110 protein-coding genes, 2 pseudogenes and 1 riboswitch (1 of these 113 cut by a window edge) are annotated in these 112,870 nt (G+C 70.6%); of the genes and pseudogenes, 52 read left to right on the top strand and 60 right to left on the bottom strand.

Annotated elements, in window-relative coordinates; translation table 11 throughout:
- The 7 genes from NJE57_RS15770 to NJE57_RS15740 form a co-directional block, all read right to left on the bottom strand.
- Positions 1–87, bottom strand: partial view of a diiron oxygenase gene (locus tag NJE57_RS15770; protein ID WP_319029468.1) — the beginning only. The gene continues 915 nt to the left of window position 1, outside the view; the window shows 87 of its 1,002 coding nt (coding positions 1–87); the start codon lies at positions 85–87; its stop codon lies beyond the left edge, outside the window.
- 131 nt (positions 88–218) lie between these two features.
- Positions 219–884 carry a TetR/AcrR family transcriptional regulator gene (locus NJE57_RS15765; protein ID WP_319029467.1) on the bottom strand — a complete coding sequence of 222 codons (666 nt, stop codon included), beginning with the start codon at positions 882–884 and terminating at the stop codon, positions 219–221.
- Between the two features lie 91 nt (positions 885–975).
- Positions 976–1,878, bottom strand: coding sequence for an NAD(P)H-binding protein (locus NJE57_RS15760; RefSeq protein ID WP_319029466.1), 903 nt, complete (start codon positions 1,876–1,878; stop codon positions 976–978).
- A complete protein-coding gene (locus NJE57_RS15755; RefSeq protein ID WP_319029465.1) occupies positions 1,875–2,132 on the bottom strand; it encodes an HPr family phosphocarrier protein in 258 nt (85 codons plus the stop codon). Before NJE57_RS15755 ends, NJE57_RS15760 begins: the two co-directional genes overlap by 4 nt.
- A 45-nt stretch (positions 2,133–2,177) precedes the next feature.
- Positions 2,178–4,289, bottom strand: a complete 2,112-nt coding sequence (locus NJE57_RS15750) for a fructose-specific PTS transporter subunit EIIC (protein ID WP_319029464.1) — start codon at positions 4,287–4,289, stop codon at positions 2,178–2,180.
- An 83-nt stretch (positions 4,290–4,372) separates the two neighbouring features.
- Positions 4,373–5,332, bottom strand: a complete 960-nt coding sequence (locus NJE57_RS15745) for a 1-phosphofructokinase family hexose kinase (RefSeq protein ID WP_319029463.1) — start codon at positions 5,330–5,332, stop codon at positions 4,373–4,375.
- A complete protein-coding gene (locus tag NJE57_RS15740; protein WP_319029462.1) occupies positions 5,329–6,129 on the bottom strand; it encodes a DeoR/GlpR family DNA-binding transcription regulator in 801 nt (266 codons plus the stop codon). The genes NJE57_RS15745 and NJE57_RS15740 overlap by 4 nt, the downstream gene beginning before the upstream one ends.
- A gap of 119 nt (positions 6,130–6,248) precedes the next feature.
- On the opposite strand from NJE57_RS15740, the gene NJE57_RS15735 reads away from it, so the two are divergent.
- Complete coding sequence (locus tag NJE57_RS15735) at positions 6,249–7,982, top strand: putative PEP-binding protein (RefSeq protein ID WP_319029461.1); 1,734 nt, start codon at positions 6,249–6,251, stop codon at positions 7,980–7,982.
- Between the two features lie 310 nt (positions 7,983–8,292).
- On the opposite strand, the gene NJE57_RS15730 is transcribed toward NJE57_RS15735, so the two are convergent.
- On the bottom strand, positions 8,293–10,464 hold the full coding sequence (locus NJE57_RS15730) for a bifunctional lysylphosphatidylglycerol flippase/synthetase MprF (RefSeq protein WP_319029460.1): 2,172 nt from the start codon (positions 10,462–10,464) through the stop codon (positions 8,293–8,295).
- Between the two features lie 539 nt (positions 10,465–11,003).
- Here NJE57_RS15730 and NJE57_RS15725 point away from each other — a divergent pair.
- Together NJE57_RS15725 and NJE57_RS15720 are read left to right on the top strand one after the other, a co-directional pair.
- Positions 11,004–13,493 carry a helix-turn-helix transcriptional regulator gene (locus tag NJE57_RS15725; RefSeq protein ID WP_319029459.1) on the top strand — a complete coding sequence of 830 codons (2,490 nt, stop codon included), beginning with the start codon at positions 11,004–11,006 and terminating at the stop codon, positions 13,491–13,493.
- Positions 13,494–13,848: 355 nt separating this feature from the next.
- Positions 13,849–13,992, top strand: a complete 144-nt coding sequence (locus NJE57_RS15720; RefSeq protein ID WP_319029458.1) for a hypothetical protein — start codon at positions 13,849–13,851, stop codon at positions 13,990–13,992.
- Positions 13,993–13,998: 6 nt separating this feature from the next.
- Here the strand turns inward: NJE57_RS15720 and NJE57_RS15715 are convergent, their stop codons facing one another.
- From NJE57_RS15715 to NJE57_RS15690, 6 genes are read right to left on the bottom strand one after another with little or no spacing between them, the layout of a single operon-like run.
- Positions 13,999–14,289: a hypothetical protein gene (locus NJE57_RS15715; RefSeq protein WP_319029457.1), complete on the bottom strand. Its 291-nt coding sequence runs from the start codon at positions 14,287–14,289 to the stop codon at positions 13,999–14,001.
- The gene (locus tag NJE57_RS15710) at positions 14,286–14,501 is read right to left on the bottom strand and encodes a PLDc N-terminal domain-containing protein (protein ID WP_319029456.1); all 216 of its coding nucleotides are present in this window, start codon (positions 14,499–14,501) and stop codon (positions 14,286–14,288) included. The genes NJE57_RS15715 and NJE57_RS15710 overlap by 4 nt, the downstream gene beginning before the upstream one ends.
- Positions 14,502–14,527: 26 nt before the next feature.
- Positions 14,528–15,022, bottom strand: a complete 495-nt coding sequence (locus tag NJE57_RS15705; RefSeq protein ID WP_319029455.1) for a hypothetical protein — start codon at positions 15,020–15,022, stop codon at positions 14,528–14,530.
- The gene (locus NJE57_RS15700) at positions 15,019–15,873 is read right to left on the bottom strand and encodes a cytochrome c oxidase assembly protein (RefSeq protein ID WP_319029454.1); all 855 of its coding nucleotides are present in this window, start codon (positions 15,871–15,873) and stop codon (positions 15,019–15,021) included. The genes NJE57_RS15705 and NJE57_RS15700 overlap by 4 nt, the downstream gene beginning before the upstream one ends.
- 6 nt (positions 15,874–15,879) lie before the next feature.
- The gene (locus tag NJE57_RS15695; protein WP_319029453.1) at positions 15,880–16,347 is read right to left on the bottom strand and encodes a DUF2243 domain-containing protein; all 468 of its coding nucleotides are present in this window, start codon (positions 16,345–16,347) and stop codon (positions 15,880–15,882) included.
- A 26-nt stretch (positions 16,348–16,373) separates the two neighbouring features.
- Positions 16,374–17,843, bottom strand: coding sequence for a sodium/glutamate symporter (locus tag NJE57_RS15690; protein WP_319029452.1), 1,470 nt, complete (start codon positions 17,841–17,843; stop codon positions 16,374–16,376).
- A gap of 193 nt (positions 17,844–18,036) precedes the next feature.
- On the opposite strand from NJE57_RS15690, the gene NJE57_RS15685 reads away from it, so the two are divergent.
- The 3 genes from NJE57_RS15685 to NJE57_RS15675 are packed head-to-tail and all read left to right on the top strand — an operon-like array spanning position 18,037 to position 21,196.
- On the top strand, positions 18,037–18,855 hold the full coding sequence (locus NJE57_RS15685; protein WP_319029451.1) for a mycofactocin-coupled SDR family oxidoreductase: 819 nt from the start codon (positions 18,037–18,039) through the stop codon (positions 18,853–18,855).
- A 30-nt stretch (positions 18,856–18,885) separates the two neighbouring features.
- On the top strand, positions 18,886–19,638 hold the full coding sequence (locus tag NJE57_RS15680) for a potassium channel family protein (protein ID WP_319029450.1): 753 nt from the start codon (positions 18,886–18,888) through the stop codon (positions 19,636–19,638).
- Positions 19,639–19,660: 22 nt separating this feature from the next.
- Positions 19,661–21,196: a protein adenylyltransferase SelO gene (locus tag NJE57_RS15675; RefSeq protein ID WP_319029449.1), complete on the top strand. Its 1,536-nt coding sequence runs from the start codon at positions 19,661–19,663 to the stop codon at positions 21,194–21,196.
- On the opposite strand, the gene NJE57_RS15670 is transcribed toward NJE57_RS15675, so the two are convergent.
- Positions 21,181–22,149, bottom strand: a complete 969-nt coding sequence (locus NJE57_RS15670) for a DMT family transporter (RefSeq protein ID WP_319029448.1) — start codon at positions 22,147–22,149, stop codon at positions 21,181–21,183. The genes NJE57_RS15675 and NJE57_RS15670 overlap by 16 nt on opposite strands.
- 70 nt (positions 22,150–22,219) lie before the next feature.
- Between NJE57_RS15670 and NJE57_RS15665 the strand changes: the two genes are divergently transcribed.
- Positions 22,220–22,783, top strand: a complete 564-nt coding sequence (locus NJE57_RS15665) for a helix-turn-helix domain-containing protein (protein WP_319029447.1) — start codon at positions 22,220–22,222, stop codon at positions 22,781–22,783.
- Positions 22,784–22,932: 149 nt separating this feature from the next.
- Positions 22,933–23,745: a hypothetical protein gene (locus NJE57_RS15660; protein ID WP_319029446.1), complete on the top strand. Its 813-nt coding sequence runs from the start codon at positions 22,933–22,935 to the stop codon at positions 23,743–23,745.
- Here NJE57_RS15660 and NJE57_RS15655 read toward each other — a convergent pair.
- A complete protein-coding gene (locus NJE57_RS15655) occupies positions 23,681–24,559 on the bottom strand; it encodes a TspO/MBR family protein (protein WP_319029445.1) in 879 nt (292 codons plus the stop codon). The two genes, NJE57_RS15660 and NJE57_RS15655, sit on opposite strands and share 65 nt — an antisense overlap.
- 95 nt (positions 24,560–24,654) lie before the next feature.
- On the opposite strand from NJE57_RS15655, the gene NJE57_RS15650 reads away from it, so the two are divergent.
- Positions 24,655–25,119 carry an SRPBCC domain-containing protein gene (locus NJE57_RS15650; protein ID WP_319029444.1) on the top strand — a complete coding sequence of 155 codons (465 nt, stop codon included), beginning with the start codon at positions 24,655–24,657 and terminating at the stop codon, positions 25,117–25,119.
- Positions 25,120–25,163: 44 nt separating this feature from the next.
- Here the strand turns inward: NJE57_RS15650 and NJE57_RS15645 are convergent, their stop codons facing one another.
- Positions 25,164–26,051, bottom strand: coding sequence for an alpha/beta hydrolase (locus tag NJE57_RS15645; RefSeq protein ID WP_319029443.1), 888 nt, complete (start codon positions 26,049–26,051; stop codon positions 25,164–25,166).
- A gap of 82 nt (positions 26,052–26,133) precedes the next feature.
- Between NJE57_RS15645 and NJE57_RS15640 the strand changes: the two genes are divergently transcribed.
- From NJE57_RS15640 to NJE57_RS15625, 4 genes are all read left to right on the top strand, one after another.
- Positions 26,134–26,916: a hypothetical protein gene (locus NJE57_RS15640; RefSeq protein ID WP_319029442.1), complete on the top strand. Its 783-nt coding sequence runs from the start codon at positions 26,134–26,136 to the stop codon at positions 26,914–26,916.
- A 69-nt stretch (positions 26,917–26,985) separates the two neighbouring features.
- Complete coding sequence (locus tag NJE57_RS15635; protein WP_319029441.1) at positions 26,986–27,540, top strand: hypothetical protein; 555 nt, start codon at positions 26,986–26,988, stop codon at positions 27,538–27,540.
- A gap of 134 nt (positions 27,541–27,674) precedes the next feature.
- On the top strand, positions 27,675–28,130 hold the full coding sequence (locus tag NJE57_RS15630) for a glutathione peroxidase (RefSeq protein ID WP_319029551.1): 456 nt from the start codon (positions 27,675–27,677) through the stop codon (positions 28,128–28,130).
- A gap of 76 nt (positions 28,131–28,206) precedes the next feature.
- The gene (locus NJE57_RS15625; RefSeq protein ID WP_319029440.1) at positions 28,207–29,367 is read left to right on the top strand and encodes an alpha/beta hydrolase family protein; all 1,161 of its coding nucleotides are present in this window, start codon (positions 28,207–28,209) and stop codon (positions 29,365–29,367) included.
- Between the two features lie 78 nt (positions 29,368–29,445).
- Here the strand turns inward: NJE57_RS15625 and NJE57_RS15620 are convergent, their stop codons facing one another.
- Entirely contained in the window at positions 29,446–30,717 is a 1,272-nt protein-coding gene (locus NJE57_RS15620; protein WP_319029439.1) for a pyridoxal phosphate-dependent aminotransferase, read from the bottom strand.
- Between the two features lie 96 nt (positions 30,718–30,813).
- Between NJE57_RS15620 and NJE57_RS15615 the strand changes: the two genes are divergently transcribed.
- Complete coding sequence (locus tag NJE57_RS15615) at positions 30,814–32,163, top strand: PLP-dependent aminotransferase family protein (RefSeq protein ID WP_319029438.1); 1,350 nt, start codon at positions 30,814–30,816, stop codon at positions 32,161–32,163.
- Between the two features lie 262 nt (positions 32,164–32,425).
- A complete protein-coding gene (locus NJE57_RS15610; protein WP_319029437.1) occupies positions 32,426–33,886 on the top strand; it encodes an FAD-dependent oxidoreductase in 1,461 nt (486 codons plus the stop codon).
- Positions 33,887–34,013: 127 nt separating this feature from the next.
- On the opposite strand, the gene NJE57_RS15605 is transcribed toward NJE57_RS15610, so the two are convergent.
- Positions 34,014–34,613: a fasciclin domain-containing protein gene (locus NJE57_RS15605; protein ID WP_319029436.1), complete on the bottom strand. Its 600-nt coding sequence runs from the start codon at positions 34,611–34,613 to the stop codon at positions 34,014–34,016.
- A gap of 115 nt (positions 34,614–34,728) precedes the next feature.
- Between NJE57_RS15605 and NJE57_RS15600 the strand changes: the two genes are divergently transcribed.
- Positions 34,729–35,985, top strand: coding sequence for a glutaminase (locus NJE57_RS15600; protein WP_319029435.1), 1,257 nt, complete (start codon positions 34,729–34,731; stop codon positions 35,983–35,985).
- Positions 35,986–36,003: 18 nt separating this feature from the next.
- Here the strand turns inward: NJE57_RS15600 and NJE57_RS15595 are convergent, their stop codons facing one another.
- The 4 genes from NJE57_RS15595 to NJE57_RS15580 all read right to left on the bottom strand — a co-directional run bounded on the left by NJE57_RS15595 (position 36,004) and on the right by NJE57_RS15580 (position 39,064).
- Positions 36,004–36,933, bottom strand: a complete 930-nt coding sequence (locus NJE57_RS15595; RefSeq protein WP_319029434.1) for a patatin-like phospholipase family protein — start codon at positions 36,931–36,933, stop codon at positions 36,004–36,006.
- Positions 36,934–36,988: 55 nt separating this feature from the next.
- Entirely contained in the window at positions 36,989–37,426 is a 438-nt protein-coding gene (locus tag NJE57_RS15590) for a nitroreductase family deazaflavin-dependent oxidoreductase (RefSeq protein WP_319029433.1), read from the bottom strand.
- A 63-nt stretch (positions 37,427–37,489) separates the two neighbouring features.
- Entirely contained in the window at positions 37,490–38,626 is a 1,137-nt protein-coding gene (locus tag NJE57_RS15585) for an alpha/beta hydrolase (RefSeq protein WP_319029432.1), read from the bottom strand.
- Positions 38,627–38,629: 3 nt separating this feature from the next.
- Complete coding sequence (locus NJE57_RS15580; RefSeq protein ID WP_319029431.1) at positions 38,630–39,064, bottom strand: pyrimidine dimer DNA glycosylase/endonuclease V; 435 nt, start codon at positions 39,062–39,064, stop codon at positions 38,630–38,632.
- Positions 39,065–39,167: 103 nt separating this feature from the next.
- On the opposite strand from NJE57_RS15580, the gene NJE57_RS15575 reads away from it, so the two are divergent.
- A complete protein-coding gene (locus tag NJE57_RS15575; protein ID WP_319029430.1) occupies positions 39,168–39,845 on the top strand; it encodes a DNA alkylation repair protein in 678 nt (225 codons plus the stop codon).
- 94 nt (positions 39,846–39,939) lie between these two features.
- Here the strand turns inward: NJE57_RS15575 and NJE57_RS15570 are convergent, their stop codons facing one another.
- A complete protein-coding gene (locus NJE57_RS15570) occupies positions 39,940–41,109 on the bottom strand; it encodes a glycosyltransferase (protein ID WP_319029429.1) in 1,170 nt (389 codons plus the stop codon).
- A 93-nt stretch (positions 41,110–41,202) separates the two neighbouring features.
- On the opposite strand from NJE57_RS15570, the gene NJE57_RS15565 reads away from it, so the two are divergent.
- From NJE57_RS15565 to NJE57_RS15540, 6 genes are all read left to right on the top strand, one after another.
- A complete protein-coding gene (locus NJE57_RS15565; RefSeq protein WP_319029428.1) occupies positions 41,203–42,069 on the top strand; it encodes a WcbI family polysaccharide biosynthesis putative acetyltransferase in 867 nt (288 codons plus the stop codon).
- The gene (locus NJE57_RS15560) at positions 42,066–43,082 is read left to right on the top strand and encodes a hypothetical protein (protein WP_319029427.1); all 1,017 of its coding nucleotides are present in this window, start codon (positions 42,066–42,068) and stop codon (positions 43,080–43,082) included. Before NJE57_RS15565 ends, NJE57_RS15560 begins: the two co-directional genes overlap by 4 nt.
- Before the next feature lie 11 nt (positions 43,083–43,093).
- Positions 43,094–44,428: a glycosyltransferase gene (locus NJE57_RS15555; protein WP_319029426.1), complete on the top strand. Its 1,335-nt coding sequence runs from the start codon at positions 43,094–43,096 to the stop codon at positions 44,426–44,428.
- A gap of 158 nt (positions 44,429–44,586) precedes the next feature.
- Positions 44,587–45,687 (top strand): glycosyltransferase, encoded by a 1,101-nt coding sequence (locus NJE57_RS15550; protein ID WP_319029425.1) that lies wholly within the window; start codon positions 44,587–44,589, stop codon positions 45,685–45,687.
- Positions 45,684–46,811, top strand: coding sequence for a hypothetical protein (locus NJE57_RS15545; RefSeq protein ID WP_319029424.1), 1,128 nt, complete (start codon positions 45,684–45,686; stop codon positions 46,809–46,811). Before NJE57_RS15550 ends, NJE57_RS15545 begins: the two co-directional genes overlap by 4 nt.
- On the top strand, positions 46,808–47,665 hold the full coding sequence (locus NJE57_RS15540) for a glycosyltransferase family 2 protein (protein ID WP_319029423.1): 858 nt from the start codon (positions 46,808–46,810) through the stop codon (positions 47,663–47,665). Before NJE57_RS15545 ends, NJE57_RS15540 begins: the two co-directional genes overlap by 4 nt.
- A 14-nt stretch (positions 47,666–47,679) precedes the next feature.
- On the opposite strand, the gene NJE57_RS15535 is transcribed toward NJE57_RS15540, so the two are convergent.
- The 4 genes from NJE57_RS15535 to NJE57_RS15520 form a co-directional block, all read right to left on the bottom strand.
- On the bottom strand, positions 47,680–48,471 hold the full coding sequence (locus tag NJE57_RS15535) for an ABC transporter ATP-binding protein (protein WP_319029550.1): 792 nt from the start codon (positions 48,469–48,471) through the stop codon (positions 47,680–47,682).
- 2 nt (positions 48,472–48,473) lie between these two features.
- Entirely contained in the window at positions 48,474–49,448 is a 975-nt protein-coding gene (locus NJE57_RS15530; RefSeq protein ID WP_319029422.1) for an ABC transporter permease, read from the bottom strand.
- A complete protein-coding gene (locus tag NJE57_RS15525) occupies positions 49,445–50,425 on the bottom strand; it encodes an ABC transporter substrate-binding protein (RefSeq protein ID WP_319029421.1) in 981 nt (326 codons plus the stop codon). The genes NJE57_RS15530 and NJE57_RS15525 overlap by 4 nt, the downstream gene beginning before the upstream one ends.
- Before the next feature lie 104 nt (positions 50,426–50,529).
- Positions 50,530–51,333 carry a siderophore-interacting protein gene (locus tag NJE57_RS15520; RefSeq protein WP_319029420.1) on the bottom strand — a complete coding sequence of 268 codons (804 nt, stop codon included), beginning with the start codon at positions 51,331–51,333 and terminating at the stop codon, positions 50,530–50,532.
- Positions 51,334–51,500: 167 nt separating this feature from the next.
- Between NJE57_RS15520 and NJE57_RS15515 the strand changes: the two genes are divergently transcribed.
- Positions 51,501–52,370, top strand: coding sequence for an oxygenase MpaB family protein (locus NJE57_RS15515; RefSeq protein WP_319029419.1), 870 nt, complete (start codon positions 51,501–51,503; stop codon positions 52,368–52,370).
- Positions 52,371–52,407: 37 nt separating this feature from the next.
- Here the strand turns inward: NJE57_RS15515 and NJE57_RS15510 are convergent, their stop codons facing one another.
- From NJE57_RS15510 to NJE57_RS15480, 7 genes are all read right to left on the bottom strand, one after another.
- Positions 52,408–53,394, bottom strand: a complete 987-nt coding sequence (locus NJE57_RS15510; RefSeq protein ID WP_319029418.1) for a linear amide C-N hydrolase — start codon at positions 53,392–53,394, stop codon at positions 52,408–52,410.
- Between the two features lie 225 nt (positions 53,395–53,619).
- Positions 53,620–55,254 carry a GMC family oxidoreductase N-terminal domain-containing protein gene (locus NJE57_RS15505; protein WP_319029417.1) on the bottom strand — a complete coding sequence of 545 codons (1,635 nt, stop codon included), beginning with the start codon at positions 55,252–55,254 and terminating at the stop codon, positions 53,620–53,622.
- Positions 55,247–56,134, bottom strand: a complete 888-nt coding sequence (locus NJE57_RS15500; RefSeq protein ID WP_319029416.1) for a hypothetical protein — start codon at positions 56,132–56,134, stop codon at positions 55,247–55,249. Before NJE57_RS15500 ends, NJE57_RS15505 begins: the two co-directional genes overlap by 8 nt.
- Before the next feature lie 78 nt (positions 56,135–56,212).
- Positions 56,213–56,758 (bottom strand): DUF421 domain-containing protein, encoded by a 546-nt coding sequence (locus tag NJE57_RS15495; protein ID WP_319029415.1) that lies wholly within the window; start codon positions 56,756–56,758, stop codon positions 56,213–56,215.
- Between the two features lie 48 nt (positions 56,759–56,806).
- On the bottom strand, positions 56,807–57,688 hold the full coding sequence (locus NJE57_RS15490; RefSeq protein WP_319029414.1) for a sulfite exporter TauE/SafE family protein: 882 nt from the start codon (positions 57,686–57,688) through the stop codon (positions 56,807–56,809).
- Between the two features lie 42 nt (positions 57,689–57,730).
- Entirely contained in the window at positions 57,731–58,327 is a 597-nt protein-coding gene (locus tag NJE57_RS15485) for a rhodanese-like domain-containing protein (protein ID WP_319029413.1), read from the bottom strand.
- A 111-nt stretch (positions 58,328–58,438) separates the two neighbouring features.
- Positions 58,439–59,833, bottom strand: a complete 1,395-nt coding sequence (locus tag NJE57_RS15480; RefSeq protein WP_319029412.1) for an MBL fold metallo-hydrolase — start codon at positions 59,831–59,833, stop codon at positions 58,439–58,441.
- Between the two features lie 230 nt (positions 59,834–60,063).
- Here NJE57_RS15480 and NJE57_RS15475 point away from each other — a divergent pair, with 230 nt between their 5' ends.
- Positions 60,064–62,520: an MMPL family transporter gene (locus tag NJE57_RS15475; RefSeq protein ID WP_319029411.1), complete on the top strand. Its 2,457-nt coding sequence runs from the start codon at positions 60,064–60,066 to the stop codon at positions 62,518–62,520.
- Positions 62,513–63,160, top strand: coding sequence for a TetR/AcrR family transcriptional regulator (locus tag NJE57_RS15470; RefSeq protein WP_319029410.1), 648 nt, complete (start codon positions 62,513–62,515; stop codon positions 63,158–63,160). Before NJE57_RS15475 ends, NJE57_RS15470 begins: the two co-directional genes overlap by 8 nt.
- Before the next feature lie 4 nt (positions 63,161–63,164).
- On the opposite strand, the pseudogene NJE57_RS15465 reads toward NJE57_RS15470, so the two are convergent.
- The 4 genes and pseudogenes from NJE57_RS15465 to NJE57_RS15450 all read right to left on the bottom strand — a co-directional run.
- Positions 63,165–63,965: pseudogene (locus NJE57_RS15465) on the bottom strand (MBL fold metallo-hydrolase); the annotation flags it as partial.
- Positions 63,965–64,810 (bottom strand): ABC transporter ATP-binding protein, encoded by an 846-nt coding sequence (locus NJE57_RS15460; protein ID WP_319029408.1) that lies wholly within the window; start codon positions 64,808–64,810, stop codon positions 63,965–63,967. The gene NJE57_RS15460 and the pseudogene NJE57_RS15465, both read right to left, overlap by 1 nt.
- Entirely contained in the window at positions 64,807–65,835 is a 1,029-nt protein-coding gene (locus NJE57_RS15455; protein WP_319029407.1) for an iron ABC transporter permease, read from the bottom strand. The genes NJE57_RS15460 and NJE57_RS15455 overlap by 4 nt, the downstream gene beginning before the upstream one ends.
- Complete coding sequence (locus NJE57_RS15450) at positions 65,832–66,800, bottom strand: ABC transporter substrate-binding protein (protein ID WP_319029406.1); 969 nt, start codon at positions 66,798–66,800, stop codon at positions 65,832–65,834. The genes NJE57_RS15455 and NJE57_RS15450 overlap by 4 nt, the downstream gene beginning before the upstream one ends.
- A gap of 88 nt (positions 66,801–66,888) precedes the next feature.
- Positions 66,889–67,034, bottom strand: a riboswitch (cobalamin riboswitch).
- A 156-nt stretch (positions 67,035–67,190) separates the two neighbouring features.
- Between NJE57_RS15450 and NJE57_RS15445 the strand changes: the two genes are divergently transcribed.
- Both NJE57_RS15445 and NJE57_RS15440 read left to right on the top strand, forming a co-directional pair.
- Entirely contained in the window at positions 67,191–67,607 is a 417-nt protein-coding gene (locus tag NJE57_RS15445; protein WP_319029405.1) for a carboxymuconolactone decarboxylase family protein, read from the top strand.
- A 96-nt stretch (positions 67,608–67,703) separates the two neighbouring features.
- Positions 67,704–69,338, top strand: coding sequence for a long-chain fatty acid--CoA ligase (locus NJE57_RS15440; RefSeq protein WP_413464426.1), 1,635 nt, complete (start codon positions 67,704–67,706; stop codon positions 69,336–69,338).
- Positions 69,339–69,719: 381 nt separating this feature from the next.
- Here NJE57_RS15440 and NJE57_RS15435 read toward each other — a convergent pair whose 3' ends face one another.
- Together NJE57_RS15435 and NJE57_RS15430 are read right to left on the bottom strand one after the other, a co-directional pair.
- Entirely contained in the window at positions 69,720–71,354 is a 1,635-nt protein-coding gene (locus tag NJE57_RS15435; protein WP_319029403.1) for an acyl-CoA dehydrogenase family protein, read from the bottom strand.
- A gap of 12 nt (positions 71,355–71,366) precedes the next feature.
- Entirely contained in the window at positions 71,367–72,191 is an 825-nt protein-coding gene (locus NJE57_RS15430; RefSeq protein ID WP_319029402.1) for a thioesterase family protein, read from the bottom strand.
- Between NJE57_RS15430 and NJE57_RS15425 the strand changes: the two genes are divergently transcribed.
- Positions 72,190–72,450, top strand: a complete 261-nt coding sequence (locus NJE57_RS15425; RefSeq protein ID WP_319029401.1) for a hypothetical protein — start codon at positions 72,190–72,192, stop codon at positions 72,448–72,450. The genes NJE57_RS15430 and NJE57_RS15425 overlap by 2 nt on opposite strands.
- A 451-nt stretch (positions 72,451–72,901) precedes the next feature.
- Here NJE57_RS15425 and NJE57_RS15420 read toward each other — a convergent pair.
- Positions 72,902–73,036, bottom strand: a pseudogene (locus NJE57_RS15420) (TrkA C-terminal domain-containing protein); the annotation flags it as partial.
- 103 nt (positions 73,037–73,139) lie between these two features.
- Between NJE57_RS15420 and NJE57_RS15415 the strand changes: the two are divergent.
- Positions 73,140–74,402, top strand: coding sequence for an IS256 family transposase (locus NJE57_RS15415; RefSeq protein ID WP_319029400.1), 1,263 nt, complete (start codon positions 73,140–73,142; stop codon positions 74,400–74,402).
- Positions 74,403–74,702: 300 nt separating this feature from the next.
- Positions 74,703–75,680 carry an aldo/keto reductase gene (locus NJE57_RS15410; protein WP_319029399.1) on the top strand — a complete coding sequence of 326 codons (978 nt, stop codon included), beginning with the start codon at positions 74,703–74,705 and terminating at the stop codon, positions 75,678–75,680.
- A 403-nt stretch (positions 75,681–76,083) separates the two neighbouring features.
- Here NJE57_RS15410 and NJE57_RS15405 read toward each other — a convergent pair whose 3' ends face one another.
- The 5 genes from NJE57_RS15405 to NJE57_RS15385 all read right to left on the bottom strand — a co-directional run bounded on the left by NJE57_RS15405 (position 76,084) and on the right by NJE57_RS15385 (position 80,798).
- Positions 76,084–77,487 (bottom strand): MFS transporter, encoded by a 1,404-nt coding sequence (locus NJE57_RS15405; protein WP_319029398.1) that lies wholly within the window; start codon positions 77,485–77,487, stop codon positions 76,084–76,086.
- Entirely contained in the window at positions 77,484–77,927 is a 444-nt protein-coding gene (locus tag NJE57_RS15400; protein WP_319029397.1) for a MarR family winged helix-turn-helix transcriptional regulator, read from the bottom strand. The genes NJE57_RS15405 and NJE57_RS15400 overlap by 4 nt, the downstream gene beginning before the upstream one ends.
- Positions 77,928–78,003: 76 nt before the next feature.
- A complete protein-coding gene (locus NJE57_RS15395) occupies positions 78,004–79,329 on the bottom strand; it encodes a lipase family protein (RefSeq protein ID WP_319029396.1) in 1,326 nt (441 codons plus the stop codon).
- Positions 79,330–79,768: 439 nt separating this feature from the next.
- A complete protein-coding gene (locus tag NJE57_RS15390; protein WP_319029395.1) occupies positions 79,769–80,248 on the bottom strand; it encodes a hypothetical protein in 480 nt (159 codons plus the stop codon).
- 121 nt (positions 80,249–80,369) lie between these two features.
- Positions 80,370–80,798, bottom strand: coding sequence for a ChaB family protein (locus NJE57_RS15385; protein WP_007633048.1), 429 nt, complete (start codon positions 80,796–80,798; stop codon positions 80,370–80,372).
- A gap of 416 nt (positions 80,799–81,214) precedes the next feature.
- On the opposite strand from NJE57_RS15385, the gene NJE57_RS15380 reads away from it, so the two are divergent.
- The 6 genes from NJE57_RS15380 to NJE57_RS15355 all read left to right on the top strand — a co-directional run bounded on the left by NJE57_RS15380 (position 81,215) and on the right by NJE57_RS15355 (position 87,029).
- Positions 81,215–81,502 carry a metal-sensitive transcriptional regulator gene (locus NJE57_RS15380; RefSeq protein WP_319029394.1) on the top strand — a complete coding sequence of 96 codons (288 nt, stop codon included), beginning with the start codon at positions 81,215–81,217 and terminating at the stop codon, positions 81,500–81,502.
- 67 nt (positions 81,503–81,569) lie between these two features.
- Positions 81,570–81,785 (top strand): heavy-metal-associated domain-containing protein, encoded by a 216-nt coding sequence (locus NJE57_RS15375; RefSeq protein ID WP_319029393.1) that lies wholly within the window; start codon positions 81,570–81,572, stop codon positions 81,783–81,785.
- 7 nt (positions 81,786–81,792) lie between these two features.
- Entirely contained in the window at positions 81,793–84,114 is a 2,322-nt protein-coding gene (locus NJE57_RS15370; RefSeq protein ID WP_319029392.1) for a heavy metal translocating P-type ATPase, read from the top strand.
- A gap of 184 nt (positions 84,115–84,298) precedes the next feature.
- Entirely contained in the window at positions 84,299–85,009 is a 711-nt protein-coding gene (locus NJE57_RS15365) for a superoxide dismutase family protein (RefSeq protein ID WP_319029391.1), read from the top strand.
- Between the two features lie 150 nt (positions 85,010–85,159).
- Positions 85,160–86,236, top strand: coding sequence for a diacylglycerol kinase (locus NJE57_RS15360; RefSeq protein WP_319029390.1), 1,077 nt, complete (start codon positions 85,160–85,162; stop codon positions 86,234–86,236).
- Positions 86,237–86,288: 52 nt separating this feature from the next.
- Positions 86,289–87,029 carry a glucose 1-dehydrogenase gene (locus tag NJE57_RS15355; RefSeq protein ID WP_319029389.1) on the top strand — a complete coding sequence of 247 codons (741 nt, stop codon included), beginning with the start codon at positions 86,289–86,291 and terminating at the stop codon, positions 87,027–87,029.
- Between the two features lie 19 nt (positions 87,030–87,048).
- Here NJE57_RS15355 and NJE57_RS15350 read toward each other — a convergent pair whose 3' ends face one another.
- Positions 87,049–87,624: a peroxidase-related enzyme gene (locus NJE57_RS15350; RefSeq protein WP_319029388.1), complete on the bottom strand. Its 576-nt coding sequence runs from the start codon at positions 87,622–87,624 to the stop codon at positions 87,049–87,051.
- A 107-nt stretch (positions 87,625–87,731) separates the two neighbouring features.
- A complete protein-coding gene (locus NJE57_RS15345) occupies positions 87,732–88,139 on the bottom strand; it encodes a PPOX class F420-dependent oxidoreductase (protein WP_319029549.1) in 408 nt (135 codons plus the stop codon).
- A gap of 163 nt (positions 88,140–88,302) precedes the next feature.
- Here NJE57_RS15345 and NJE57_RS15340 point away from each other — a divergent pair, with 163 nt between their 5' ends.
- Entirely contained in the window at positions 88,303–89,730 is a 1,428-nt protein-coding gene (locus tag NJE57_RS15340) for an MBL fold metallo-hydrolase (protein WP_319029387.1), read from the top strand.
- On the opposite strand, the gene NJE57_RS15335 is transcribed toward NJE57_RS15340, so the two are convergent.
- Positions 89,691–91,550 (bottom strand): N-acyl-D-amino-acid deacylase family protein, encoded by a 1,860-nt coding sequence (locus NJE57_RS15335; RefSeq protein ID WP_319029386.1) that lies wholly within the window; start codon positions 91,548–91,550, stop codon positions 89,691–89,693. The two genes, NJE57_RS15340 and NJE57_RS15335, sit on opposite strands and share 40 nt — an antisense overlap.
- Positions 91,551–91,669: 119 nt before the next feature.
- On the opposite strand from NJE57_RS15335, the gene NJE57_RS15330 reads away from it, so the two are divergent.
- Positions 91,670–93,031 (top strand): MFS transporter, encoded by a 1,362-nt coding sequence (locus tag NJE57_RS15330; RefSeq protein WP_319029385.1) that lies wholly within the window; start codon positions 91,670–91,672, stop codon positions 93,029–93,031.
- On the opposite strand, the gene NJE57_RS15325 is transcribed toward NJE57_RS15330, so the two are convergent.
- From NJE57_RS15325 to NJE57_RS15315, 3 genes are all read right to left on the bottom strand, one after another.
- Positions 93,028–93,618 carry a DUF1707 domain-containing protein gene (locus tag NJE57_RS15325; RefSeq protein ID WP_319029384.1) on the bottom strand — a complete coding sequence of 197 codons (591 nt, stop codon included), beginning with the start codon at positions 93,616–93,618 and terminating at the stop codon, positions 93,028–93,030. The genes NJE57_RS15330 and NJE57_RS15325 overlap by 4 nt on opposite strands.
- Before the next feature lie 81 nt (positions 93,619–93,699).
- A complete protein-coding gene (locus NJE57_RS15320; protein ID WP_319029383.1) occupies positions 93,700–93,840 on the bottom strand; it encodes a hypothetical protein in 141 nt (46 codons plus the stop codon).
- Between the two features lie 34 nt (positions 93,841–93,874).
- Entirely contained in the window at positions 93,875–94,015 is a 141-nt protein-coding gene (locus NJE57_RS15315; protein WP_319029382.1) for a hypothetical protein, read from the bottom strand.
- A 163-nt stretch (positions 94,016–94,178) separates the two neighbouring features.
- On the opposite strand from NJE57_RS15315, the gene NJE57_RS15310 reads away from it, so the two are divergent.
- Entirely contained in the window at positions 94,179–94,727 is a 549-nt protein-coding gene (locus tag NJE57_RS15310; RefSeq protein ID WP_319029381.1) for a carboxymuconolactone decarboxylase family protein, read from the top strand.
- Positions 94,724–95,641, top strand: a complete 918-nt coding sequence (locus NJE57_RS15305; RefSeq protein ID WP_319029380.1) for a sigma-70 family RNA polymerase sigma factor — start codon at positions 94,724–94,726, stop codon at positions 95,639–95,641. The genes NJE57_RS15310 and NJE57_RS15305 overlap by 4 nt, the downstream gene beginning before the upstream one ends.
- Before the next feature lie 84 nt (positions 95,642–95,725).
- Here the strand turns inward: NJE57_RS15305 and NJE57_RS15300 are convergent, their stop codons facing one another.
- The 3 genes from NJE57_RS15300 to thiM all read right to left on the bottom strand — a co-directional run bounded on the left by NJE57_RS15300 (position 95,726) and on the right by thiM (position 97,825).
- Entirely contained in the window at positions 95,726–96,106 is a 381-nt protein-coding gene (locus tag NJE57_RS15300) for a VOC family protein (protein WP_319029379.1), read from the bottom strand.
- Positions 96,107–96,245: 139 nt separating this feature from the next.
- Positions 96,246–96,968, bottom strand: a complete 723-nt coding sequence (gene thiE, locus NJE57_RS15295) for a thiamine phosphate synthase (protein ID WP_319029378.1) — start codon at positions 96,966–96,968, stop codon at positions 96,246–96,248.
- A complete protein-coding gene (gene thiM / locus NJE57_RS15290) occupies positions 96,965–97,825 on the bottom strand; it encodes a hydroxyethylthiazole kinase (protein ID WP_319029377.1) in 861 nt (286 codons plus the stop codon). The genes thiE and thiM overlap by 4 nt, the downstream gene beginning before the upstream one ends.
- A gap of 69 nt (positions 97,826–97,894) precedes the next feature.
- Here thiM and NJE57_RS15285 point away from each other — a divergent pair, with 69 nt between their 5' ends.
- The 3 genes from NJE57_RS15285 (at position 97,895) to NJE57_RS15275 (ending at position 101,044) form a co-directional block, all read left to right on the top strand.
- Positions 97,895–98,896 carry an LLM class flavin-dependent oxidoreductase gene (locus NJE57_RS15285; RefSeq protein ID WP_319029376.1) on the top strand — a complete coding sequence of 334 codons (1,002 nt, stop codon included), beginning with the start codon at positions 97,895–97,897 and terminating at the stop codon, positions 98,894–98,896.
- A gap of 92 nt (positions 98,897–98,988) precedes the next feature.
- Positions 98,989–100,197 carry an acyl-CoA desaturase gene (locus tag NJE57_RS15280; RefSeq protein ID WP_319029375.1) on the top strand — a complete coding sequence of 403 codons (1,209 nt, stop codon included), beginning with the start codon at positions 98,989–98,991 and terminating at the stop codon, positions 100,195–100,197.
- A gap of 22 nt (positions 100,198–100,219) precedes the next feature.
- Positions 100,220–101,044: a thioesterase family protein gene (locus NJE57_RS15275; protein ID WP_319029374.1), complete on the top strand. Its 825-nt coding sequence runs from the start codon at positions 100,220–100,222 to the stop codon at positions 101,042–101,044.
- A gap of 75 nt (positions 101,045–101,119) precedes the next feature.
- Here the strand turns inward: NJE57_RS15275 and NJE57_RS15270 are convergent, their stop codons facing one another.
- Complete coding sequence (locus NJE57_RS15270) at positions 101,120–102,733, bottom strand: DEAD/DEAH box helicase (protein ID WP_319029373.1); 1,614 nt, start codon at positions 102,731–102,733, stop codon at positions 101,120–101,122.
- Between the two features lie 230 nt (positions 102,734–102,963).
- On the opposite strand from NJE57_RS15270, the gene NJE57_RS15265 reads away from it, so the two are divergent.
- Positions 102,964–104,538 (top strand): adenylate/guanylate cyclase domain-containing protein, encoded by a 1,575-nt coding sequence (locus NJE57_RS15265; protein ID WP_319029372.1) that lies wholly within the window; start codon positions 102,964–102,966, stop codon positions 104,536–104,538.
- A gap of 51 nt (positions 104,539–104,589) precedes the next feature.
- On the opposite strand, the gene NJE57_RS15260 is transcribed toward NJE57_RS15265, so the two are convergent.
- Entirely contained in the window at positions 104,590–105,315 is a 726-nt protein-coding gene (locus NJE57_RS15260; protein ID WP_319029371.1) for an LmeA family phospholipid-binding protein, read from the bottom strand.
- Between the two features lie 84 nt (positions 105,316–105,399).
- Between NJE57_RS15260 and NJE57_RS15255 the strand changes: the two genes are divergently transcribed.
- The 3 genes from NJE57_RS15255 to NJE57_RS15245 all read left to right on the top strand — a co-directional run bounded on the left by NJE57_RS15255 (position 105,400) and on the right by NJE57_RS15245 (position 107,483).
- Positions 105,400–105,960 (top strand): type 1 glutamine amidotransferase domain-containing protein, encoded by a 561-nt coding sequence (locus NJE57_RS15255; protein ID WP_319029370.1) that lies wholly within the window; start codon positions 105,400–105,402, stop codon positions 105,958–105,960.
- Between the two features lie 40 nt (positions 105,961–106,000).
- Positions 106,001–106,990 carry a hypothetical protein gene (locus NJE57_RS15250; protein WP_319029369.1) on the top strand — a complete coding sequence of 330 codons (990 nt, stop codon included), beginning with the start codon at positions 106,001–106,003 and terminating at the stop codon, positions 106,988–106,990.
- 214 nt (positions 106,991–107,204) lie between these two features.
- Positions 107,205–107,483, top strand: a complete 279-nt coding sequence (locus NJE57_RS15245; RefSeq protein ID WP_319029368.1) for a WhiB family transcriptional regulator — start codon at positions 107,205–107,207, stop codon at positions 107,481–107,483.
- Between the two features lie 13 nt (positions 107,484–107,496).
- On the opposite strand, the gene NJE57_RS15240 is transcribed toward NJE57_RS15245, so the two are convergent.
- Positions 107,497–107,940, bottom strand: a complete 444-nt coding sequence (locus tag NJE57_RS15240; RefSeq protein ID WP_319029367.1) for a hypothetical protein — start codon at positions 107,938–107,940, stop codon at positions 107,497–107,499.
- A 109-nt stretch (positions 107,941–108,049) separates the two neighbouring features.
- Complete coding sequence (locus NJE57_RS15235) at positions 108,050–109,285, bottom strand: fatty acid desaturase (RefSeq protein WP_319029366.1); 1,236 nt, start codon at positions 109,283–109,285, stop codon at positions 108,050–108,052.
- A gap of 95 nt (positions 109,286–109,380) precedes the next feature.
- On the opposite strand from NJE57_RS15235, the gene NJE57_RS15230 reads away from it, so the two are divergent.
- From NJE57_RS15230 to NJE57_RS15215, 4 genes are all read left to right on the top strand, one after another.
- Positions 109,381–110,115 (top strand): amino acid ABC transporter ATP-binding protein, encoded by a 735-nt coding sequence (locus NJE57_RS15230; protein ID WP_319029365.1) that lies wholly within the window; start codon positions 109,381–109,383, stop codon positions 110,113–110,115.
- A gap of 47 nt (positions 110,116–110,162) precedes the next feature.
- A complete protein-coding gene (locus tag NJE57_RS15225; protein ID WP_319029364.1) occupies positions 110,163–110,981 on the top strand; it encodes a glutamate ABC transporter substrate-binding protein in 819 nt (272 codons plus the stop codon).
- Positions 110,982–111,123: 142 nt separating this feature from the next.
- Positions 111,124–111,786 (top strand): amino acid ABC transporter permease, encoded by a 663-nt coding sequence (locus NJE57_RS15220; protein WP_319029363.1) that lies wholly within the window; start codon positions 111,124–111,126, stop codon positions 111,784–111,786.
- Complete coding sequence (locus tag NJE57_RS15215; RefSeq protein WP_319029362.1) at positions 111,783–112,607, top strand: amino acid ABC transporter permease; 825 nt, start codon at positions 111,783–111,785, stop codon at positions 112,605–112,607. Before NJE57_RS15220 ends, NJE57_RS15215 begins: the two co-directional genes overlap by 4 nt.
- Positions 112,608–112,870: the final 263 nt, after the last annotated feature.

The following is a 112,870-nucleotide window of genomic DNA, read 5'->3' as shown; positions in this document are numbered from 1 at the left end:
GACCGATGCCTCGGACAGGCGGAGCAGCGTGGCGTCGTACTCCTGGCGGGACGTTGAGGGAGAGGGGGCGTGGGCGGGTGCGGTCATGGCGTTCCCTTTCGATACCGACATTGCGGGTCGGGCGGGAGACCAGCGATGTACAGAGTGACACCCGAGGTCTCTTTGTAACTGAGGCTAGACAGCGGGGACCTCTGTGTCAACGATCGGTCGTCAACCGCCTACTCCGCGTCGGGATGCCCCCGCCCGGCCCGGAGCTGCGGGCCGAGATGCCGGCGCGCGAATTCGCGCGCCACCTCGGGGTCGTCCAGGTCGATGGTCGTCGAGGGGGTGAGGACGAACGAGATGACCAGTCGGACGGCCACTTCGGCGGCCATCAGGAGTTCCTCGTGGGTCCGGGAGTCGTCGAGACTCGTGGCCATCTCGGAGGCGAGGAACTCGGCACTGCTGCGGACCAGTGGCTCGCCGCGGACGGTGAGATAGGGGAGGGCGACCTCGGGCTCGCTCTCGAGCAGCCGGTTGAGCAGGCCGTGGCCGCGCAGGGTCTCGACGGTGTACAGGAAGCCCTCGGTGAGCTTGGACTCCACGTCGTCGTACCGGTCGATCTCCTGTTTCAACCCGGCCAGGATGCGTCCGGATTCCCGGAGCAGGACGGCGTTGATCAGTTCCTGTTTGTTGGAGAACCGGCGGTAGAGGGTCATCCGTGACAGGCCCGATCGTTGCGTGATGTCCCCCATCGTCGACCGGGTCACGCCGAAGAGTTCGAACTGCCGCACCGCCGCGTTGAGGAGTTTCTCCCCGATCTCGTCAATGGTGCCGCTCGGCCCGTGGCGGTCCAGGGCGGCGCGGATGAAGGTCGCGGCGGTGAACGGCAGATTCGGGGCCATCAGTCGATTGTCCCCCACCGTGCGCGCTCGCGCCGCGGTGTGGCATGACCCGGTCTGGCGTCATCCGGTGCGGCGGGCCCGATTCATGCCGTCAGCCCACGAGCGCCCGCCGGATGGCGTCGTCGACCCCCGTCATCTCCCACGTCCCGGGGAACAGATCCGACGCCCGCCCGGCGGCCACCATGTCGTGTTGCAGACTCTCGATGAGCGGACCGACGGTGTCGGCGCCCTCGTCGACGAGGGGAGTCAGACCGGCCGCGACCAGATCCCACGGCACGCCGAGGACCGGCACCCGGACCGTGGGCACTCCGGCGATGCGGGAGAACCTGCGCAGCAGTGCGGGGTAGGTGAGCGCCTCACCGCAGCCGAGGTCACGGTGGCCGGAGCGGGGCGTGACCTCGAGCGCGCGACACAGGGCTTCGACGACGTCGCGTTCGGCCACGGGTTCCACGCGGCGGTGGCGCATCCACCGGGGCACCGGCTGGACGGGCAGCCGCTCGCACAGGGTGCGCAGCATCTCGAAGCTCATCGATCCCGCGCCGAGGATGATCCCGGCCCGCAGGGTGAGCACCGGCGTGGGCCCGGCCGAGAGCAGTTCCTCGACCTCGAGTCGGGACGCCATGTGCCGCGACAGGGGCCGACGCTCGTCACCGGACGGGGCGAGTCCGGAGACGTACACGCACCGGCGGACTCCCGCCGCGGCCATCGCCTCACGCATCGCCTCCGCGCCCGCCGCGTCCTCGGACCGGAAATCCGGTCCCGCCCCCATCCGGTGCACCAGGTAGACGACCGAGTCCACTCCGTCCAGCGCACCGGGCAGCGTCGCGGGATCGAGGACGTCGCAGCGCACCGGGTCCACCCTCCGGCCCCACCCGAAGGCGGAGGACCGCCGCGGATCGGTGAAGCCGGCGCGGACCCGGTGCCCGCGGGTCAGCAGGGCGGGCACGAGGCGCGACCCCAGGTACCCGCCCGACCCCACCACGAGGACGGTCATCCCTCGTCGAGGTCCTTCTCGACGAGGGCGGCGATCTCGGCCACGGCGTCCGCGTCGTCCCCGCTCACGGTGACCTCGGCGCCCTTCTCGGCACCGAGTGCCATGATCAGCATCGCGGACGCGGCGTCGGCCTCCTCGCCGTCGAAGGTGATCTCGATGTCCGTGTCGTACTTCTCGGCGGCCTCGGCGATGATCCCCGCCGGGCGGGCGTGCAGCCCCTCGGCGGATCCGACGATGACGGCTTTACTGGGCATGGTGTCTCCTTGGACGTGGTTGCTGGTGGGCTGTTCGGCCCGGGGTCAGGCGGCGGCCGCGGCGGGTTCCCGGGCCGGGGCGGGTGCTGGTGCGGGATCGCGGCGGGCGCTCTTGGCCAGCACCACGGCGGTGGTCGAGACCAGCATGCCCGCGAGGATGGCCACGAGGTAGCCCCACACCGGGTTGATGGCGAAGACCACGAACAGTCCGCCGTGCGGTGCGTAGGACTCGACCGAGAACGCCATGATGAGCGCTCCGGTCACGGCGCCACCGGCCATCATCGAGGGGATGACGCGGAGCGGGTCCGCGGCGGCGAACGGGATGGCGCCCTCGGTGATGAAGCTCGCCCCCAGCAGGAACGCGGCCCGCCCGTTCTCCTGCTCGACAGGGCTGAACAGCCGCTTGCGGACGACCGTCGCCAGGCCCATGGCCAACGGAGGCACCATTCCGGCGGCCATCACGGCGGCCATGATCCGCAGCGAGGCCGGGTTGTCGACGACGAGCCCGGCGGTGGCGAACGTGTACGCGGCCTTGTTGACCGGTCCGCCGAGGTCGAAGCACATCATCAACCCCAGGATGATGCCCAGCAGGATCACGGAGGAGCCGCTCATCCCGCCGAGCCACGACTCCATGGCGGAGGTCAGCGAGGCCAGCGGGCGCCCGAGCAGCAGGAACATGATCAGGCCGATCGCCAGCGAGCCGAGCAGCGGGATCAGGACCACCGGCATGAGGCCGGACAGCCAGCGCGGGGTCTTCCAGGTGGTCATCCACCGCACCAGGTAGCCGGCGAGGATGCCGGTGACGAGTGCGCCGATGAATCCGGCGCCGAGGGTGGCCGAGAGGGCGCCGCCGACGAAACCCGGTGCGATGCCCGGGCGGTCGGCCAGACCGTAGGCGATGTAGCCCGACAGGACGGCGATCATGAAGCCCATCGCCGCCTGGCCGATGGCGAACAGGACCGCGCCGAGGTAGAGCCTCAGGCCCGCGTGGGTGAGCATCTCGGCTCCGGCGGTCCCGGCGCTGACGATCTCACCGTCGAGGTACCAGACCTGCCCGGGCAGGTCGGTCAACGTGAACCCGGTGGCCACCTCCTCCCACACGAAGGCCACGTCGTACCCGGCGAGCAGGAACCCCAGCGCCAGCAGCAGACCGCCGGCCGCGACGAACGGGATCATGTAGGACACACCGGTCATCACCGCCCGCTGCAGCCCGCGGGCCCAGTGCTCGTCCGAGCCGGACCCGCCGGTGGAGGAGTCGCCGCCCGAGCCGGAGGCGGCGGCCACTCTACGGGCGTCGGGGTTGTCCGCCGCGGCCAGCGCCTCGTCGAGCACCTGCCCGGGCGAGTCGATCGCCTTCTTGACGCCGTACTCGACCACGGGCTTGCCGGCGAACCTCCCGCGGTCACGGACGCCGACGTCGGTGGCGAAGATGACGGCGTCGGCGGCCTCGATCGTGGCCGGCTCCAGCGGGGTCGCGCCGGCGGACCCCTGGGTCTCCACCTGCAGCTGCACGCCGCGCTTCTCGGCTTCCTGCGCCAGCGAGTCCGCGGCCATATAGGTGTGCGCGATGCCGGTCGGGCACGCGGTCACCGCGACCAGGCGCAGCGGCTGACCGCCTCCGACGTCCGTGCCGGTCGCCGCGCCGGTGGTGCCCGGGGTGGACGACGAGGGTGGTGAGTGCGACGACGACGAGGACTCCGCCGCCGGGGTGAGCACTCCCTGGATCACCGCGACGGCGTCCTCGGGGGTGGCGGCGGCCCGGAGCGCGTCCACGAACTCCGAGCGCACCAGGTTGCGGGCGAGGGTGGCCAGGATCTTGAGGTGTTCCTTACCGCCGCCGGCCGGGGCGCCGATCATCAGCACCAGATCCGCCGGGCCGTCCTTGGCGCCGAAGTCCACCGGCGGGTCGAGCCGGGCGAAGCCCAGGCTGGGTTCGGAGACCGCCTCGGATTTGCAGTGCGGGATCGCGATCCCGCCCTTCATGCCGGTCGCGGCCTTGCCCTCTCGGGCCATCAGGTCGGTCACCAGCGAGTCGAGGTCGTCGGCGCGACCCGCCTCGACGAGCGCTCCGGCCAGCGACCGGATCACCTCGTCCTTGGTACCGCCGAGATCGGCGTCGAGCCGCACCGTGGCGGTCTCGATGATCGGTTGGCTCATGGCCTTCCTCCGTGTTTTCTAGGTGTTCGAACGAGCGGACTCGGATGTGGGGGTTCGGACGGGGGTCTGACGTGGGGGTCGGATCAGTCGAGTCGGCGGACGGTGGCGCGGAACGTGCTGGGGTCGAGCCCCAGCGGTAGTCCGGTGCCGGCGAGCGAGGCCGCGATGCTCCCGTGGGAGACCGCCCACGCGAGTCGCTCCTGCGGTGGGGCTCCCCGCGCCTCGGCCAACAGGTAGCCGGCGAGCGCGGAGTCACCCGCGCCGACCGTCGACCGCACCCGGATGGCAGGTGTGGTCGCGAACCACGCGTTGTCGTCGTCGACCAGGACCGCTCCCGCTCCACCCAGGGTGACCAGCACGGTTCCCACGCCCGTGGCGCGCAGCGTGCGGGCGGTCTCCACGACGGGCGCCAGGTCGCCGTCCGCCGCGCGGCGTTCCAGCTCCACGCCGTCGACACCGGCGAGCTGGCCGAGCTCCTCGCCGTTGGGTTTGACCAGGTCCGGGGCGGCGGCGGGGAAGCGTGCGGCGAGGGCCGCCAGCGGTGCGTCGGAGGTGTCGACGGCGAGGCGGGCGCCTGCGGAGCGCAGGTCGACGACCAGGTCCGCGTAGAAGTCGTCCGGTACGCCCCTGGGCAGTGAACCGCTCAGCACCACCCAGGTGGCCTCGCGTGCGAGGCCGGTCACGTCCGAGCGCACGCGGTCGAGCGTCCCGGTGGTGGCGACGGGGCCCGGGGAGTTGATCTTGGTGGTGGTGCCGTCGGGGTCGGTCAGCGTGAGGTTGACCCGGACCGGGCCCTCGGCGGGGACGACGGTGGCGGGAACGCCGGTCTCGGCGCACATGGCGACGAACGGGTCGTGCGGCGGGGCGGGGAACACCGCCCTCGCCTCGATCCCGCCCGCGGCCAGGACCCGGGCGACGTTGACGCCCTTGCCGCCGGGGGAGTCGTGGGCCTCGGCGATGCGGTTGACCCCGCCGAGGGCGAGTGGTCCGGACAGCACCGCCGAACGGTCGACGGACGGGTTCATGGTGAGGGTGACGATCATGGCAGGACGACCTCGACTTCCCGGTCACGGAGGGCCGCGGCGAGCAGGCCCGTGGGTGGTGTGTCGGTGACGAGGACGTCGATCTGGTCCAGCCCCGCGAACGACACCAGGAACTCGTGGCCGAACTTGCTGGAGTCGGCCAGGACGGCCACTCGTCGGGCGGCGCGGCTCATGGCGCTCTTGACGGCGGCCTCGTCCGGGTCCAGCGTGGTCAGGCCGCGCTCGGCATGAAGCCCGTTGGTGCCGAGGAAGGCGATGTCCACCCGGATCGTGTCCAGGGCCCGCAGTACCGGCGCGCCCACGCATGCCCCGGTCAGACCGCGGACGGCGCCGCCGAGCACGTGGAGCCGGGAGGCACCGGAGCGGTGGAGGGAGTCCGCGACCGGGACCGAGTTGGTGACCAGGGACAACCCGTGCCCCTCGGTGGCCGGCTCCGTCAGTGACTCCGCCAGCGAGGCGGTCGTGGAGCCCGCGTCCAGGAGCACACTGCCCCCCGGTGCCGGGAGCAGGCCCAGCGCGGCCCGGGCGATAGCGGACTTGGCCGTGACGTTCTCCGCCCGGCGGGCGGCCAGCGTCCGCTCGACACGCCCACCCGGGATCGCGGGCACCGCCCCGCCGTGGGTGCGTTCGAGGAGACCCTCGGACTCGAGCACCGACAGATCGCGTCGGATGGTCTCGGCGCTCACGTCCAGTCCGGAGGCGAGATCAGCCACAGTGACGCGGCCGGACGCGGACAGCACCTCCGTGATGTGTCGCCGCCGTTCGCTGCCGTACATCGGGGCCCAACCCTTCTCCATGTGACCGATTGTGTTGGATTCTGCCCGATACGGTTGGAAAGTCAAGCGAAATTAGTTAGTCTCGTCACAATTTAAGGTGCATGCCCGGGCCGCCGAGCCCGATCCGCTAAGGAGCCCCTATGACACAGCAATCTCAGGTCGAGCCGATCATCCGGGGAACCGGTGTCGTGGCCGGCCTCGCCTACGGGGCCGTCCGGTGGGTCGGACGCGTCGAGGACGCCGCCGCCGGACCGGGCAAGGGGGGACAGGCAGAGGGCACCCCACCGGGCCCGCCGCCCGGCGAGGAGCAGCTCGAGCGGGACCGGGAGCGCTTCGTTGCCGCCGCCACGACCGTGGCCGGGCGGCTGGATCAGCGGGCCTCGCTCGCCACCGGGGTGAGCGCCGAGGTGCTGTCCGCCAACGCGGTGCTCGCCCGCGACCGGGGATGGGCCAAGGCCGTGGTCAAGGAGCTCAAGAAGGGGCTGGGAGTCGAGGCGGCCACGATGGCGGCCACGGAGACCTTCGTCGCGATGTTCACCAGGGTCGGCGGACGACAGGCCGAGCGCATCACCGATCTGCGCGACATCTGCGCCCGTGTCGTGGCCGAGCTACGCGGACTGCCCGAGCCGGGGATCCCCGAATTCGACGAACCGGGCGTGCTGCTGGCCGACGACCTCGCCCCCGCCGACACCGCCGGCCTCGACGCCGCCAAGGTCCTGGGGATCGTCATCGAGCACGGCGGCCCCACCTCGCACACCGCGATCATCGCCCGGCAGTTGGGGATCCCCTGCGTGGTGGCGGCGGCGGGACTGGCCGCGGTCCCCGACGGCGCTCGGGTGCTCGTGGATGCGGGCGCGGGGACGGTGACGGTCGATCCCGACGAGGACTCCGCTGTCGGGGCCGCCGCCGCGGACAAGCGGCTGCGTGACGTTGCGGCCGGGTGGACCGGGCCCGCCGTCCTCGCCGACGGTCACGAGGTGAGCCTGTTGGCCAACGTGCAGGACGCCGGCGGAGCCGAGGCCGCGGCGGCGGGACCGGCCGGCGGGATCGGGTTGTTCCGTACCGAGCTCGCGTTCCTCGACCGCCCCACCGAACCCTCCGCCGACGAGCAGGCGGAGCTGTACGCCCGGGTGCTCGGCGCCTTCCCCGCCGCCAAGGTGGTCACCCGCACCCTGGACGCGGGATCGGACAAGCCGCTGGCGTTCGCCGGGATGACAGAGGAGGACAACCCCGCCCTCGGGGTACGGGGCATCCGGGTGGACCTGATCGACCGCGGGCTCCTCGACCGGCAGCTCGACGCACTGGCCGAGGCCGGCCGGAGAGTCGGTGGCGAGCACTCCTCCCCGTGGGTGATGGCGCCCATGATCTCCACGGTGGACGAGGCCCGCGACTTCGCCGCCCGCTGCCGCGAGCGCGGACTGACCCCGGGGATCATGGTGGAGGTGCCCGCCGTGGCCGTGGCGGTGGACCGCTTCCTGCCCCACGTGGACTTCCTGTCGATCGGCACCAACGACCTCACCCAGTACGTGATGGCCGCCGACCGGATGTCCTCCGACCTGGCGGCGCTCACCGACCCGTGGCAGCCCGCGGTGCTCCGGCTCATCCGGTCGGTCGCGGAGGCGGCGGCCCGGGCGCCGGGCGGGCGGACCGTCCCTGTCGGCGTCTGCGGGGAGGCGGCGGCGGACCCGCAACTGGCCTGCGTGCTGCTGGGGCTGGGCGTCAGCTCACTGTCGGTGGCCACCGCGGCACTGCCGTTCGTCGGCGCAGCCCTGGGTGAGGTGACGCTCGAGCGGTGCCGCGAGCTGGCCGCACTGGCGTTGGACTGCGATACCGCACGCGAGGCCCGGGCCGCGGTCATGGCGGGCGGCGCCTGACCGACCCGCCGCCCCGCCCACCGCCGCCTCCGCTCACAGTCGTCCCCGCCCGCCGCCTCCGCCCGCCTCCGCCTCCGCTCACAGCCGCCCCCGGCGATGCACTCGCGCGTGCGCCGCGGTTCACGCGTGCGTACATCGCCAGGGGCGGCTGTGCTCCGGCCGAGCAGGCGCGGGAGCGGATGCCGGAGGTGGGCGGGCAGGTTCAGGGGCGGGAGTTCAGGCGCGGGAGCGGATGCCCGGTGGATGCTCGGTGGATCTGGTGGATGCCCGGGGGATGCCAAGCGGATGCCGGGGGATGCCGGGTGGGGTCCTATGCGTCGACGGTCTCCGACGTGCCCGACCTGGCCAGCGCCGCCAGCTGGCGGGTCGTCGCACCCGGCAGGTACGCCCGGCCGATCGCCACCCCGATCCGCGGCAGGTCTGCCTCGTCGCGGAAGCACAGGTACACGGGCTCGATCCGCGGGTTGAACTTGCTCTTGAAGTGGTGGAGCGACCGGAACCCGTAGTACGGCTCGAGCGCCTGACCGAGCAGATCCAGTCCGCGGTCGAGGACGGCCACCTCGTCGTCGTCGCCACTCCTGGCCAACGGGGCCCCGGACAACGAGACGAAATCGGCCCCCTCGTCCTTGAACTCGAGCGCGGAACGGGCGATGAGGAACTCGACCATGTTGTTGGCACCGGGCCCGTTGCGCTTGCGCATCACGTCCAGGGTCCAACCGCGCACGCCGCCGTCGGGCCCGCCGCGGTAGACGGGCAGCCAGGAGAGCGCGGCCTGCACGACCCCGTCGGAATCGACTGCCAGGGCGATGCGCACGTCGTCGTCGAGCGCCTCCTCGACCGTGCCCAGGGTGAAGCCCATCTCGGGCAGCTCCTTGTCCCCGACCCACTGCTCGGAGATCTCGCGCACCTGGCCCAGCACCGCGGCCGGTTGTTCGCGCAGCAACCCCGAGACGAAGCTGGTGCCGCCCTTGTCGGCCTTGTTCATGGCACTGCGGATCTTCTGCCACTTCTTGCCGGCGAAGGCCAGGTCGGGCAGGTCCATGATCGTGTCCTCGGCGATCTGCAGCGCGCGCCAACCGTGGCCGCGCATGGTCTCCGCTGTCTCGCCGGACACCGAGAACAGGCACGGCACGGCGGCCTGCGCCTCCGCGAACTCCACGAACTCGGCCAGCAGCCGGGCGCGATCGCCCGGAGCGGCGACCGGGTCGGCAAGCGCGACGACGGTCCCGACGTGCAAGCGGTAGCCCACCACGCCGGAGGCGGAACCGTCCGTGTCGTCTCCGCCGGGCCCGAAGAAGTAGTTCATCGGCTGCCACGTGATCATCCACGACATGGTGCTGCCGCCGTGCCGCCGGATCAGCGCGCGGACGCGGTCGATCACGTCGTCGGAGTGGACCGAGGAACCGGTGACTCGCCGGCGGATCCGGACCCCGAAGGCGCCCCGGCCGGCCACCAACAGAACCGCCTCGCCCACCCACAGCAGGCCGGTGCCAGCGGTCACGGCGCCGAGGCTCTCGAAGTCGGCCGCGACCACCAGGACCGTGACGACGAGGGTGACGACCGCGGTCAGCAGGGCGTAGACGAGCGCGACCAGCCACGCCGCCCGGTAACCGCGGCGGAGCAGTTCGGCCGTCACCGCGGCGATGAGGACGGACAGGAGCATGCCCGCCAGGCTCACGTCGTCGGCTTCTGTCGGTCCGAGGGGGCCGTCGGCCGGGACGAAGTAGACCACCACGTGCACGGCGGCGAGGAACCACATCCCCGCCGAGACGACCAACCGGGTCTCGCGCCGGGTCCGGGGCCGCAATCCCCGCTCGGTGCGGGAGAAGAACCGTTCCCCGATGAGCAGGAACACCGCGAAGGCGATGAGGTGCGTGAGGTCGGCCAGCCGCCCGAGGAACAGGAACGACACGATCACATAGCCGTAGAGGACCGCCCGCGCGCGCAGCCGCCACGGAGAGACGAGTGTGGCGGTGGTGGCGGCGAGGACGGCGATCACCGCGGTCGAGCACCCCACGTCGAGCACCACTGACAGTTCGGTGGCCCACTCCCAGCCGACGGCGTCCCCGGGGACGAGTACGCCGAACGCCCCGAGCACGCCGATGAGTTGGCCGCCGATCGCGACCAGGGCAGTCCGTGCGGAGCCCAGACGCCACTCGCCCACCCCGATGCCCACTGCGACCAGCACGAGGAGTGACACGTGTTGGAGAGGGGTCATCCCGAACCACGGGCCTGCGAACACGGTCCACCAACGGCCCCCCTCGAGCGCGGGGACGCCGTAGGCCACTCCCTCGAACCACGGGGCGGAGTGCGCGGCACGCCACAGGGTCTCGAACACGACCCCGGTCACGAGCAGGGCGGCGAGCACGATCGCGGTGACAGGGAGGCGGCGTGCGGCGCGCGCGACCGTCCCGGCGGCGGTGGCGAGGGGGGAGGGCTCCCCGGGCTCGTCGGTCTTCTCGGCGATCTGTTCGGTGCTCATGGTGCTCCCGTGGGCGGCGCGCGTGATGGGGCCACCGACGCCGGAGAGGCGAGGCCGGTGGCCGAGGCCGGTGGCGGACGGGTCAAGTATGCGCCCGGTGTGGCCGGACAGGGGGACATTCTCCGCCGTCGACGAGCGATCGCTTCCCGTTGCGCCTGGTCCACGTGTCTTGTGTCAAGTGCTTGCGCTGCCTGGCCGCAGGTGTATGGGCGAGACGGTGAGGCCGGTCGATCGCGGGCACCCACGATCCGCGTACCCACCCGGTCAGGGGTCGCCCCGAACCCCTGGGTCTCGTCGGAACGGATCCGTAACGTAGGCGGAGACCTCGAGCGATTCACGGAGGTGCCGGTTCCGAGACCGGGCGTGAGGAGGCTGTTGCGACCATGGTCCCGAGTGGCCCCGGCCTTGATGGTGCCGACCCTCGTCAACGCCGACTCCCCGACGATGGGTCTCCCGCTCCGGTGACGATGCCGCCGTCCGACCGGGCGTCGCGAACCCACCCGGCGACCGGGGTCCCCCCGCGCCCCCGACTGCTGGCCATGCTCTCGGGTCCTGAGCGAATTGTGGTGGTGCACGGTCCGCGGCTGTCAGGCAAGACCACACTGCTCGGTCAGTGGCGTGCAGCCGACGCCTCACGCGCCGTGGACACCGCCGGAGTGCTGGACCCGGTCCCCGACCTGACCGGGGACCGCTACTGGCAGCGGGTCGCACACTCGTTGAGTTCGAAGCGCCGGGAGTACGACGATCGCTCGATCCCACCGATCGATCCCGCCCCCGTCGACCTGCCACGCGGTCACTTCGACGAGGTGAAGAGACTGGTCCGGTCATGGCGCGGCCCCCTCGTCCTGGTCCTCGACGACCTCCACCTGGCCGGAGACCCGGAGCCGCGCGCCCGAGAGCTGCTCCAGCACGCGCCGCCCGGTGGGCTCCGCGTCATCGCCGCCACGCGAACGGCGATGAGTCGGCACGGGTCGTCCGGAGCGCCCGCGGACACGGTGTCCGTCACCCCGAAGGACCTGCTGCTCACGGATGTCGAGCTCACGGCCGCGATCGACCATGCGGGGGTCACCGCGACCGATCGGATCCAACTCGGTGCGATCGCTGTCGAGACCGGCCGGATGGCCGGCCTCGTGGATGTGGGAGTGGACGCGCTGCGGTCAACGGGCTCGTCCCGAGCGAGCCCGGTCGGCCCAGTCCGCCGGGGGATCGACCGCGTCGTCGTCCGGGTCCTGGCCGGTGATCCGGAGCTGGTCGGGTACCGCGAGGACATCGTCCGGACCGCGGTGGCCACACCACTGACCGAGTCGGCGGCCGCGGTGGCGATCGGCGGGGACGGCGAGGGCGAGGGCCAGACCACGGTCATCGACCGGCTCGCGGCGTTCGAGCGGCACGGACTCGTCGTCCGGGAGACCGATGCTCCCGAGCCCACCTGGTGTTATCCGGATCCGATCAGGGCGTCGATCCTCCGCGTGGCGAAGGCCGAGACCCCGGGCCTCCTCCGCGACACCCGGCTCGCCCTGTCGGACCACTGGCTCGAGCTCGGGCGACCTCACACCGCGTTCGTCCACGCGATCGACGCCGAGAACTGGGACCGCGTTCTGGAGATTCTGCGGAACCACTGGAGAACCCTCTACACCACGACCTTCCTGCAGATGGACGGCGATCTCAGGCGCATTCCCGTCGACATCCTGGACAGCGAACCACTGTTCGGCAGCCTGCGGAGGATGCACAGTCAGTTCTCGGCGCCGAAGGACAGCCCGGCCCGGCCTCCGAGCATCGAGACGTCATCTGACGTTCCGGACGATGCCGAACGGCTGATGCGGATGATCTCCCTACGCATCGACGGCCGCTTCTCGGATGCCGCCGCCGAGTGCGGTCCGCTGAGCCGGATCCCGGAGCCCGAAGCCTCGACCCGGTCGGCACGGGACGGCCCCGCGTTCGCCTTCCTCCACGTGGGCCTGAGCCTGATGCTGGTGGGTCGATTCGATGACGCCAACCAGATGCTCCGCCGAGGCCACCGACTCGGGTCCGGCACCTTCATCGAGCGGGACGCGGCCGGCAAGCTGACACTGGCGAACGCCGTCCTGGGGCACCTCGTGGACGCCGAGTCCTGGTGGGACGAGGAGCGACGGCACCCGCAGTTGCCGCCCGACTCGGAGCTCGTGGTCCGGCCCGCCGGGATGATCGGCGCGGCGCTGGCCCGACTCGATCGTCTCGACACCGATTCGGCCATCGGCCTGATCACCGACCTGGGCGCCCCGGCGGATCGGGAGGAACTGTGGGGCTTTGCTCTCTACGTGTACGGCCAGATCGCCCTGACCACCGGGACCGCCGCGGACGGGCTCCGGTACGTCGAGCACCAGATGAGGAGGTTTCCGGGGTGGTGCGGCAACGGCGCGGTGGCCGGGCCACTACTCGACGCGGTCCGCGCCGACCTCCACCTGGCGCTGGGCAGGTCCGACGCGTCCACCGAACTGGTGGGTGACTCCTCCCACCCACTGACCGCGCCGGTCCGGGCCCGAACCAGGTTGTACGACGGCGATCACGATGGGGCGCTGGAGCTCGTCCGGCGCCATGACGGGGATCTCCGATGCACACAGCGCGATTCCCTGGAGTTGAACCTGGTCGGTGCCGCGGCATCGGTCGGGATCTCCGCACGGCGGGACGCGGTGCGGTATCTGGAGCGTGCCGTCACCACGTCCACGCTCACCGGGGTGGTCCGACCCTTCACGACGCTTCCCCACACGACGATGGCGACACTGGCGGAACTGGGCCCCGAGCTTCCGGTGGCCGCTCACGGGACCGGCACCGGTTCTCCCTCGTCACCACACGAGGTCACCGCGCTCACCGGACGTGAGCACGCCATCCTCCGGAGCCTCGAGACCGGGGACTCCATCAGTACGATCGCCGACTCGCACTTCGTGAGCGTCAACACGGTCAAGACGCAGCTGCGCTCGGTGTACCGGAAGCTGGGTACGCGCTCCCGGGGCGCTGCGGTGGAGAAGGCCCGCAGGCTCGGACTCCTCTGAGCGCTGCCCCTCGCGCGCAGCTGCGGGCGCGCCACCGGCTCGTCGCCGCCACCCGAGGGTCTGGTCGCTTGTTCAGTTCCACGGCATCCGGGCGGGGGGAGGGGGACCACTGGCCACGCAGCACGTCACGGCGGTCTCACCCGCGATCTCACCCGGGTGAAAACGCGCTTGCGGTGGTGTCACACCGCCGATTGTGAATTAGCGTCCACGGAGATCGCATCGACCTGCCGACCGGAGGAGAGACCGTGTCCTGTTGTGTGCCACCCGTCATCGCCGTCCGGACCGGCACCACGGAGTCCGTTGCGGAGGACCTCCCGGGCCGCTCGTCCGTCCTTCCGCCCGTCCTTCCGCTCTCGTGACCGAGAGCGCGTGGTCGGACTACGTCGAATGGTCGGGCCTGGACGAGGCTCGACTGGCCGAGATCCTGCGGGACCGTGACGACGCCGGCGGAGCCGCGTCCTCCCGACCCGGAGACGGGTGCCGGGTCCATTCCGGTTGACCCGGTTCAGAGTCGGCGGGATCCGGCCAGGGCGGGCCCGGAGAACAGTGCGATTCCCAGGATGAATCCGAAGTCGTACCAGTTGCCGTTGTTGCCCACCTCGTAGATGGTCACGGTGTCGGTGAACAGGGAGATGACGAACGTGACGGGGAGGATGAGCCCGTGCCAGAGTCCCCACCAGAACCCCAGACCGTCAGGGGTGACGTCAACGTTCGGCCCGGCGGCGCAGGCGCCCAGGACCAGGACGACGACGAGGAGGACTCCTCCGGCCACGCCGGCCCGTCTCCGGGTGCTCACGTCCGCCGGCCTCTGAAGAAGTAGAGCGCCGGCCCGACGAAGTTGATCGCGATGATCGCGGCCCATTTCGCCTTGCTGCCCCGCACCTGTTCGGCGGGCCGGAAGGCCAGGTCGGTCCAGGCGGAGACGGCCGTCGACACCTGCACGGACGCCAGCGCCAGAACGGCGGCCCGTTGGGCGTCGGTCAGGTCTTTCCACGTAGTCGTGATCATGAGTCCTCCTCTTGTCTCGGGTGGGGTCAGTGACTGGTGCGGCCGCGTCGCGACCGGAGGGTGGGAGGGAGCGCGCGTTCGGCGACCACGCCGGTGATCGCGGAGTAGACGGCCTTGTGTAGCACGTCCACCACCTGTTCACCTGCGGGCCAGGTCGTCGGGGGTGCCCCGACGCCGGTCGCGTTCTCCACGGTCTGGTCGACGCCCAACCGGATGATCGTGTGCCAGACGGTCGCGTGTGCGCCGCGGATACCGGTGGCGGCCCATATCCCGCGGACGGCCCCGACAGTGGCACCGGTGCCGAAGTGCATGAGGTGGTTCCACCCGTCGGAGCGGACGTCGTCCCCGGGGCGTCGGCCCAGCATCGTGAGCAGGGCGCGCGCCGGGACGTAGGAGTTGGGCCTGCCGGTGATCGCCTGCTCCGCCTTCTCGCCCACAAGCATCAGGCCCGCGCCGACGAGGCCGGCGACGGCTCCGGTTCCTGCCGCGCGGGCGATGCGGGCTGCTCGCTTCTCGGTCATGATGTCTTCTCCTCGCGGGGTTTGCGGACGTGGGTCGGTGCTGAGCTCCGTGCACGCGACGGGTTGCGGGGCAGCAGACGGCTACGGCGATCCGGAGTGGGATACCAGCCGCTGAACAGCAGGACGAGCAGCGCGAGGTCCAGAACCTCGCCGCCGTAGAACATGAGTTGCGCGCCCGCCCGTGCCGCCGCGGCGTCCACCCCGGCAGGGGGGTGCCCGTACAGCCACCTGCCCAGGACGGAATGTGCGGCGATGAACAGGACGAGCACAGCCGCCCGGGTGCGGAATCCCGCGCGGTGGGGGTTGGGATCGGGACCAACGATCGCGACCGTGAACACCACCCCCGCGAGGAACACGTGCATGTGCACCGCCACGTGCACGGGTAGAGAGTGGTGCATGATCTCGTAGAGCTCGGTGGTGTACAGCAGCCACAAGCCGCCGGCGTTGAGGACACCCGCGACGACGGGGTGGGTGAGCACCCGCGCCACCGTCGACCGCAGTGCCGTGGACACCAGGCGGGCGTGGGCGGGGCGCAGTGTCCGCAGAGTGAGGGTGACCGGGGCGGCCAGCACGAGCAGCAGCGGCCCCAACATCCCCAGCAGCAGGTGACCGGCCATGTGCGCGGTGAAGTCGTGGCGAGCTGCCGCTGCGAGGGGGCCGATCAGTGACACCGTGAGACACACGAGTCCGCCGATCCACATCGCGGTGCGGTGGAGCGGCCACGGTCCCCGGGTGCGATGTCGGTGGACCCCCACGAGGTAGAGGGCCAGGGAGAGGCCGAGTAGCGCGGCCACGACGGACTCCGGGATCCACCACGCGGTGGTCCCGTGCTGTGCGTGGTCCGGGCGCACCGGGGATCAGTCCCGCGTCCGCCACAGGATGAGCAGACCCGTGAGCAGCAGGATGACCGCCGAGCCGATCCACACCAGGTCGTACACGACCAGATCCACGCCGTAGCGGATCTGGTGGATCCGGAGCAGCTTGTGGAACACGATCCCGTCGAACAGTTGGAAGAAGCCGACGCCCGTGAGTACGGCGCCGGACCAGCGCCCCCACGGGACTACCACGCGGTGCCTGATGTCCCCCAGCATGAACAGCCCCCAGACGGTGATGAGCCAGGTCGCGCCGTGGAACAACCCGTCCGCCAGGAGGGCGACGTTCGTGGTGGAGAGGTCGTAGAAGTGGTGCCACTGCAAGAGAAGGTGGAAGACGAAGAGGTCGATCACGGACCCGGCGACGCCGCAGCCGAAGAGGAACCCGGACAGGACGAGGCGCCGATCGACCCCGAGGTCGGCGTCAGGATTAGCGGTCGGTGTCGGTGCCATAGGGGCCTCCTCTCACGCGGGGGGTTTCACGCCGGTGCGGGTTGGTCCCCGCCGGCTTTCTCCTTCTCCCATTCGGCCCGATCCCGCATCTCCCGGGGCCGGAAGTAGAACAGCCCGGAGAGCACGGCGACGAGGAAGACCGCGAGCATCACGAAGAACAGGGGCCACACACCGGTGAGGAAGATGATGGGCACCGCCATCGCGGTGATGAGCCCGCCGCCGAAGAACGGTTCAAAGACGAGCTGCTTGTAGCCGAAGGCCTCGAACGCGGGGCTCTCGGCCTCGGGGTCGACCACCCGCATGAGGATGAGGCCGGTGGCGGTGACGCCCATCGACTGGCCGAAGTCACCGATGCCGCGCTCGAACCAGTAGCGGCCGATGATCCGGGGCGCCAGCCACAGGAAGATGCTGACGTTGACCACGATGCCGGCGACGGCGAGGATCGTGAACGCGCCGATGTTCTCCCCGATCGCCTGCAGGGAGAGCGTCCCGATCGCGGCCACGATGAGGAAGTCCAGCGCCCACCCCTGGATCCTCAGCATGATCTGGGGGTCGATGACGTGGGCCACCCCGGCTTTGGTGGCGATCACCTGGACGATCACGCCACCCAGCAGGGCGATGGGGAAGAGCGGGACGTAGGCGAAGATCTCAAGCGGTGTGTTCTCGTCGAGCATGACCGACGCGTAGGTCGCCTGCTCGATCCAGCGCAGGCCCTCGAGGATCCCGAGGCCGATCAGGATGGCCACGGTGACCAGCGCGACGTGCAGCGACAGCGGTTCGACGGAGGAGGGGCGGGAGGTCATCTTGCCGGCCGAGTAGTACTCGTCCTCCCGGAACAGGCCCTTCTGCTCCTCGATGGACATCTTGGCGCTGCCCTTGACGAGTTCGGTGCGGTCGGTGCGGACGCCCCAGTTGATGAGGGCGATCCCGATGATGACGCCGCCGACGATGCCGACGGTGGCCATGCCCACCGCGAGATCAGCGCCCTCGGTGAACCCGAGTTCCTCGAACACCCCGCGCATGCCGGCGGCGGTGCCGTGACCGCCTTCGAACCCGATCTCGATGAGCGCGCCCGTCATGGGAGACGCCGCCAGGAGCGGGACGAGGATGAGTGCTGCCAGGAGCAGGCCCACGACGTACTGCCCGGATCCGAGCGCGACCCCCAACGAGAGCTGCGGGCCGACGAGTCTGACCGCGCGGCTGGGCTTGGGCAGCTCCTGGCCGAGGAACATGGTGGCAAAGATGACGCTGATGAGCAGTCCCGGCAGGACGGACCAGACCTCGACCATCTGCTCGGTGAACAATCCGTTCTCTCCCCAGGGGCCGCCGATCCGGCCCAGCACCTCGGGACCCAGCAGCAGCAACAGCGCCCCGGCGACGATCGAGCTGGGGAGGAACAGGGTCTGGACGATCCCCACCTTGACGCGGATGATCTTGCCGATCAGTAGCGCCAATCCGAGTATGAGTAGTGCGAACCCCACCGCGTTAGCTGACATGGCACGACCTCGGTTTCCGTTCGATACCTGCGGCGCGGACGCCGGCTCGCCGAGTCCTGCAGTGCGATCGGCGTCCGACGCGTCACCCTTGACGGCGAATCTAGTCCGGTGTCGGGTGCTGCGAAGGGTTTCCACGCCCGACCGGTCGGTGTGTGACTAGGTTGGGGGCACGCCACGAGGACTGGAGAACGACATGGCCGGAAGGCTCGAGGGCAAGGTCGCATTCATCACCGGAGTGGCCCGGGGCCAGGGGAGGGCGCACGCCGTTCGACTCGCATCCGAGGGGGCCGACATCGTCGGTCTGGACCTGGCCGGCCCGCTGCCGGACGCGGTTCCCTATGACCCGGCCACCCCCGAGGACCTGGCGGAGACTCGCCGGTTGGTCGAGGAGCAGGGACGACGCGCGCTGCTCTCGGTCGGGGATGTGCGCGACCTCGAGGGGATGAGGAGGATCGTCGACGACGGCGTGGGCGAGCTCGGCCGCCTGGACGTCGTGGTGGCCAACGCGGGGATCTGCACCCCGCAGGTGTGGGACGCCATCACCCCGGCCTCCTTCGCCGACACCATCGACATCAACGTCACCGGGGTGTGGAACACCGTCATGGCCACGGCCCACCACGTGGTCGAGGCCGGTGGCGGGTCGATCATCATCACCAGCTCGTATGCAGGGAAGAAGATCCAGCCGTTCATGGTGCACTACACCACGTCCAAGCACGCGCTGGTCGGGATGACCCGGGCGTTCGCCGCCGAGCTCGGCCCCGGGAACGTGCGAGTCAACAGCATCCACCCCGGCGGTGTGGCCACCCCGATGGGCGGCGGCGACATGGTGGGCCAGTTGGAGGAGGTCGGGGCGACAAACCCGCCGCTGAACCTGATGGGTTCGACGTTCCTCGAGCAGGTCTATGCGGAGCCGGAGGAGATCTCGAACGTCGTGGCGTTCCTGGCCTCGGACGAGTCCAGGTTCATCACCGCCGAGCACATCAGCATCGACGGGGGATCGCAGTACTTCTGAGGCATCATCGACGAGTGACTGAGAAGACGAGTGACTGAGAACCGGTGGAGAGAGCTGTCCGAGTGGCCCCTGATGGCGGCGGCGGTCGCCTTTTTCGCGGCCTACGCGGCGATGGTCCTCGCCAGGCCGGCCGGTGCGGCGCTCGTGGCGACCGAGGTCGTGATGTGGGGGACCTGGCTGCTCTTCGCCCTGGACTTCGGGGTGCGGCTGTTCCTGGCGGAGCGGCGGGGGCGGTGGATGTTCACGCACTGGTACGAGGTGGCGGTGATCGCGCTCCCCATGCTGCGTCCACTGCGGTTGCTCCGGCTGGTGACGTTGCTGAGCGTCCTGCGCCGCTCGGCCGGCACCGCGGTGCGCGGCCAGGTGATCGCCTACGCGGCGGGTTGGACGACGATCCTGTTGGTCGTGTCCTCCCTGGCGATGCTGGACGCCGAGCGCGGGGCCCCCGGCGGGTCGATCGAGACCTATGGTGAGGCGCTCTGGTGGGCGGTGGTCACGGTCACGACGGTCGGATACGGCGATGTCGCGCCGGTGACCCCGGTGGGCCGGGTGATCGCGGCGGGTCTGATGCTGGCCGGGATCGCTCTGCTGGGTGTCGTCACGGCCACCCTCGCCTCGTGGATCGTGGACCGGGTCAGCGAGCAGGACGAGGCCAACCAGACCGCCACACAGGCTCAGGTCAGCCGGCTGTCGGCGGATATCGCCGCGCTGCGCGAGGAGCTGAACAGGCTGGGTCCCGCACCGACACCGGTCGCCGGGCCGGAGACCCCGACCACCCGGTGACGACAGACGTACCGTGGGCTCTATGACTTCCCCGGAACGGCCCGGCGTACGGCTCACTGACGGCTTCGCCCGCGCCTTCCCCGAGCTCGGTGTCCCGTGGAAGGCGGCTGCGACGCCCGAACCGCGGCTGCTCGCGCTGAACGAGCAGCTCGCCGCCGAGTTGGGCCTGGACCCGGAGTACCTGCGCAGTGACGAGGGCGTCCGACTGGTGACCGGCACCTGGGTCCCCGAGGGCGCCACCCCGGTCGCGCAGGCGTACGCGGGCCACCAGTTCGGCGGCTACTCCCCGCGCCTGGGCGACGGGCGGGCCCTGCTGATGGGCGAACTCGCCGATGGCCGTGACCTGCACCTCAAGGGCTCCGGCAGGACGCCGTTCGCCCGTGGTGGCGACGGCTTGGCGGCGGTCGGACCGATGCTTCGTGAGTACGTGATCAGCGAGGCCATGCACGCACTGGGGGTGCGCACCACCCGGTCGCTCGCGGTGGTGGACACCGGGGCGACCGTGCAGCGTGAGACGCCGCTGCCGGGAGCCGTGCTCGCCCGTGTGGCCGCCAGCCACCTGCGTGTGGGGACCTTCCAGTTCGCCCGGTCCACCGGTGACGTGGAGTTGTTGCGCAGGCTGGCCGATCACGCGATCGCCCGGCACCACCCTCGGGCGGCGGATGCCGAGAACCGGTACCTCGAGCTGTTCACCGCGGTCCTCGACGCCCAGGCCTCGCTCGTGGCGGACTGGATGCTCATCGGGTTCATCCACGGCGTGATGAACACGGACAACACCACGATCTCCGGCGAGACGATCGACTACGGGCCGTGTGCGTTCATGGAGGGCTTCGACCCCGCCACCGTCTTCAGCTCGATCGACACGCAGGGCCGCTACGCCTACGGCAACCAGCCGCCCATCGTGCAGTGGAACCTGGCGAGGTTCGCCGAGACCCTGATCCCGTTGGTCGACGACGACGAGAACGCGGCGGTCGAGGCCCTGACAGCGGCCCTGGGGACGTTCCCGGCCCGCTACGACAGGGCGTGGACGGAAGGGATGCGCAGGAAGCTCGGTCTACCCGCTGCGCTGGGCCGATCGGAGGAGCCGGGCGACTCGGCTGCGCAGGGCCACTCTGCTGCGCCGGACGTCGAGGCCGCGCCGGACGACGAGGCCGCGCCGGACGACGAGGCGGTCGCACCGTTGCTGGATGAGCTCTCGCGGCTGCTCACCGCCACCCGGGTGGACTACACCACGTTCTTCCGGGCGCTCATCCCGGCGGCCGAGGGGGACACCTCGCAGGTGCGGGAGCTCGTGGGCGAGCTCGCGGACGGGTGGCTGCGGCGGTGGCGCGAGATGAACCCCTCGGTCTCCGTGATGGCCGCGACCAATCCCGTCTACATCCCGCGCAACCACCTGGTGGAGGAGGCCCTGGACGCCGCCTCGGGTGGGGATCTCAGCCTGGTCGAGGAACTCCTCGTCGTCGTCACCGATCCCTACACCGAACGTCCGGGACTGGAGCGCTACGCCAGCCCCGCCCCGCCGGACGCCTCCCCGCACGTCACCTACTGCGGCACCTGATGTGACGCCGGCACGGGGTGTGCCGGCCGAATGGACCGTTCCCGGAGCGTATCCCCGGTCATGTCGTGCACGGGGCCAGCGCACCCCGCGGGGTCGGAGGTCGTACCCGTGGTCCTCCCGGGGACCGCGGCGAGCAGGACCGCCACGATCCCCAGCCCCATCGCGACGAGTTGGGGCGCCCCGATCTGATCGCCGAGCATCGCCCACGCCCAGATCGCCGACACCGGCGGGGTGAGGTAGAGCAGCATGCTCGTGGGCGTGGCGCCCAGGTGGCGCAGTGCGAGGAGATAGGCGCCGTAACCCCCGAGACCGGCCGGGATGACCAGCCACGCGAGCGAGCCGGCCAGTCTGACCGTCGGCTCGACAGTCATGCCCGTGGTGAGCAGTGCGGCGGAAACAAAGACGATCGCGGCGGCACCCACCTGGATGGTCAGCGCCGTCACCACGTTGATCCGCGGTGCCCAGCGACGTTCGAGTAGCGCTGAACACGACAGGCCGAGCAGGCTGATCACCGGGAGGACGATCGCGGGGCCGAGATCGCCGACGCCGCCCACGCAGAGGGCGACCGCGCCGAGTCCCAGTGCGACCCCTGTCCACTGCCGCGGCGTCATCCGATCACCCCAGAAGGCGGCACCGGCGGCGGCCACGACTAGCGGCTGGGCCGAACACACCAGAGCGGTGGTGCCCGCGTCGACCCCGGAGGCCGCGGCGGCGAAGACGCCTCCGAGGAACAGCACATGCGCGGTCAGGCCCAACGCGGACTGCTGCCGGAGGTCGCGGCGGCTCACCCGGGCACCGATGAACGGTGCCACCGAGAGCAGCAGCCCGGCGGTGATGACGTATCGCCACGCGAGCAGTCCCGCGGGCTCGGCTGAGGCCGTGCCCCACGCCGCGCCCACGAAGCCGCAGCTCCACAGCAGTACGAATCCCACGGCCACCGGTGTCCTGGTCATGGGAGCGAGCAAAGCATACCGATCGGTATACTGTCAGTGCACATGCTGGTTGCTGAGGAGGGGGGCGTCCGTGGGCGTCGAGCCGTGGCCGATCATCCCGACGACGGAGGTGGGGGAACGCATCCTCGTGGCCGCCGATGACCTCTTCTATGCGCGGGGGATCACGGCGGTGGGGGTCGAGCTGATCGCCGAGGAGGCGCGCACCACCAAACGCACTCTCTACCAGCGATTCGGGTCCAAGGACGGGCTCGTCGAGGCGTATCTGCGCAGACGCGGCGCCCGGTGGCAACGGTTTCTCGTCGACCATCTCGACGCGACGGAGTGGACAGTCGCCGAGTTCTTCCTGCGGGCCGAGCAGTGGACGACGTCTCACCGCCGGGGGTGCGCGTTCGTCAACGCGTGGGCGGAGGTCGGGGGAGAGGGGCCGACGGGTGCCGCGGAGGCGGTCCGGGAGGAGAAGCGGTGGATGCGCGAGCTCTTCGTGACGCTCACCGGGGGCGACCGGGCCGAGGCGACGGCGATACACCAGCTCTACGAGGGGGCGCAGGTCGCGGCGACGGTTCTCGGGGAGGCGGATGCGTTCCGGGTCGCGGAGGGCGCGGCGCGAGTGCTCGGGGGATCCACCGGGAGGTGACGTCGGCCCGGCCATCAGCGCATCTCAGGTGCCCCACAGAGTTATCAATGAAAACTTATTGACGTGACCACATCCTTGTCCTACGTTCGTGTGACAGAGCAACTAGGCCCGCGCCGAGCAGGGCGTGACACGGGCGCCAGGGGGCAATGATGAGGATTCTGATCGCCGACGGTGACGGAGCGTATCGCCACTCCTCCGGGGTGCTGGACGAGTTCGTGGGGGACCTGGCGGCCCGGTTGGGCGCCGGGCCCCCGGTCCGGGTGCAGTGGCCGGAGCCGGAGGAGACCCGCCTGCGCCGTCCGAGGACCTGGGACGCGGCCGCCGCCGCCGGGGTGGCGGACCTCGCCCGGCTCGTGGGACTCCACCCCTCTGACGGGATCGTGCTCCTGGGATGTTGTTGCGGGAGCCGGGTGGTGCAGGACTGGATGACGGCCCACCCCGAGCAGCTGGACAGAGTGGTCGCGGTCGGTCTGATCGCGGACCCGCGCCGTCCCCGCGACCGGTGGCTCCCGGGCACCGTCGACCCGGGCGGGCAGGGCGTGGCCGGCAGGCACGCGGGCCCCGTCCCGGAGCGCACGTTCTGGGTCTCGGTCCCGGGTGACCCCCTGAGCGGCGTGGAGAGGGACAGTCTCCTGCGCACGGCGGTCCGGGATTCCCCGTTGACGCCGGATCAGGTGTACCGCGGTCTGCTGGAGGACCTTCCCGAGTCCCGCACCCAACTGGCCGCGCGACTACACGTGCTCCAACACCCGTCACAGTGGCCGACGGCGTTCGGGCGCCGGCTCGACGAGGCCCGGGAGACGCTCGTCAGATACGGGGACCGGAGCTACGCCGCGCAGTACTCCGAACCGGGGCCCGACGGCCGTTCGCCGCTCGGTGTCCTCGGCGACCGGATCGTCACCGCTGCTCGGCAGTGGCGCCTCGCGTGGCCCCAGGACGGGCCGGGTCGGCTGGCGTCCTGACGCCCGCCCGGCGGTTCCGGAGCAGATTTCCCACGGCCACGAGCACCACGACGGCCGCGGCGACGGCTGCGGTCCACACCAGCTCGGCGGCCTCGAACCGGCCCTCGGTGCGGCCCACCGCGACCCACGCCAGCCCCCACGACGTGGCCAGCGCGGGCGCCACCCGGCCGCGGCTGAGCAGCGCCGTGGCCACCCCGATGCCCGCAGCGGCGACGATGCCGACGATCCCGAACGGGACGCCGGTCACCACCTCGACCCCGCTCGCCGCCAGCCACGCGTAGGTGTTGGCCAGCGTGGCCACGGACACCCAGCCCAGGTAGAGGCCGAAGGTGCCGTCGGCGACCACCAGTTCCAGCGGGCCGCCGGTGCGCGGTGCCCCGAGGATGTACATCACACGGATCAACACCGCGAGCAAGACCGTGATCACCAGCACCGAGACGGCGATCAGATCGAACTGCACGGACCAGATCCACGCGGCATTGAGCAGGACCGACGCCAGCGCCCACGGGCGCAGAGCACGCTGGCGGGCGGACCGGCGCGCTGTCCCCGTCAACTGCCACAACGCGTAGACGATCAGGCCCAGGTAGATGACGCTCCAGATGCTGAACGCCGATCCCGCGGGGGCCACCGGAGTGGCGTCCGCCGACAGTGCCCCGCCGGCGGCCTCGGACACCGGGGTGCCGCCGAGGGCACCGCTGCCGACGAACGCGGCGACGACGGAGGCCGCCACGCCCAGGATCGTGATCACGGGCATGGCCCACCCCGTGGGGCCGCTCTGGAGGGTGTCGGTCGCCGGCCGTGTCTTCTCGCGCATGTTGACGACCGTAACGCCCGCGGAGCCGGCCTGCGACCGGCCGTGGTGGTGGCGACCGGATGCACGAGCCGGCGGAGGCGGGCACGGTGGAGGGCATGAGTACATCTACGAGCATCACCGTCGAGCGCGTGATCGACCACTCGGCGGCCGAGATCTTCGAGTTCCTGACCAATCCGGAGAACCACGCCAGGCTGGACGGTTCGGGCTTCGTGCGCGGCGACTACAAGTCCGACCGCATCGAGCAGGTCGGCGATGTGTTCACCATGGAGATGGAGGGCGAGCACATGGGTGGCGAGTACCGCACCGACAACCACGTCACCGGCTACGGCAAGGACAAGATCCTGGCGTGGCAGACCGCGCCCGCCGGCACCGAGCCCCCCGGCTGGGAGTGGGTCTGGGAGCTCGAGAACCATGGCCCCGAGTCGACCCTGGTGCGCCTGACCTATGACTGGGGCAAGGTCACCGACAAGGAGATCCTCAAGAAGATCTCCTTCCCGCTGGTGTCCGAGCAGCAGCTCGAGGACTCCCTGTCCAACCTGGCGGCCGCGGTCGCCGGCTGAGTCCCGACCGGTCAACCGACGGGCGGTCCGACGGGCGGGCCGCGTCAGCCGGTCCCCCCCTGGGCGATCAGCACCCGCAGCATGTCGCCCCAGTGGGTGAGCGGCAGTAGATGCCCCTGCCCCGGACAGACGGTCAGGTGGGCTTCGCGCAGGTGCCCGGCCAGCCACCGCCCGTTGACCGGCGGGGCCATCTCGTCGTTCTCGCCGTACCAGAGGTGCACGGGCGCACGGACGTCCTCGACCCGGAATCCCCACGGCCCCACGAAGGCCACGTTGTCCCAGGCGATCGCCATGGTCCCCTGGCGTAGCGCCTCGTGGAAGTCGACGTACAGGGCGCGACGGGCGGCGGCGCCGGCGATCACCGTCGCGTCGCTACCCGCCCACATCCAGTCGACCCACGGCGCGGTCTCGTCGTCCCTGACCCCCAGCATCGCCTCGAGGAGCTCGGCGTTGCCGGAGTGGAACAGTTCGGCCGCGCGCGCCGGGTCCGCGGGCAGGTGGGCCAGCGCCTCCAGGTCGTTCGGGGTCAGTGCCGCGCGGGCGTCCGGCATCTCCTCGGTCGGCGCCAGAGCGCCGGCGAGGCCCACCCGGGTGACGCGAGAGGGCGCGGCGGCGGCAGTGGCCAGCGCGAACGCCCCTCCGCCCGACCAGGCCGACACGGCGAAGCGCGACACCCCCAGCTGATCGGCCACCGCCAGGACGTCCCGCGCGACCCCGTCCGTGCTGATCGGTCCCGGGTCCGACAGGCCGTATCCGGGGCGGTCGACACCGATCACGCGTGCGCCCGCCCGCTCGGCGAGGGGGGAGCCGAAGCCCATCTCGAGACGCGAGCCCGGGGTGCCGTGGAAGTGGAACACGGGCTCCCCGGCGGGGTCGCCGCACTCGTGGACGCCGATGCGCCGCCCACCTATCCGGAGCGTGTGGTCTGTCATCCCGAGAGCCTATGGGGTGGACCGGGGCGACGGGGCGGCCCGAACGGCCGCGGTCGGAGAAGGTGGCTAAGCTCTCCAGTCCGTGACCGCCGTCGAGACCGTCTACTCCGCCCTCGTCACGCGTGAGCACTCCCACGCGGGCGACCTGCCGGAGCAGGTCGGGCGTGACATCCCCCGCAACGGACTGAAGCTGGTCGCGGCCAACACCCTCCAGTCCTCCGGTGACCAGACCGTCAACGCCTCCACGGTGCTGCCGTGGCTCTTCCACGCGCTCGGGGTGCCGGCGGCCCTGGTCGGTCTGCTGGTGCCGATCCGCGAGTCGGGGTCGATGCTGCCCCAGGTGCTGCTCACCCCGCTCGTGTTGCGCACGACCTACCGCAAGTGGGTCTTCGCGGCGGGCGCTGTGGTGCAGGCCGCCTCGGTCGCGGTGATGGCCGGGATCGCCGCGCTCGGCCACGGAACGGCTGCCGGGGTGGGGATCCTCGGCGCGCTGGTCGTGTTCTCCCTGGGACGATGCCTGTGCTCGATCGCGTCGAAGGACGTGCAGGGGCGCACCGTCCCGTCCGGCGAACGCGGTCAGATCGTCGGTCTCGGCACCTCCGCCGCCGGGATCGTGGCCGTCACGTTGGGTCTGGCGATCCGCGCCGTCGGCGGAGGTGACCCGGACCCCGGGGCGTTGGCTCTGCTGTTGGCCGGAGGCGCCGTGCTGTGGGTCCTCTCGGCGCTGGTCTACGCGCGGGTGACCGAGCCCCCGGGGGAGGTCGCCGCCGGGGGCCGGGTAAACGACGATCGCGCCGACGCCGACGCCGACGCCGTCGCCGACGCCGACGCCGTCGCCGACGCCGACAGCCGCGACGGGTCGTGAGGTGAATCCTGGTTCGCCGGGGCTGCCCGGCTGCTGCGCGAGGACCGGACGTTCCGAAGGTTCGTCACGGTGCGGGGACTGATCCTCGTGTCGTCGCTCAGCCCGCCGTTCATCGTGTCGATGTCGGTCGCCTCGGGTACCGGGGCACTGGCCGGGCTGGGCGGCTTCATCCTCGCCTCCGGTCTCGCCTCGCTCGTCGGTGGGCGGATCTTCGGCCGCCTCGCCGACCGGTCGAGTCGCCGGCTCATGACCGGCGCCGCCGCGGCCGCCTCGGTGGTGTCGCTGGGATTCGTGGCGGCCGTGTCCCTGCCCGGTTTCGACGGCTCGTCCGCGGCGGGCACCGTGGTGTTCGTGGGCGGGTACTTCCTGCTCACGCTGTTGCACTCAGGGGTGCGCGTGGGCCGCAAGACCTACGTCCTCGACGTGGCCGAGGGCGACCTGCGGACGACCTATGTCGCGGTCTCCAACTCCGCGATGGGGATCATCCTGCTGGTGGTGGGCGGCATCAGCACCGCCGTCGCGATGGCCGGGGTCGAGTGGGCGCTGGTCTTCCTGGCCGCGCTCGGGCTGGTCGGCGCCGCGTCGGGGCTGAGGATGCCCGAGGTGTCCGCGGCGGCGCGGTGATTCCGACACGTTCTGAGGGCCCGGGTGTGAAAGCCTCACCGGTGGGCGGTGGGTGCCGCCGACCCATCATGACGACGACGAGGAGGCGCAGCGTGGCCACAGAGCAGTTCACACTCGCGGATTTCCGGGCAGGCATGCCGGGCGGGAGCGAGAAGGATCTGGCCGACTATGCCGGTCAGGTGGTCCTGGTGGTCAACACCGCCAGTAAATGTGGATTCACCCCGCAGTACAAGGGACTGCAGAAGCTGTACGAGGAGTACCGCGACGAGGGCTTCGTGGTGCTGGGCTTCCCGTGCGATCAGTTCGCGCACCAGGAACCCGGTGACGACGAGCAGATCGGCGAGTTCTGCGAGCGCAACTTCGGCGTGGAGTTCCCGCTGTTCACCAAGATCGAGGTCAACGGGTCGGGGACACACCCGCTCTACCGCTGGCTCAAGACGCAGGAGAGCGGCCTGCTGGGGGGCCGGATCTCGTGGAACTTCACCAAGTTCCTTATCGGGCGGGACGGCACGGTGGTGGGGCGCTTCGGTCCCAACAAGAAGCCGGAGGACCTGCGTGAGGCGGTGGAGGGCGCGCTGCGGGGCGAGTGATCTCCGGTGGCGGTTGCCGGCAGATCCTTTGTGGCGGCTAAGGTCTCTAAGTCATCACTCAGAACATTGGAGCCTCATGTCCTCCGGACTCCGCCGATTCGTCGCCACCGCCGGCGCCCTCTCGCTCGCCCTGACCTTCGGCTCGGTCGCACCGGCCGGTGCGCAGCTCGGCAGCATCGACCCGTCCACGCTGGGGCCGGACGACCTCGAGACCATCATCGAGGCCGTCGGCTCGGTGCCGCTCGGTTCCACCGCCGGATCGCTCGGGTCGGTCGGCTCGGCCGATGTCCCGCTCGGTGAGGGGTCCTCGGCTCCGATCGGAACGCCCTCACCGGTGGATCCGACCATCACCGAGACCGAGTTCCGCGGCGTCGAGCGGACGCGGGGGGAGTACCAGTACTGGATCGTCGCCTCCGCGTCCATGCAGCGCGAGATCACCGTCGAGGTGGTCCCGTCGCGTGGTGAGGGCGCCGCGCCCGTGCTGTACATGCTGGACGGCGTCGGCGCCCCGGTGGGCAGCACCGGGTGGAACCACGAGGGCGAGATCGCGGATCGCCTCGCGGACGAGGACGTGCACGTGGTCAACCCCGCCGGCGCCTTCGCCTCGTACTACACCGACTGGGAGCAGCCGGACCCGGTCCTGGGCCACAACAAGTGGGAGCAGTTCCTCACCGAGGAGCTGCCGGGCGTCGTGGCCGAGCAGCTCGAGACGAGCGGTAGGAACGGGATCGGGGGAATCTCGATGGGTGGCCATGCCGCCATGCACCTGGCCGCCACGCACCCCGGGCTCTACGACGCGGTGATGTCCTTCAGCGGCTACTACTCCACGATGGACGAGCTCGGTTACCAGACCGTCCGTCTCAGTGTGGAGACGCGCGGCGGCGAGGTGGACAACATGTGGGGTCCGCACCGCAGCGAGCGCTGGGCGGAGAACGACACCATCTCGCACCCGGAGGGACTCCGCGGCAAAGCGGTCTACTTCTCCGCCGGCAGCGGCGAGGTCGGTCCCGAGGACCTGCAGGAGTACGGCGGCGGCGCGGACGTCCAGGGGCTGCTCATCGGACTGGTCCTGGAGAAGGGCGTGCGCGAGGGCACCGAGGCCTTCGAGAGGGCACTCGACCGCGCGGACGTCGACCACCGGGTGGACTACTCCGACACGGGTCTGCACAACTGGTCGAACTTCCTCAAGAACTTCGAGGCCGGCTGGGGTCACATCGAGCCCGCTCTCCAGGGCTGAACCCCCACCTCGGGGCGAACCGGGGCTCACGCGGTCGGGCGCAGGCCCCGGTCGGGCGCAGATCCCTGTCGGGACCCGCTACCCGATCGCGGACAGCGGACTTCGCGTCGGAGTTCCGGTCTCCAGGTGGAGCTCTGCACGCCGCTCGAGGTACCCGGCGATCCTGCCGATCGCGCTCTCGAGCACGCCGACGTCGGGCAGGCACACGATCCGGAAGTGGTCGGGCTCGGGCCAGTTGAAGCCGGTGCCGTGGGTGACCAGGACGTGCTCGGAGCGCAGCAGGTCCAGCACCAGTTCCTCGTCGCTACCGATGCCGAACCTCTCGGTGTCCAGCCGGGGGAAGCAGTAGAGCGCGCCGCGGGGTGCCACGCAGCTCACGCCCGGGATGGCGTTCAGACGATCGGTCGCCAGCGCGAGCTGCCGCTCGATCCGGCCGTCGGGGTCGATCACGTCGGCGCCCCACGGCGAGTCCTCGGCCAACGCGACCGGGATCGCGTACTGGCCCGGGACATTGGGGCACACCCGCATGTTGGCGAGCAGGGTCAGCCCTTCGAGAAGGTCCTGCGCCCGATCGAGGGGCCCCGTCGCAGCCACCCAGCCGGCACGGTATCCGCACACCCGGTACGCCTTGGACAGGCCGCCGAAGGTCAGACAGAGTACGTCCGGGCCGGCGGCCAGCGCCGCGTGGTGATGGTGGGCGCCCGAGAAGATCACCTTCTCGTAGATCTCGTCGCTGAGCAGGATGAGCCCGTGCCGTCGGGCGATGTCGGCCATCCCCCGGACGGTCTCGGCGCTGTAGACGGCGCCGGTCGGGTTGTTGGGGTTGATCACCACCAACGCGGTGGTCCGCGGGGTGACCTTGGACTCGATGTCCGCCAGTGACGGGTTCCAGCCGTCGGACTCGTCGGCCAGGTAGTGCACGGGCACGCCCCCGGTGAGGTTCACCGCGCCGGTCCAGGTGGGGTAGTCCGGCGCCGGGACCAGGATCTCGTCGCCCGGGTCGACCAGCGCCTGCAGGACGAGCGTGATGAGTTCGCTCACCCCGTTGCCCAGGAACACGTCCTCGGCGCGGATCCCGGGCACGCCGCAGCGCCGGTAGTGCTCGGCCACGGCCGCCCGGGCCGGCAGGATCCCCCGCGAGTCCGAGTAGGCCTGGCCGTGTCCGAGCTGGCGGGCCACGGCCTCGACGATCTCGGGCCGTGCCTCGAGACCGAACGGGTGCATGTTCCCCAGGTTCAGTCGCAGGATGTCCTGGCCCTCGGACTCGAGCCGCATGGCTTCGGTGAGGATGGGACCGCGGACGTCGTAGCGCACGTCGCGGAGGCGTCGGGATTGGCGGTAGGTCTGCATGTGGACCATCCCACCGCGTAAGTGGATCAGATGGGAGGTCCACTTATCGCATATTCGTAGGACCACTTCCCGGCCCGGTTCGCCTACGCTGAGCCCATGGCCCGCACCGCCCGACCCGGCTCCCCGGTCCTGGGGCAGGTGTCAGGCGCCGCAGGACTGGCGGACGCCATCATCGACCTGATCTCCGACGGTTCGCTTGCCGACGGCGACTGGCTCCCCTCCACGCGCGCGCTCGCCGGGCAGACCGGCCTCTCCCGCGGCACCGTGGTCCGGGCGTTCGACGAACTCTCGGCGGCCGGTTTCGTCGACTCCGCCCAGGGTTCGGGCACCCGGGTCGCTGCCGGGGCGGGTCAGGCGGCGCGAGCCGGGGCGCGGACGCGCGGAGTGCGCGACACCTCGTCGTCGTCGCGGCTCGTGCCCTCGGGGTCGTCGTCGTCACCGCCCGCGGCATCGCGGTCGTCGCCGGTTCCCGAACCCCGTCGGGGCAGGTCGGCCCACGATCTTCGCCCCGGGATCCCGGACGTCGCGCTGGTGGACGAGCGGGCGTGGCGCGCCGCGGTGCGAGCGGCCGCGGCACAGGGGCTGGCGGGTCTGAACCCGTGGGAGGAGCCGAGTCCGACGCTGCGTGCCGCGCTGGCCGCCCACCTGCGCCGGCACCGGGGGATCGCCGCCGCGGACCCGCTGCTGTTCGACAGCTCGCGCTCGGCGATCGCCGCCCTGTGCTCGGCGTTCGTCACCGCACACGGTCGGGTGCCCTTCCACATGGAGGACCCCGGGTACCGGGGCGCGCTGCTGATGGCTCGTGAGCAGGATCTGGACGTGCGGTTCCATCCCGCGGAGCCCGGCGGTCTCGACGCGGCGCGGCTGGGCTCGGCCCGCGCGATCGTCTTCACGACCCCCGCACACCACTTTCCGCTGGGGCATCGCATGAGCGTGGACCGGCGGGTGGCGCTGGTCGACTGGGCGCAGCGGACGGGGTCGCTGGTGATCGAGGACGACTACGACGGCGAGTTCCGCTACGGCGTCGCCCCGCTGCCCGCGCTCGCCACCCTGCCCGCCGCGGACGGCCACGTGGCGTACGTGGGGACATCCTCCAAGTCGGTGGCCCCCGACCTGCGCGTGGCCTGGTGCCTGGCGCCGACCGCGCTGCGTCGCGAGGTCGACCGCTGGCTCGTCGTTCACCGGCGCGGCCCGTCGACGCTGCCCGCGGAGGCGTTGGGCGCGTTCATCGCCTCCGGCGCGATGGACCGGCACCTGGCGAGGGCGGCGCGGGTGTACAGCGACCGGCGTCACCGCCTGGTGGCCGCGCTGGCGAGGGAGTGTCCGGGGCTCGACGTGACGGGTGTAGAGGCCGGGTTGCACCTGTGTGTGTGTTGCTGCCGGGGTATGACGACGACGAGGTGGTGCGCGAGCTCGAGCGGGCCGGCTGGCGTACGCGGTCCCTGAGCGGGCAGTCCGCGCGGTATGCGGTGTCGGGGCTCGTGCTGAGCTATTCGCGGCTAGTCGCGCGGGATGCGGAGGCGTTCGCCGCGGAATTGCGGGATGTGATCGGTGGCACCGGACCCGTAGCAGGCGTGTCGTCGGGGGGCCACGACCCGGTCACGCCGTCTCGACTCCCGCCCGGGCGGTGATCCTCAGCGGGTGCGAGCCGGGGTGTGCGGCCTTACAGTGACCGCGAGGTTCGTACCGAGCTCAGAGGAGACGCACGATGGGCACATCATTCTGGCGACGCACGACGATCGATCCCCCGGTGGCGGAGTTCCCCGAGGGTGAGCACGTGGACCTGGTGGTGGTGGGCGCGGGTTTCACCGGGCTGATCACCGCCCTGATGGCGGCCGCCCGGGGCAGTTCGGTGGTGGTGCTGGAGGCCCACACCGTCGGTGCCGGGGCGAGTGGCGCGACCACGGCCAAGGTGTCGGTGCTCCAGGGCACCCGGTTGTCGACCATCCGCTCTCACCACGGGCTCGAGACCGCCCGTCGGTACGCCGAGGCCAACCAGTTCGGCCTGGACTGGTGGGCGGACTTCTGTGAGTCCCACGGGGTCGACGCGCAGCGACGCCGCGCCGTCACCTTCTCGCGCACTCTCAAGGGGACGAGCACCCTGCGTTCGGAGAAGCGCACGCTCGACGCCCTCGGCCTGCCCGCCCGGTGGTACGACCGGATCGACGTGCCCTTCCCGGCCCGGGCGGCCGTGGAGCTGCCCGGCCAGATGCAGCTGGATCCCGTGCAGGCGCTCGGGGCGCTGGCCGACGCGACGGCGGCTCTCGGTGTGCGGATCGTCGAGCACTCCCGCGTGACCGGTCTGGACGTGCGCGGGCAGGGCGAGGACGCGCACGTGCAGGTCCGCAGCGACGGTGGGTCGTGCACGGCGCGCGACGTCGTCCTGGCCACCGCGTCCCCGGCACTCGACCGCGGCCCGACCGTGGCGTCGATGGAGGCCGAGCGCTCCTACCTGTGCGCGTTCGAGTACCCGGGCGGACTGGAGGAGGGGATGTACGGATCGGTCGAGAGCCCGGTCCGCTCGCTCCGGACGGTGCCGGTGGGCGACCGTGAGGTTCTGCTCGTCGGCGGCAACGGCCACCGCACGGGCACGGCCGCGGGAACCGACTCCAAGATCGACTCATTGCGCGAGTACGCCTCCAAGTACTTCCCCGGCGCCGAGTTCACCCACGGCTGGTCGGCGCAGGACTTCCACCCGGTCACGCTGCTGCCCAAGTCCGGACCGATGCCGTGGGGCAAGGGCCGGGTGCACTTCGCCGGCGGCTACAGCAAGTGGGGTCTCACGGGCGCGCCGGCCGCGGCGGGCATCATGGTGGACCGTCTCGCCAGCCGGGAACCGCGGGTGTCCTTCGGCACGCCCTCGCTCACCGGGATGGTGCGCACCTCGGTGTCGCTGTACGCCGACCTCCCGGTACAGCTCGCCGCCACCGCCGTGCAGGCGGCCACGCGTCGGCCACGGCCGAGCATCCGGCCGATCGGCGAGGCGACCGGGGACGACGGCCAGACCTGCAGGGTCGGTCTCCTGTGTCCGCACATGGGCGCCGCCCTGAGCTGGAACGAGGCCGAGCGCTCGTGGGACTGCCCATGGCACGGTTCACGGTTCTCCGCCTGCGGCGAACTGCTCGAGGGTCCGGCGACCCGGGATCTCAAGAGGTACGACGAGCACTGACCGGACCGCGGAGGTGCACGCCCGTCCGGCGCGGAGGGGGGTCCGTGGCGGGCGTCCGGCGGAGAGAGAAACGCCCCGGCCGACCCGACTGCGGGTCGAGCCGGGGCGTCGCCCGTGTCATGGCGGATCAGGCGGGGGGCATCATGACCCCGTCGATGGCGTGGATGACACCGTTGGTGGCGGGCACGTCGGTCTGGATGACGGTGATGCGGTTGTCGGCACCGTCCACCAGCATGACCTCCTCGCCTTCCACCTCGACGGTGAACTCGGCGCCCTGGAGGGTCTGGACCGTCTCGCCGTCCATCCCCATGACGTCCTCTGCCATGACCTCGCCCTCGATCACGTGGAACTGCAGGATCTGGGCCAGGTCGCCCTCCGGATCGGCGAGGAGCTCATCGAGCTGACCCTCCGGCAGCGCCGCGAAGGCGTCGTCGGTCGGTGCGAACACCGTGAAGGGACCGGGGCCCTTGAGGGTCTCGACCAGGCCCGCCGCCTCGAGTGCGTCGGTCAGCGTGGTGAAATCGCCCGCGGCGACGGCGGTGTCGACGATGTCGCCGGTGGCCGCGGCCTCCTCGGTCATCTCCTCGCCGGTCGTCGTCTCCGTGGTCATCTCGGTGGTCGTGGTCTCGACCGTGGTGGTCTCCTCGGTCGTGTCGTCGGTCGTGCCGCACGCCCCCATGAACACCGCGAGGCCGATGGCTCCCGTCACTGCGATAGTCCGCTTCATGAGATTCCTTTCGTCGGAAATCGGTTGGGACAGTGCGTGGTCCTGATCACGCCCGGCGGAACCGGTGAGACAGGATCGTTGTAGTTCCGCGGGCCCGGCGTGACACCCTGAGGTCGTGAAAACGCCGGTACCTGACTACCTACTCGAGATCCGCGACCTCTGTTCGACCGGCGCGGACGGCCGTCTCGCTGACTACATCCCCGAACTCGCGGCCGTGGACCCGAACCGGTTCGCGGTGGCCGCCTGCACCATGGACGGCGTCGTCTACACCGCCGGGGACGCCGACGCCGAGTTCACCATCCAGTCCATGAGCAAGCCGTTCGCCTACGCCCTGGCGCTGCGGGACCGGGGGATCGAGGCGGTCCTCGAGAAGGTGGCCGTGGAGCCGTCCGGGGACGCGTTCAACCAGATCTCCCTGGAGAGGGTCAGCGGCCGGCCCAGGAACCCGATGATCAACATCGGCGCCATCACCACCCACACCCTCGTGGGGCCTCCGGGCGCGGGAGAGGACGAGCGCGACGAGGCGCTGGCCGCCGGGTTGTCGTCGTTCGCCGGCCGCCGCCTCGAGGTTGACTCCGCCGTCCGGGAATCCGAGTTGCGCACGGCGTTCCGCAACCGGGCGATGGCCAACCTCGTCCGGGCCAGCGGCATCATCGAGGGCGACCCCGACGAGGCGGTGCGTGGCTACACGCGCCAGTGCGCATACCGGGTGACGGTCCGCGACCTCGCGGTGATGGCGGTGACCCTGGCCACCGGTGGGATCAACCCCGTCACCCGCGAACGCGTGGTCTCGGCGCCGGTGGCCCGCCAGGTGCTGGCCGTGATGGCCACGTGCGGGATGTACGACGCGGCCGGCGACTGGATGTCGACGGTCGGGATCCCCGCCAAGAGCGGGGTGTCCGGCGGGATCTTCGGCGCCCTGCCAGGGCAGGTGGGGCTCGGCGTCTTCTCGCCCCGACTCGACGAGCACGGGCACAGTGTCGAGGGGGTGCGCACGTTCGAGCGGCTCTCGCAGGACCTGGAGCTGCACCTGATGAACCCCACCGTGACCGAGGTGGAGGCGGTCCGCTCGGTGCGATTCGACGAGATCAGCGGGCGGCGCACCTTCCGTCTCCAGGGGCCGATGACGTTCGCCAGCGCCGAGCAGGTGCTGCGCCGGCTGGCCGAGATCCCGCCCGGGGAGGAGGAGGTGACCCTGGACCTGAGCCGCGTGTCGTCGGTCAACTCCAGCGCCCGCCGGATGCTGCTCGAGGGGATGCGGCGGCTGTCCGCCGACGGGCACCTCGTCGGACTGGCCGATCCCGGGCGCCGGTTGCCGGCACCGGATCTGGGCGACGGGACCCGCCCGGTCACCCGGCGGGCGGCGCGGTGACGCTCCGTCGGGCGTGACTCACGCCCCGATTCCCGCCTCGGACAGCGCGGCACGGACCGTGTCCGGAGCGGTCTTCATCGAGTGCTCGAACGAAGTCAGCCGGCGGGCCCTGCTCATGAAGTAGGCGCCCAGGCCCGCGAGGTCGACGGCGGTCGGCAGGATCGGGACGACGGTGGTCCCCCGGGCGCGAACGGCGGCGATCTCCCCGGCCAGACCCGCGGACATCGGGTGCCGGATCAACCGGTACTCCACCAGGCCGCCCGGCCCGGGTACGCGGACGCCGGGCGCCGAGGCCATCGGGGCGATCACGTAGACCAGATCCGCGTCCGCGGGCGCGATCAGATCCACCGAGGCGGTCGAACCCATACCGCCGTCGACGAAGATCCGGTCCCCGACGGGCACCGGTGGCATCCACCCGGGGGTCGCCCAGGACGCCCGCAGCGCCTCGCCGACGGTCGCGATCGGTGAGCCCGGTGCACCGAACACGACCCGCTCACCGGCCCGGACGTCGTAGGCGACCATCCGGGAGCCGGGGTGGGGCAGCCAGGCGCCCACCTCGAAGCCCTCCGCCAGCCGCTGCAACCACTGGGCGTCTCCGCGACCGGTGGGCGTGATACCGGCGACGGCGGCCAGCCCGGACCGCATCCGGAACAGCCTGGGGTTCAGCAGGGGCGGGCCCGGTAGTGGCGGGACCCCGGGCGGGGTGGAGGCGATGTGCTCCAGGAGCCGGAGGTCGCGCGTCCGGCCGCGCTGCATGGCCACCAACTCGTCGATCCCGGTGCCACCGCCCAGGATCGTCACCAACTCCGCCCCCGCGGAGGTACCCAGCAGCACGTCGGCGTCGCGGGGATCGAGGCCGGTCTGCTCGGCGAGGGCGTGCAGGGCCGCGATCATCCAGGCCCCACCGATCGTGCCGCCGCAACCGAGGACGAGGGCGATCCGGGTCATCGGGGACCTCCTGGGGTGAGGGGTACCGGGCGTTCGGGTCCGGTGACGCGAGCGGTCAGTCCTGCGGCTCCAGCACGAACACTGGGATGGTCCGCTCGGTGTTCTCCTGGTAGTCACGGTAGTCGGGGTACACCGCCACCGCCCGATCCCACCACAGGTCGCGTTCCCGGCCGCTCAGTTCGCGAGCGGTGAAGTCGCCGACCCGGTCCTTGTCCCGCAGCTCTACGTGCGGGTGGGCCTTGATGTTCCAGTACCAGACCGGATGGGTGGGCGCGCCGCCCAGGGAAGCGACAGCAGCGTAGGAGCCCTCGTGTTCGACTCGCATCAGGGGAGTCTTGCGCAGCTTTCCCGACTTCTTGCCCACGGTGGTCACGATGACCACCGGCATGCCCGACAGCTCCGAGCCCGAGGCCCCGTTGCTCTTTTCGTACTGCTCGACCTGATCCCGCACCCACTTGCTGGGGCTGGGTTCGTACTCACCGGTCAACGGCATGGTGGCCTCTCTCGTCAGTTCGATGCTGCTCGGACGGTCAGTGGTGATCCACGGTAACCCCGCTCACCCGGCGAGTGGTTCGGTGAACCGCGCGATCGCCGCGACCACCGCGAGGTACCGGGGTGACTGCACGGCGTCGAATCCGTGCTGTGCGCCGGGCAACTCGGCGTAGAACACCGGGTTCGACGACCCGGCCCGCAGATGCCGCTCGAGCCTGCGCGAGCCCTTGACCGGCGTGTACATGTCGTCTGTGCCGTGGATGACCGCGACGGGCGGCGCACCGTCGGCCGGGTGCCGCACCGGGTCGGAGATGTCCTTCGTCTCTGCTCCCAGCCGGCCGTAGTAACCGTAGAGCCCGATCGCCCCCGCGAGGCTCGTGTCGGCCTCCTCGAAGCCCGGCTGGAAGCGCGGGTCGCCGGCGGTCAGCGCGGTCATCATGGCGATGTGCGCGCCGGCCGAACTGCCCGCCACCACGATCGGCGCATCGGCTCCGATGCCGTGTCGCGGACCCTCGGTCCGGATCCAGTAGATGAGCCGTTTGATGTCCACCAGGTGCTGTGGGAAGCCCGCCTCCGGCGTGGGGGACAGGTGATAAGTGGTGCTGACGGAGGCCCATCCACGGAGGGCGTGGTCGAACAGCATCGCGCGGGACTCCCGGCTCGGGCCGCCCGCACGGAAGTGGCCGCCGTGGATGTGGATCAACACGCCGCGCGGCCGACCACCGTCTCTCGGGGTGTAGAGGTCGAGCCGGTTCGCGCGGGGGTCGGGGCCGTAGACGAGTCCGCGCCGCGCCCGGATCGAGCGGGGCCGCACCGGCCACGGCCGCAGCAGCACCGTCGGCCACGGCGTCCGGTTGCGGGCGGTGGTCCTCGTCGTCGTATCGACCGCGCCCGACCCCGCAAAGCCCTCGAACGCCCGGTCCAGCACCCGCGCCGCCGCGCGGTGCCGGGCCAGCACCACGGCCAACCCGCCGCATGTCAGGGCCGCGAGCCCCGTTCCCACCCGGTCCGCGGTGGTGACCGGACCGACGGCCAGAGCGCCCGCCGTCACCGCCGCCACGCCGATGCCGGTGTGCACCGGGAGCTCCAGCGCGGGCAGGCTCACCACCCAGCCGGCGGCGGCAGCGGCGAACGGCCTGCGGACCGGGGCCAGCGCGAAAGCGGTCGAGAGGGCGGGCGGGACGAGGAGCAGTGGCAGCACGGGTCAGGCCTCCGGGTGGGGTGAGCGTTCCCATGCGGCGACCGGGCCGGGGACGAGGTCGAAGATCGGGTGGGGCCGCGGCGAGGTGAGTCGGATGAGCCAACCTGGGTCGCGCGCCTCGACCTTGGCGCGCAGGTGCACCCATTCCGACGCGAGCTGCCCGTCGGTCAGCGGGAGCCGTTCGGGCCCCGCGGGCAGGGCCACCCGGGTGCGGTCGAAGCGATAGCCGCGCGAGTCGGCGGCGTCGGCCAGGCCGTGGAGCCAGGTGGCGATCCCCGCGGCCGGGTCGCGCGTTGTGCGGAACCGCTCCAGCTGCGGGTGATGGCGATAGCCCTCGGTCAGCCCGCGGAGTACCTTCTGAGCCAGGAGTCCCTCGCGCCACCCGGCGACCAGCGCGGCGCGGTCGAGCAGGTCGGGATGGATGCTCCACAGGCGCATCCGGCGAGTATAGGGCCGCGGGCGTGGGGCGATGCGGACCGAGAGTCCGGACCAAGCGTGCGGACCGGGAATGCGGACCGATAGTGCGGACGAGGAGACCGGGATGACGACGACGACGCCGCCGACGCTCGACGAGGTGATGGCCGAGCTCGCCGAGCTGGCCGACCCCAGGATCCGGGAGGTCAACGAGCGGCACGGGGACGACCACGCGGTCAATCTGACCAGGCTGCGTGCGGTGGCCAAACGCATCAAGAAGAACCAGCCCTTCGCGCTGGAGCTGTGGGCGACCGGCGACTCGGCGGCGCGGTTGCTGGCGCTGCTCGTGTGCCGACCGAAGGAGTTCTCGCCCGGCCAGCTGGACGCGATGCTGCGCGAGGCCCGGACCCGCAAGGTGCACGACTGGCTGGTCGGTTACGTGGTGATGAAGGGCCCGCACGCCGAGCAACTGCGCCGGGAGTGGCTGGGCGATCCCGATCCGGTGGTCGCCGCCGCGGGCTGGGCGCTCACTGCCGACAGAGTGGTCAAGGAGCCCGAGGGGCTGGACCTGCCGGGACTGCTGAGCGGGATCGAGGCCGAGATGGCCGGCGCGCACGAGCGACTGCAGTGGGAGATGAACACCTGCCTGGCGCAGATCGGGATCCAGCACCCGGAGCTGCGGGGGCGCGCGCTGGAGATCGGCGAGCGCCTCGGGGTGCTCCGCGATTACCCGACCCCCGCGGGATGCACCTCGCCGTACGCGCCCGAGTGGATCGGCGAGATGGTCCGCCGCAAGGAGGGCTGAGCCCGCGGCTCCGCCCGGCCGTCCCGCGGCGCCGCCCCTCGGCGCCCCCGGCCGCCGCCCCCCGGCGAATGGTCGCAAATGTGCGAGATCCGGCTCACTCACCTGGGGAAACGTGATGATGATCGACCGCTCGCCGGGGGGCGGAGGTGCGCCGAGGGGCGGCGGTGGTTCGGGCGGTGGTGTAGGTCGAGGCGTGGGCGGCGGCGACCGCCGAGTCCTCCGCGTCCGGGGTGCGCGCGGGGACCGGGGAGCTCTCGAGAGCGGTCTCAAGTGCTCGCCGCAGTTCACCGACCGCGGGCGTCGCCGGGTCGTAGGTCCCCGCGCCGGCGCCCCACTGCTCGGTCAGGAAACCGACATCCGGGATGACCGGCGGCAGCCCCAGGTCGCGGCACAGCTCCAACCAGCCGGAATGCGTGCCGTGGCGGTGGGGCAGGACCAGGGTGTCGAACCCGGAGAGGGCCCGGCACAACTCGTCGTCGGTCAGTTTCTCGTGTGAGCGGATCTCGACGTTCGTGCGGTCGGCGACCGCATCCAGCGCGAGTGCAGCCGCGTGCCGGGCATGGCCTGGATCGTGGGCGGCGGCGAGGGCGTCGGCGCGCACCATCACCACCAGCTCGGCGGCGTCGGGGAGGGCCTGCGCGAGCTGCGGCAGCAGGTCCTCGACGGCGACCCCGGCGCGCAGCGAGCCCAGCGCCACGCCCACGATCCGCCGCCCACCGGTGCGCTCGAGGCGACCCCGGCTGCCGGGATGGTCGAGCCGCCGGAGTCGGTGGGGTTCGGTTATCTCGGCCGGCATGAGCCGCGGATGCGCGATGACCTGCGCGTCCACCCCCCACAGGCGCCGGATCTCGTCGGCCGCGCCCGTGGTCAGCGTGATCACCGCGTCGGCCCCGCGCACCAGATGCCCGGTGCGCTCGAGATGCGCGGCCGGGTCGGCCTCGTGCGGATTGGTCAGGTCGTGCACGGTCACCACCAGCGGCACCCCGCGAGCCCGGACCGCGGAGACGAATTCCGACACCTGAGCGGGGCTGCGGTGCTCGTAACCGAAGTGCACGTGCACCAGATCGGCTCCGTCGAGCACCTCGGGGCGCCCGGCGGCCTCGAGCACCGGGTGCGGCCACCAGCGGGAGGGCTCGGCCGGGTCCGGCACCGGGTCGTCCAGCACCACGACCCCGGCAGCCGGGCCGATCGCGTGGCGGACGTAGTCGTGCCCGGCGGGGATCGATCGGACCCGCAACGCCGGGGAGGGGGAGCCAGGGTTCACCCCGCCACGGTGTCACGTTCGCCAGCTGCCACGTCCGCCGGCGGCCACGTCCGCCGGTTGCCGCGGCCCGGGAGCCTGCATACCCTCAGCTCGGTGACCACCACCGATGTCCCGTCCGTCATGGTGATCGGCAATTGCCAGGCCGACGTCTACCGCGACCTGCTGCGCGCGGCCCCCGGGGTCGCGGTGACGGACGTGCGGCCGGTGTACGAGATGACGGCCGAGGACCTGCCGGATCTGCACGCCGATCTCGCCCGCACCGACGTGCTGATCGTGCAGCCCGTCCGCGACGACTACCGCGGCCTGCCGCTCGGCCACCGCCAACTCGCGGCGCAGCTGCCGGCCTCGGCCACGGTCGTCCTGGTGCCGGTCCTGCGGTACGCGGGGCTGCACCCGTACCAGGTCCTGATCCGGCCCCCGCAGGACCGCTCGTTGGTCCCGCCGATCGCGCCCTACCACGACCTGCGGGCGATCGTGGCCGCCGCGGCCGGGGACCGGGATGTGCTCCAGGCCGCGCCCGACCCCGCTCAGGCGCACGCGTCGGCGCGGGAGTCGGTCGAGGCGCTGCGCACCCGCGAACAGGCCCACGGCACGGTGATCGCCTCGGACCTGCTCGAGGGCATCCCCCGCTGGCACACGATCAACCACCCGGACCGCCGCACCCTGGCAGAGGTCTTCGATCGCATCCTCGCCGAGCTGCCCGCGGGCATGATCGAACCGGCACCGGTGATCGGGGATCGCGAGCCACTCGGGGCCACCAGGGCGCCCGTGGACCCCGCCGTCGAGCAGGCGCTGGGGCTGCCGGCGACCGGCCCGCGCGACTGGCTGGTCGGCGGTGCCCGGGTCCCGACGCGAGAGGTCGTCGAGGCCCACCTGGACTGGTACGCCGCCACCCCGGGCGTGGTGGAGGAGGGGCTGCGCAGGCACGCCGCCCGTATCGAACTGCTGGGGCTCAGGTGAGCGCCCCGCTGACGATCGCCCTCGGTCCGCCGGCGCACGGGGTCACCCGGTTCGCCGTCGAGTGCGCGCACGCCGCCGGGACCGAGGTGCTCGAGGTGCCGGACGTCGTCGCGCTGCAGGACACCCTGGCCGCGCGCCCGGCCGTACCCGTGCACCTGCACGTCACCGACGCATTGTTCGGCGCGACACCGGACGGCGCGGCCGAGACCATCGAGGCGCTGGCGCGGGACCGCCCGGTGGCCGTGACCCTGCACGACGTCCCCCAGCCGGCCGAGGGCGCCGAGCGGTGTCGGCGACGCACGCGGGTCTACCGGCGCATCGCGGCGGTGGCGGGACTGGTGGTGGTGAGTTCCGAGCACGAGCACCACCTCTGCGCGGACGCGGGGATCGCCGTCGACGTGGTCATCCCCCTGGCCGTCCCCGACCTGGGCGGCGCCGCGGCCCGACGAACCGGCGGGTCGACCCCGGACGAGCGGTCGGTGGGTGTGTTCGGTTTCCTGCACCCCGGAAAGGCGGTGGACGTGGTGGCCGAGGCGGTCGCCGAGCTCGCGGCCGCGGGCGACGACGCCGTGACACTACGACTGTTGGGCCAGCCCGCCGACGGTCACGAGGACTACGTGCGCGCGGCGGTGGACACGGTGGGGGCGGCCGGGGGCCGGGCCGAGCTGACCGGGAGGATCGACGACGACGAGCTCGCCCACGTCCTCGGTGAGGTGACCGTGCCCGTCGCACTGTTCCGCAACGTGTCGGCGTCGGGCTCCCTCAACACCTGGGCGGCCGCCGGGCGCCGCCCACTCGTCAGCGACTCGGAGTACACCCGCGAGATGCACCAGCGGCGCCCCGGGTCCCTGCTGCTCACCGGTGTTCCTCGCTCCGCGGGTGCCGCTGACCTGGCCGGCGACCTGCGACGACTGCTCGACGACCCCGCGCCGACCCGCGTCGAGCCGCCCGAACCCGGGCTCGCGGAGCTGGGCCGGGCGTACCTGCGAGCCTGGGCCGGGTGGTCGAAGTGACAATGGTCGACATGACAGTGGTCGACATGAGCGTGGACGTGGTGATCCCGTACTACCGGGACCAGCCGATGCTCGACCGGATCCTGGCAGCACTGCATGCCCAGACGGATCTGGCCGAGCCGCCGCGGGTGATCGTCGCCGACGACGGCTCACCCACCCCGCCGGCCGTCCCGCCCGAGGTCACCGTGGTGCGGCAGGAGAACCTCGGCTTCCGGGCCTCGGCGGCGCGCCACCTGGGGGCCGGCGCCGGGAAGGGCGAGGTGATCCTGTTCCTCGACGGCGACACGGTCCCCGAGCCGGGGTACGTGGCCGCGATGCTCGCCGCGCTCGACCGGAACCCGGACCTGCTGGTGGTGGGCCGGCGCCGGTACGGGCGGTTCGCCGAGCCGGGCGGTGACCGGCCCCGCGGGGACATCGACCTCGACACGGACATCCACTCCGACCTGCACGTGGCCGAGGTCCTCCCCGATCCGGTGTGGCCGGCCTCGTTCTACGCAGAGACGGACGGACTGACCCGCGGCGAGGGCGCGTGGCGGGCGGGACTCTGGCGCGGGGTGCTCTCCGCGGTGTGCGGTCTGCACCGCCGGCTCTACGATCTGGCCGGAGGGTTTGATCCACGGATCGTCGGCTACGGCGGCGAGGACTGGGACCTGGCCTGGCGCTGCGAGCAGGCCGGCGGCCGCCTGCGCTACGTCCCCGAGGCGCAGGCCTGGCACGACGGCCCGGACTGGGCGGGCCGGGAGGAGGACCCGGAGCACATGGCGCAGAAGAACGCCGAGACCGCCCGCCTCGGCCCGCTCATCGCGAACCCGCTCACCCGGCCCGCCGGAGGGATCTTCGAGGTCCCGCTCATCGCCGCACACGTCCACGCCGGCCACGCGGGCAGCGGGGCCGACGCGGCCACGTGCGCCTCGCTCCTGCGTTGGGCGGACGTGACCGTGACCGTCGACCCGGACACCCCGGACGCCGCGGTGATCGCCGAGCTCTTCGCCGCCGATCCCCGGGTCCGGCTCACCGCGCGCGGCCCGTGGTGGGCCGAGGGCCCGGCGGGTGCGGGACCTCGTCGTCGTCCCGAGGTCCTGGTCGACATCCACCGTCCCTGCGCGCTCGGGGCGCTCGACCCGGAGCGGTTGCGCGCACTGTGCCCACCCACGGGCAGCGTCACCGTCGACGACGAGGGCCGCGTCCTGGCGGAGGTCCGCACCTCGCGCGCGTTGGCGCGGGAACAGATCTGGGGCGAGACCCCGGGCGCACCGGAGTCGATCGCGGCCTCGGACGTCGGGGTCGGACTCCTCGGGACGGGCGGCGCGGGGGTGCGGCTCGAACGGGTTCTCGGCGGGTGGTGACAGGCCCTCCGGCGGCGTGACCACCCCTTGCGGTGGCGGCGGGCCCCCCGGGGGGTCACCATCTGAGTTCGGGGAGAAACGGCCGGCCGCCGGAGTATCCGGAATGCGTGCCAGAGACGAAGTGACCGAGCCGAGATGACCGAGCCGAGAGGGGGCCCGTGGACGCCCAGAACGACGACCCGATGACCATCGCGGTGATCGGACCCTCACGGTTCCCCATCAGGGAGCCGTACGCCGGTGGTCTCGAGGTGGTGGTGGCCAAGGAGGTCTCCGCGCTGCGTGAGCGAAGGCACCGCGTGACCCTGTTCGCCGCCGCCGGCAGCGAGGGCCACGATCCGCGCTTCGAGTTCACCTCGATGGTCGGCGTCACGGGCTTCGGGGACAGCTTCTACCCGCCGGGTGGCTACGAGGCGGACGCCGCCGAGTTCCACCGTCTGATGGATCACCTGGCCGGCTCCGGGTTCGACGTGGTCCTCAACCACAGCCTGAGCCACGTCCCGCTGACCCGGGCCACAGACCTGGACGCCCGCCTCATCACCACGTTGCACTGCCCGCGGCTCGGCCCGATGCAGGAGGCGTTCGACCGGGTGGGCGAGGCGACGGGAGACGTCCTGGCGGTCAGCCACTCCGTCCTGAGTTCGTGGCGGGTGCCGCAGGGGGCCGAGGTGGTCCCCAACGGTGTGGAGACGCGGATCTGGCGACCGCGGGCCACGGCCGCGAACCCGCCGCGAGCGGTGTGGAGCGGACGCATCGTCCCCGAGAAGGCGCCACACCTGGCCGTCGACGCGGCCCTGCGGGCAGGCATGACCCTGGACCTGGCGGGCCGGATCGGTGACGAGCAGTACATGCGGAGAGTCCTGGCGCCGCGACTGCGGGACGCGGGCAGCGCGGTCCGTTTCCACGGGGCCCTCGGCCGCGACGCGCTGGTCCCGCTGGTCGCCGGGGCCTCGGTGGCGTTGGTGACCCCGTGCTGGGAGGAGCCCTTCGGACTGACCGCCGTCGAGGCCCTGGCCTGCGGGACCCCCGTGGTCGCCCTGGCTCGCGGCGGGATCCGCGAGATCCTCAGCGGTCAGCCCGGCGTGGTCCTGGTCGATCCGGGTCGCGATCCCGCCACCGCACTGTTCGCGGCCATCCCCGCGGCCCTGACCCTCGACCGGGTGGCCACCGCGCGCGCGGCCGCGGCGACGTTCTCCCATGAGAGACGGATCGACCGGGTCGAGGCGCAACTGAGAGGGCTTCCTGTCGGGGCCGCCCCGTGATCGGGGTGTACGCGCACCATCACGGCAGCGGGCACCTCCAGCGCGCGTTCGCCGTGGCCGCGGAACTGGACGACGAGGTCACCATCCTGACCTCCGCCACCGTGCCCGCCGGCGTCAACCCCGACCCCGGGCGAATCCGGGTGCTGCACCTGCCCATGGACCACGACGGTCCGGGAGCGGTGGCCGCGCCCGACGACACGGCCCTCGAGCCGAGCGCCGGCGGCCGCCTGCACTGGGCCCCGCTCGGCCATGCGGGACTACGGCAGCGGACCGCGCAGTTGACCGGGTGGATCGACCGCCACCGGCCCACCGTGATGTGGACGGACATCTCCGTCGAGGTCACGCTGGCCACCCGGCTGACCGGGACCCCCGTGGTCTCCACCGTCCTCCCCGGCCGCCGTGACGACCCGCCGCACGTCCTCGCGCACGGGGTGTGCTCGGCGCTGGTCGCCGGCTGGCCGCGGTCGGCGGGCGCCCCCGTTCCCGCCGGAGCGGATCGGCCGCTGATCGCAGTGGGCGGGGTCTCGCGCTTCGCCTCCCGCCACCCTGATCCGGCCGACCGGGGCCACGGACGACCCCGCGTCCTGCACCTGCGGGGCAGCGGGGGTGACGACCGGGACCGGCGATGGGACGCGGTCCGCGACCAGCTCCGCGACGTCGAGTGGGTGGAACTCGGGGGACCCGGAGGCCGCTGGGTCGCGGACCCGTGGACCGAGCTGTGCCGCGCCGACGTGGTGATCAGCGCCGCCGGCCAGAGCTCGGTGGCCGACCTCGCCGCCGCCGACGCCCACGTGGTGGCGGCCCCCGAGCAGCGCCCCTTCGCCGAGCAGGACGACACCGCTACGCGACTTCAGCACCTCGGTCACGGGGCGGTGGTGGCGCGTGACTCCTCCGTGCCGGACCTCGTCCGAACGGTGAGCCGGACCCTCGAGAGGTCGCGGTCGAGTCCGGGGGCGGGGTCGGGCCTGCGCCGGGCGTGGGAGATCGACGGCGCGGCCCGGAGGCTGGCGGCGGTGCTGGAGGCGGTGTCGACAGGAACGCGGCCTGCGGATCCGGCCGCGGGCGCGGGGTCGGCGGATCCGGCCGCGGGGGCGCCGAGTTCCGTGAGCGTCGGCGCGCGATGACGCCCGCCCTCCACGCGCCGTCGATGGCAGTGGTGACCGTGTGCACCCCCGGCCGGGCCGGGCACCTACGCTCCCAGCGCCGGGCGCTGTCCGCGCACCTGCCCGGCGCCCGCCACGTGGTGGTGTTGCCCGAACGACCGGGTAGCGCGGAGCTGGCAGCCGAACTCGCCGAGGACGGGGCGGACCCACTGGAGCTGCCCGCCGGTCCGGACCTGCCGGTGGCCCGCTGCCGGAACCTCGGCGGGGACCGGGCGGTGGAGCTCGGAGCCGAGCTGCTCGTGTTCCTGGACGTGGACTGCATGCCCGGACCGGCGCTGGGTTCCCGGTACCGCGAACTCCCGTCCGATGCGGTGGGGCTGGGCCCGGTCACCTACCTACCCGAGTCCGTCGGCGCCCCCGACCCGGCCGAGCTGCGCGGACTCACCGATCCGCACCCGGCGCGTCCGTTCCCGGAGCAGGGGATGCGCCGGCTGGAGCCGGAGGAGTTCGGGATGTTCTGGTCGCTGTCCTTCGCCCTGCACGCCGACCTCTGGGCGCGGCTGCGCACGGATTTCGGCGGGTTCGACGAGCAGTACACGGGTTACGGCGCCGAGGACACCGACTTCGGTCGCAGGCTGCTGTATCGCCGGGTGCCGGTGCTGCTGGTGGCGGGAGCCCACGCCTACCACCGGTGGCACGCGGTGTCCGACCCACCGGTGGAGCACCTCGAGGACCTGCTGCGCAACGGCGCCCACTACGCCGAGCGTTGGGGGGAGTGGCCGGCCCCGGGCTGGTTCGAGGAGTTCGAGCGCAGGGGGCTGGTCCGGCGCGAGGGCGACGGATGGGTCGCGTCCGGCGACCCGGCCGGTGCCTGACACCTCGCCCCGGGTCAGCCCAGGAACGCCTGGTCCGAGAGGGTGGCGCCCTTGATCTTGGTGAACTCGCGCAGCAGATCCTGCACGGTGAGCGAGGACTTGGTCGCGGCGTCCGCCTCGTAGACGATCCGCCCCTCGTGCATCATGATCAGCCGGTTACCCAGCCGGATCGCCTGCTCCATGTTGTGCGTGACCATGAGCGTGGTGAGCCCGCCGGTGTCGACGATCCGCTGGGTGAGCGCGGTGACGAGCTCGGCGCGCTGCGGATCGAGCGCCGCGGTGTGCTCGTCCAGCAGCATGATCCGCGGCTGGGTGAAGCCGGCCATGAGCAGCGACAGTGCCTGCCGCTGCCCGCCGGAGAGCAGACCGACCTTGGCGGTGAGCCGGTCCTCGAGGCCCAACTCGAGCAAGGCGAGCTGCTCGACGTACTGCGCCCGCCGCTTCTTGCTCAGGCCCGGCTCGAGACCTCGGTGCCGCCCACGCAGGTACGCCAGTGACAGGTTCTCCTCGATGGTGAGGTTGGGGGCGGTCCCGGCGAGCGGATCCTGGAAGACGCGGCCGACGTACTTGGCCCGCTTGTACTGGGGTAGCCGGTTGACGTTCTTCCCGTCGATCTCGATGTTGCCGCTGTCCGCCAGGAGCCGCCCGGACACGGCGTTGAGCAGTGTCGACTTGCCGGCGCCGTTGGAACCGATCACGGTGACGAAGTCGCCCTCGGCCAGGGTGAGGCTGAGCTGGTCGAGCGCAGTGCGCTCGTTGACCGTGCCCGGGAAGAAGGTCTTGGACACGGTGGTGACGGTCAGCATCGTCACGCCTCCTTGGTAACGGTCGAGGCGGTGCCCGCGGACCCGGGTGCGGGGTCGACGGCGGCCCCCGTGCCGGCCGAGGCGCGGTCGTTGGCTGCGCTCGTCGTCGTCGGCTTCCGGCCGAACCGCCCGCCCATGGACTTCCACCTGGGCGCGAGCAGCGCGACCACCACGAGCGCTGCGGTGACGGCCTTCATGTCGTTGGGGTCGAGGCCGACGCGGAGGGCCGCGAAGATGATGAGCTGGTACAGCAGGGCACCCAGGATCACGGCGAACACCGCGAGCACCAACTTGCGCTGCCCGAGGACGGCCTGCCCGATGATCACCGACGCCAGGCCGACGAGGATGAGGCCGATGCCCATCGAGATGTCGGCGAATCCGCGGTACTGGGCGATCAGTGCGCCGCACATGCCGACGAAGCCGTTCGACAGTGCCAACGTGAGGGTCTTGGTGAAATCGGTGGAGACTCCGAACGAGGAGATCATGGGGCCGTTGTCGCCCGTGGCCCGGATGGACAGACCGAGATCGGTGGTGAGGAACCACAGGACGACCAACCCGAGCAACAGGACCACGACCGCGAGGATCGCGACTCCGGGCCACTCGCCCAGCAGGTCGGCGTCCTGCAGGGGGGTGAACACGGTGTCGCTGCGCAGTAGCGGGATGTTCGCGCCGTCCATGATCCGCAGGTTGACCGACCACAGCGCGATCATGGTGAGGATACCGGCGAGGAGGCCGTCGATCTTGCCCTTGGTGTGCAGCAATCCCGTGACCGTGCCGGCGAGGAACCCGGTGACGAACCCCGCGAGGGTCGCGAGCACCGGGTTCCAGCCGGCGAGGATGCCCATGGCCGCTGTGGCGGCGCCCGTGGTGAAGCTGCCGTCGACGGTGAGGTCGGGGAAGTTGAGCACGCGGAAGGTCAGGTAGACCCCCAGTGCCATGACCCCGTAGATGAGGCCTACCTCGACGGTCCCGATCACTTCTTCTCAGCCTCGGCGAGGATGTCCTCGGGGATGGTCACGCCCTGACGCTCGGCGGCGTCCTCGTTGACGACGTAGGTGAACTCGGTCGCGGTCTCGACGGGCATGGTGGCCGGGTCCTCTCCGTCACGCAGGATGCGCAGCGCCATCTCGCCGGTCTGGCGGCCGAGCTCGGTGTAGTCGATGCCGAGCGTGGCGACGGCCCCGCCCTCGACGGTGCCCTCCTCGGCGGCGATCACGGGGATCTGCTTGGCCTCGGCGACCTGGACGAGAGAGGCGATGCCGGAGACGATCATGTTGTCCGTGGGGACGTAGATCGCGTCGACGTCGCCGAGCGCCTCCACGGCCTGCTGGATCTCGTTGACCGTAGTGACGGTCTGGGTCTCGATCTCCAGTCCGAGCGGCCCGGCCGCCTCCTCGGCCTGGTCCACCTGGACCTGCGAGTTCACCTCGCCGGAGGCGTAGACGATGCCGATGCGTTCGGCGTCGGGGACGATCTGCTTGAGCAGCTCGAGCTGCTGGTCGATCGGCGCGGCGTCGGAGGTGCCGGTGACGTTGGCGCCCGGCTCCTCCATCGAGTCCACCAGCTCCGCGGAGACCGGGTCGGTCACCGCGGTGAACAGCAGCGGGATGTCGGTGATGTTCTGTGCCATGGCCTGCGCGGCGGGGGTGGCCACCGCCAGGGCGAGGTCCAGATCGTCGGCGGCGAACTGCTGGGCGATGGTCAGCGCTGTGCCCTGCTCGCCGTTGGCGTTCTGCTCCTCGAACTCCACCTCGACGCCGGCCTCGGAGAACGCCTCCTTGAAGCCCTCGGTGGCCGAGTCGAGAGCGGGGTGCTGGACGAGCTGGTTGATGCCGATCTTGTAGGACTCGCCGCCGCCTGAGGCGCCGTCATCGGAGTCACTGGTGCAACCTGCGAGGACGAGCGCCGACGTGGCGACCAGTCCGGTGATGAGCTTCGCGCGTGCAAATGCCATGTGCCATGCCTTGTCTACGGTCACGGTAGAACGTGAGGGGCCGGATGTCGGAACAGTGCTGGCACATGAGGGTACCGGGTCACTCCGACCTCACGGCCCGTGACTCACCTGGCGGGGTGCCGATCCGGCTCCGATTCCGCCAGTTCGCGATTCCAGGTGCGGAAACCCTCCTCGGTGCGACCCCGTCGCCAGTATCCGGAGATCGACGCCCGGTGGGCCGGGACGCCGCGCTCCGAGCGGAGGTAGGGCCGCAGGTGCTTCATCACGGTCTCCGCCTCGCCGTGTACGAACACCTGGACGTCACCGTCGGGCCACGGCATCTCCCGCACGGCGACGACCAGCGGGGCATCGCCGTCGATCCGTCCGGGGGCGGCCTGAGTGGAGGAGACCCCGCGGTGCAGCCAGGTGATCTCCTCGCCCGCCGGGGCGGAGATCACCACTTCGTCGTCGTCGCCCCCGACCTCCAGGAACACCGCCCCCGCCGAGTCGGACGGAAGGGTCTCCAGGGCGGCGGAGATCGCGGGGATCGCGGTCTCGTCCCCGGCGAGGAGATGGAAATCGGCCTCGGGATCGGGCCGGTAGCCTCCGCCGGGGCCACGGACCGCGACGGTGGTGCCCGGTGAGACCGTGCGCGCCCACGGGCCGGCAACGCCCTCGTCGCCGTGCACGATGAAGTCGATCCAGATCTCGCGGGCCCGCGGGTCGACGCGCCGCACGGTGTAGGTGCGGACCACGGTCTCGTCCCCGGAGGGGAATTCGAGCTTGACGTAGCTGTCCGTCTCGGCACGAGGGGCGAAGGTGTCGAACCCCGGACCCCCGAGGACCACGCGCACCATGTGGCGGCTCACGGTCTGGGTCCGGAGCACGGTGAGGGTGGTGGGGGTGGGGTTCTTTCGGTCGCGAGCCATGCGGTCCTCCTCGAGTTAGGTAACCCTATCCTGCCAGGTCGCCTCCCGGGCGCGACGAGGGCCGAGGGTGTCGACTACCGCGCGGCTGATGTAGGATATATGTGATCTGACACGCCGACGCGGTTTGTGTGTGCGAGACGCATCCGCAGTGCACAGGGAGTGGGACGATGGCCAGAGGAACGCGATCCGCCGGTACGGATGTGGAACCGAGGGCGATCCGGCACCTCCCGGACCTGTCCACCCACCTGTGGTTCTGGCTGCCCGCCGCCAATGTGGTGATGCAGTTGGCCGACCCCGCGGTCGGGTACGGCGTCGTCGAGAGCCGGGTGGACCGGGGACGAGCAGACCTGCGTCCGATCAAGCGTGGCCGCACCACCGCGCAGTACCTCGCCGTGGCGACACTGGGCACCGAGGCGGACCGGCAGTTCTTCCATGACGCCGTCCACCAGATCCACGCGCAGGTCTACTCGACCGAATCCAGCCCGGTGCGCTACGACGCCAACTCCTCGAGCTCGCAGACGTGGGTGGCGCTGTGCCTGGTGCGGTACTACATCGATCAGTGGGAGATGGTGCACGGGCCGCTCACTGAGGTGGAACTCGACCACGTGATCGACCTGGCGCGACCGCTCGGAACCACGCTGAACGTCCCCGAGGCCCGCTGGCCGGCGTCGTGGGCCGAGTACGAGCGCCGCTTCGCCGAGGGCGTCGAGGGCGTCCGTATCGACGACACCGTCCGCGACTTCCTGCAGGCGATCGCCGACTTCCGGGTGCTCGAGGTGCGGATGAGGCAGCTCGGGACGCTCGCGCACAAGACCCTCGGGCCGTGGAGTCTGTCCATGACCAAGTTCGCCGTCCCCGAGCGCATCCGTGAGGAGATGCACTGGACGATCACCCACCACGATGTGCGGCGCCGCCGGATCGTGGTCACCCTCGCGGGCGCGCTCGACAAGGTGCTCTCCAGGCCGCTCCGCGTGGTCTACACCCTGAACCTCTGGGACCTGCGGGTTCGCCGGCGCCTGGGCGTCCGCGTCTTCTGACGGCGCCGCGCAGCGGCCGGACGCCGCGGGTAGGTCGTCAGGTCGCGCGGAGGAACTCCATCGGGGCCGACTCCTCGAACTGGCCACTGACCTCCCCGACCAGTCCGCCCTCGAGGCCGGGGTCGGCGACGAGGTCGAGTCTGCGGGTCGGCGCCCCCTCGGACAGGTCGAGGTTGTCGAGGCGCACCCACACGATGTTGGGCCGCCGGGTGTTCTCGAACACGTAGACGCCGTCGACGTGATCGGTGACGGTCCGCCATAGCGTGGTGGAGGCGTTCGGGTGGTCCGGATCCGGCACGCGGAACGGTTGCGAGGCGTTGCGCATCACGCTCAGGATCTCCGCCACGGCCTCCGTGCGGTCGGCGGGGTCGGGCAGATGCTCGAGGTAGAACGCCGCGCGGGCAAACCTCTCATCGGCGTCGTTTCCGCCGGGGAGCGGACGGTCCCCGCCGAAGCCCTTGATCTCGCGGAGTCGCTCGAGCTGCTCGGCGAACGGCGGTGAATTCGTCATCACCGCGTAGGAGCGGTCGTGCCAGATGTGGGGTTCGCCGTCGATGTACTCGACTATGGCGGAGTCACCGGTGCGGTCGTCGAGCGCCAGGTGGACGGTCACGGTGTCACTGGTGACCGGATCTCCCGAGGTCCGGATCTGGACCCGGGACTGCCTCATCCAGGCGACTGCCTCGGCGACGGTCGCGAAGTTGTCCAGCAAGTACTGCACCCATGCCGAGGCGCTCAGGGCCGGACGTGCGGGATCGCGATCGCCGTAGTCGGACTCCGCGAGCCACAACAGGTGGCCGGCCAGGCCCGCCTCGTTGATCCCGTCCGTGCTCGCCAGGTCGTAGGCGGCGGCCACGACGCTGCCGTACGTCGAGGTCCAGCGAAGGGTGTCATCCACGCCGTTGTCGCGGGCCATCCCCCTGGGAAACGCCCACAGGTTGGTCCGCAGATCCACCCCGTAGTCCATGGTGCGGCCGGCAAGGACCAGTTCCCGGTTCGGGGACCAGAGAGTTCGCGTGCACATAGGGCTGCCTTCCCGCACCGTCGAGTGAAGATGAAGAAAAGCTATCACCGCCCAGCCGGGATCGGGTCGCGAACCGGGCCCGCGGTTAGAGGCCCATCGCGTTCATCCGGGCGGAGATCCTGCCGTCGGTGCTCACGATCGGGGCTTCCTTGTCCACCCACGAGTCCCCGCCGAAGTACATCTGGAAGATCTTCTCCGCCGTGCGGGTCGCGATCGCCTGGGTCGTCAGCGTGGGGTTGGGCCGCCGAGCGAGTTGGCCAGCGCCGAGTTGTCGGAGATGAACAACCGCTTGACCCACCGGGCCTCCGCGTTGCCGTCGAGCACCGAGTTCTGGTCGGACTCGCCCATCCGCATCGACGAGTGCACGTGCAGGAGCAGGGGGGCCCAGTCGAGCCGGTAGACCTTCTTCGCACCGGCGGCGCGCATGATCTCGGCCGCGCGGCGGACCATGAACTCCCGGTTCTCGAGAGTGCGGCGTTTGCGGTGACGCAGCGAGATGTCGATCTTCGCGGGTGCCCCGTTCTCGTCGGCCGGGAACAGTGACGGGGTGACGCGGTTGCCCGGTTCCACGTGATCGTCGGTGATCACGAGGAAGTTGAGCATGTTGTCGATCCCGCCCATCATCAGGTCCTTGAGCTCGTTGCCCACCAGGCGACCCGCCGGCCCGTCCCAGGGGCCGGTGAAACCGCGGCCGTTGTTATAGTAGCCGCGGGAGCCCGAGTCGGAGAGGGAGAGCGCGAAGGCCTGGATCGCCGGCCCCAACCCGACGTTCTCGATCCCGCCCCGTCCGGGGAAGTCCATGCGCGCCGAGGAGTTGGCGCCCTTCGAGTTCCCGGTGTATTCATCGAAACTGCCCACCACCCAGTCGAAGAAGTGGTCCGTGTGCCCCCGACCGACCCAGTCGTTGGGATTGGGGAGCCCGCTGTTGAACCACAGTCGGGGACTCTCGGTGGCGCCACCGGCGAGCACCACGACCCGGGCGTCCTCGGAAAAGATCTCCCCGGTGGCGTTGTCGCGCCACGTCACCCCCCGGGCCACCGTGTGCGCGCCCTCCTGCTCGTGGCGGATCGACTGCACGAAGCTGTTCGCCAGCAATTCGAAGGCCCGCCCGCCGGGTCGGACGGCGTCGGCGGCCAGTCCGAGCGGGACGTAGCTGTTGTCGGTCGAGCGTTTGGCGAACTGGTTCCGTGGCGCCTGTCGGGGCAAGTAGCACCCCTGGAAGCAGTGGTCGCAGAAGGTGCAGCCGGTGGCCTGCGGGTAGGCGAGCAGATCGGAACGGTCGGTCGTGCCGGCGGTCCCCCCGGGTTGGAGGATGGCGTTCTGCTGAGGGCGGAAGGCGTTCCGGGTGATGTTCCTGGAGGTCTGGAGGGGTAGTCCGAAGTTCTCGCAGCCCCGGAAGGTCAGCGCCTCCTTGGTCCCCATCGCGGCGGTCTCGATGGGGAGCGTGGCCTCGACCCATTCGAGGTAGGGCACGAGCTCGTCGTAGGTGAACGGGAAGAGGTGCCCGGTGTCGTACTCCGCGGCGTCCGCTCCCGTGTAGCCGCGGAAGACGCCGGGCATGGGGCGAGGGCTGTTGCCGTAGTAGTGCTGGGTGGTCCCGCCGACGCCGGACAGCTGCCAGACGAACATGTTGGTGGTCCACTCCCGGAACCACGCCGGCTCGGAGCGGTCCTCGGGGCCGAACCGGAGGAAGCCGTTGTTCGGGTTGTTGGCGTCGTTCTCCGCGTGCGACCACTGGGTCTCCGGGTCGGCATGGCCGGGACCGCCCTCGAGGACCAGGACGTCGAGCCCGCGTCCGGCCAACTCCGCCGCGACGACCGGTCCGCCGCCTCCTGCGCCGATGACGATGACATCACGCATCTGCCGGCACCTCCGTCCGATTCTGGTAGTAGCCGATGAACTCGTCGTGACCGTCGACCAGGCCGTTCGGCCGGTAGCCGGTGAGGTCCCAGGGGACCGGTCGTGGCTCGACCGTCCTGGTGACGGGGTTGTAGTTGTGCTGCTCCGAGTACACGCCGAAGGTCGTCCCCTCGAGGAGGATGCCGCCGGCGAACTTCAGGAACCCGGAGGCCGTCCCGCGCAGCGGGACCGGCAGCGCGCCGTCGATGATCGAGACGAACTGCGGCACCGAGCCCTCGATCCCCTCGAGGACCCGGAGCTTGTCGGGCAGGGAGAGCCGGGAGAACGGGGAGCCGAGCGGGCCGACGATCGTCTGCGGGGCGACGAGCAGCGCGCCCGTGTTGAGCAGGAGCGCAACGGGGAGGGACAGGGGGAGGACCCGGTTGCTGTAGACGTACCCGAGCAGCTGGTCGATCCGGCGGCCCTCGGGTTCGCTCAGTCCGAGGAAGGGCCCCGTCTGGATGCCCAGATCCGAGAGCGCCTGGGCTATCCCCAGGGCGAGCGGGCGGGCGAGTTGGTCGCCCATGCCCAGGTAGTTGTCGAAGAGGTCCTTCATGAACTCGCCGCCACTGACCTCGATGGGACCGGGGTCGGTACGTGGGGTGCCCTGTTGCCGTGACCACTCGTCCGGGCCGGGCATGACCATCACGCACAGGCCCCGCATGGTGTCGAGGGAGAAGGCCTCGACCGCGTCGAAGGCGTTGCTTCCGGTTTGCGCGTTCGCGCGACTCACCGGCCCCAGCGAGTCGCCCAGTGTTCCCGGCAGGGCGACGCCCGCGCCGACGAATGTTCCGAATAGCGACGCCCGTGTGAGGAACGCCCTCCGGTTGAAGTGGTCCACGGTCCGGCCTTTCTTTAGGGGAGGAAAGCAACCGTAACCATGTGATTTTGTTCACGCTTCCGCAACGAGAGGCTTTTCTTATCCCTCGTTGTCGTGTATATCGTCCCGTCCGGTGTACGGCAGCAGGCTCGAGGCGTCGCCGAGGTCGTCGCGGCCGATCACCCCCAGGCTTCCGTCCTGCTGGAGGATCACCGCGGCCACCTGCTCAAGGGATCCCTTCCCGGATTGCCGCGCGGCGGTGTGGACGTCCTCCTCGAGGAGGCGGTGGCTCCGCAGTGCCCTGTCCTGGATCCGCCCCTGGTAATAGAGGAGAACCGGTGGGTTGTCGAGCAGCGCCCGCACCCGCGTCGACTTGGCGCGAGCGGCCGCGAAGACCCACTGGATCCCCACCAGGAGGGCCAGCACGAGGACCGTCTGGGCCAGGGGCACGGAGGTGGCGGTGAGCGTACGGCCGAAGGCCGACCCGATGGTCACGGCGACGATGAAGTCCAGAGGGGTCATCTTGGCCATCGTCCGTGGGCCGGACACGCGGAGGATCAGTACGAGGGCGACGAAGCCGCAGACGACCATGACAGCGGAGTGGACGATCGGTCCCCAACCGTCCCAGATCAATGTGGAGTCCATGCCGCGCATCGTGCGCGCACGGCAGGAGGAGGGCAACCGGCCCCGGCGTCAGGCCATGCTGACGACGGCCGGTGTGGCCGACCGGAGCGGGCAGCGCTCCTTGAACCCGAGCATGCAGATCGCCGCGGCCGTGGCCAGGACCACGACGATGCCGAGGATGATCGGTGCGGCGGGGAAGGGCAGTTCCTGGGACAGGACGAAGGCGCCCATGAGCAGGACGAAGTAGCCGAAGCCCTTGCGCAGTGCCTTCTCCGGTACCACGGAGGTGAGCCGGACGCCGATGAACGACCCGGCGATGGCGGCGGCGGTGACCGCGGCGACGAGCGGCCAGTCGAGGCTGACCGAGGTGAGGTATCCGCCGAGGCCGGCGAAGGACTTCATGGCGATGACCAGCAGGGAGGTGCCCACGGCGGCGGTCATGGGCAGGCCCGCCAGGAGGACGAGGGCCGGGACGACGAGGAAGCCGCCGCCCGCGCCGACCAGGCCGGTCGCGGCGCCCACGACAAGGCCATCCAGGAGGATTCGCCAGAGGGGATGGTGGTGGTCGGTGCTCTGCCCGTCGCGGTCCTTGCGTCCCTTGATCATGGCGCCGGCGGTGGCGATCATCATGATCGCGAAGGCGACCATGAGGACGGTGCCGGGGATGTAGCCGCCGGCCAGTCCGCCGCCGAATGCGCCCACCATGCCGGCGGCGCCGAAGATCAGTCCCGTGCGCCACTGGACGTTGCCCTTGCGGGCGTGGCCGACGAGGCTGACGAGTGAGGTGGCGCCGACGACGAACAGGGAGGTCGCGATGGCCTCGCGGGGATCGAGCCCTCCGATGTAGGTGAGCAGTGGGACGACGAGGATGGAACCGCCCCCGCCGAGCAGGCCCAGGGACAGTCCGACCAGGACGGCCAGGGCCACGACGATGATCGTGGTGATCTCCATGTCAGGTGCCTTTCTCCGGCGGGGGCGCCGGGGTGGGATCGGTCAGGAGCGGGTGGGCAGCGAGTCCAGGACGGCGCCGAGGCCGGGCTCGTCGGCCGACCGGTTCCACGGCATCTTCGACAGGCCTGCGGCCATGGCGCAGGAGTTGCTCGCCGCGGAGTACGTCAGGCCCGCGCCGATGGCGCCGGCGAGGTAGGCGAACCTGGGGGAGCCGACCTTGGAGGCCGTGACGCCGGCCAGGACGAGCGAGCCGGCGACCATGCGGACCTGCCGGTCCATCGCCCAGGCGCCCTTGCCGCGGACGACCTCGCCGCCGGCGGCCTCGTAGCCGGCGATGCCGCCGTCGAGGACCGTGACCGAGGCGGGGTCCACGCCCACCGACTCGAGCCGCTCGTTCGCCTGGCGGGCGCGGTTGCCGGACTGGCAGATCAGGACGACCTGACCGGGCAGGCGGGCGGCGAACTCCTCACCGTGCTCCGCGAGCAGGGGGAGCGGCACGTTGTAGGAGCCGCGGAGGTGGACCGAGGAGAACTCTGCACCGGACCGCACGTCGATGACGGTGGGCGGGGTGTCCGAGTCCAGGGCGTCGCGCAGGTCGGCGGGGGCGATGGTCGGGGCGTTGGTGAGCGTGGAGAGCATGGGTGACGCGAGTTCCTTTGACTGTTCGGGGAGTCGGGGTGGTGGCGGGTGCGCCACCGGGCCGAGGGCCGGACGGGGTGTCCGGCCCCCGGGGTGCGGGATGCGGGCGTGTCAGACGGTCGCGAGGTTGCGCTCGGACCAGGCGGCGTAGCTGCCCTCGAGCTCGACCACGCGGTAGCCGGCGCGACGCAGGGCGCTGGCCGCCACCGAGTTGCGGACGCCGCTCTGGCAGTAGGTCACGATCGGCCCGTCGGCCGGGAGCCGGTCGAGGTTCCACAGCACCCGACCACCGCTGAGCTGCTCGGAGCCCGGGATGTGGCCATCTGCGTGCTCAGATTTGTTGCGCACGTCCACGACCATCGCCGCGTCGAACGAGGCCAGCTCGTCCGGTCCGATCATCTCGGGGGTCGTGGTGGGCAGGCCCTCGAGGCTGGTCGTGTAGCCGGTGACCGTGTCGATACCAACCCGCAGCAGGTGGTTGCGGTACTCACCGGCGACCTCCTCGTCGGGAGCGAGGACGACCAGGGGCGTGTCCTCCCGCTCGGGGTCGTAGACCCAGGCGCCGAAGGAGGCGGCCTTTCCGGTGCCGGGGATGTTGAGCGCACCGGGAACGGTGCCGGCGTGGACCTCGCCCTGGCCCCGGGTGTCGACGACGACGACCTGACCTGACTCGAGCGCGGCTGAGAGCTCGGCCGGGGCGTACTCGCGGAGCGGAGAAAGTGGGCCGAGGACCGTCGGGCCCTGCCGGTTCTCCCGCTTCATCCGCCCGAAGTACGCGTGCGCATCGGGCTGGCCGTCGAGCAGTTCGTCGACGAAGCCCTGCTCGTCGTCCCGCTCGACGTACCCGCCCCACCAGGCGTAGCGGCGTTCGTAGCCGACGCTCGTCGACGGCAGCGCGCCCAGAGCCTTGCCGCAGGCGCTACCCGAGCCGTGGCCGGGGAAGACCTGGACGTGGTCCGGCAGCGTGACGAACGAGTTCTTCAGGCTGCGGAAGATCTGCTTGGCGCCCTCGAAGCGGGTGTCGACCCCGCCGGCCGCCTCATCCAGCAGGTCCGGTCGCCCGAGATCCCCGGAGAAGACGAAGTCGCCGGTCAGCATGTACCCGGGGGTATCGGCGAACGCGCCGTCGGTGACCAGGAAGGACAGGTGTTCCGGGGTGTGCCCGGGTGTGTGCACGGCCTCGACGGTGATGTTGCCCAGCCTCAGCTGGTCGCCGTGGTGGAGGCGCTCGGCCTCGAAGCCGTACTGCCAGTCGTCGCCGCCCTCGCCGGAGACGTAGGCGGTCGCCCCGGTGGCCTCGGCCAGCTCGCGGGTACCGGACAGGTAGTCGGCGTGGATGTGGGTCTCGGTGACGGCGGTGATCGTCATGCCGTGGCGCGCGGCCAGGTCCAGGTACTCACCGATGTCACGGCGGGCGTCGACGACCACGGCCTCTCCCTTGGCCTGACAGCCGATGAAGTAGCCGGCCTGGGCCAGGTCCTCGTCATAGATGCGTTCGAGAAGCATCGAAGTCTCCTTGTCGATCGGGGTCCCCTTGCGGTGGGTGTGCCACGAACCTACATACCCCGGGGGGTATCCGCAAGGCGGCGGTGTCGGAGGCCACACGGGCAGGGTGGGGCCGGGTGGAGTGCGGAGTGTCGTGCGCCACAACTAGTTGCACGGACTGTGCAATGGTGCAGCTCGCGTGCAAAACTGCGGGGGATCGCGAGTCGCACCTACGCACGAGGAGCCAGCGCATGGCGTCATTTCTCTACCGCATCGGGCGGTCCGCCTACCTCCACCGCTGGAGGTTCATCGCCGCCTGGATGCTGTTGATCATCGGCGTCGGCACCGCCGCGGCCACGCTGTCCCAGCAGACCAGCACCACCTTCTCGATCCCGGGCCTGGAGTCGATCGAGACCCAGGAGCAGATGCAGGAGCGGTTCGCCGGAGCCGGGAGCCAGCTCGACGCCCCGACGGGCACCGTCGTCATCCGGGCGCCGGAGGGCAGCACCCTCACCGATCCGGCGGTGACGGAGGAGGTCGACGACTTCCTCGCCGACGTGCGTGAGCTCGACTTCCTCACCGGGACGGACGAGCTGGTCAACCCGGTTGTCGCCGCCGAGGGACTGTCGGAGCAGCTGACCGCCGCCAAGGCGGAGCAGGACATGCCCCCTGAGCAGATCGAGGCCGACATCGCGGCCCTGAGCCCGCTGAGCCCGGATGAGACGACCGGCACCCTCGAGATCCGGTTCGCGGCCGAGAGCACCACGGACGTGCAGGCCGAGGACCGTGAGGCGTTCGCGGACGTCGTCGCCGAGCACGAGGGCGACCTGACCATCGCCTACTCCGGCAACGCCTTCCAGATGTCCGAGATCAGCGCCATCGGCGAGATCATCGGCATCGCGGTCGCCGCCGTCATCCTCCTCATCACCTTCGGATCGCTCATCGCCGCCGGCCTGCCGCTGCTCACGGGCGTGATCGGCGTCGGGATCGGCATCGGCGGCGTCTTCGCCGCCACCTCGTTCACGGACACCATCAACTCCATGACGCCCACCCTGGCGTCGATGATCGGTCTCGCCGTGGGCATCGACTACGCGCTGTTCATCGTCTCGCGTTTCCGCACGGAGCTGGTCAAACACATCGGCGGAAACGATCTCGAGCCCGCGGAACTCGCGCAGAAGCTCAAGGGCATCGACGCCGCGCAGCGCGCGCACCTCGCCGGGCTCGCGGTCGGCAAGGCCGGCTCCGCCGTCGTCTTCGCGGGACTGACCGTCCTCATCGCGCTCGCCGCGCTGTCGATCATCAACATCCCGTTCCTCACCGCGATGGCGCTGTCCGCCGCCGCGACCGTGGCGATCGCCGTCCTGGTCGCGATCACGCTGCTGCCGGCCATCCTCGGGGCCGTCGGCACCAAGCTCTTCGCGGCCCGTGTCCGCGGCGTCAAGGCGCCCGACCCGGAGGACGAGAAGCCGACGATGGGTCTGGCGTGGGTGCGGAAGATCCGCGCCCGCCCCGTGATCTTCGCGACCGCCGGTGTCCTGTTGCTCCTGCTGTTGGCGCTGCCGGCGGTGCAGTTGCGGCTGGCCATGCCGTCCGACGGCACGATGGCCCCGGACACCCCGAACCGCATGGCTTACGACATGACGGAGGAGGCGTTCGGTCCGGGCCGCAACGCACCGATGATCGCCCTCGTCGACACGCTCGCGGTGCCGGAGGAGGATGGTCCGGCCGCGTGGTCCACAGCCGTCGCCGACATCCAGTCGCTCGACGGGGTGCAGAACGCACAGATCATCGAGACGAACGAGGCCGGAAACGCCGCCCAGGTGCTCATCACGCCCGAGTACGGAGCGACGGACGAGCGGGCTTCGGCTGTCCTGGAGGAGATCAGGGCAGGCGCCACGGACTTCGAGCAGGAGACCGGGGGGACGTACTCCGTCACCGGTGTCACCCCGATCTACGAGGACATCTCCGACCGGCTCACCGAGGTCCTGCTCCCGTACATCGGGATCGTCCTCGCACTCGCGTTCGTCCTGCTCATGCTGGTCTTCCGGTCGATCTGGGTCCCGCTGATCGCCGCGCTGGGCTTCGGCCTGTCGGTGGCGGCGACCTTCGGACTCACCGTCGCGATCTGGCAGGAGGGCTGGGGCGGGATCATCTCCGATCCGCAGCCGATCATCAGCTTCCTGCCGATCATGCTCATCGGCATCGTGTTCGGCCTCGCCATGGATTACCAGGTGTTCCTGGTGACGAGGATGCGCGAGGGGTGGGTGCACGGCAAGACCGCGCACAACGCGGTCGCCAACGGTTTCAAGCACGGGGCCCGCGTGGTCACCGCCGCGGCGTTGATCATGATCAGCGTCTTCGCCGCGTTCATGTTGATCGACGAGCAGTTCATCAAGGTGATGGGTTTCGCCTTGGCGGTCGCCGTGCTCTTCGACGCCTTCATCGTCCGTATGACGATCATCCCCGCGGTGATGTTCCTCCTCGGCGAGCGCGCCTGGGGCCTGCCGCGGTGGTTGGACAAGGTCCTCCCGACCGTCGACGTGGAGGGTTCCGCCTTGGAGACCGCTGAGCCCGGGACAGCCGGGTCCGGGACCGCCGGTCGGCACGCGTCCGGCGACGTGGCCGCGCAGTCCACCGACGCGGGCCGGCACGAGCCCGGGGTCCCCGCCGGCGACGGTGGTGGCGTCGGAACTCGCACCGATGCCTAGCCTTAGTGAGCGCAAGAAGGCCGACACCCGCACCCGCCTCTCGGCGGCCGCAGTGGAACTGCTGGTCGCCGACGGGGCGGAGCGGGCGACGGTCTCGGCCATCGCCGGGAGGGCAGGTGTCTCGACCCGGACCTTCCACAACTACTTCGCCCACCGCGAGGACGCGTTCGTGCACTTCCTACGCGAACAGATCGCCGAATGGGTGCGGGAGGTGGAGCAGGCACCGTCGGACCTGTCGCCACTGGATGCCCTGCGCTCGACGTTCCGCGAGCTCTACGGGCGCTCGGCGGACGACATCGATGCCGCCGAGAACCTTCTAGTGGCCGGGGAACAGATCGGGCTGATGCTCGGTCCGGAAGCCCGGACCGGCATCGCCGAGAACATCCTGGATCCGCTCTACGAGGCGGTCGGCCGCCGCGCACCGCAGCTCACCAGGTTCCGGGTCCGCGTCATGGTCGACCTGAGCCTCGCCGCCGGGGCGTCGGTGCTCAGGCATCGGCCGGGTAGGGCCGGGCCCGCCGACTCCACGGCCGGGTCGCAGAGCCAGGGGCAGGGGACGGTGGACACCCCCGAGTCCTACCTGGACGAGGCGTTCGACCTCCTCCAGCACGGCGCCGCGCCGTTCCTCGAGCGCGACTGACCTAGCCGCAGCGGACGACCTCGCCGTCGACACCGGCCCGCGCGCCGTGCGCTCGCAGACGCTCCGCCAGTTCGTCGGGCGGCGGGTTGTGGTGGCCCAGGTGCACGGCCACCACGTCGGTCCGCTCGTCGACCGCCCCGATGGCGCGGAGTCGCCGGAGCATCGCCCCGAACCGGTCCAGGCCCAGGTGGACGGGGGAGATCTCCTCGCGGTCGCCCAGCGTCTCCTCGAGGAATACCGCGTCGTAGTGGGCGCCGCGCACCGTGGTGAACCACTCGTCGTCCCACGGTCCGGTGTCGCTCGCCCACAGCAGGCGGGTACGGTCGGGCCCGGTCACGTCGTAGAGCACCGCGTCGCCGTCGCGGAACACTCGGTGCCGGGCGGGCAGCACACGCACCTCGTAGGCGCCCACGATGAGCCGGTCACCGGCAGCGACGGGAACGAATCGCACCGGGTCTGCGGGGCCCACCCAGGGCCGATACGCGTCGAGCGCGTCCGCGGGGCCGAGCACCTCCAGAGCACCCGCGTCGGGGACCCACGAGCGGAAGAGCAGGGCCTGGGGACCGAGATGGTCGGCGTGGGCGTGGGTGACGAGCAGATGTCCGACCGCCGCCAGCGAGCGTCCGAGCCGCACGGCCGAGCCGGGTGCCTCCGGTCCGCAGTCGATCAGCAACTCGTCGTCGACAAGTGCGGACGTCTGGCCGCGCACCACGCCGAGCCGGCGTGCCTCGCCGCACGACGGACACAGACAGAACGGGTTGGGCCAGCCGTCCGCGGCTCCGGTCCCCAGCAGTACGACCTCCATCAGGCGCCCGCCCCCGGTGTCGACCCGGGCGCGGGGTCCGGCCCCGCCTCGCGCAGCGGCAATACGGCGCGGCCGTCGCGGCGGTCCAGGACCTCCACCCGCGCGTCGTAGACCTGAGCCACCCGCTCGGCGGTGAGGACCGCCTCGGGCCGGCCGTCGGTGAGCACTCGGCCCCGGTCGAGCAGCACCAGCCGCTCGCCGTAGTGCGCGGCCGAGGTGAGGTCGTGCATCGCGGCCACGACGGTCAGGCCGGTCTCGCGGCGGATGGAGTCCACCAGGTCGAGCACCTGCTGCTGGTGGCCGATGTCCAGCGCGCTGGTGGGCTCGTCGAGTAGCAGCACCCGCGGTTCCTGGGCCAGCGAGCGGCCCAGCACCACCCGCTGCAACTCGCCCCCGGACAGCGTCGTGGCGGTGCGTGAGGCCAGGTCGTGCAGGTCCAGGCGATCGATGACGCGGTCGACGACCTCGTGATCGCCGGCGGTCTCGGTGCCGAACCGGCCGATGTGCGGCGTGCGGCCGAGTCCGATGAGCTCGCGCGCCGTGACCCTCTCGGGGATGACCGGGCGCTGTGGCATCATCGCCACGGTCCGTGCCACCCTGCGGCGACCCGCCCGGCGCGGGGTCAGCCCGTCGACCTCGATGTGGCCGGAGGCGGGGATGAGCCCGGCGAGCGCGAACAGCAGGGTCGTCTTGCCGGAGCCGTTGGGGCCCACCAGGGACACCCACGATCCGGCGTCCACGGAGAGATCGATGCCGTGGAGGATGGCCGTGCGGTCCAGGGTGACGCGCAGGTCGCGGCAGGTCAGGGCGGCGGGCGCGGACGACCTGGGTGGTGTGGTGGTCATATGTGCCCCCGGCTGCGACGCAGGACGATGAGGAAGAACGGGGCGCCGATCGCGGCGGTGACCACGCCGATGGGCAGCTCGGCCGGACTCATCGCGGTGCGGGCGACGACGTCGGCCAGGATGAGGAAGGCCGCGCCGACCAGCAGCGACACCGGCAGCAGCAGGCGGTGCCCCGGCCCGATGAGCATCCGCACGGCGTGGGGGATGACGATGCCGACGAACCCGATCAGGCCCGACACGGACACCACCGCCGCCGTACCGAGGGTCGCCACGATGAGGAGGACCAGGCGCACCCGCGCCGGGGCGATACCCAGCGTCGCGGCCTCGGCGTCCCCGACCGCCATCACGTCGAGGGTGCGACGGAACAGGGCGATCACGGCCACCGACACGATCACGTACGGCAGCACGGTCTGCACGTCGGCCCAGCCGCTGGTCGTGAGGCGGCCGAGCATCCAGGAGTACACCTGCCGCAGGGTCTCGTCGTGGCGCTGCATGAAGAACGTCTGGATGGCGCTGGCGAACGCCGCCACCGCGACGCCCGCGAGGATGATGACGACCTCACTGCGTCCGCCGCCGACACTGCGGCCCAGGGTGTAGGTGGCGAGCACCGCGATCATGCCGCCGGCGAACGCGGCGGGTGGCACCATCGCCGAGCCCATCGCGCCGCCCACCACGATCGCCAGGGTGGCGCCCAGACCCGCCCCGCTGGACACCCCCAGCAGGTACGGGTCGGCGAGCGGGTTGCGGAACACGCCCTGGTAGGTGGCCCCGGCGATCGCGAGCATCGCGCCGACGATCGCACCCAGCACCACGCGTGGGATGCGGATCTCCCACAGGATGACCTGCTGACGCCCGGTGAACCCGGAGTCGATGTCGACGAGCGGCAGCCGGCCCACCAGTTCGAGCACCACGCCGCCCGGGGTGAGGCCGGCCGGTCCGATGAGGGTGCCGAGCAGGACCGCCGCGGCCAGCAGCAGCGTCGCCCCGCCCAGCACCAGGGCGTGGCGGGGCGACGGGTGGGTCACGAGCCGGGCTGGTTCGCGGGGGTCCGCGTGGTATCGGACACTGCATCGGGCACTGCTGCCACGATCGCGGCGACCTCGCGCATGAAGTCGACCACGCGCGGGCCCCACCGGCTGGACAGGTCCTCGTCGACCACGTGAACGCTGCCCTCGCGCACGGCGGTGAGCCCGTCCCACCCGGGCCGCTCGGCCACGACCTCCGGGGTGACGCCGCAGCACTGGCCGTCGGCGAGGAACACGAGGTCCGGGTCGGCCTCGAGGATGAGTTCCTCGGACAGTTGCGGGTAGGGGTTGTCACCGGTGGCGATGGAGGTCAGGCCCAGCATGGAGTAGATCTCGCCGACGTAGGTGTCGTCGGTGACGGTGTAGTAGGTGTCGTCGAGCTCGTGGAAGTACGTCAGCGGGGTCTCGCGCTCCGGCACCGAGGCGACGATCCCGTCGATCTCGCCTCGCATCCGCGACACGAGTTCGACGGCCTCGCCGATGTGCCCGGTGGCGGCCCCGACCTGCTCGAGCTGGGTGTAGGTGTCGTCGAGGGTCTGCGCGGCGGGCAGCTGCAGCACCTCGACGCCGGAGCGTTCGAGGCCGGCCACGATGTCCCCGGTGTCGTCGGTGAGCACCACGAGGTCCGGCGCGTACCCCAGGATCGCCTCGAGGTTGGGCGTGTAGCCGGACAGGTCGGTGGCCGGGGCGTCGGAGGGGAAATCGGAGCGCTCGTCGACCGCCACGACGCTGTCCCCGGCGCCGACGGCGTAGAGCATCTCGGTGGTGGTGGGGGCCAGAGACACGATCGCCTGTGGCTCGTCCGCCGCGGCGGAGGTCTGGTCGGCCGGGGCCGGCTCGTCGCCGGCGGACCCGCTGCACGCGGTGGCGACCAGCGCCGGGGCGGCCAGGAGGGCGACCAGCAGTGTGCGGGACCGGCGGGCCCGGCGAGCCGGGGAGTGGCCGAGGTCGGTCGGGTGGGGCATGGCATCCTCCGTGGTTCGGAGGACGAAAACAGCTCGGGCCGCGGCCGGGGCCGCTGCACGCGACCGTCCTTCGTCCGAGGTCAGTACGTACGGCTGCCGCGGTACCGGCCGATCTGGCTCGCCCGCCCGAGACGGGATCACAGTTGCGGGACAGCGTCGGATTCGCACCGACTTCCGCCGAGTTGCCGCGGGGGGTCCGACGCTGTTGGCCGGACCCGTCGAGGGTATCCCACCCGTCGCCGCGTCCGCCCATCCTGCGCCTCCGCTGCCGCCCCTGTCCGAGCCGCCCCCGCGTCTGACCGAGGTGGGGTGAGGGCACGCGGAGGCGATGGAGTCGGTCCGGGGAGGATGGTTACCGAGACCTGTCGGCAGTGGGAGAGGACCGTGGAGATGACTGCGACGACGAATTCTGCAGGCGAGGGGCCTTCGGCCGGGGATCTGCGCGAGCAGGGTTTCGCGACCCGGCGCGAGGTGATGAGCGACGCCTTCGTCGACCGTGCCATGGATCGGGCGGCCGGGACGGCGTCGGAGGCGATCCAGCACGTGGTCGCAGAGAACGTGTGGGGCAACATCTGGAACCGGCCCGGGTTGGACCGACGGGATCGCAGCCTGCTCAATATCGGGATGCTCGTGGCACTGCGCGCGGACGCCGAGCCGGCGGGGCATGTACGCGGCGGGCTGACCAACGGGTTGGCCCGCGAGGAGATCACCGAGGCGGTCATCCACGCCTCGGGGTACTGCGGCGCGCCGGCGGCCCTCGCGGCGATGAGGACCGTCCAGACCGTCTTCGACGACCTCGACGGGTGATCGCCCACACGGCCCAAGGACGTCATGGACGTCATGGACGTCAGGTAGTCTCGACACGAGAGTGACAGACGCCACCCCTCGATCAAGGAGCCCCTCATTAAGAGCACGATGATGCCGGAGCAGTTGAACATCAGCACGATCCTGCAGTTCGGTGCGACCGTCCACTCCGATGCGGTCGTCACCACCTGGACCGATCAGGGACCACGGAAGATCACCTACGGCGATCTGGGCAAGCACGCCGCGCAGCTGGCCAACGCGCTGCGTTCCCTGGGGGTCGACGGTGACCAGCGGGTCGCCACATTCCAGTGGAACAACTCCGAGCACTTGGAGGCCTACCTCGCGATCCCGTCCATGGGCGCCGTGCTGCATCCGCTGAACATCCGGCTGTTCCCGGACCAGCTCGAGTTCGTGGCCAACCACGCAGAGGACAAGGTCGTGATCGTCGACCCGAGCCTGATCCCGCTCCTGCAGCCGCTCCTGCCCCGGTTCTCGACGGTCGAGCACGTGATCGTCACCGGTGGGGGCGCCGCGAACCTCGAGGCTCCCGAGGGCGTCCGGGTGCACGACTACGACGCGCTCCTTGCCGCCCAGTCCACCGAGTTCGATTGGCCGGAGGTCGACGAGAACTCCGGCGCCGCGATGGCCTACACCTCGGGCACCACCGGCGACCCGAAGGGCGTCGTCTACTCGCACCGGTCGATCTACCTCCACTCGATGCAGGTGTGCATGTCCGACGGCATGGACATCTCGCTTGACGACAACGTGCTGGCGATCGTGCCGATGTTCCACGCCATGTCGTGGGGGCTGCCGTACGCGGCCTTCATGGTGGGCGCGTCGCTGATCATGCCCGAGCGTTTCCTCCAGCCGGAGCCCCTCGCGGCGATGATCGCCTCCGAGCGTCCGACGCTGGCCGCCGCCGTCCCCACGATCTGGCAGGCCGTGGACGCGTACAGCGTGGACCACCCCATCGACATGTCGAGCTTCCGCGCCGTGGTCGTCGGCGGCAGCTCGTGCCCGCCGGAGCTGATCCGTAAGTTCCGGGACAAATACGGGATCAACATCGTCCACGCGTGGGGCATGACCGAGACCTCGCCCATCGGCACCCTGTCCCGCCCGAAGGCCTCCCTGCCGGAGGAGGAGCAGTTCGAGCTCCGCATGACGCAGGGCCGACTCATCGCCGGCGTGAAGGCCCGTATCGTCGACGATTCCGGCCAGGCCCTGCCGTGGGACGGCGAGTCCGTCGGCGAGCTGGAGGTCCGCGGCCCGTGGGTCACCGGCAGCTACTACAAAGTGGACGCCTCGGACTCCTTCGACGACGGTTGGCTGCGCACCGGCGACGTGGGGTATATCAAGCCCGAGGCGTTCCTGCAGCTCACCGACCGCGCGAAGGACATCATCAAGTCCGGTGGCGAGTGGATCTCGTCCGTCGAGGTGGAGAACTACCTCCTCGAGCACCCGTCCGTGGCGGAGGCCGCCGTGATCGGTGTCCCCGACCCCAAGTGGGACGAGCGGCCGCTGGCCACCATCGTCGTCAAGGACGGTGTGCCCGACCCGAGCGTCGAGGAGCTGCGCGATCACCTGGCCGAACGGATGGCCAAGTGGCAGGTGCCCGAGAAGTTCGCGTTCGTCCACGAGATCCCCAAGACCTCCGTCGGCAAGCTCGACAAGAAGCGCATCCGCGTCTCGCATTCCGACGGCGAACTCACCGTGGTGAACGCCCTGGAGAACTAGCCGGCGCCGGGCCCGCTGGCGGCGGCTACCTCCGCCGAGTGGTCACTTTCGTTCACATTCTCCCTGGTGGCGACTCCTGGGAAGCGACGTTTGTGACCACTCGGCGAGGTGATGGGCAGTGTGGTCCGCCTGCCGATCAGTGCGTCCACGTGGCGCCGAGGATCGGCAGCGTGCCGCGCAGCGCAGCGCAGGGGCCGGGCCGGTAGACCCTCTCGCACGGATCCCCAGGGATGGATACGCGGATCCCCAGGGATGGATATCGGACGCCTCTTTGACAGGTGACCACAATGTGTGACACCAGGCATAAGCTGTCGCGCGAATACCGAAACCGGTGGTGTCGATTCTTCCACCCGACCCCGTCGGCCGACAGCCCGGCCGGCCTTACGCGCGAGCGACCAGTGCGTCGATGTCTACGCCGTCGGGCAGGGCCCCGTACTCGGCCGAGCGGTCGTCGCCGAGCCGGGCCAGGCAGAACGCCTCCGCGACCGACGCCGGAGCGTGGCCCAGCAGGACCGCGCCCTGCTGGGCCAGCGCCATCGCCTCCACCAGCCGGCGAGCGATCCCGGGGGCGGCGTCCGGGTCGCCGGCGGCGCGACCGATGAGCCCGCGCACCCGCCCGACGTGCCGGTCGTACAGTTCGTGGCCGCCCAGCTGCGCGGCCAGTTCGGCGTCGAACGCGGCCACGGACTCGGGTTCGCGGGCCATCGCGCGCAGTACGTCGAGTGCGATGACGTTGCCCGAGCCCTCCCACACCGCGAGGACCGGCTGCTCCCGGTAGCGGCGCGCGAGCGGGAACGACTCGGTGTACCCGTTGCCGCCGAGGCACTCCAACGACTCGTAGGCGTGGTTGGGCCCGCGCTTACAAATCCAGTACTTGGCGACCGCGGTGGCGAGCCGGCGGTAGGGGGCGAACTCCTCGTCGTCGTACGCCGAGGCCAGGCGCAGGGCGGTCCACGTCGCGGCTTCCGCCTCGAGCTGCAGGTCCGCCAGGACCGTGGCCATCGCGGGCTGGTCGATCAGCGTCGCGCCGAACGCGGCCCGGTGCCGGGCGTGCCACGCCGCCTCGGCCACGCCCTGGCGCATGCCCGCCGTCGCGCCGAGGACGCCGTCCAGGCGGGTCCGGCCGACCATCTCGATGATCGTGCGCACACCGCGGCCGGGCTCCCCGACCATCCAGCCGAGGGTGCCGTCGAACTCCACCTCCGAGGACGCGTTGGACTTGTTCCCCAACTTGTCCTTGAGGCGCTGCACGAGGAACGGGTTGCGTTCGCCGCCGGGCAGGACGCGCGGAACGAGAAGGCAGCTCAGACCCTCCGGGGACTGCGCCAACACCAGGAAGGCGTCCGACTGCGGCGCCGAGCAGAACCATTTGTGGCCCCGGAGCACGTGCAGGCCGTCGCCGAGGGGCTCGGCGGTGGTGGTGTTGGCGCGGACGTCCGAACCGCCCTGCTTCTCGGTCATGGCCATCCCGAACAGCACGCCCGATTTGGTGGCGGGATCGCGCAGTTCGGGGTCGTACACCGTCGACAGCAGCGCCGTCTCCCACTCGGCGGCCAGCTCGGGGCTCAACCGCAACGACGGGACCACCGCGTGAGTCATCGACAGCGGGCACCCGTGGCCGGCCTCGATCTGCGAGACCAGCATGAATCCCACGGCCCGCTCGACGTTCGCCCCCGGCCCCGGGTCGGCCCACGCCGAGGTGTGCAGCCCGCGGGACACCGAGTACTCCATGATCCGGTGGTAGGCGGGGTGGAACTCGATCTCGTCGACCCGGTTGCCCCACCGGTCGTGGGCGCGGTGCACCGGGGTGAGGGTGTTGGCCAGCTCCGCATCGTGTTGGTACTGCTCGGTGCCCACGTGGCGGCCGATCTCGTGGAACCTCTCGACGCGGGCGTGCGGCGAGAAGACCGCGACGGCCTCCTGCAGTGCCGGGTCGAGGGCGTACTCGTCCACATCCACGCGGGGCGGCGCCTGATTGAGGACCTCATGCGTGGTGTGGTTGCGCGTGGTCGACATCGTTGCTTCCTCCTACGACTTGAAGTACATCAGCTGCGTGCCCGTGGCCAGCAGTGTGCCGTCACGGCTCCACAGGCGCGCGACCTCGTCGTGGTAGTTGCCGTGGAACCGATGCGAGTGCACGCTGCCGAGCAGGAAGTCCGTGCCCTGGGCGGCGATCTCGTCGGCGGTGGCGAGGAAGTGGATCGTCAACGTCACCGTGCCTGCCGGGACCGGCCGACCGAGCCGCAGGAACGATCTCGGGAAGAACGAATCACACAGGGACGTCAGTGCGAGATGGTCGAGTCCGCGGGTCGGGGCGTCGCGGATCCACATCGTCGTCGTCGACCCCGGCTGCTCCTCACCGGAGGCCACAGCGTCCCACCCGCCGGTGACGAACCGCATGTCGTAGTTGTCCACCCACCGCACGCTTCGGTCCGACGCCGCGACGGTGAGCTCCTCCGGCGCGGGCACGGCCGGCGGGGCGGTCTCGGTCTCCGACCACGTCTCGCGGCGCAGTCCGGTGATCGCGGTGGCGGTGGTGACGACCTCGTCGCCCTGGCGCATCTCCGCCCACCAGTGCTGATTGGAGCGGTTGGTGCGGGCGGGGCGGGCCTCGATCTGGAACTCGCCCTCGGCGACGGGTCCGGCGTAGTTCAGTGTCAGTGCGAGCGGGTCGCCGTGCCTGTCGGGGTGCTGCAGGACCGCCCCCAGCATGGTGGCCGCGGTGATGCCGCCGAACGGCCCGACCATGTTGGCCCACGCGACGTGGGTGCGCCCGCGGAAGAGGTTCTCGCCGATCGGCTCCAGCGCGACTGCCTCGTCGAGTACGTGGGTGGGGGCGTCCTGACTAGTCATGGGACCTCCTGTGGGACGGGCGGGGCAGGCTCACCGTACCGAGGAGACGGGCGACGACGACGAGGAACGCCCGCTGCCGGAGACCGCCCGCCTCCTCCCGGGACCGCGGGTCAGCGGCGGCGCAGGTGGAGCGGGTGAAAGCCGTCGTCGCCGACGACCACCACCGCGGACCAGCGTCACGACGCCGGCGTCCTCCACGCCCACGCAGGAGCTCATGTCCACCGCACCGGGCAACGACGCGGCCGCGGACGGCGGGTAGCGACGCGAAAGGGATCCGGACGGGCGTCGCGCGGGAGAAAACCCAGCTCATGTGGCCAGTCCAGACGCCGACGATCGACGGACTCACCGAGGGGCGGATCGCCCCGCCCACGAGCGGGTACCGTACCACTTTTTCCCGGCAAGTTCGCCTGGGACGGGTACGCAGCAGCGTGGCGCAGCACCTCGTCCTCCTGCTCCAGTAGCCGAACGCGGCGTTTGGCCTCGCGCAGCTACGTGTTCAAGGTAGACGGCGTGGATCCTGAAGTCGGCGGCGATCTGCTCGAGCGTCACACCGTCTTCGCGATTCCGGGCCACCCGGACGACGTCGTCGCGGAACCCCTGGGGGTAGGGCTTGGGCACACCAACATCCTTCCAGGCCCGCCCCGCAGGGCAAGCCGGATGAGATGTCACCTACTCGTGCACCAGACCCCCGCCCAGCTATGGGAGAACAACTAGGACAGTTCCGCGAAGCGTTCAGTGTCACGGGTCTTGCCGGACACGATGATCGTGTCACCCGCAGCAAGAACCGTGTCGGCGGTGGCGTAGGTGAAGCCCTGTCCCGGACGTTTGATGGCCACCACGGTTAGGGACTGTACTTTCAACGGTGTAACTCCGATCCAGGAGGTACCCGATGATCAAGCAGGTTGAGCCGGTGCAGGCGCCGGTCGTGACGGAGGCCGAGGAGCTGCAGTGTCGACGACGGCGGGTGAGAAGCCACCGGTGGTGGACAAGGCGCTGGTGGCGCAGTTGGTAGGCGAGGCCCAGCGGCAGGGCCTGTCCGTGGAGTGCGAGGACGGTCTGCTCGGGCAGCTGACCAAGCTCGTCCTGGAGTCGGCCCTGGAGGGCGAGATCACCGCTCACCTGGGCTACGACAAGCACGAACGGAACCAGGGCGTGGACGAAGGCAACGCCCGCAACGGCACGAGGTCCAAGACGGTGTTGACCAAGGCCGGACCGGTGGAGGTCGACGTCCCGCGGGACCGTGCTGGCTCGTTCGAGCCGGTGGTCGTGCGCAAGCGGCAGCGCCGGCTCGGCTCGATCGAGGACATCGTGCTCTCCCTGTCGGCCCGCGGGATGACACACGGGGACATCTCCGCGCATCTGGGCGACGTCTATGGCTCAGAGGTGTCGAAGACGACCATCAGCACCATCACCGACAAGGTCCTGGACGGGATGGCCGAGTGGCAGAACCGCCCTCTGGACCCGGTCTATCCGGTGGTGTTCGTCGATTGCATCAACGTCAAGGTCCGCGACGGGCAGGTCGCTAACCGGCCGATCTACATCGCGTTGGCCGTGACCGTGGACGGCAACCGCGACATCCTTGGCCTGTGGGCCGGCGACGGCGGCGAGGGCGCCAAGTACTGGCTGCAGGTGCTGACCGAGATCAAGAACCGGGGCGTCGAGGACGTCCTCATGCTCGTCTGCGACGGACTCAAGGGGCTGCCTGACGCGGTGAACACCGTCTGGTCGGACACGATCGTGCAAACGTGCATCGTGCACCTGATGCGCAATAGCTTCCGCTACTCCGCCCGCCAGGACTGGGACGCGATCTCCCGCGCTCTCAAGCCGGTCTACCAGGCCGCGACAGTCGACGAGGCCGAGGAACGCTTCTTGGAATTCCAGGAAGAGTGGGGCCAGAAGTATCCGGCGATCGTCCGATTGTGGTCGAACAGCTGGGCCGAGTTCGTGCCCTTCCTACAGTTCGACCGCGAGATCCGCCGGATCGTGTGCACCACCAACGCCATCGAGTCGGTCAACGCTCGCATCCGCAAGGCCGTCAGGGCCCGGGGCCACTTCCCCAACGAGCAGGCCGCGCTCAAGTGCGTCTACCTCGCCGTGATGGCCCTGGACCCAACGGGCAAGGGCCGAGCCCGGTGGACCCAACGCTGGAAGCAAGCACTCAACGCGTTCGACATCGCCTTCGACGGCCGGCTCTCCGCCCACCGCACCTGACCCACTACAAAAATAGAGATACACCGTTAAGTTGACAGACCCCATCGCCAGCTTTGTCGGTGGTGAGCCAGTCCGGCAGCAAATCCGGCGACGCGCGAAAGTGCGTTACGAGCAGCCGGAGGGTCGGGACTGGGCCTCCCCGTCCCGGCGACATGCCGGTAGTGACGCCCGCGGCCGCGCCTGTCGGTATCTCTTCCTCATTGTCCACGTGCCTGGGTTCAATCGATGGTGGGCGAAATAAATTCCGGTCTTGATGCGTTGGCTCCGGAGTCAGTACTTTCAAAAGAAGGACGTAACGCTATGAAGCACGTCACATTGGGGGCTGCGGGGCTTGAGGTTTCCCGCCTCGGGCTGGGATGCATGGGTATGTCGGCGTTCTATACCGGCAGTGGCACCAACGAGTCCGAGTCGATCGCCACGATCCACCGTGCCTTGGAACTGGGCATTACATTCTTCGACACGGCTGAGATGTACGGGCCCTACGTCAATGAGGAACTGCTGGGCCGTGCCCTGGGCTCCCGACGCTCCGAAGTAGTGATCGCCACCAAGTTCGGCACCATCTCCCACCGCGCTAATGATGCTTTCGGGTTAGACGGAAGCGCTGAGAACGTCCGGCTGTCGGTAGAGGGGTCATTGAAGCGGTTGGACACCGACTACATCGACCTGTACTACCAGCACAGGATGGACCCGGACATTCCGGTGGAGGAGACTATGGGGGCGTTGGCTGAGCTGGTCCAGGAGGGCAAGATCCGTCATATCGGGCTCTCCGAAGCCGCTCCAGAGACGATTCGCCGGGCTCACGCAGTCCACCCGGTGGCGGCTCTGCAGACCGAGTACTCGTTGTGGTCGCGGGATCCGGAACAGGAAATCCTGCCAACGGTGAGGGAATTGGGCATCGGTTTCGTGCCGTATTCCCCCTTGGGGCGTGGCTTCCTCACCGGGACCATCCGTTCCGTGGAACAGCTTGACGAGGACGACTTCCGCCGCAATAACCCCCGCTTCGCCGGGGAGAACCTCCAGCACAACATCGGGATCGTCGAGCAGGTGGACGCGGTGGCCGCCGAACTGAGTGTCAAGCCCGGGCAGGTCGCTCTTGCGTGGTTGCTGGCCCAGGGCGATGACATCGCCCCGATTCCCGGCACCAAACGCGTGGCGTACCTGGAGGAGAACGCCGCCGCGGACGCGATCGAGCTCACGACAGCGCAGCTGGCGGCACTCGACGACGTAGCCGCCCCAGCCGGGGACCGCTACGAAGACATGTCAACGGTCAACCGCTGATTGCCTTACCGGATGGTCGGGCGCGGAACCCACACGCGCCCGCCGGAGAGGACCTCTGGGACTTCTCACGGTTAGGGAACGAGCCCTCAGCACCCTGACCCGACTTGGCTCAATTTAGTGCGGTCGTTCCTCGCGGTTGAGCTTCGCGAGGAGTTTGTGGATCTCGGTGGGTATGGGCGAGGCGGCGTGGACGGTTTGGCCGGCGATTGTCAGCTCGAAGGTGCGGTAGCGTTTGAGGGCTTATATCGTTTTCGGTGCTGAGCTGCGAAAACCCAGCACCGAAAACGATATAAGCCGCATAACCGGGTCACGACGCCCTGGGCATGACTCCGACCCGGCGGGGACCGTCGATTCCGACGCGCTCGCCCGGGTGCTATCGCGCGCAGGCTGCGGGAGACCGGGGCTACTGATGGGCTCGTCGTCGTCGGGCTGTGACGGCATGTAGCACCAACGCGAGCATCACCGTCGAGCAGCAGATCATACCCACGCCGAACGCCGTGGTGATGCCCTCATCGGTCGAGTAGGCGGAGTCGGAGGGGTGGGCGGCGAGGACGGCTGCCGACAACGCCGCGCCGACCGCGCCACCGAACGTGCGCAGCACCTGGTTGAAGCTCACCGCGCTGCCGAGCTGGTCCACCGCCACACTGCGGCCGATGAGCGCGGGCATCGCGGCGTAGCCCGAGCCGATCCCGGCGCCGAAGAGGAACATGCCGACGGCCAGCGTCCAGAAGTCTCCGTGCCGCAGCCACAGCAGCACTGACGCCACCGTCATCACGGCCGCGCCGACCGGCAGGAACACCGCCATGTCGTAGCGGCGGGACAGGGCACGGACCGTGCGGTTGGCCACGAGGCTGCCCGCCGACAGCGGCGCCATCATGAAGCCCGCCCACATTAGTGGCACCGCCAGTCCGAAGCCGGTGTCGGCGGGTGCCTGCGCGACGAGGCTCGCGATGGACAGGCCGATGTACATTGCGGTGCCCAGGCCGATCGCGGTGGCGTTGGCCAGCAGGACCTCGGGCCGGCGGACCACGCGGAGGTTGACCAGGGGATGCAGGGTGCGGATGCTGTGCACGATCCAGAGGAGCAGCGTGTTCAGTGCGACCACGAGGACGACGAGCGCCGTCGCGGACCCCCAGCCCCAGGTCTGACCTTCGGAGATCCACAGCAGCAGCGCCGCCAGCCCGACGCCCAACAGCAGGGCGCCGCCGATGTCGAACGGCGTGCGGGGCGCGAGCGGGTCGGGGCCGGCGGGGATGAAGCGCCAGACGCCGATCGCCGCGGTGGCCACGAACAGTGCCGCGAAGGCGAACGCGGCCCGCAGGTCGAACGTGGCCGCGAGGATCCCGGTGAGCGGGTAGCCCAGTCCCATTCCCACCGACACGGTGACCGAGAGGGTCGAGATGATGGGCTGGGATTCGGTGAAGGTCAGGTGGCGGCGGGCCAGGGCGATGGTGATGGGCACCGTGCCGTAGAGGAGTCCCTGCAGCGCGCGGCCGATGAGGAAGACGGTGAAGTTCGGCGCGACGGTGGCGATGATGGACCCGAGGAAGATCACACCGAGGCTGGTCAGCAGGAGTTTCCGGGTATGGGGGCCGTCGGCGAGGCGGCCCATGATCGGGGTCGCGACCGCGCCGACGAGCAGGTTGGCCGTGAGCATCCACTGCGCCGCGCTCACCGGGATGCCGAACTCTGCGGAGACCGACGGGACCAGCAGCATGCCGAGGGAACTGACGATGGAGCTGGTCAACGCGGCGTAGACGAGAGCCTGCACGAACCAGCGGGGCGCCGGGCGCCGGTGCGGGATCATCGGACGTCCTCGGAGTCGAGGCGGCGGAGCAGGGGGACCGCGGCCGCGAGACGGGCGCGCTCGGCCCTGTCGAGGTGGTCGGCGATCGCGTGGGCCAGCCAGTCCTGGCCCGCGGCGCGCTCGGTGCGGAGCTGCTCGCGCCCGCCCGCGGTGATGGTGACGAGGGCGCGGCGGCCGTCGGCTGGGTCCGGGCTGCGCGTGACCAGGCCCAGGTCCCGGAGTTCGCGGACCGCGTTGGCGACGGCCTGATGGCTGATCCGCTCAAGGCCTGCCAGGTCGGTCGCAGTCAGGGACCCGCGCTGCTCCAGGTGGGACAGGATCCCGACCTTGCCCATCGACAACGTCCGGTGGGAGTTGAACCGTCGCCACAGGGGGCGCAGCGCGTGGCGGAGATCGTCCGCCAGGGCGGCGATGTCGGGCGGCGGGTCGGTGGGCGTCACTCCGGCGAGTCTACAACCGAGTTGCGCAACCTGCTTGCATAAGGGCGGCGGGTCCGGCGCCGGGGCCCGCCCGGCCTCAGTAGGTTCCGCAGTTGCTCGGCGCCGGGACTCCGTTGACGCGGTCGTCGAGGTACCGGAGGTTGCCCTCCAGACCGGCGAGCATGGGCACGGCGTGGCCGATCGCCAGACCGGGTGCGACGGGAGGCATCGGGTCGATGACCATGTCGACGGCGGCGCCCTGCGCGCACCAGTCGCGGCCGAGCTGCTGCGACTGGTGGCCGGGGACGACGTCGTCGTTGACGGGCGAGAGCACACGCACGGGCGTGGTCGGGGCAAGGCGGCCGATGCGTTGGCGCTCGAGGAACGCCAGGATCTCGGGTTCGCTGCGCACGATGTCGCCGGCCGACAGGCCCGAGATCGTGAAGTCAGTGGTGCGCTGCTGGAAGAATTGGACCGCGGTCTCGCCGATGCACTGGTCAGAGGTGACGGCGAGCATGGCCCGGCCCCGGTCGTTGAAGTACGGGTTGATCAGGGGGCCCATCTCCGGGTAGGCGTCGATCAGGCTGTTGATCGCGTAGCCGATCGCCCCGGCGATGGCGGTGCCGTCGATCTGCTCGAGCGTGGCGAGCAGGTCGGCCGGCGGGGAGCCCGCGGCGGTACCCACCAAGTTGATCTCGGGCGCGTACTGCGGGTGGAGTTCGGCGGCCGCGGCCACCGCCCCGCCGCCCTGGGAGTAGCCGACGAACACGGTGCGGGCGTCCGGCTCGACGTCGGCGCCCGGTACCGACGACGCGGCGCGCGCGAGGTCGAGCACTGCGCGGGCCTGCGACTCGCGGTTGACGTACGAGTGCAGCCCAGGGGTGCCGAGCCCCTCGTAGTCGGTCATCGCGACGGCGTACCCGCGGGCGAGCAGCGCGTAGGTCTGGAACAGCTCGTAACCGAACCCGACTCCCGGCGGGTCGGTGCGGACGGTGGCCAGGTTCTGGAACGTCTTGGACGGCGCGCAGTGGTCGCCTTGCCCCTGGGTTCCGGGCGCCATCACGGCCAGGGGGCGGGTGCCCGGGCCGGTCCACGGTGCGCGCGGCTGCAGATAGGCGCCGGTCACGGCGATCGCCTGGTCGCGCGATCCGACGGAGGTGTACATGATGCGCTGCGCGTCGGTGGACAGCGGTCCGGCTGCATCGGAGATCGAGTCGGCGCCGGGGATCGGCGGGATCGCGGCGGCGAGGGGGAACGGCTCGGTCTTGATGAGCTCGCCGGAGGCTGCGGGCAGGTCCGCGGGCGGCTGGTAGAAGGCGGGCGCCGGGTCGTTGGACGATCCCTGCGCGCCGGCGGCGGGGGCGACCACGGCCCCTCCGGCGAATGCGGTGGCGATGGCGGTGGCGAATGCGGCTGCGCGCATTCCGGTTCGGCGAAGTTGCAGGGTCCCCCCCGGGGCTGATTGTGTTCTGTCTCACTAAATTGAGCTGAGTCTAACCTGAGTTCCGCAAGTTGACGTCGTTCCCGGCTGATTCGCTAGGTTTGCTGCAATTCATGAGGCTGAGCGTGTGGCGCGGGGGTCACCAATTGAGCGGGACCCGGGTTGGTGGGTCTGACAAGGCAGAGACCAAGACGTTGATCCCGGTCATCACCGCCTTCCGGGGGGCGGCACACGATCGCTGACATGGTAGTCGTGGCCGATGTGGGGATGCTCTCGGCGGCTAACTTGAATGCCCTCGAGGAGGCCGACCGGGCCGAACCACTGAAGAAGCAACGGTTCGTCGAGGTCATCGGACAGAACGTCACCTCGGACGAGGCACCGAGCGAGCGGTCGCGCCAGGCGGCCGGCCACAAGGGGTACGTCAGCAATATCTACCCGGCCGTGATGGACGGTCCACGACCTGTGGAAGGTCGATCAGTCCGTCCGGACGGCCAAGTCCGATCTTGAGGCCAGGCCGGAATCCATCGAGGCGCACCCCCTGACGCAGCGATCGGACGGGAACGAGCGGCGTCAGCACCAGTGGCGCCACGAGCGTGGTCACGACCGTCTCCGGATCCAGGTCGGGGTCGAGGTCGCCGCGGTTCCTCCCGAGGAGGGACTCGGCGAGGATCATCGACACGTACATGAGAAGGGAGAACGAGCCGGCGATCACTGCGAGGCCGTACGCGGCCTCGAGCAGCATCGCGATACCACCGGACGACGGGGTGCTCGCCGAATTCCGGATGTACGAGTAGGCGCTGAAGTCCGCGACCACCGCCCCGGCGAACAACGCCCGTGGCATCAACCCGCCTGGCAGCTCGCCGACCTGGCCGCCCAGCGCGAGGATGCCGGCTCCGATCATGGCCCCCCGTGCCCGGCGCGACCGAGCCGGTGAGTGAGAGTGATTCCCGGGCACGGGCGTGGTCCATCTGTGGTCTCATCCTCGGTGCGAGGGGGCCGGGGCGGGACCCGTCCTGTCGGGCTCACGAGTCGTCTCGGCTCTCCTCCGTCTTCCGGTCGTCGGCCTTGCGCAGCGCCTCCACGAGCTCGTCCTTGGTCATGTCGGAGCGGCCCTCGATGCCGAGCTTCTGCGCCTGCTCGTAGAGGTGGTCCTTGCTGGCGTTCGCGTCCACGCCGTCCTTCGACTCGCCGGAGGGGTTCGGGCCACCGCTCTCCGAGCGTGAATCCGAGGGGCCCTTGCCGTCCTTGGGCTCCCAGTGGTCGCCGACCTTCTCGTGCGTGTGCTTGACGGCGCCCCAGGCGGTCCGCGCGACGCGGGACTCATCGCCGTACTGTTCCTCCGCCGAGTCGTAGGCCTTGGCAAAGGTGTCCTTGGCCTTCTGGTCGCTGCGCTGCAGCGTCGAGGGCAGCTCGCTGTCCTTCGCGTTTCCGTCGCTGTCGGTCTTCGGCATGGTGACTCCTTCCTACGTCAGCTCGCCGGCATGTGCTCGGAATGCAGGCCTGAACCCGTCCGGGCCCACCGGTCCATATCCGCCTCGGCCATTCCGACGGCCATGTGGGTGGCCACCGGGACCGGCCCACTGCTCGCCGGGACCACCCGGGGCGCGCTCGCCCCACACCAGCCACCCGATCGGGTGTCGACTTGCTGCCGCGTACCGGACGGGCAAGCGGTGCCGGGTCCCGCGATCGGTCCGGGCCGTGTCGGTCATGAGTCCATTCCTTTCTCGACTGATCGACATCGGAAGTGGCGCTGGCTCGACCATAAACAGCAGGGGCCGGCTTGGAAACCGGTCCTGAGGGTCGGAGCGCTCAACGAGAACGCGGCCCGCCCTTGCGGCAGGTACCCTAGGGGGGTACCGTATGCGGCATGGCCGAGCATGGATACGCCCCGCACAAGGAGGGCCACCTCAAGCGGCTGCGCCGCATCGAGGGTCAGGCCCGCGGGCTGCAACGGATGGTCGAGGAGGACAAGTACTGTATCGACATACTCACGCAGGTCTCCGCCATGACCCGGGCCCTGCAGTCCGTCTCGCTGAGCCTGCTCGAGGAGCACCTCGGACACTGCGTCGCCGGAGCCATCGAGAACGGTGGGCCCGAGGCGGAGGCCAAGCTCAAAGAGGCCAACGCCGCCATCGCCCGTCTGGTCAGGTCCTGATCGCCGCGCCGACCGACCGTGCGACCCGACTGTCACCGCACACCCACCCCCGAACGAGGAGAACACCATGTCCGCCACTGCCACCTACACCGTCTCCGGCATGACCTGCGGCCACTGCGTCGCCTCCGTGACGGAGGAGGTCTCCGAGATCTCGGGAGTCACCGGGGTCGAAGTCGATCTGGAGTCCGGTCGCCTCGTCGTCGTCTCCTCCGACCCGGTCGATCCCGCGGCGGTCCGCGCCGCCGTGGACGAGGCCGGGTACACCGTCACCGCACAGGAGTGAGCGCACCATGACCAGCACCGACAACCGGGACACGGCGCCCCCCGCCGAGACGACCCTCGTCGAGTTGCAGATCGAGGGGATGACCTGCGCCTCGTGCGCCAACCGGATCGAGCGCAAACTCAACAAACTCGACGACGTCACCGCCGAGGTCAACTACGCCACCGAGAAGGCGCGGGTCCGGATCCCCGAGGGGCTGCAGCCGCAGCTGCTGCTCGACACCGTCGAACAGGCCGGGTACCACGCGCAGTTGCCGCGTCCCCGCGCGTCCGCACCCGGCCTGGGCGACGCCACCACTGCCGCGGGCGCCACCAACCCAGTCCCCGACGACTCCGCCGCGCCCGACCGGGTCGACGAACTCCGCCGGCGTGTCATCATCTCGGCCGTCCTGTCGATCCCCGTCATCGCCATGGCCATGGTCCCGGCGCTGCAGTTCACCAACTGGCAGTGGCTGTCGCTGACGCTGGCCGCCCCGGTCATCGTGTGGGGCGCGTGGCCGTTCCACCGCGCCGCCGCAATCAACCTGCGCCACGGCGCGTTCACCATGGACACGCTCGTCTCGCTCGGCACGTCCGCGGCGTTCCTGTGGTCGCTGTACGCCCTGTTCTTCGGCCACGCGGGCATGCCCGGGATGACCCACGGGTTCGAGTTCAGCCTCTCGCCCAGTGACGGCGCCGGCGACATCTATCTCGAGGCCGCCGCCGGCGTGACGACGTTCATCCTGCTGGGCCGCTACTTCGAGGCGCGGTCCAAGCGCACGGCGGGCGCCGCGCTGCGGTCGCTGCTCGAGCTCGGCGCCAAGGATGTCGCGGTACGGCGCGACGGGACCGAGACCCGCATCCCGGTGGAGGAGTTGCAGACGGGCGACGAGTTCGTGGTCCGGCCCGGCGAGAAGATCGCCACCGACGGCGCGGTGGTCGACGGCGCCTCCGCGGTCGACACCGCCATGGTCACCGGCGAATCCGTACCGACCGAGGTCTCCACCGGCGACTCCGTGGTCGGCGGCACCGTCAACACCAGCGGCCGCCTGATCGTGCGGGCCACCCGCATCGGCTCGGACACCCAGCTCGCCCAGATGGCGCAGATGGTCACCGACGCCCAGTCCGGTAAGGCCGCGGCGCAACGCCTGGCCGACCGCATCTCGGGTGTCTTCGTGCCCGTGGTGCTGGTGCTGGCGGTGGCTACGTTCGCGTTCTGGCTGGTCACCGGCGCCGGCGCCGCCATGGCGTTCACGGCCGCTGTCGCGGTACTGATCATCGCCTGCCCGTGCGCGCTGGGCCTGGCCACGCCCATGGCGCTGATGGTGGGCACCGGCCGCGGCGCCCAGCTGGGCATCCTCATCAAGGGCCCCGAGGTTCTGGAGTCCACCCGCCGCGTCGACACGATCGTGCTGGACAAGACCGGCACCGTGACCACCGGCACGCACGCGCTGGTGTCCGTCACCGCGGCGGACGGCCAGGACGAGACGCAACTGCTGCGCCGGGCCGGAGCCGTCGAGGACGCCTCCGAGCACCCCATCGCCCGCGCCATCGCCGCCGGCGCGCGGGAGAAGACCGGAGACCTGTCGGCGGTAGCGGGCTTCCGCAACGCCGAGGGACTGGGGGTGTCGGGAGAGGTCGACGACGACGAGGTCGTGGTGGGCCGTCCGGCACTGCTCACCGAGCGGGACATGCCGCTTCCGGCCGAGCTCGAGCAGGCGTTCCGCGACGCCTCCGAACGCGGACAGACCGCGGTGGTCGTGGGCTGGGCGGGCCGGGCGCGTGGCGTGCTGGTGGTTGCCGATCAGATCAAGGAGTCCTCAGCCGAGGCGATCCGTCGTTTCCGCGACCTGGGGCTCACCCCGATCCTGCTGACCGGCGACAACGCCAGGGTGGCCGCCTCGGTGGCGCAGCAGGTGGGCATCGATCCCGGCCCGGACACCGTGATCTCCGAGGTCATGCCCGCCGACAAGGTCGAGGCGGTCCGCCGGCTGCAGTCGGAGGGCCGGGTCGTGGCCATGGTCGGCGACGGCGTCAACGACGCGGCCGCCCTGGCCACCGCAGACCTGGGTCTGGCGATCGGCACGGGCACCGACGCCGCGATCGAGGCCTCGGACCTCACGCTGGTCCGCGGGGACCTGCGCTCGGCGGCGGACGCCATCCGGCTGTCCCGCAGCACACTCGGGACCATCAAGGGCAACCTGTTCTGGGCGTTCGCCTACAACGTGGCCGCGCTCCCGCTGGCCGCGGCCGGGCTGCTCAACCCGATGATCGCGGGCGCGGCGATGGCGTTCTCCTCGGTGTTCGTGGTGGCCAACAGCCTGCGACTGCGCCGCTTCCGCGCGGCGGCCTGAGTCGCGCCGGGCGGGGGTCGTGTGACGACCCCCGCCCGGTCGGTCAGTTCTCGCCGCGGCCCTGCATAGCGGAGCTTCCCAGATCACTGCCCTGGAGCGCCGTCCCGGCGCTCACGGGGCCCGGTTGCGCCGAGCATGAGCCTGGGTACGGTGACGGTCACGACGCAGACGAGGAGGTCCCCGGATGACCACACAGACCGCGCCCACTTCACGCCACGCGCGCAGGAGCAGCACGTTCGTCGCTCTCGCCGCCGCGGCCCTGCTCGCCGCCTCCTGCGGCACCGGGGAGGACTCACCGGCTGCCGAGGGAAGCGTCACGCCGCAGGAGGACACAGGCATGAGCGCCACCACGACCAGCGGGGGCGCTGACGGCGGGGCCCCGGGTGGCCGGTCGTTCGCCACCGCCGAGCTCGTGGACCCGGACGGCGAGCCGCGCGGCACGGCCGAGTTCGCCGAGGTGGACGGCGGCACACTCGTGACGGTCGAGTCCACCGGACTCGCCCCGGGCTTCCACGGCCTGCACATCCACGGCGTGGGCCTGTGCGAGCCGGACAGTGCCAGCCCCACGAACCCGCAGGAGCGCGGGGCGTTCCTCTCCGCCGGGGGCCACCTCGCGGGACCCGATGGCGGGGCGGGCCACCCGGAGCACGCCGGCGACCTGCCGACTCTGTACGTGACGGGGGACGGCACGGGACGGATCGTCACCCTCACCGACCGTCTGGATCGCGATCTGCTCCTGGACGAGGACGGCTCGGCCGTGATGATCCACGAGAACTCGGACAACCTGGCCAACATCCCCGAGCGCTACGCGCCGGAGGGGGCCGACGAGGAGACCCGCAATGCTGGCGACGGCGGTAGCCGCATCGCTTGCGGTCCGGTCACCGAGCAGGGCTGACAGTCAGCCGAATCGACACAGAGGACACCCGACCGGACAGATGTCTGGTCGGGTGTCTGAAAGGCCCCCGACGGCGCGGTGCGCTCTGGTAGCGTCCGCCGCGGACAGGCGCCCGACACCGCTAGGCGCCCCAGGTCGGGGAGTGGACACATGGCCATCCGGGTCGCACAGATCGCCACGGGCAATGCCGGGGCCCTCGCCCTGCGCCACCTCATCGAGGACCCCCGCTTCGAGCTGGTGGGCGTCTGGGTGCACACCGCGGAGAAGGCTGGCAGGGACGCGGGCGAACTCGCCGGGCTGGACGTGGCCACCGGCGTCACCGCGACGACGAGCGCCGACGACATCATCGCCGCGGCCCCCGACTGTGTGGTCTATTGCGCGATGAGCGACAACCGACCGGTCGAGGCCGTGCGGGACATCCGTGAGTACCTCTCCGCGGGGATCAATGTGGCCGGAACCGCTCCCACCCCGCTCATCAACCCCGCGGCGGGCATCCCCGACAGCGCCCGCGCCAAGCTCGAGGCCGCAGCCATGGACGGAGGGGCCACCCTCTTCGTCACCGGTGTGGACCCGGGCTTCACCAACGACCTCCTGCCGCTCGCGATCACCGGGACCTGCCGCGAGGTGCGCCAGGTCCGCTGCACCGAGTTCTCTGACTACGCCACCTATGACTCCACGGAGTCGATGGTCGACGTGATGGGATTCGGCACCCCGCTCGACCAGACCCCGCTGCTGTTCCTGCCCGGTGTGTTGACCGCGGGCTGGGGAGCGTCGATCCACCTGCTCGCCGCCGGCCTGGGCGTGGAGATCGACGAGATCACCGAGCACGTCGAGCGCGAACCCGCCCCGGAGACCTACGAGGTCGCGGCCTGCACCATCGCCGAGGGCACGCAGGCCGGCTTCCGCTTCCAGATCACGGGGATGGTGGCGGGCGAGCCGGTCATCGTCGTCGAGCACGTCACCCGCACCCGGGACGACCTCCGTCCGGACTGGCCGTACGCGGTCCAGGAGGGGCACTCGTACCGTGTCGAGGTGATCGGTGAACCGTCATACGTCCTCGACCTGGCCGCGCAGAGCGCGGACGGCGATCACAACTACTCGGCGATCCTCGCCGGCGTCGGCAGGGTCGTCAACGCCGTCCCCGCCGTCGTGGCCGCCGAACCGGGGCTGACGACCACGCTGCAGATGCCGCTCACCGGAGCGCCCGGCATCGTCGGTCCCCGGTGACGCGACGCACCCGCAGTCACACCGCATCAGTACACACGTAGAGGGAGTAGTCATGGGACGGGTCGAGGGCAAGGTCGCGATCATCACCGGAGCCGCGCGGGGGATGGGCGAGGCCGATGCGCGCCGGCTCGTCGAGGAGGGCGCGAAGGTCGTGATCACCGACGTGCTGGACGAGCAGGGCGAGGCCGTGGCGGCCGACCTGGGGGAGAACGCGCGCTACCGGCACCTCGACGTCTCCAGCGCCGACGAGTGGGCGGCCGTCGTCTCGGAGACCGTCGCCGACTGGGGCGGGGTCGACATCCTGGTCAACAACGCGGGTATCGCCAACGGCGCCGAACTGCACAAGTTCCGGCATGACAAGTGGCAGCAGATCCTGGACGTGAACCTCACGGGGACGTTCTACGGATGCCAGGCCGTCACCGAGACCATGATCGCCGCCGGGGGCGGGTCCATCATCAACGTCTCCTCGATCGAGGGCATGCGCGGCACCCCGTGGGCGCACGGGTACGTGGCCGCCAAGTGGGCCGTCCGCGGACTCACCAAGTCGGTCGCGCTCGAGCTCGCGCCGCACGGCGTCCGCTGCAACTCACTGCACCCGGGCCTCGTGCGCACCCCCATCACCGAGGGGATCCCGGATGACATGATCCCGATCCCCCTCGGTCGCCTGGGCACAGTGGAGGACGTGGCGAACTTCGTCCTCTTCCTGGCGTCCGACGAGTCCTCCTACGCCACGGCCACGGAGTTCGTGGTGGACGGCGGGACGATCAACGGGATCCCGCACAAGCAGCTGTAGGGCCACGGCAGTTGTCGGGCTACGTCTGCCGCGGCAGACGGCCCATCGTGTAGAACTCCGGGTTGGGCCGCATGTCGGTGGCGTTGGCCACCCGGTTGCTCAGACCGAACAGGGCGGTGATCGCCGCGATGTCCCACGCGTCCTCGTCGTCGAGCCCGTGCTCGCGCAGGGCGGCGAAGTCGGCGTCGACGAGCTCGTCGGACCGCAGGTTGACCTTGGTGGCGAAGTCGCAGATGGCACGCTCGCGCGGGGTCAGCTCCGCCTTGTGATGGCTCACGGCCAGTTGGTCGGAGATGTAGGGGTCCTTCTTGACGATCCGCAGGATCGCCCCGTGCGCCACCACGCAGAACTGGCAACTGTTCTGCCCGGAGATGGTCACGATGATCATCTCCTTGTCCGCCTTGGACATGTTCGACCCCTCGCGGTCCATCAGGGCGTCGTGGTAGGCGAAGAACGCGCGCCATTCGGCAGGCCGACGGCCGAACATCAGGAACACCTCGGGTACGAAGCCGGCCTTCTCCTGCTCGGCGAGGATGCGCTCCCGCAGGTCGTCGGGCAGATCAGCGAGTTCGGCGAGGGGATAGCGGTCGGACATGTGCGGCTCCGGGGGTGGGGCGCCCGCGCGGGGCGCCGGGGGCGAGGGGTTCCCCCACCGGTGGTGGGGGCGTGCCCTGAGGCTAGGCGCACATGCCCGTCGCCGGTTCAGGATCGCGCCGCGGCCCCCCACGTGTGGACCTTGTCGATCTCGACCCAGGCGTCGACCCGCGCGCGATCGCGGACGTGGTACTCATTGCCCGTGTAGTGGCGGGACAGTGCGTCGATGCCGGACAGGTCCGGGTCGTCGGAGATCTCGGTGACCCTTCCCTGGATGCTCACGTGGGTGTACCAGTCACCGGCATCGATCACGGACAGCGCGATCCGCGGGTCCCGCCGTAGGTGCTGCAGCCGGACCCGGCCGGCGTCCAGGTTGAGGTGGATCCGGTCGTCGACCAGCCGGTACCAGGTGGGCACGGTCACCGGTGAACCGTCCCGGCGCAGCGTTGCCATGACGCACGGGTTCGGCTCGGCGAGCAGGCGGCGGAGGTCATCGGTCAGCGGAGAGTCGCTCAGTGGGGAGTCGGCGGAGGGTGAGTCGGGCACGGTGGGGTCCTCTCGGCGGTGGTGGGGGTCTGGAGTCCAGTGTGCGCGCCGTCGCCGTCGAGAGGTGGCGCTATACCCCCGAGGGTTTTACGGTGGGGTGTGTACCTGTTCCCTACGGAAACGGACACACACCATGCTCTTCGAACGCATCTATGACTACGATCTGGCCCACGCCAGCTACTTCATCGGCTGCCAGAGCAGCAGCGAGGCGATCGTCGTGGACCCCAGCCGTGACCTCCGGCCCTACTTCGAGATGGCCGACCAGCACGGCATGACCATCGTCAAGGTCACCGAGACCCACATCCACGCCGACTACCTGTCCGGCACCCGCGAACTGGCCGCCGCCACCGGCGCCACCACGTACCTCTCCGACGAGGGCGGCGAGGAGTGGCGCTACGGCTTCGAGGGCGAGCGACTCCGCGACGGCGACACCATCGAGCTGGGCAACGTCACGATCACGGCCGTGCACACCCCCGGCCACACGCCCGAGCACCTGATGTTCCTCATCACCGACGGTGCGTTCGCCGACGAGCCCGGTTACGCGCTGACCGGCGACTTCGTGTTCTGCGGCGACCTCGGCCGCCCGGACCTGCTCGACGAGACCGCCGGCGGCAGCAGCGACACCGGTACTGAGGACCCCGACGGCGAGGAGACCCGCGTCGAGAGCGCCACGCAGATGTTCGCCAGCCTCCGGGATCACTTCCTGACCCTGCCCGACCACGTCCAGGTGTTCCCGGCCCACGGCGCGGGCTCGGCCTGCGGCAAGTCCCTGGGCGCCCTGCCGTCCAGCTCGGTGGGCTACGAGCGGAAGTTCGCGTGGTGGTCGACATATGTAGAGAATGACGACGAGGAGGGCTTCATCTCCGAGCTGCTCGACGGCCAGCCCGACGCGCCGGCCTACTTCGGGCGGATGAAGCGGCAGAACCGGGACGGCCCCTCCGTCCTCGGCCATCCGTTGCCGGAGCTGCCCGAGCTGTCCGCGGAGAAGGTGGCCTCCGGTATCGAGTCCGGCGACCTCTTCGTCGTCGACCCCCGCCCCGCCGACGACGTCCACGACGGCACCGTCCGGCGCGCCATCAACCTCCCCGCCGGTCAGGCGGGCACCTACGCCGGCTGGGCCATCGACCCGGAGTCCGACACCCGCGGGCTCGTCTTCCTCGCCGAGGACTCCGAGGCCGCCGACGAGCTGCGGCGGCACGTCATCCGCGTGGGCGTCGACTCCACGCGCGGGTACGTCACCTCCACCGACGGGCTGCCCACGTTCCGCCCGGAGACCGTCGCCCCCGAGGAACTGGAGGGACACGAGCACGCCATGGTGCTCGACGTCCGCGCCACGTCCGAGTACTCCGACGGCCACGTCCCGGGTGCCACCCAGCTGCACGGCGGCCAGGTGATGTGGGAGCGCGACGAACTGCCCGACTCCGGAACGATCGTCACCTACTGCCAGTCGGGCACCCGCAGCTCCGTGGTGGCCAGCTCACTGCGCAGTGTCGGCTACGACGTCACCGAGCTGGAGGGCAGCTATTCCGCCTGGGAGGACGCCGGCATGCCCACGGCGTGATCTCCGGCCAGTGGCCGTGGCGCCGCCTCCCGCGGCGCCACGGTCTCGCCCGCCGGCAGGAACCGGCCCGCGCCGAACTCGGAACCGTAGCCCCGGGCGAACTCGCCGTCGTGCCAGACCACGCGGCCGCCGATGATCGTCGCCGCGACCGCCCGGTCGTTGCGGTTGACCATCCGGCGGAGGCCGCCGAGTTCCGGCATCGGCTCCTCGTGGTAGCCGAGTGACTCCCCGTCGAGGCCCGCCGGGTCGATCACCACCACGTCCGCACGCCGGCCGGGCTGGATCCGGCCGGCGTCGAGCCGATAGAAGTCCGCGAGCTCGCCGGTGAGCTTGTACACGGCCTCCTCGACGCTCAGGAACGGCTTACCGCGCCCCTGCGCCTGGTGGACCCGCTCGAGCAGCCGCACGCCGAAGTTGTAGAAGGCCATGTTGCGCAGGTGTGCTCCGGCGTCGGAGAACCCGATCGTCACGCCGGGTGTCCGCGCGAGCCGGTTGGCCACCTCCTCCCGGGCGTTGGCGATCGTCGTGGCCCACCGGAAGTCCGGGCCGTGTTCCACGACCAGATCGAGGAAGCAGTCCGCGGGGTGCAGCGTGCGCGCCCGGGCGACGTCGCCGACGGTCTGTCCGACCAGCGAGTCGTCGGGGCAGGCCACGATCAGGGCGTCGTCGAAGTCGCGGTGCCACACCCGCGGGCTGAACCGCTTCTCGAAGTCCTGGCGGAACCAGCGGCGGTAGCTCTCCTGCTCGAGCAGGTCGGTGCGGGCCATCTCGTCCTTGAGGTGCAGGGCCTCGCGCCCGGAGCCGAACTCCTCGAAGACCACCAGGTCGATACCGTCCGCCCACACCTTGAACGTGGTGGGCAGGTGTTGCCAGACGAACCTGCCCCTGCCGAGCGTGTTGGCGATCCAGGCCAGTGGCCGGAAGACGCGGTTGACCCACGGCTCGGCGAGCGTGTCGGCGGCCGACAGCAGGGACACCCGCAGCGGCTTGCGCAGCAGCCCGGTGCTGGTGGCCACGTAGAACGCCACATCGACCTTGGTGTTGAGGTTGGGCACGCCCTGCAGCACGCGATCGCGGCGGCGCAGGATCCGGCTGATGTGGCGAAACTCCTTCCACGAGGCGTGCGTGGAGGGCAGGGTGCGCGAGCGGTAGCGGTCGCCGTCCATCTTGTCCCAGGGGTTGGTCATGGTGGACACGCCCAGGAACCCCGCGTCGAGGGCCTCGTCGACCCGTCGCTCGATCTCCCGGAGCTCGTCCCGGCTGGGGGAGTGCCCGGGATCGGTCGCCCGGCCCAGTCCCATCACGGCGGCGCGCACGTCGGAGTGGCCGAGGAAGCTCGCCACGTTGGGCCCGAGCGGCAGGCCCTCCACCGCGCGTCGCCAGGCCGCCGGATCGGACCAGCTCTTGGTGCGTTCGAGCGCCTCCACCACGGCGTCCCGGGGCAGGGCCTCCACGCGGCTGAACAGGTCGGCCACGTCCACGGCGCCCGAGTAGACCCCCGAGAGTGAACAGTTCCCCACCAGGACGGTGGTCACGCCGTGGCGTACCGATTCGCCCAGCCCGGGGGAGACCAGCAGTTCGACGTCGTAGTGGGTGTGGGTGTCGACGAAGCCGGGCGTCACCCACCTTCCCTCGGCCTCGATGACCCGGGTGGCCGCGGAGACCGGCAGCGGGGTGGGGCTGACGGCCGCGATGGTGCCCGCCCGGATTCCGACGTCCGCACGGCGACCGGGGGCCCCGGTGCCGTCGAAGACGGTCCCGCCGCGGATGACGACGTCGAAGTCGGCGCCGCCCGGGCTGGCGTGATCAGTGGTGTCCACGAGGCACTCCCCATTTTGTGATGCAGAACACATGCGTTTCCAGCGTACTCGGACAACGGTCCAAGTCCAGGGCGGATGGACGATCACATCGAGTCGGGTCGGTAGTAGCGTGGGTCCGCATGACCACACGCACGGAGCGCCTCGACGGCCTGCCGTTCACCCGCAAGCACCGCAAACTGCTGCTCGGGTCCGGGGTCGGCTGGGCGCTGGACGCCATGGACGTCGGTCTCATCTCCTTCGTCATGGCCGCACTGGCCGTCCACTGGGCGCTCACACCCACCGAGTTGTCGTGGATCGGTTCGATCGGTTTCGTCGGCATGGCCATCGGCGCGGCGCTGGGTGGACTGCTCGCCGATCGCATCGGCCGCCGCCAGGTCTTCGCGACCACCCTGTTGGTCTACGGCCTGGCGACGGGCGCGGCCGCGCTGTCGACCGGCATCCTTATGCTCATCGTCCTGCGATTCATCGTGGGCCTGGGCCTGGGCGCAGAGCTGCCGGTCGCGTCAACGCTGGTCAGCGAGTTCGCGCCCCGCCGGATCCGCGGCCGGGTGGTGGTGATCCTCGAGGGGTTCTGGGCCGTCGGGTGGATCATGGCGGCGCTGATCGGGTACTTCGTGGTCCCGACCGGTGATGACGGCTGGCGCTGGGCGCTCGCGGTGGGTCTGATCCCTGCCGCCTACGCACTGGTGGTCCGGTTCGGGCTGCCCGAGTCCGTGCGGTTCCTGGAGTCCCGGGGTCGACTCGACGAGGCCGAACGGATCGTCCGTGAGTACGAGGCCTCAGCGGGTGTGGAGCCACCGGCCACCGAATACCGGGGCGTCGAAGCCGAGACCGGAACCGAGTCCGCCCGGCCCGGGTCCGCTGTCCCGCTTACAGCCCCGGCCGAGCCCCGCGAATCGATCTGGTCGCCGCGACTGCGCAGGCGGACCGGGGCACTGTGGATCGTGTGGTTCGGGATCAACTTCTCCTATTACGGCGCGTTCATCTGGCTGCCCAGCCTGTTGGTCTCCCAGGGCTTCGACCTGGTCAGGTCCTTCGGCTACACCCTGATCATCACGCTGGCCCAGCTGCCCGGCTACGCGGTGGCGGCCTGGCTCATCGAGATCTGGGGCCGCCGGGTCACCCTCGCCGTGTTCCTGGTGGGCTCGGCGATCTCGGCGGGCCTGTTCGGGCTCGCCGACTCCCCGGCCACGATCATCGCGGCCGGCATGGCACTGTCGTTCTTCAACCTCGGTGCGTGGGGCGCCCTGTACGCGATCGGCCCGGAGCTCTACCCCACCCCGACCCGTGGGTCCGGCACCGGCGCGGCGGCGGCGTTCGGGCGGATCGCCTCGATCATCGCGCCGCTGCTCGTGCCCGTGCTGCTGACCGCGGGTGGGTCGCCGTTGGTCTTCGGGGTGTTCTCGGCGGCGTTCGTCGTGGCCGCCCTGGCCGCGTTCACCCTCCCGGAGCGCAAGGGCGTCGCGCTCGAGGAGGCCTAGGGGCGCTCGCGGCCGTCCCCCAGCTCGCGGATCCGCTCGGTCGCGGCGCGGAGGCGCTCCTTGCGGGCCGCGTCGTCGGACTCCTTGAGCTCGTCGTAGAGCTCCTCGTCCGAGTCCGTGTACCGCAGGATCGCACGCGGGACCCCCAGGGTCAGAGCCAGCGAGGGCCACACGATCCACGCGTAATCCCAACCCACCACGAACTGCAGGACGAGGAACGCGACGAGTGTCGCGCCCAGGACCACCCCGTCGAGCGTCTCCACCGTCCTGCCGCGTCTGCGGAGATCGTCGAGCTCGCGATCCGGATCCGATATTGCGGGCGACGACGACGAGGCGGGCACCAGCTCGCCGCCGGTCGTCGACGCATCCTGCACGATCTGCCCGTCCACCGACCGCAGCGGCACTCCGCCGGGCAGATCCCGGAACGAGCCGCGGATCTCGCCCAGGGTGCGCGCGGCCGCCACGTCCCCTGATCGGGAGTGGAACTCGGGGTCGTCGAGGCGGCCCGCCGCGTAGTGGTCGCCGAGTGCGGTGAGCGCGTGTAGGCGTTCGGTGTCCGAGAGCAGTAGATCGTCCGGATCGGTCATGGATCCAAGGTTATGCTGCCGGACCCTGCGGGCCATAGGGGTTCGCACCCATCCGTGGCCCCTGTGACCCGGTGACTCGGATCAGCTCCCGAGGTCCGCGAGATCCCAGGCCCACCTGGTAAGCGCGGTGGTCACCTCGAGCGGGGCGTTCATCTGGGTCAGCCCGTCGACGACGTTCATAACGGCTGTGGAGACGGGACCGAGGAATGCGGGGTGTGGCATGAGAGCGTTCCTTGCGTGGGAGTTCCGGGTCCGGTTACAGGCCGAGCCCGAGTTCCATGACGCCGATGGCCATGTCGTACAACGCATCGGCCACCGGCTCGAGCGGTGTGCCCGTCACGATGTCGATGGCGCCGATGAGCGAGCCGGAGACCGGGCCGAGAACTGAAGGATCCATGGAAATCACCTGCCAGGGTTCGAGTGTTCAGTAGCGGCGACGGTGTGGACTTGAGGTGTCGCCGCAAGGCGACCATAACAATGCCCGCGCTGCACGCGGGGCCCCTTCGACATGTGCCCAGGCGTCACTGTCACATTCCCGGGTGCCCGTGCGTCTCAAGGGTATGAGCACACACCACGGACACACCGGCAGACAACGGAAACAGGTCAGTGCGGGGGCGATGGCGCCGATGCTGGCGCTCGAGGCCTACACCCGGGCCAGGGTCTCCCGCGAGGACAGCCACCTCATCAGGTTGCGGGTCTCGGCGGTCAACGGGTGCCGGTACTGCGCCGCAATGCACCGCCGTGACGCGCGCAGAGACGGCTGGGACGACGCCCGGATCGCCGCCGCCGAGGACTGGCCCGCACACGCCGGGCAGCTGTCCGAGGGTGAGCAGGCAGTCCTGGGATTCGCCGACGCGGTCACCAGGATCGACGGCGAGGAGTCCGTCCCCGACGCGTTGTGGGACGAGGTGGTTCGTCACCGCGGCGAATCCGGCACTGGACAGCTGCTGATGGAGATCGTCACCATCAATGCATGGAACCGGATCGCGGTGGCGACGCGGAAGGACCCGGCATCGCTGCGCGGCGTCGACCCGCGGGACATCGAACCGAGGAACAGCGAACCGAGAAACACCGAACCGGAGGACACCACCCGCGCGGACCCGAGGTGACCTCGGGCGGCGTCCTCACCGGCATCGACGGGGTCGCGATGGACAGGGTGACCCTGGACCGGGTCCGCCGGCGACTGCTCGGGGTGGGGTACCGCATCACCGGGACGTGGGCGGACGCCGAGGACGCCGCCGACGAGGCCCTGGCCCGGCTGGTGGGGCTCGAACCGGGCTCGGAACCGGACAACACCGAGGCGTGGCTGACCACCGTGGCGACCCGGTTGTGTCTGGACCGGCTACGGCGACGGAAGCGGGAAGCCTACGTGGGGGCGTGGCTGCCAGAGCCCGTCGACACCGCGCTGCTGCCCGCGGACCTGGCCGAGCAGCACGACGACCTGCGGATCGCCGTCCTGCTCGCCTATGAGCAGCTGGAACCCGACGAGCGCGCGGCGTTAATCCTGCGCGAGGCCTACGGACTGCCCTACGCCGAGATCGCCGCGGCCCTGGACGCGGCCGCGCCCACCGTCCGGCAGTGGGTCAGCCGTGCCCGGCGTCGACTGGATACGGACCTGCGCCCGCCCGAGAGGGCGTCGGAGGCGGTGATCTCGAGGCTGGTCGAGGCGGTCATGGCCGGTGATCTCCAGCAGACCATCGCCGTGCTCACCGCGGACGCCAGGGTGGTCTCGGACAGTGACGGGAAGGTCAACGCCGCGCGCCGCGACATCGTGGGGGCCCGCAAGTGCGCGTACTTCCTGGTCAAGGCGACCGAACTCTCGGGCGGGATGATCGCGCCGGTGGAGGTCAACGGCGAGTTCGCGCTGGCGGTGGTCTCCCGCGGGGTGGTCCGGGTGGCGCAGTTGGGAGTCGTCGACGGCCTCGTGACGAGGGTCTACTTCCACAGCAACCCGGCCAAGCTCACCAGACTCGTCCTCCCGGCCGGGTTCGAGCCGACAGGGTTCGAGCCGACAGGGTCCTAGTCGGCAGGGTCCTAGTCCGCAAGGTCCTGGTCGGCGGGGCCCTGGCGTGCGGGGTCCGAGCCGCTGCTCTCGCCTCGGGAGGATCTACTCCGGCACCCACATGGCCATCTCGTTGCCGCCGGGCTCGCGGAAGTGGAAGCGGCGGCCACCGGGGAAGGAGAACGGTTCGAGGGTCACCACGCCGCCGGCCGCCTCTACCCGACCGCGGGCCTCGGCCAGGTCGGCCACCCGGATCACCATCAGCGGCGCCGGGGACTGCTCGTCGTCGTCGCCCTGGACGCCCACGTCGATACCGCCCCCGGACAGGTCCGTGTAGGAGGAGCCGTACACCGTGGGCGTCCACCCGCAGACGGTCTCGAGGAAATCAGAGGTGGCCGCCATCGAGGTGCTGGGGAATTCGACCAGGGTGATCTCGAGCGGAGTGGACGCCGAGGGAGTGGACGCTGTGGGGGTCTGATCCTGCATGCAGAGAAGAATACGGGCCCCCGCCCTGCCCGCCGTGCCCCCGACGAATTCTTGTCGTCCTCACTGCGGCGATCGCGATCGATCGCCGCAGTGGGCACGACCAAGTCGGCCGTGGGTTCGTTGGGAATCCCCGCAGGGGTCAGCGGCGGGCGGCATCCCAGCCTGCGAGCAGCTCGGCGGCTGCCCGTCGCGGGTCGGGCGCCGCCATCACCGCCGACACCACGCAGGCCCCGTCCAGTGCGGTTCCCGCCAGCAGGTCGACGTTCCCGGACGCGACCCCGCCGATGCCCACCGCAGGCACCCCGGCCAGGTGAGCTGCCCGGGCGATGCGGTCCGCACCGCGCGGGCCGAGCGCAGCCGCGGTGTCGGTCTTGGTGGGGGTCGACCACACCGGGCTCACCCCGATCACGTCCGGTGCCGGCGCTGGGCCGGCGAGCGCGGCCTCGAGCTGCGCATCCGACTCGATCGACAACCCCACCATGAGTCCGTCCGGTAGTGCGGCGCGGGCCCGCGCGAACGGCACGTCCCGCTGCCCGATGTGCAGGTGCAGACCCAGCGCCCGCGCCACGTCCAGACGGTCGTTGACGAACACCGGGACGACGCGGCCCACCTCGGCCCCGGCCAGGCGGGCGGCGTCGGCCACGGCTGCGGCCCGGGAGGCGAACTCGTCGTCGTCGCACTCCTTGTCCCGCACCTGCACGGCTCCCGCGCCGCCGAGCACCGCCTCGTACACGATTCCCGGCACCGCATCCGGGCCGCCGCCGAGCTGCGGATCGGTGACCAGGTACAACCGCCAGTCGACCGCGCCCGTCGGGCCGGGAGGCCTGCCCGGACCCCCCGGCCCGCGGGCCGGGGACGTCACGGCGAGGCGTCGAGGAGCGCGACCGAGTCGGCGATCTCCTCGGCTGTGAGCGTGTACAGCGCGTCGAGCCACGCCACCGCGAACAGGCCCGGCCCCGCGGCGACCCGCCCGGCAGCCGTCCCCGCCGCCCCGACGTGCGCGTGGGCGGCCACCACCGCGTGGTGATCGGGGATGCCGGCGGCCCGCGCCGCACCGAGGTAGGCGGCCGTCATCGCCCCGAGTGCGCAGCCGGTGCCGATCACCTTCTGCAGCAGGGGATGGCCGGAGGTGACCCAGGTGGCGAGCGTCGACCCGCCGGTGTTGGTGACGACGATGTCCTGCGGTCCCGTCACCGCCACGATCCCGCCGGTGCGCTCGGAGAGCGACAGCGCCGGGGCCAACGCCACGGCGACATCGTGGGTCGAGTCCACACCCCGGCCACCCGCTCCGGCACCGGCGAGCGCGACGATCTCGGAGGCGTTGGCCCGGATCGCCGCGGGGCCGTGGTCGAGCCAGCCCGTGGCCAGCCCGGTGCGCAGCGTGAGACCGCCCACCGCCACCGGATCGAGCACCCACGGGGTGCCGTGCTCCCGCGCCGCGGCGATCGCGGCGTGCATGCCCTCCACCTGCTCGCCGGTGGGGTTACCGACGTTGACCAGTACCCCGGACGCGATCGCGGCGAACTCGCCGGCCTCGTCGGGGTGGTCGACCATCGCGGGCGCGGCACCGGCGGCCAGCAACACGTCGGCGGTGATCTGCCGGACCACAGAGTTGGTCAGGCAGTGCACCAGCGGTCCGGTCTCGCGCATCACCGAGACCAGGTGGGCGACGTCGACAGAACTGGAACCTGAGCTGGCACCGGGGCCGGGAGCAGACATACCCCCAGTGTGCCGCCCCTGGACTGGGCGAGGCGGAATAGGCCCCGCGACGCCGGGGTTGGACCCGTCATGACCCCCTCCCCGCTGCCGCTGTCCGTGATCGACTTCGCCTCCGTCCACCCCGGCCAGTCCGTCGGCGAGGCGCTGCAGGACTCGGTGAGGTTGGCGCAGAAGGCGGAGGAACTCGACTACGAGCGGGTCTGGTACTCCGAGCACCACAACATGGGGTCCATCGCGTCCTCGGCTCCGGCGGTGCTCATGGCGCACATCGCCTCGCAGACCGAGCGGATCCGGCTGGGTTCCGGTGGGGTGATGCTCCCCAACCACTCGCCGATAGTGATCGCCGAGCAGTTCGGCACATTGGCAGAGCTGCACCCGGGCCGCATCGACCTGGGTCTCGGCCGCGCCCCCGGCACCGACCCGCAGACCATCCGCGCACTGCGCCGCGAGCCGTCTGCCGCCGAGCACTTCCCCGACGACGTCCGCGAACTCCAGGCGTTCCTGGGCGACTCGCCGTCCGACCTCGCCCGCACCCGTGGGATCACCGCGACGCCGGGACGGGGCACCAGGGTCCCCCTCTACATCCTGGGTTCCTCGCTGTTCGGCGCCCAGCTCGCGGCCGCGTTCGGGTTGCCGTACGCATTCGCCTCGCACTTCGCGCCCGATGCGCTCGAGCAGGCCTCGGCGGTGTACCGCGACCGCTTCGAACCCAGTGAGCAGCTCGCCGAGCCGTACATGATCGCCGCGGTCAACGTCGTGGCCGACGACGACACCGATCGCGCCGCCCGCGAGCTCCAGCACTACCGGCGTCAGCGCGTCAAGCTGATGGCCGGGCGCGGGCGGCACTTCACCGACGAGGAGCTGGACATGGTGATGGAGTCGGCCGCCGGTCGTCAGATCCTCCACATGATCAGTTGCACCGCCGTCGGGGACGGCCCCACGGTGCGCGGTTATCTGCAGGATTTCGCCGAGCGCGCGGGCGCGGACGAGCTGATGATCGCCCCCGTCGGGTCGACCCGGGAGCGGGTGCACGGTTCGTTGGAGGTGCTGCGGCGGGCCTGGAGTGACTGAAGTCGCCACGGGCGAGTGCCGTTGGTCACGAATGGCCCGCGCTTTCCTACCGCCCGGTAGCCGTAGGCTCCAGGCGGGCCTAAACTTGAATTATGGCCATTTCTGATGTAGGCGAGTATGCGCACCTTTCTCCCGAGCAGATCGACGAGTTGGGGCGGGAACTCGACGCGATCAGGGCTGACATCATCGCCTCGCGCGGGGAGCGGGATTACCAGTACATCCACAACGTGATCCGGCTTCAACGCGGCATCGAACTGGGCGCCCGCGCGGTCCTGTACCTCGGTGCGCGCAACCGCACGGCCTGGGTCCTCGGAACGGGCGCGCTCGCTGTCGCCAAGATTCTCGAGAACATGGAGATCGGGCACAACGTCCTGCACGGTCAGTGGGACTGGATGAACGATCCGGAGATCCACTCGACCACGTGGGAATGGGACCTGGTCGGCAGCTCCGCGGACTGGAAGCACACCCACAACTACCTGCACCACAAGTTCACGAACATCGTGGGTCTGGACGACGACGTGGGGTTCGGCGTCCTGCGGGTCACGCGGGACGTGCCGTGGGAGCCGAGGTACTCCGCGAACCTCCTGGTCAACACCATGTTGATGCTGGGTTTCGAGTGGGGTATCGGGCTGCAGGACGTGCGGTTCCAGGACGCGTTCCCGGGTTCCGGCGCCAGTCCCGCCGACAGGCGCACCGCCAAGGCCTTCCTGCGGAAGGCGGGCCAGCAGGTCCTCAAGGACTACGTCCTGTTCCCCGTGCTCGCCGGGCCGGCGGGTCGTCAGGCGTTCACCGCCTCCGTCACTGCGAACATCATCCGCAACATCTGGACCAACGCGGTGATCTTCTGCGGTCACTTCCCGGACGGGGCGGAGAAGTTCACCGCCAAGGACGTGAAGAACGAGACCCAGGCCGAGTGGTACCTGCGGCAGATGCTCGGCAGCGCCAACCTCGACGGCGGACCGGTCATGAACCTGATGTCCGGCAATCTGTCGTTCCAGATCGAGCACCACATGTTCCCCGACCTGCCGTCCAACCGGTACTCGGAGATCTCGCTGCGGGTCCGCGAACTGTGCGAGCGCTACGACCTGCCGTATGTGAGCGGGCCACTGTGGAAGCAGTACCTGCAGTCGTGGCGGACCATCGCCAGGCTCTCGCTGCCCGATCGGTTCCTGCACCGGACAGCCGACGACGCGGCGGAGACACGCAGCGAGAAGATGTTCGACCGGTTGCCGCCGATGCCGGGTCTGGCGTCCGCCCTGGCCGCGTTCCGGCAGAAGGGGCGCGCCCAACTGGTCCACTGACCGCTTTGGCAGACTGGCCGGCATGTCGCTGACGAGCATGCTGGAGGCCGCCGCGCGCGGGGGGACCGTCGAGATCGTGGACGGCTGGACCCAGGGCCGGGCGATCTACGGCGGTCTCACCGGCGCGCTCCTGCTCGCCTCGATCAAGGGGCGGTTGCGGGAGATCGCCGGGGACGGGACCGGAGTCGCGGCTCCACATCCATTGCGGTCGTTCACCGTGTCGTTCATCGGACCCGCCACCACCGGTCCCGTGGAGGTGCGGGCCGAGGTGCTGCGGGTCGGGAAGAACGTGACACAGTGCCAGGCCACGCTGCGTCAGGACGGCGCGCTCGTCGCCACCGCCCTGGCTGCCTTCGGCAAGCACCGCGAGTCCACCATCTCGGTGGCCCCCCGGCACCCGATGCCGGAGCTGCCGGATCCGGAGAGCATCGAGCCGTTCCCGTACATCGAGAAGATGACCCCGGAGTTCTACCGGTTCCTGGCGCTCCGGCAGGTCGGGGGCGCACTACCGTTCACCGGGGCCGAGACGGGTGACCTCTCGGGCTGGGCGCAACTTCGCGAGGCCCCCGAGGAGTTCGGCGAGGAGCACCTGCTGGTGCTGGCGGACGCGTGGCCGCCGGCGACCATCCAGATGCTCTCCGGTTTCGCGCCGGCCAGCAGCCTGACCTGGACCCTCGAACTGGTGGCGGAGGTCGGTCCCGGCACCATACCGGCCGACGCGCTCTTCGCCTACGAGGCCACCACCGACGCCTCACGCGACGGATACGCCCACACCCACGCCATGCTCTGGCGACCGGACGGGGCGCTGACGGCGATCAGCCGCCAGACCATCACCGTGTTCGGGTGAGGTCGGGCGGCTGATCGGCCGGCGGCTGAACGTCGCCGGGTGGTGGTCCGGCCGTGGCCGGGTGCTGGTCCGGACTCAGCCGGCCGCGCGGCTCGCCTTGCGGCGCTCGCCGCCACGGGGCTGGCCCGCACTCTGGGCGATCGTGTGGCTGGCGCCGGAACGCTGCCCGCCCGACCCCTGGCCACCGGAGCGCTGGCCGCCCGAGCCCTGGCCACCGGACCCCTGCCGGGCCGAACCCTGGGCGCCGCCGGCCTGGGGCCGGCGGGTTCGACGACGGGCGCCGCCGGAGCCGGACGGCTGCTGATCGCGATCTCCGCGCTCGGACCCGCCCCCGGCCGGTCGCCCCTGGCCGCGAGAATTCTGGTCGTCCCGGCCCTGACCCTGACGGGTCTGACCCTGACCGCCCTGGCCCTGACCGCCCTGGGCCCGGCCCTGGCGCTGCCGGTTCTGGCTCTGGCGGTTGCGTCCCTGGCTCGGACGATCCGATGGGCCGTCGCCCCCGGGGACGAAGGCGGGGGCCTCCGGGGCGTCGGCGAGCGCGGCGGCGACGTCGGCGCCCACGGGGAGTACGAACTCTCCCGCCGAGACCCCGGCCGCCCTGAGCAGTGAGCGCACCTCACGGACCTGGTCGGAGGTGGCGACGGTGATCACGGTGCCCACGGCGCCCGCTCGCGCTGTGCGGCCCGAGCGGTGCACGTAGGCCTTGTGCTCGGCCGGCGGGTCGGCGTGGACGACCAGTCCGACATCATCGACGTGGATGCCGCGCGCCGCGATGTCGGTGGCCACGAGCACGCTCGCGCTTCCGGAGGAGAACGCGTCGAGGTTGCGGATGCGCGCGTTCTGCGACAGGTTGCCGTGCAGGTCCACGCTCGTCACCCCGCGGCCGGTGAGCTGCTTGGCCAGACGCTTGGCGCCGTGCTTGGTACGGGTGAACATGACGGTGCGCTCGGTCACTCCGGCGAGGTCCGCGAGCGCGCGGACGCGGTCGTCGGAGTCCACGGTCATGACGTGGTGCGCGGTGGGGCCGGCGGTGGCGGAGCCGTCGTCGACGGAGTGCACGACCGGCTCGCGCAGGAACTTCTTGACCAGCGTGTCGACACCCTGGTCGAGGGTGGCGGAGAACAGCAGTCGCTGCGCGCCCTTCGGCGTGGCGGCCAGGATCCGGGTGACTCCGGGCAGGAAGCCCAGGTCGGCCATGTGATCGGCCTCGTCGAGCACGGTGACCTCGATCGAGTCCATCCGGCAGTGCTTCTGTCCCATGAGGTCCTCGAGCCGGCCCGGGCAGGCCACCACGATGTCGACTCCGCGGTCGAGCGCGGAGACCTGGCGGCCCTGCGAGACGCCACCGAAGATCACGGTGGTGCTCAGACCCATAGCCCGGGCGAGGGGAGCCAGCGTCTCCTCGATCTGGCGGGCGAGCTCCCGGGTGGGCGCCAGGATCAGGCCGCGCGGTGAGTTGCGGGTGCGTCGACCGCCGGCCGGCGTCGACGCCGCGAGGCGGGTCACCAGCGGGAGGCAGAACGCGTAGGTCTTGCCGGAGCCCGTGCGGCCGCGGCCCAGGACGTCGCGCCCGGACAGGGCGTCAGGCAGCGTGGCCGACTGGATGGGGGTGGGGGTGACGATGTCGGCGGCCGTGAGGACGTCGAGCAGCGAGGAACTGACGCCGAGATCGGCGAAGGTACGTGACAAGGGAGGAAACTCCGTAAATAGATGGGGCGTCTTGCCCGGCGCGCTCCTGGGCTATCGCGTCGCCAGAGGCGACACGCCCGGTGCGCGACCACGGGGAGGTCGACAACCGATGCGACCCGAGGCAAGAGTGGTGCGGGCCGATCAGGCCACTCTACGCCCCGAGTGGTCCAAACCCCACACAGTCCGGACAAGTGTGACGAGGGCATCACGAACACCCCGGGGATGGCACGATGTTGACCGTGCCATTCGACCTGTCCCTGTTGCGACGCCCGGAGCTGGGCTCGGTGCTGCTCGGACGGGAGACGGAGTCGGCCCGGCTCAGGACCATGCGCGTGCGGGTCCTGCTGCTCCTGACGCTGCTGGCCTCCAACCTCGTCGGCGTGGCCGTCGCCGCGGTGCTGATCCTCTTCGTGCTGCCGGGGCCCACCCTTCCGTCACGGGAGTTCCTGGTCCCCACCGTCATCGTCGTCCCGGGGTATGTGTTCCTCGCGACGGTCGTCGGGACGGTCTGGGTGCGGGGCGCGGTCTACCGGCGTGTCCGGTGGTTCCTCGACGGTCGCGAACCCACGCCCCGCGAGCGGGTCGGGACCCTCCGGCTGCCCGGCCGGATGACGCTGATCCAGGCTTTTCTGTGGCTGCTGGGCGCGGCCGTGGTCACGCCCGCCTTCGGGGTGATCGACCCGGAGGCGATCCCCTCGGTCGGGTTCACGATCGTCTTCTCCGGCATGGTCGTCTGCGGTGTGGCGTTCCTCTTCGCGGACTTCGGCCTGCGTCCCGTAGCCGCGGTCGCCCTGGCCAGTGGCACGGCTCCGCGCGCGAGGTTCCTGGGAGCGATGACGCGCCTGCGGGTGGCGTGGGCTGTCGGCAGCGGGGTCCCGATCGCGGGTCTGATCATCGTGGCGATCTACACGTTGGCGGGCCGCGCCCTGTCGTTGGAACGCCTCGCCGTCATCGTGCTCGTGCTCGGCGCCACCTCGCTCCTCGCCGGATTTCTCCTCATCTCCCTGGCGACGGGTTCGGTCCTCGGGCCGTTGCGCAGTCTCCGCTGGGCGATGGAGGACATCGCCGACGGGGAGCTGGACCGACGCGTGGTGGTCTATGACGGCACCGAGCTGGGCGAGCTCCAGCGTGGCTTCAACCGGATGGCCGCCGGTCTGCAGGAACGCGAACGACTACGCGACCTGTTCGGCCGTCACGTCGGCAGGGAGGTGGCGGAGGCCGCCGAGGAGCGGGACCCCGAGCTGGGCGGCGCCGACTCGCGCGTCGGCGTGGTCTTCGTCGACATCATCGGATCGACGCAGATGGCGGTCCGGTCCGAGGCGTCGGAGGTGGTGGACGTCCTCAACCGGTTCTTCCGCGTGGTGGTGGAGACGGTCGAGGAGTACGACGGCGTCGTGGACAGCTTCCTCGGCGACGCCGCACTGGTGGTGTTCGGCGCACCCCGGGCCCTCGACGATCCCGCCTCGGCGGCGCTGGCCTGCGCCCGCGCCCTGGGCGAGAGACTGCCGGACCGGGTCCCGGGGTGCCGGGCCGGGATCGGTGCGTCCTATGGCGACGTGGTGGCCGGATACGTGGGCGCGGACGACCGGTTCGAGTACACGGTGATCGGCGACGCGGTCAACGAGGCGGCCCGGTTGTGCGAGCTCGCCAAGGATCGCCCCGGACTACTCCTGGCCTCCGGCGCCGCCGTCGCCTCGGCGGGAGGCCCCGAGAGCGAGCGGTGGGACCGGGTCGGCTCCGAGGTGGTGCGGGGGAGGTCGGAACCCACGGAGCTGTGTGTCCCGGCACCCGAGCCTCGTGACTGACTGCGTTGCCCGACCGGCGCGGCATCCGACCGACCCCGTACCCGACCTGACTCAGCGCAGAGCGATGTCCGTGCCACCGAGCGCCACCTCGAGGCCCTCGGGAACCACCCGGGCGCCGGTGATCGCGACGCCGTCGGGAAGAGACGCGACGGTCGAGTCGACGGTCCCGGTGATTCCGGAGAACAGTCCGTCCGGCAGCGGGAACCCGAGCAGGGCCGTCTCCTGCGGGGTGAGGGTGAGCTGGTCCCCGGTGACGCCCGGGAGCACCCCGATCTCGGCGATGCCACCGATGTCCGCGCGGAGCAGGCCCGCCTGCGGGTCGGGTCGCACCGATCGGACCTCGGTGAGCCCCTCCACGGGGGAGTCCGAGGCGGGGTTGCCCTCGGCGGCGGCCGCGGCGAGCTGGTCGCCGCTGAGGGTGGCGGTCCCGTTCGCGGTCGCGGCCAGGATCGCCCCGTCCACCCACCGGACCGTGTGCCCCGTCACGTCGATCCGGGGCACGGTGGCGTCACCGGGAGAGGTGAGACGGACGCTGTCGACGGCCCGGGAGGTGGCCAGATCCCAGAGGACCGGTTGCGTCCCGAACTCGACCGACACCGGGGCCCCGAGCCGGGCCGAGGCCTCCCGCTCGGCTCGGTCGGACAGATACCACCGGGCCCCGAACTCGGCGGCCGCCACGAGTCCGATGAGCAGGAGCAGCAGTAGGACCAGCGAGCAGCCACACCCGCCCCGTCGGTTGCGGCGTCCACGTCGGTCGATCGGTTCTCTGCGTCGCATCCTCGTATGGTGCCGGACCGAGGGGTATGGAGCCACCGGCGGTCCGGTTGCGGTGAGACGGGGTCCGGCCCCACGATCATCATCATGACTGAGATCCAGGACGCCGTTACTGACAGCAGCACCGTCGCCTTCCTCGTCGCTGGGGAGGGGATCGAGCGGGTCGAGCTCACCGAACCGTGGGACGCCGTGACCGGCGCCGGTCACACCGCACTCCTGGTGAGTACGGAGGACGGCGAGGTCGGTCTCGTCGACCATCTGACCCCGGCGGGGACCCAGGCCGTGGACCGAACCTCCGCGGACATCTCCGCGGCCGACATCGACGTGCTGGTCCTGCCGGGAGGGGTCGCCAATCCCGACGCCCTGCGCGGGGACCAGCACGCGCTGACCCTCGTCCGCGAGATGGTCGAGGCCGGCAAGCCCGTCCTGGCGATCTGCCACGCGCCCTGGGTGCTGATCGAGGCGGACGTCGTCCGCGGGCGCCGGGTCACCTCCTTCCCGAGCCTGCGTACGGACCTGATCAACGCCGGCGCCGACTGGGTGGACGAGGAGCTGGTGAGCGACGACGGCGTGTTCACCAGCCGCAACCCGGGCGATCTCCCGGCGTTCTGCGAGGCACTACTCGGCGCGGTCCGCGGAGCGGAATAGGCCGGCGGAGCGGAATAGGCCGACGGGCCGAGGGGGCACCGTGATCGGCGTCTACGTCCACCACCGGGGGCGCGGCCATCTGCACCGGGCCCTACCGGTGATGGGCGCCCTGCGGGAGCGGGGTCACGACGTCACGATGCTCGTCTCGGGACGAATCGACGACTCGCTGGTCCCGGCGGGGACGCGCGTCGTCCATCTCCCCCCGGTGGCCGAGGGGAGCGAGACCCCCGAGGGGCTCACCCTCGGCGCCCGTCGCGCGGCGGTGGCGTGGATGGACCGGGCCCGACCTCGCGCGTTCTGGGTCGACTCCTCGCCCGCGATGTCGTTGGCCGCCCGGATGACCGGCATCCCGATGATCAGTACCCTTCCGCCCGGGGTGCGGGTGGACGAGCCCCATCTCCTGCGGGTGCGGGCCGCGCAGCGGCTGATCGGGGCCTGGCCGCCGGGTGTGCACCAGGCCACGGTGCGACGGACGGAGAGCCCGGTCGCGGAGATCGGTGGGGTATCGCGGTTCGAGCGGCGCGTCCGCGAGCCGCAGGATCGTCGTCGACCCAGGGTGGTCCATCTCAACGGCTCCGGAACGGGCGGTGACCACCGCTTCTGGCGCGCGGTCCGCACCACGGCGTGCGATCTCGGGGTGGCCGAGTGGCTCGAGGTGGGCGGCCCGGACGGTGCGTGGCATCCGGACCCCTGGGCGGAGCTGTGCTCGGCAGACGTAGTGGTCACCGGAGCGGGGCAGGCGTCGATCGCCGACGCCGCCTGCGCTGATGTCCCCCTGGTGGTCGTCCCGGGTCGGCGGCCCTACGGGGAACAGGACGCGACCGCGGAGGCGTTGGACTCGATCCCCGGCGTCACGGTGCTGAGATACGGCGACGGGCCGACCGCCGTCGGCCGAGCAGTGCGTCGGCAGGTGGACCGCGTCCGGGACGGGGAGTCCGGCGGGATCCGCGCGTGGTGGGGTGTGGACGGTGCCGCGGCGCGGGCCGCCGAGGTGATCCGGGCTGCGACGACGACGAGTTTCAGTAGCTGAAAAGTCGGCCTCAGGCGAGAATTGCCGAACTTTAACCCTCCGGCAGATTTTGCCGAAAAGGCAAGTGCCAGTGAGCTCTTGGGGTGATTAGGTGAGGCTTGGCTGGCCAATCTTCGTTTGACCTCTCCGTGTCAGCTGACAGGATTGGCTCAACCGCGTTCTGAACATCCAGGGCTCATGGCAGGGCACTTCAGTCCCGCGGGAAGGAGATGCCGTGCCCCGATACAGAAACCTCGAACCGACGGCGGACTTCTGGTCATGGCGTGACGATGCAGCGTGCATCGGCCACGAGGACCTGTTCTACAGCGCGGAGGAAGAATCTAAAGGGGAGCGCCGCCGCAAGGAAGAGGAAGCCAAGACCGTCTGCGCGGTCTGCCCCGTCTTCGACGCCTGTAGGCGGTTCGCCCTCGAGTCGAAGGAACTGTACGGCGTCTGGGGTGGGACGACGGAGTCCGAACGTCACGCGTTGGCGGGTCGCCACCGCACCGGCTGATCCGGTCCGGCCCTCATGGACCATTCCCTCGGTGATCGTCGATCGGGGTCGCCTCGTGGCCCGGCCGGCCCTTCGTCCGGTTGCGCTCCTTGACTTCCGCCTCCTGGACGTGCCGGCGGCCGCCCGTGACCTCATCGCGGACCGCGTGGCTCACCTCGCGCGTGGTGGTCCAGAACCCGTCGTCGAACTCCTCCACCATCTGGAACGTCCAGCGGCCGTGCAGGACGTTCAGTCCCACCACCTCTGTCCGGATCCTTTCCGCGAGATCGGCGTGCCCGGTCTCGCGGAGCTGGTCCGCGGCCTTCTGGTAGAGCAGGTCTGCGCGCCCGATCAACTGGTGCAGGTCGTAGAGGCGACCCCGGGCCCGCTCGATGTACTCCTGCGCTTCGGCCACGGTGCCGACGGCCTCGACCTCGGCGTCCGTCACGCCGGGTGGCCGCCGGTGGGCCTCGTCCACGCTCGGTGTGGACGGGGCCCCCGGTCGCGGCCCGGCCGGGGGCCGGCTACCTGCGTCGGTGCCGGTACCGGTCACGATCGGAACCCGTCACGACCGGAAGACGCCTCGATCAAGACGCCCCTGTGAGTCGCCCGATTTGCTCCGGCCGGTGGTGGCGCAGGGCGGTGACCAGGCCCGAACGGGGGCCGTTGTGGTCCTCGTACTTCTTGGGCTCGCCCGCGAACATCTTCTCCGACCTGGTCTCCGGCGCATCGTCCGGGGTTCCCTTGAGGAAGCGGTCGGGCAGCGAGAGTTTGGCGATCGTGCGCCATGACTGCCAGTACTGCTTGTACAGCGGGCCGGTCGTGTAGGGCAGATCCCATCGCTTGCAGACGTCCTGGATCTTCTCGGAGAGCTCCATGTAGCGGTTGGACGGGATCGTGGGGAACAGGTGGTGCTCGATCTGGAACGACAGGTTGCCCGACATGAAGTGGGTGAGCTTGCTGCCGGTGAAGTTGGCCGACCCGAGCATCTGACGCAGGTACCACTGGGCCTGGGTCTCCTGCTCGAGATCCTCGAGGGTGAACTTGTCGGCTCCGTCGGGGAAGTGACCGCAGAAGATCACCGCGTTGGACCACAGGTTCCGGATCACGTTGGCCGTGGCGTTGGCCGCCATCGTGGACTTCCAGTTGGGGCCCGAGAGCAACGGGAACCACACGTAGTCCTTGCCCACCTGGCGGCGAGCCTTGCGCACGAACTGGCCGATCCGGCGCTTCTGCTCCGGCCACCCTGAGGCGTTGATGGTCCCCGGTGCGATCTCGAGGTGCTGGACCCCCACGCCCCACTGGAACAGCAGCGCCAATGCCGTGTTCCACACGATGTTCAACGAGTACGCCGGATGCCACGGCTGGTCGCGCGTCACGCGGACGACGCCGTACCCGACGTCGTCGTCCATGCCGATGATGTTGGTGTACTTGTGGTGGTGGTAGTTGTGGGTGGCCTTCCAGTGCTCGGAGGTGCCGACGATGTCCCACTCCCAGGTGCTGGAGTGGATGACCGGGTCGTTCATCCAGTCCCACTGCCCGTGCATCACGTTGTGCCCGAGTTCCATGTTCTCGATGATCTTGCCGGCGGCCAGCATCCCCGTGCCCACCACCCAGGCCGGGCGGTACCCGGAGAACAGGAGCACGACGCGCGCGCCGGCCACGAGACCGCGCTGGAGCCTGATGGTGTCCTGGACGTACCGGCGGTCGGCGTCACCGAGTGACTCGACGACCTCCTGGCGTATTGCGTCCAGTTCCTCGCCGATGGCTTCCACGTCCTCAGCGGAGAGATGGGCGTATTCCTTCACATCTGATATCGCCATGTAAAGAAGGTACGGAGGGATCCACCGGATGTCGACCGGAACGAAGTTCGGCAATGTTGATCTTCACGTAACTCTCAGGCGCATATGATGCAGGGATGGCACTCGTCGAGATCACAGGCGTGAACAAGCACTTCGGGGACTTCCAGGCGCTCAAGGACGTCACCATGTCCATCGATCAGGGCGAGGTAATCGTGGTGATCGGTCCGTCGGGTTCGGGCAAGTCGACACTGTGCCGCACCATCAACAGGCTCGAGACCTTCGAATCCGGGTCGATCACGATCGACGGCAAGGAGCTGCCCGAGGAGGGCAAGGAGCTCGCCCGGCTCCGCGCGGACGTCGGCATGGTGTTCCAGTCGTTCAACCTGTTCGCGCACAAGACCATCCTCGAGAACGTGACGCTCGGGCCCATCAAGGTGCGCAGGCAGTCCAAGTCCGAGGCTGAGAAGCGGGCTATGGAGCTGCTCGAGCGTGTGGGCGTGGAGCACCAGGCCTCCAAGTACCCGGCCCAGCTCTCGGGTGGACAGCAGCAACGCGTCGCGATCGCCCGGTCCCTGGCGATGGACCCGAAGGTCATGTTGTTCGACGAGCCCACCTCGGCCCTGGACCCGGAGATGATCAACGAGGTCCTCGACGTGATGACCGGTCTGGCCAAGTCGGGGATGACCATGGTCGTGGTGACCCACGAGATGGGATTCGCCCGCAAGGCCGCCGATCGCGTCATCTTCATGGCCGACGGCGAGCTGGTCGAGCAGGCCACCCCCGAGGAGTTCTTCACCAACCCGCAGAGTGCGCGCGCCAAGGACTTCCTCTCCAAGATCCTGACCAACTGAGTCGGACCCACCAGCAGCATCACCCACCCATCCCACGAGGAGTACACATGAACATCCGACGGATCGGATCGGCCGCAGCGGCCGTCACCCTGGCACTCGGCCTGGCCGCCTGCGGAAGCGACGACGGCGGCGACGGGGACCAGCTCAGGGTCGGCATCAAGTTCGACCAGCCGGGCCTCGGACTGAAGGAGGGCAACGAGTACACCGGATTCGACGTCGACGTGGCCACCTACGTGGCCGAGCAGCTCGGTACCCCCGCCGAGGACATCGAGTGGGTCCAGGCGCCCAGTGCCCAGCGCGAGACCCTCCTGGAGACGGGGCAGGTGGACATGATCGTGGCCACCTACTCGATCACGGACTCCCGCAAGGAAAAGGTCGACTTCGCCGGACCGTACTTCATCGCAGGCCAGGATCTGCTGGTCCGTCAGGACGACGACAGCATCACCGGGCCCGAGTCGCTCGACGGCAAGCGCCTCTGCTCGGTCACCGGGTCGACCTCGGCCCAGAACGTCAAGGAGGAGGTCCCGGGCGTCAACCTGCAGGAGTTCGGTACCTACTCCGAGTGCGTCTCGGCGCTGGTGTCCAACGCGGTCGACGCTCTCACCACCGACGACACGATCCTCGCGGGCTACGCCGCGCAGGACCAGTACCAGGGCCAGCTCAAGGTGGTCGGCGCGCCCTTCTCCGAGGAGCTCTACGGCATCGGGATCCAGAAGGGCGACACGGAGAAGTGTGAGCAGATCAACGAGGCCATCCGCGAGATGATCTCCGACGGCAGCTGGGAGACCGCGGTCGAGGAGAACCTCGGCAAGGCCGGCTTCACACCGGGCGAGGGCAACCCGCCCAACCCCGAGGCGTGCGCCTGATCTGGTCACACACTGACCTGGTCACGCACTGACCTGGTCACACATTGACCGGGTCACGTACTGACCTGATCGACGACAGCCTCCGCGTCACCGGTCACCGGTGGCGCGGAGGTTCCCGACACCACATCACGGAAGGTCGACCATGGGCGATATCTTCGCCGACTATGACGTCCTGGGGGCGGTGTGGGTCACCATCCAGCTCTCGCTGCTCGGGATCATCGGCGCCATGGTGCTGGGGACGATCATCGCGGTCCTCAGGGTCTCGCCGGTGGCGGTACTCCGGGGACTCGGAACCTCGTACGTCAACATCTTCCGGAACCTGCCGTTGACGCTGCTGATGGTGTTCAGCATCCTGGGCCTGTCCTTCATCCTCGGGCTGTCCGTCTCGGACGACTTCGCCCGCAACGCGTTCTGGTGGGCCGCGATCATGCTCGCCGTCTACCACGCCGCGTACGTCTGCGAGGCCCTGCGCTCCGGCGTCAACACCGTTCCGGTGGGGCAGGCCGAGGCTGCCCGGTCCATCGGGCTCGGCTTCGGTCAGTCCCTGCGCGAGGTGATCCTCCCGCAGGCGTTCCGTGGCTCGATCGCCCCCCTCGGCTCGGTCGTCATCGCGCTCATCAAGAACTCGACGGTCGCCGCGGTCATCGGCGTGGGCGACTCGGCAGGCCTGCTCCAGGTGATCACGGAGAACGAGGGCGCGAGTCTGCCGACCTTCTTCTTCTTCGCCATGGTGTTCGTGGTCCTCACCCTCCCGATAGGGCTCTGGACCACCTCCCTCTCACGGAAGTTGTCGGTGAAGCGATGAGCACCCAGGCCGTCCTGTTCGACGCCCCGGGCCCGAAGGCCCGGCTCCGCCACAGGATCTTCACTGTGATCGGCGCGCTGATCGCCGTCGGTATCGCCTACGTGGTCTACGTCCAGTTCGAGGCCGCCGGCCAGCTGCAGGCGTTCATGTGGGAGCCGTTCGTCACCGACCCCGCGGTGTGGACGTCGTACCTCATCCCCGGTCTCAAGGGAACGTTCACCGCGGCAGCGGTCTCGATCGTCCTCGCGGTGATCTTCGGGCTGCTCTTCGGCATGGGCCGGCTCTCGCCGTTCGCCCCGCTACGGTGGTTCTGCAGTGTGATCGTGGAGTTCTTCCGCTCCGTCCCCGTGCTGCTGATGATGGTGTTCGCCTATTTCGGCTACTTCGCCACCGCGAACATCGTGCCCAACGAGCACGCGCCGCTGGCCGCGGTGGTCACCGCGCTCACCCTCTACAACGGGGCGGTCATCGCGGAGCTCGTCCGCTCAGGCGTCCACGGTCTGCCCTCGGGGCAGTCCGAGGCGGGACTCGCCGTGGGGCTCACCCCCGGGCAGGTGCTGCGGTCGATCCAGCTCCCCCAGGCGCTCACGGCCATGCTCCCGGCTCTCGTCGGCCAACTCGTCGTCGTCCTCAAGGACTCGGCCCTGGGGTACGGGATCACCTATCTGGAGCTGCTCAACTGGTCCAAGACCCTGGGCTCGGCGTACGCCAACACCGTTCCCGCGTACATCGTTGCCGGCATCCTGTTCGTGATCATCAACTACGCCCTCACCAAGCTCGCGGTGTACCTCGAGGGTCGGCTGAAGGCGCGCCGCGCGTAGTCCTGGCCCCCGCGCCACCGGGCCCCCTCCGTCGCATCCGCTCCGTGGCATCCGCTCCCGCGCCTGTACACCTGCGGGACAGCCTGTACACCTGCGGGACAAACGCCCGTCGCGATGAACACACGCCTGCACCGCTCGTTCTCTGCCAGCCTGATCGTGAGACAGGTTGGTGCAGTGCGCGGGGATCGGAGTTTGGACGATGATGACTACGCCGATAGGTATTACTGCGACGGGCAGGCGGACGTTTTCGGTCGCGTTCCGTC

Source organism: Dietzia sp. PP-33 (genome assembly GCF_033790845.1).
GTDB lineage: Bacteria > Actinomycetota > Actinomycetes > Mycobacteriales > Mycobacteriaceae > Dietzia.
The sequence above is the reverse complement of the archived record's forward strand: the minus strand, read 5'-3'. Positions and strand labels throughout refer to the sequence as shown.

Coding starts and splice junctions, on each gene's coding strand:
- NJE57_RS15580 (WP_319029431.1), bottom strand. CDS start 39,064: ATGCGCCTGTGGAGCATCCATCCCGACCTGCTCGACCGCGCCGCGCTG.
- NJE57_RS15520 (WP_319029420.1), bottom strand. CDS start 51,333: ATGGCTCGCGACCGAAAGAACCCCACCCCCACCACCCTCACCGTGCTC.
- NJE57_RS15315 (WP_319029382.1), bottom strand. CDS start 94,015: ATGGATCCTTCAGTTCTCGGCCCGGTCTCCGGCTCGCTCATCGGCGCC.
- NJE57_RS15490 (WP_319029414.1), bottom strand. CDS start 57,688: ATGGAGATCACCACGATCATCGTCGTGGCCCTGGCCGTCCTGGTCGGA.
- NJE57_RS15425 (WP_319029401.1), top strand. CDS start 72,190: ATGGGACCTCCTGTGGGACGGGCGGGGCAGGCTCACCGTACCGAGGAG.
- NJE57_RS15445 (WP_319029405.1), top strand. CDS start 67,191: ATGACTGCGACGACGAATTCTGCAGGCGAGGGGCCTTCGGCCGGGGAT.
- NJE57_RS15660 (WP_319029446.1), top strand. CDS start 22,933: ATGAGGATTCTGATCGCCGACGGTGACGGAGCGTATCGCCACTCCTCC.
- NJE57_RS15430 (WP_319029402.1), bottom strand. CDS start 72,191: ATGACTAGTCAGGACGCCCCCACCCACGTACTCGACGAGGCAGTCGCG.
- NJE57_RS15615 (WP_319029438.1), top strand. CDS start 30,814: ATGGCCCGCACCGCCCGACCCGGCTCCCCGGTCCTGGGGCAGGTGTCA.
- NJE57_RS15215 (WP_319029362.1), top strand. CDS start 111,783: ATGAGCACCCAGGCCGTCCTGTTCGACGCCCCGGGCCCGAAGGCCCGG.
- NJE57_RS15685 (WP_319029451.1), top strand. CDS start 18,037: ATGGCCGGAAGGCTCGAGGGCAAGGTCGCATTCATCACCGGAGTGGCC.
- NJE57_RS15555 (WP_319029426.1), top strand. CDS start 43,094: ATGACAGTGGTCGACATGAGCGTGGACGTGGTGATCCCGTACTACCGG.
- NJE57_RS15590 (WP_319029433.1), bottom strand. CDS start 37,426: ATGCCGTTGACCGGTGAGTACGAACCCAGCCCCAGCAAGTGGGTGCGG.
- NJE57_RS15575 (WP_319029430.1), top strand. CDS start 39,168: ATGACGACGACGACGCCGCCGACGCTCGACGAGGTGATGGCCGAGCTC.
- NJE57_RS15220 (WP_319029363.1), top strand. CDS start 111,124: ATGGGCGATATCTTCGCCGACTATGACGTCCTGGGGGCGGTGTGGGTC.
- NJE57_RS15655 (WP_319029445.1), bottom strand. CDS start 24,559: ATGCGCGAGAAGACACGGCCGGCGACCGACACCCTCCAGAGCGGCCCC.
- NJE57_RS15620 (WP_319029439.1), bottom strand. CDS start 30,717: ATGCAGACCTACCGCCAATCCCGACGCCTCCGCGACGTGCGCTACGAC.
- NJE57_RS15740 (WP_319029462.1), bottom strand. CDS start 6,129: ATGGAGAAGGGTTGGGCCCCGATGTACGGCAGCGAACGGCGGCGACAC.
- NJE57_RS15690 (WP_319029452.1), bottom strand. CDS start 17,843: ATGTCAGCTAACGCGGTGGGGTTCGCACTACTCATACTCGGATTGGCG.
- NJE57_RS15730 (WP_319029460.1), bottom strand. CDS start 10,464: ATGAGCACCGAACAGATCGCCGAGAAGACCGACGAGCCCGGGGAGCCC.
- NJE57_RS15670 (WP_319029448.1), bottom strand. CDS start 22,149: ATGACCAGGACACCGGTGGCCGTGGGATTCGTACTGCTGTGGAGCTGC.
- NJE57_RS15745 (WP_319029463.1), bottom strand. CDS start 5,332: ATGATCGTCACCCTCACCATGAACCCGTCCGTCGACCGTTCGGCGGTG.
- NJE57_RS15330 (WP_319029385.1), top strand. CDS start 91,670: ATGACCACACGCACGGAGCGCCTCGACGGCCTGCCGTTCACCCGCAAG.
- NJE57_RS15385 (WP_007633048.1), bottom strand. CDS start 80,798: ATGCCGAAGACCGACAGCGACGGAAACGCGAAGGACAGCGAGCTGCCC.
- NJE57_RS15300 (WP_319029379.1), bottom strand. CDS start 96,106: ATGCAGGATCAGACCCCCACAGCGTCCACTCCCTCGGCGTCCACTCCG.
- NJE57_RS15705 (WP_319029455.1), bottom strand. CDS start 15,022: ATGACCGAGAAGCGAGCAGCCCGCATCGCCCGCGCGGCAGGAACCGGA.
- NJE57_RS15375 (WP_319029393.1), top strand. CDS start 81,570: ATGTCCGCCACTGCCACCTACACCGTCTCCGGCATGACCTGCGGCCAC.
- NJE57_RS15515 (WP_319029419.1), top strand. CDS start 51,501: ATGGCCAGAGGAACGCGATCCGCCGGTACGGATGTGGAACCGAGGGCG.
- NJE57_RS15340 (WP_319029387.1), top strand. CDS start 88,303: ATGCTCTTCGAACGCATCTATGACTACGATCTGGCCCACGCCAGCTAC.
- NJE57_RS15755 (WP_319029465.1), bottom strand. CDS start 2,132: ATGCCCAGTAAAGCCGTCATCGTCGGATCCGCCGAGGGGCTGCACGCC.
- NJE57_RS15605 (WP_319029436.1), bottom strand. CDS start 34,613: ATGAAGCGGACTATCGCAGTGACGGGAGCCATCGGCCTCGCGGTGTTC.
- NJE57_RS15370 (WP_319029392.1), top strand. CDS start 81,793: ATGACCAGCACCGACAACCGGGACACGGCGCCCCCCGCCGAGACGACC.
- NJE57_RS15630 (WP_319029551.1), top strand. CDS start 27,675: ATGCCGGGCGGGAGCGAGAAGGATCTGGCCGACTATGCCGGTCAGGTG.
- NJE57_RS15510 (WP_319029418.1), bottom strand. CDS start 53,394: ATGTGCACGCGAACTCTCTGGTCCCCGAACCGGGAACTGGTCCTTGCC.
- NJE57_RS15645 (WP_319029443.1), bottom strand. CDS start 26,051: ATGACAGACCACACGCTCCGGATAGGTGGGCGGCGCATCGGCGTCCAC.
- NJE57_RS15255 (WP_319029370.1), top strand. CDS start 105,400: ATGACTGAGATCCAGGACGCCGTTACTGACAGCAGCACCGTCGCCTTC.
- NJE57_RS15310 (WP_319029381.1), top strand. CDS start 94,179: ATGAGCACACACCACGGACACACCGGCAGACAACGGAAACAGGTCAGT.
- NJE57_RS15760 (WP_319029466.1), bottom strand. CDS start 1,878: ATGACCGTCCTCGTGGTGGGGTCGGGCGGGTACCTGGGGTCGCGCCTC.
- NJE57_RS15470 (WP_319029410.1), top strand. CDS start 62,513: ATGCCTAGCCTTAGTGAGCGCAAGAAGGCCGACACCCGCACCCGCCTC.
- NJE57_RS15395 (WP_319029396.1), bottom strand. CDS start 79,329: ATGCGCGCAGCCGCATTCGCCACCGCCATCGCCACCGCATTCGCCGGA.
- NJE57_RS15625 (WP_319029440.1), top strand. CDS start 28,207: ATGTCCTCCGGACTCCGCCGATTCGTCGCCACCGCCGGCGCCCTCTCG.
- NJE57_RS15350 (WP_319029388.1), bottom strand. CDS start 87,624: ATGTCCGACCGCTATCCCCTCGCCGAACTCGCTGATCTGCCCGACGAC.
- NJE57_RS15710 (WP_319029456.1), bottom strand. CDS start 14,501: ATGATCACGACTACGTGGAAAGACCTGACCGACGCCCAACGGGCCGCC.
- NJE57_RS15495 (WP_319029415.1), bottom strand. CDS start 56,758: ATGGACTCCACATTGATCTGGGACGGTTGGGGACCGATCGTCCACTCC.
- NJE57_RS15725 (WP_319029459.1), top strand. CDS start 11,004: ATGCTCTCGGGTCCTGAGCGAATTGTGGTGGTGCACGGTCCGCGGCTG.
- NJE57_RS15450 (WP_319029406.1), bottom strand. CDS start 66,800: ATGCCCCACCCGACCGACCTCGGCCACTCCCCGGCTCGCCGGGCCCGC.
- NJE57_RS15280 (WP_319029375.1), top strand. CDS start 98,989: ATGGCCATTTCTGATGTAGGCGAGTATGCGCACCTTTCTCCCGAGCAG.
- thiM (WP_319029377.1), bottom strand. CDS start 97,825: ATGTCTGCTCCCGGCCCCGGTGCCAGCTCAGGTTCCAGTTCTGTCGAC.
- NJE57_RS15265 (WP_319029372.1), top strand. CDS start 102,964: ATGTTGACCGTGCCATTCGACCTGTCCCTGTTGCGACGCCCGGAGCTG.
- NJE57_RS15535 (WP_319029550.1), bottom strand. CDS start 48,471: ATGCTGACCGTCACCACCGTGTCCAAGACCTTCTTCCCGGGCACGGTC.
- NJE57_RS15435 (WP_319029403.1), bottom strand. CDS start 71,354: ATGTCGACCACGCGCAACCACACCACGCATGAGGTCCTCAATCAGGCG.
- NJE57_RS15695 (WP_319029453.1), bottom strand. CDS start 16,347: ATGGCACCGACACCGACCGCTAATCCTGACGCCGACCTCGGGGTCGAT.
- NJE57_RS15735 (WP_319029461.1), top strand. CDS start 6,249: ATGACACAGCAATCTCAGGTCGAGCCGATCATCCGGGGAACCGGTGTC.
- NJE57_RS15540 (WP_319029423.1), top strand. CDS start 46,808: ATGACGCCCGCCCTCCACGCGCCGTCGATGGCAGTGGTGACCGTGTGC.
- NJE57_RS15610 (WP_319029437.1), top strand. CDS start 32,426: ATGGGCACATCATTCTGGCGACGCACGACGATCGATCCCCCGGTGGCG.
- NJE57_RS15765 (WP_319029467.1), bottom strand. CDS start 884: ATGGCCCCGAATCTGCCGTTCACCGCCGCGACCTTCATCCGCGCCGCC.
- NJE57_RS15480 (WP_319029412.1), bottom strand. CDS start 59,833: ATGCTTCTCGAACGCATCTATGACGAGGACCTGGCCCAGGCCGGCTAC.
- NJE57_RS15675 (WP_319029449.1), top strand. CDS start 19,661: ATGACTTCCCCGGAACGGCCCGGCGTACGGCTCACTGACGGCTTCGCC.
- NJE57_RS15355 (WP_319029389.1), top strand. CDS start 86,289: ATGGGACGGGTCGAGGGCAAGGTCGCGATCATCACCGGAGCCGCGCGG.
- NJE57_RS15485 (WP_319029413.1), bottom strand. CDS start 58,327: ATGCTCTCCACGCTCACCAACGCCCCGACCATCGCCCCCGCCGACCTG.
- NJE57_RS15505 (WP_319029417.1), bottom strand. CDS start 55,254: ATGCGTGATGTCATCGTCATCGGCGCAGGAGGCGGCGGACCGGTCGTC.
- NJE57_RS15285 (WP_319029376.1), top strand. CDS start 97,895: ATGACCCCCTCCCCGCTGCCGCTGTCCGTGATCGACTTCGCCTCCGTC.
- NJE57_RS15225 (WP_319029364.1), top strand. CDS start 110,163: ATGAACATCCGACGGATCGGATCGGCCGCAGCGGCCGTCACCCTGGCA.
- NJE57_RS15460 (WP_319029408.1), bottom strand. CDS start 64,810: ATGACCACCACACCACCCAGGTCGTCCGCGCCCGCCGCCCTGACCTGC.
- NJE57_RS15365 (WP_319029391.1), top strand. CDS start 84,299: ATGACCACACAGACCGCGCCCACTTCACGCCACGCGCGCAGGAGCAGC.
- NJE57_RS15595 (WP_319029434.1), bottom strand. CDS start 36,933: ATGACCCGGATCGCCCTCGTCCTCGGTTGCGGCGGCACGATCGGTGGG.
- NJE57_RS15230 (WP_319029365.1), top strand. CDS start 109,381: ATGGCACTCGTCGAGATCACAGGCGTGAACAAGCACTTCGGGGACTTC.
- NJE57_RS15475 (WP_319029411.1), top strand. CDS start 60,064: ATGGCGTCATTTCTCTACCGCATCGGGCGGTCCGCCTACCTCCACCGC.
- NJE57_RS15360 (WP_319029390.1), top strand. CDS start 85,160: ATGGCCATCCGGGTCGCACAGATCGCCACGGGCAATGCCGGGGCCCTC.
- NJE57_RS15380 (WP_319029394.1), top strand. CDS start 81,215: ATGGCCGAGCATGGATACGCCCCGCACAAGGAGGGCCACCTCAAGCGG.
- NJE57_RS15390 (WP_319029395.1), bottom strand. CDS start 80,248: ATGATCGGAGCCGGCATCCTCGCGCTGGGCGGCCAGGTCGGCGAGCTG.
- NJE57_RS15405 (WP_319029398.1), bottom strand. CDS start 77,487: ATGATCCCGCACCGGCGCCCGGCGCCCCGCTGGTTCGTGCAGGCTCTC.
- NJE57_RS15325 (WP_319029384.1), bottom strand. CDS start 93,618: ATGACCGATCCGGACGATCTACTGCTCTCGGACACCGAACGCCTACAC.
- NJE57_RS15260 (WP_319029371.1), bottom strand. CDS start 105,315: ATGCGACGCAGAGAACCGATCGACCGACGTGGACGCCGCAACCGACGG.
- NJE57_RS15320 (WP_319029383.1), bottom strand. CDS start 93,840: ATGCCACACCCCGCATTCCTCGGTCCCGTCTCCACAGCCGTTATGAAC.
- NJE57_RS15525 (WP_319029421.1), bottom strand. CDS start 50,425: ATGGCATTTGCACGCGCGAAGCTCATCACCGGACTGGTCGCCACGTCG.
- NJE57_RS15275 (WP_319029374.1), top strand. CDS start 100,220: ATGTCGCTGACGAGCATGCTGGAGGCCGCCGCGCGCGGGGGGACCGTC.
- NJE57_RS15235 (WP_319029366.1), bottom strand. CDS start 109,285: ATGGCGATATCAGATGTGAAGGAATACGCCCATCTCTCCGCTGAGGAC.
- NJE57_RS15410 (WP_319029399.1), top strand. CDS start 74,703: ATGAAGCACGTCACATTGGGGGCTGCGGGGCTTGAGGTTTCCCGCCTC.
- NJE57_RS15650 (WP_319029444.1), top strand. CDS start 24,655: ATGAGTACATCTACGAGCATCACCGTCGAGCGCGTGATCGACCACTCG.
- NJE57_RS15750 (WP_319029464.1), bottom strand. CDS start 4,289: ATGAGCCAACCGATCATCGAGACCGCCACGGTGCGGCTCGACGCCGAT.